Source organism: Pseudomonas sp. GNP014, assembly GCF_054344005.1.
This window is the reverse complement of sequence record NZ_JBTGUS010000001.1, coordinates 532,501-647,843: the sequence shown is the minus strand read 5'-3', so window position 1 is coordinate 647,843 and position 115,343 is coordinate 532,501. Positions and strand designations below refer to the sequence as shown.

The following is a 115,343-nucleotide window of genomic DNA, read 5'->3' as shown; positions in this document are numbered from 1 at the left end:
AAGGGCGGTTACCACAGTGCAAGAGGATGTCTGAATGAAGATTTCACGCGGTATTGCCTTGGCTTCACTGATGACCCTTGCAGCGAGCCCGGTGTTCGCCGGTTTCAGCCTGGACGACGTGACCAAGGCGGCTTCAAGCATGCAGGGCGGCAACGCTGCCACCGCCGCCGCGCCGACGTCGGAAACCGCCGGTCTGCTGCAAGCCGTCACCGGTCTGGGTGTCACGCCGCAACAAGCCGTGGGTGGCACCAGCGCGATGCTGGGCCTGGCCAAGAACCAATTGAGCAGCGCCGATTATTCGCAGTTGGCCAAAGAAGTGCCGGGCATCGACAAGTTGTCGGGCGGTGGCGGCAATCTGGCGGCGTTGAGCGGTTTGCTCGGTCAGTCCGGCAAATCCGCTGGCCTGGAAAATGCGCTGGGCAACGTCAAGGACACCAATGACCTGAACAACGCCTTCGGCGCACTGGGCATGGACAGCGGCATGGTCGGCCAGTTTGCCCCGGTACTGCTCAAGTACCTGGGTGATCAAGGCGTCGGCGGCCCTCTGCTGCAAAGCCTGGGCAGCATCTGGGGCGCCGGCACCGGTAGCTGATCAGCCGCGCTCGCCGCGCAGTTCGGCAATGCGCTGGTCTTTCTCGGTCCAGAGCTGGTTGACCCAGTTCTGGACCGTCTGGCGAAACGCCGGATCATTCTCGTAATCGCCCTGCCACAACGCCGGGTCGAGTTCGCGGTTCTTGATATCGACGATCACCCGCGGCACGTTGCCGCTGATCAAATCCCAGAAGCCCGGGATGTTCGCCTGTGGATAAACCACTGTCACATCGAGCATCGCATCCAGCTGTTCACCCATCGCCGCCAGTACAAACGCCACGCCGCCGGCCTTGGGCTTGAGCAAGTGGTTGAACGGCGACTGTTGCTGCGCACTTTTCGCCGCGGTGTAGCGGGTACCTTCCAGATAATTCACCACGGTCACCGGCTGGCGCTTGAACAGCTCGCAGGCCTGCCGGGTGATCTCCAGATCCTTGCCGGCCAGTTCCGGGTGTTTGGCCAGAAAGGCCTTGGTGTAGCGCTTCATGAACGGGTAATCCAGCGCCCACCACGCCAGCCCCAGGAACGGCACCCAGATCAGCTCCTTCTTGAGGAAGAACTTGAAGAACGGCGTGCGCCGGTTCAGGGTCTGGATCAGTGCCGGAATGTCGACCCACGACTGGTGGTTGCTGACCACCAGATAGGAGGTGTCACCGCGCAGGTTTTCGCCGCCGCGAATATCCCATCGGGTGGGGATGCACAGGCGGAAAATCAGCTTGTCGATCTCGGCCCAGGTCTCGGCGATCCACATCACCGCCCCCGACGCATAGTCACGCCAGCGCCCGGGCGCCACCAGTTTGAGCAGGGCAAAGACCATCAATGGCCCGATCAGGATCAGGGTGTTGAGCAACAGCATCAGGGTGACGAAACAGCCGGTGAGCAGGCGGCGCATAGGCAACTCTATGACGTTGGATGGGCGCGCCATGATAAGTGGCTTCGGACGACAGGCCAAATCGCGGGTGACAAATGTTTCACTTTTGGCTGGGTATGCTTGGGCCAGATATCGTGTTGAACGGGCTGGCCGCATCGCTGGCAAGCCAGCTCCCAGAGGTTTATCGGGTGTGCGCAAGAATTACATTCGCTGAAGCTCCTTGTGGGCGCTGGCTTGCCAGCGATGCGGTCTCAGCGGCGAACGAATTGCTTGCTGGCTGTCTAAAATCTCGCGTCTGACGCCCTCATTTTCCAAGGAAGCCCTCTACGTGAAATCCCTCCTTGCACTGTTTGCCCTCGTCGCCCTGCCGGTCATGGCCGCCGAGCCGACCCTGTACGGGCGTTATGAATACATCGCGCTGCCGGAAATCGGCGGCGAAGTACTCAAGGCCAAGATGGACACCGGAGCACTGACCGCATCGCTGTCGGCCAAGGACATCGAAACCTTCACCCGCGATGGCGATGAATGGGTGCGCTTCCGCCTCGGCACCAAGGACGCCAGCAACAAGGTCTACGAACACAAAGTGGCGCGGATCAGCAAGATCAAAAGCCGCTCCGATGAAGAAGACGAGGGCGACAGCACCGAAGTCGCCAAGCGCCCGGTGGTCGATCTGGAGCTGTGCCTGGGCAACGTCAAGCGCACCGTTGAGGTCAACCTGACCGACCGCAGCAACTTCAACTACCCGCTGCTGATCGGTGCCAAGGCCCTGCGCGAATTTGGCGCAGCGGTAAACCCGGCGCGGCGCTTCACGGCGGACAAGCCAGACTGCTGAGCCAAGTGGTCTCATTGACGTAACGTCAGGCTTGGGGCACCGTTCGCGCACCTAACCCACGGGCTCGGACGCCATGCCTCATATCCTGATTGTCGAAGACGAAGCGGCGATTGCCGACACGCTGATTTTTGCCCTGCAGGGCGAGGGGTTCACCACCACGTGGCTGAGCCTCGGCGCGGCGGCGCTGGAGCATCAGCGGCAGACCCCGGCCGATCTGATCATTCTCGACATCGGCCTGCCGGACATCAGTGGCTTCGAGACCTGCAAACAGCTGCGGCGCTTCACTGAAGTGCCGGTGCTGTTCCTCAGCGCCCGGGATGCCGAGATCGACCGTGTGGTGGGCCTGGAGATCGGCGCCGACGACTACGTGGTCAAGCCGTTCAGCCCCCGGGAAGTCGCCGCCCGGGTGCGGGCGATTCTCAAGCGCATGGCGCCGCGACCGCTGATCGAAGCCACCTCGACGCTGTTTCGCATCGACCTCGAGCGTGTGTTGATCACTTACCGTGGCCAGCCACTGAGCCTGACCCGCCACGAATTCCGTCTGCTGCAATGCCTGCTCGACCAACCGCAGCGAGTCTTCAGTCGCGAGCAATTGCTCGACGCGCTGGGCGTTGCCGCCGACGCCGGTTACGAGCGCAGCATCGACAGCCATATCAAAAGCGTGCGCGCCAAACTGCGGCTGGTGCAGGCCGATGCCGAGCCGATCCAGACTCATCGCGGCCTCGGTTACAGCTACAGCCCGGGGCACAGCTGATGTCGCTGGGGCTGCGGATCTTCCTGGTGTATGTACTGTTTGTCGGCCTGACCGGTTATTTCGTGCTCAACACGGTAATGGAAGAAATCCGCCCGGGCGTGCGTCAGTCCACCGAAGAAACCCTGGTCGACACCGCCAACCTGATGGCGGAAATCCTGCGCGACGATTTCAAGGCCGGCACCCTCAGCGAAAACCGCTGGCCGCAGTTGCTGCGCGCCTATGGCGAACGCCAGCCGCAAGCGACCATCTGGGGGTTGCCGAAAAATCAGGTCAACCACCGCATCTACGTCACCGACGCCAAGGGCATCGTCGTGCTCGATTCCAGTGGGGTGGCGGTCGGTCAGGATTACTCGCGCTGGAACGACGTTTACCTGACCCTGCGTGGCGAATACGGCGCGCGTTCGAGCCGCAGTGATCCGAATGACGCCAGTTCCTCGGTGATGCACGTCGGCGCGCCGATCCGCGATAACGGCAAGATCATCGGCGTGGTCACCGTGGCCAAACCCAACAGCTCGTTGCAGCCGTATGTCGATCGCACCGAGCGCCGCTTGCTGTTTTACGGCGCCGGGTTGATCGGTCTCGGCCTGCTGTTTGGCGCCTTGTTGTCGTGGTGGCTGAGCCGTGCGCTGCACCGTTTGACCGGTTACGCCCAGGCGGTGAGCGAGGGCCGGCGGGTAGAAGTGCCGCATTACCGCGGGGGTGAGCTGGAACAGCTGGCGACCGCTGTGGAACAGATGCGCACTCAACTGGAAGGCAAGGCCTACGTCGAACGCTATGTGCACACCCTGACCCATGAATTGAAGAGTCCGCTGGCGGCGATTCGTGGCGCGGCGGAGTTGCTGCAGGGCGACATGCCGCCGGTTCAGCGCCTGCGTTTTGTCGGCAACATCGACAGCGAAAGTGCGCGGATGCAGCAGTTGATCGAACGATTGCTCAATCTGGCGCAGGTCGAGCAGCGGCAGGGTCTGGAAGAACGCGTCGCCGTGCCGTTGGCGGCACTGGTCGATGAATTGTTGCGGGCGCAGACGGCGCGGATTGAAGGCAAGCAACTGCGGGTCGAGCAGACGATTGCGGCGGATCTGCTGTTGATCGGCGAGCCGTTTCTGCTGCGTCAGGCGTTGGGCAACTTGCTGGAGAATGCGCTGGATTTCACCCCGTCGCAGGGGTTGTTGCGCTTCACCGGCGAGCGGGTTGGCGAGCAGATCGAATGCCGGTTGTTCAATGAAACAGCAGCGATTCCCGATTACGCCTTGCCGCGTTTGACTGAACGCTTCTACTCATTGCCACGCCCGGACAGTGGGCGAAAAAGCACGGGATTGGGGCTTAACTTCGTTGAAGAAGTGGTCAAGTTGCATGGTGGGGCGATGCAGATTCGCAATGTTGAAAACGGAGTTGAAGTGACATTGCGCCTGCCTTGAAACCGAGGCGCGGCCATCGCGAGCAGACCGGTGCAGTCTCCACACAATCTCCATATTTCCCCCACATTCCCCTCATACAGCACCAGCAGACTCTGCCCATCCAAACAGGGAGAGTCCCATGAACAAGAATCTGACGATCAAGCTCGGCGCCATCGCCCTGCTGATCCTGCTGTTGTTGATCCCGCTGCTGATGATCGACGGCGTCATCGACGACCGCCAGCAGTTGCGCGATGGCGTGCTCGAAGACATCGCCCGCAGCTCCAGCTACAGCCAGCAACTGCGCGGGCCGGTGATGGTCGTGCCGTATCGCAAGGTGGTTCACAACTGGAAGCTCAACGACAAAACCAATCAGCGCTACGACGAACCAGGCGAGGAGCGCGGGCGGTTGTACTTTTTGCCGGAGCGTTTCGAACTCGACGGCCAGGTGCAGACCGAACTGCGTGCCCGGGGGATTTACGAGGCGCGGCTGTTCCACGCCGATAACCGTATCAACGGCCATTTCTCGTTGCCGGCACAGCTGGGCATCAAGGAAGACTTCAGCGATTACCAGTTCGATGCGCCGTTTCTCGCGGTCGGCATCAGCGACATTCGCGGCATCGAAAATGCGCTGAAACTGGAACTCGATGGCCAGCGCCTGGACTTCGTTCCTGGTACTCAAGTCGGTTGGCTCGGCGAAGGTGTGCGGGTCACGCTGCCGCTGCTTGATACCCTTAAAACCACGGAGCTGGGTTTCGCCTTCGATTTGCGTCTGCAAGGCACCGGTTCGTTGCAGGTGTTGCCAGTGGGCAAGAGTAGCAGCGTCAGCCTTGCCGCCAACTGGCCGCATCCAAGCTTCATCGGCAACTTTTTGCCGGCCAAACGGGAAATCAATGACGCCGGTTTCAGCGCCGACTGGCAGACCACCTTCTTCTCGACCAACCTGCAAGACGCCATGAGCCGGTGCGTCAGCGGCAATGATTGCGAGGCGTTCAACGGTCGCAGCTTCGGCGTGAGCTTCATCGACCCGGTGGATCAGTATCTGAAGAGTGACCGGGCGATCAAATATGCGCTGCTGTTCATTGTCCTGACGTTTGCCGGTTTCTTCCTGTTCGAAGTGCTCAAAAGCCTGGCGGTGCACCCGGTGCAATACGCATTGGTGGGTGTGGCGCTGGCGTTCTTTTATCTGTTGCTGCTGTCGCTGTCGGAGCACATCGGGTTTGCCCTGGCGTATCTGTTGTCGGCCAGCGCTTGTGTGTTGTTGATCGGGTTTTATGTCTGCCACGTACTGCGCAGCGTGCGGCATGGTCTGAGTTTTTCGGCAGGACTGGCGGCGTTGTATGGCCTGCTCTATGGATTGCTGAGCGCCGAGGATTACGCGTTGTTGATGGGCTCGTTGCTGCTGTTCGGCCTGCTGGGGGTGTTCATGGTGCTGACGCGCAAACTGGACTGGTACGGGATCGGGCAGAAATCGGCCAGGCCGTTGGAGTTTGATGTGGGGGCGATGCAATGAGCGGGTTGCGTGAGGAACAGCGAGAAGTGCAAGTATTGGTGACGCTGATATTTGCGTCACTGCCGCCGGCACCGCGTGGGTGCCATCGCTGGCAAGCCAGCTCCCACAGGATTTGTGTTGAATCAGAATCCTCTGTCACACCCAAATCCAGTGTTGGAGCTTTGCTGAGTCAGGCGTCTCTGCCATAGCCACAACCCCTGTGGGAGTTGGCTTGCCAACGATGAGGCCGGAGCAGGCTCCGCCTATTCAGGGCTTGGGCATCGTCGCGATCATGGACGGTCGCTGACTCACTTCAAAGAACCAGTTGGCCAGTTGCGGGTTGGCATCCCGCCAGCCCAGGTCCGGGAAGCGCAGGTCGAGGTAACCCAGCGCACACGCCACGCTGATCGCCGCCACATCAAAGTGGCTGGTCAGCTCGGCAATTGCGTCGCGCTCTAGCACGGCGAGGGCGCGGCGGATCTTGTCGCGCTGGGCTTCGAGCCATTCGTCCCAGTGTTTTTCCGGAGCACGCAGGACCAACTCATAACGCACCATCACCGACGCATCCATGATCCCGTCGGCCATCGAGGCCAGAGTCAGGCGGCGCCAGCGGGCCGCGCCTTCGCGGGGAATCAGTGGGTTGCCGACGTGCTGCTGGTCGAGGTATTCGAGGATCACCCGGCTGTCATGGATGACGTTGCCATCGGCCAGACGCAGGGCGGGGATCTTGCCCAGCGGGTTGTCGATATTGAGCTCGGCGCTCGGGCTGACCGGGCTGAGCACGCAGTCTTGCAAGGCGACGCGATCCTGCTGGCCGGTCTCGTGCAGCAACACCATCACTTTGCGCACGAACGGGGAGAGCGTGTTGTGGTACAGGGTCATGCTGGGGGCGGACATTGGCAAACCTCGGTGATCGTCGAAGAGCAGGAGGTTAGCCTAGCCACAAGCCGCGAGGCTGGCGAGGGAATTTATGGTGCCTTGAAGGTCACCATCGCTGGCAAGCCAGCTCCCACAGGTTTTTGCAGTGAACACACATTTCGGGTTCACCAGAAGTCCCTGTGGGAGCTGGCTTGCCAGCGATGAGGCCATCACCGACAACACAAAAACTACCAGCGCTGCAGCAATCCCCTGATCGCCAAAAATGCCGGAACACCGAGTCCGACCCAGCTCAACGCATCCCAAACCCCGTCCCCCAACAACGCCGCAAACAATCCCGCCGCACTGAGCAACGCGATCACGATCGGCGTGCTGAACACTTTCCAGAAACTCGACTGACGCGGCTTCATGCACAAGCCCCCACCTGCAGTGGTTTCGCCGCTTTACGCCGCACCACCCAGAGGTACACCCCACTGCCGAGGACGATGATGGTCAGCACATCGAGCGTGGCCCAGAGGATCTTCATCGGCATGCCGCCGTAGTCACCGAAGTGCAGCGGCTGCGACATGCCCATGGCGTCCATGTACCACGGGCGTTCGGCCACGGCGGTGACTTGCAGCGTCGTGGCGTCGATCAACACCGGCGTCAGCAGGTGCGAAGTCAGGTGCGTGCCGCCCTTCATGAACACCGAATAATGATGTTCGCTGGAAAAACGCGTGCCGGGAAAGGCAATGAAGTCTGGTTTCATCCCCGGCGCGACGTCGCCGGCGATGTCGAGCAAGCGTGTGGCGGGGGCCAGCTGCGTCAGGGGCGGCGCATCGCGATACGGCGCGATCAGGGTGTTCAAGGTGTCCTCGCGCCACGCCGCGATTATCAGGTCGGCGCAGGCACTGATTACCCCGGTCACGCCCACCACCAGCGCCCAGGTCAGGGTGACCACGCCGATCAGGTTATGCAGGTCGAGCCAGCGCAGGCGGGTGGATTTGTCCTGGCGCACGGTGCCGAATTTCAACCGACGCATGAACGGCAGATACAGCACCGTCCCCGAGACAATCGCCACCACAAACAGCAGCCCCATGAACGCCAGCAGCAACTTGCCCGGCAACCCGGCGAACATGTCCACATGCAGACGGAGGATGAACAGCATCAAGCCACCGTTGGCCGACGGTGTTTCCAGTGCTTCGCCGGTGCGCGCATCGAGCATGAAGGTGTGCGATGAGTTCGGTTCGGTGCCGGCGGTTTTCGCCATGATCGTCAGCACGGCGTTTGGCTCATCGTCGTCGAAACCGAAATACTGCACCACGTCATCCGGGCGATGTTTTTCGGCGGCTTGCACCAGTTGCGCCAGATTCAGGCGTGGCGTGCCGGCCGGCATCTCGCGCACTTGGGGCGCATCGCCGAGCAGGTGCTCGATCTCGTGGTGAAAGATCAGCGGCAGACCGGTCAGTGCCAGCATCAGCAAAAACACCGTGCAGATCAGGCTGGTCCAGGTGTGGATGAACGACCAGCGGCGAATTGTTTTACTTTTCATTTCATGACCTTCAAAAACACCAAGGCCGTCCACGGAGGACGGCCTGGTCACAGGGCCTGTTTCAGCTCAGACGCTTACCACTTGTAAGTGGCGCTGGCGACGACACTGCGCGTGTCGCCGTAGTAGCAGTAGAAGCTGTCGCAGGTGGAAATGTATTCCTTGTCGAACAGGTTGGTCGCGTTGAGTGCCAGCGACGCGCCCTTGAGGCTGTTGTCCAGACGACCGAGGTCGTAATGCACGCTCGCGTCGAACACGGTGTAGGCGTCCGCCTTGCCCAGCCAGGTATTGGCCTTGTCGCCGTAGGTGTTGCCGGTGTAACGCACGCCGCCGCCAATGCCGAAGCCGTCGAGTACGCCGGCGTGCCAGGTGTAGTCGGTCCACAGCGACGCTTGCTGATTGGGCATCAGTTGCAGGCGATTGCCCTTGTCGACGCCGTTCTGCACTTCGGACTTGGCCAGGGTGTAGGCGGCAATGACTTTGAGGTTTTCGGTCACGTCCGAGGTCGCTTCCAGCTCCAGGCCTTTGACTTTCACTTCACCGGTCTGGCTGGTGACCGACACGTTGTTGACGAAGGTGTTCACCGAAACGTTTTTCTGGGTCAGGTCATACACCGCTGCGCTCAGCAATGTCTTGCTGCCCGGTGGCTGGTACTTGATGCCCAGTTCCCATTGCTTGCCTTCGGTCGGCTTGAGCGAACCGGTGGAGGTGGCATCGGCGCCAGAGGTTGGCTGGAAGGATTCGGCATACGACAGGTACGGCACAAACCCGTTGTCGAAGACATAGCTGAGCGCTGCGTTGCCGCTGAATGCCTTGTCGCGCTGGGTGTTGGTGGCATCGCCCTTGTTGATGAATCGGGTGCCGGTATGCACCCAGTCTTCACGGCCGCCGAGGGTCAGGCGCCACTGGTCGAGGGCCATCTGATCCTGGATGTACAGGCCGGTCTGGTAGGTCTTCTGATCGTAATCGTAAAACGCGGTGGAGCGCGCTGGGCGCACGATTGGCTGACCGTAGATCGGGGTGATCACGTTGGTGGCCAGGCCGTCACCGAAGATCGAGGTGTAGTGGGTGTTGCTGCGCTGGTGATCAAGGCCCAGCAGCAAGGTGTGGCGGATATCGCCGGTGGCGAAGTCGGCCTGGAAGTTGTTGTCCACGGCGAACTGGCTGATGTCTTCGTCGACGCTGGTGCTGGTGCGATTGACGTTGCCCTGATCATCCACTTGCGCGAACGGATAAGAGCCCGGCGTCAGCGACTGGAACGACAGGTCCGACTTGGTGTAGCGCAGGTTCTGCTTGAACTGCCAGACGTCGTTCAGGCGATGTTCGAAGGCGTAGCCCAGCGCGTAGTAGGTGCGGTCGTAATATTCCCAGTCCGGATCGCCGAGGTTTTTGTGGTGGGAAATATCACCGAACGGCGATTTGATCTTGGTGCCCTGCACCGGCAGGAACTGGCTGGTGATGCCGGTATCGTCGCGAGTGAACTGGCTCAGCAGAGTGAACTTGGTGTCGTCGTCAATGTTCCAGGTCAGGCTCGGCGCGATGTTGTAGCGCTTGTTGTCGACGTGATCGACCTGGGTGCCACTGTCGCGTACGACACCGCTGACGCCATAGAGGAATTGGCCGGCGTCGTCGATCTTGCCGGTGCTGGCGAAGTTGATCTGGCGATGGTTGTCGCTGCCGTATTGCAGCTGGATTTCGTTGCTGGCGATGTCACTTGGACGGCGGCTGACCATGTCCAGCAGACCGCCCGGCGGGGTCTGGCCGTAAACCGAGGAGGCCGGGCCGCGCAGCAGGGCGAGGCGGTCGAGGTTCCAGGTTTCCTGTTTCGGGTTGGCGTACACGCCTTTGGGCAGCGGCAGGCCGTCGAGGAACTGGGTCGGTTCGAAGCCGCGCACACGCAGCCAGTCGGCGCGGGTATCGCTGCCGTAGCTGCTGGCGGTGATGCCCGGCATGTAACGCACGGCGTCGTCGAGGCTGTGTACGCTGCGGTCGTCCATTTGCTGGCGGGTCGCGACGGAGATCGAGCGCGGTGCCTCGACCAGCGCGGTGTCGGTCTTTGTGCCGGCGGCGGTGCGCGTGGCGGTGTAGCCCTCGACCGGACCCCAGGCGCTTTCGAGGTTTTCCACGCCGATGACCGAGGTTTCCGGCAGGGCCAATGTCCCTTCGGGCACGGCTACCAGGCTGTAGGTGCCGGCGCTGCTTTGTTCCAGCTGCAGGCCGGTGCCACGCAGGGCTGCACGCAGCGCACCGGCGACGTCGTACTGACCATTGACCGGCGCCGAGGTCTTGCCCGCTGCCAGCGCCGGATTCAGCGACAGGGCGAGACCGCCCTGGCTGGCGATCTGGTTCAGGGTGGCCGACAGCGGCGCCGCCGGCAGGTTGTAGGCGCGCACGCTGGACGCTTGTTCAGCGGCGAGCAGCGGGCTGCTGATCAGCGGGGCGCCGAGGGCAATGGCGACGGCCAACAGACTGGGGCGCAACAAGGTGTCTAGCGAACGGGACATGCGAAGGCTCCTGAATGAAAATATTTCTCAATTGCCTGTGTGCCGAACGAGAATCGAAAAGTGATAGGGCTGGATGAAAATAATTTCGATTAACTGAAAGTGGAGGCTGTAGGGGCCCCATCGCTGGCAAGCCAGCTCCCACAGTTTTCAGTGCTGTTCACAAAACTGATGCTCACTGCCGATCCCTGTGGGAGCTGGCTTGCCAGCGATGGCGGCGGCTCGGGCACCGCGTTACTCAGGCTTGGTATCGGCCTTCGCCACGGTGACCCAATACGGCGTGTGCTGCTCGATCTGCACCGGCAGGGTCGGCAGCAGGGCGCTCAAGGCCTTGTCGGTGTCATGCAGCGGGAAGCTGCCGGTGATCCGCAAGTCCGCCACTTCTGGTGCCACGCCCAAGTGCCCGCGCCGATAACGACTCAGTTCCTGCACCAGGTCGCCCAGTCGCGCGTTGTCCACCACCAGCATGCCGCGGGTCCAGGCATCGGCGCCGGGGTTGAGTGCGACAATCGAATCCAGCCCGTCACGGCGCAACAGCACTTGCTGGCCTTCGCGCAGGATCTGTTCTTCGGGATTTGTTTGCGCATGCGCCGCCACCGCCGACTGCAACACGCTCAGGCGTGTGCCGCTGTTCTCGCGCTTGACCAGGAACCGCGTCCCCAATGCGCGCATGCTGCCCTCGCGGGTCTCGACGATGAACGGACGCGCATCACCATGACCGGTTTCGACGAGGATTTCGCCTTCCTGCAACACGATCAACCGGCGCTGCTCATCGAAGCGCACATCCACCGCACTGTGGGTGTTGAGGTTGAGCACGGTGCCGTCGGCCAGGCGCACGGTGCGCTGTTCGCCGGTGGCGGTGCGTTGATCGGCGAGCCAGTAATCCAGCGGCAGATAACGCTCGCTGGCGAACAGACCGAGACCGATGAGCACCATCACGCTGGCCAGTCCGCTGCCCAGTCTGCGCACCCGGCGGCGAATGCCTTCGCGCGATTGCAGCAATGCACTGCGGGCCGGGCCTTTGGCCGCACTGAAACGCTGATCGAGCATGCCCAACTGGCGCCAGGCCCGGGCGTGTTCTTCGTTGGCCGCGTGCCATTTGGCGAACTCTTCGCGCTCCAGCGCAGTGCTCGAATCGAGCGTCAGTTGCCAGGCAATTGCCGCATCCAGCACATGGGCCGGCACCGGTCTGGAACTGGCCGGGCTCATGTCGGCTCACCGTACAGGGCGATGTAACACTGACGAATGCCTTGAGCCAGATATTGCCGCACGCGCGGCACCGAGACGCCTAGCTTGTCGGCGATCTCGGCATGGCTGAGGCCGTCGAGGCGGTTATACAGGAAAGCGGCGCGTGCCTTGGTCGACAAGGTGCCGAGCAGGCGGTCGATGGTCTTGAGGTCTTCGAGGATCAGTTGCTGTTCTTCCACCGAAGGTTGTTCGCCTTCGGGGATCAGCATCAGTTCGGTGAGGTAGGCCTGTTCCAGCGCGGCGCGACGGAAGTAGTCGAACAACAGCCCTTTGGCGATAGCCAGCAGAAACGCCCGGGGTTCGCGGGGCGTCAGCAGCCCGTCGCGACCGAGCAGGCGCACGAAGGTGTCCTGGCTCAGGTCTTCGGCACGCTGCGGACAGGCCACATTGCGCCGCAACCATGCCAGCAGCCAACCGCGATGGTCGCGATACATCGCACCGACGAGTTCACTGTGAGGGCTTGGGACTGACGACACCAGACGCACCGATTGGGAAATATTAACCAACGAGAATTGTTCGCGATTCTGGCAGAGGTGGGAATGGTTAGCAATTGGCCACTGGTCAGGTGGGTGTTTAAAAGGCAGACCCTCACCCTGGCCCTCTCCCGGCGGGAGAGGGGACCGATCGGGGGGATACTCTGGAGGTCTACCGACCTGAACGCTTTGCGGTGAATCCACAATCGACTCGGTCTTTCAGGTCGATGCAAGGCTGCAGACACCACGGTCGGCCTCTCTTCTGGCGGGAGAGGGGGCTGATCGAGGGATATTCTGGAGGTCTACCGACCTGAACGCTTTGCGGTGAATCCACAATCGACTCGGTCTTTCAGGTCGATGCAAGGCTGCAGACACCACGGTCGGCTCCCTCTCCCTCCGGGAGAGGGCTGGGGTGAGGGTGTTGTTAAAAAGACGGCGCCTGTTGCCGCCGCTTCCACTGGCTCAGCCGCTGCTGCAAATTCAACGGACTGTGAATCTGTTGCTGGCGCGCCCGGCTGAACAGAATCAACGCCAGTTCCGCCGTCGCCAACGCATCGGCACTCGCGTTGTGCCGCTCGAACACTTCGAGCCTGAACCACTCGATCCACTCATCCAGTCCGGCTTCGCGGATGTTCGCCTGCGGGCACAGCAGCGGCGCCATGTCGGCTACATCCAGAAACACGTTCTGCAGCTTGTAGCCCAAGTGTTCCTTCAACGCGCGCCCGAGCATGTGTTGATCGAACGGCGCGTGAAACGCCAGCACCGGGCTGTCGCCGACAAACGCCATGAATTCCAGCAACGCCTCGGCGGGATCGCTGCCCGCCGCAATCGCATTCGGCCCCAGACCATGAATCAACACACTGGGGCTGAGCTTCAGCTCCCGGCATTGCAACGTGCGTTCGAACTGTTGGCTGAAGTCGATCGCGCCGTCCTCGATCACCACCGCACCGATCGACAAGACGCGGTCCTTGTTCAGGTTCAGCCCGGTGGTCTCCAGGTCGAGCACCACCCAGCGCTGTTCGCGCAGGCTGCATTCGCTCAGTTGGCCGATCGTCGGCAACTGCGCCAGGCGTTGCTGCACATCCGTCGTCAGGGCAGGGCCGGCTGGACGCAGCCACGAGAACAGGCTCATAGCTGATACCGCAAGGCCAGGCTGCTTTGCAGGCGTTGCGCCTGGCGCAGGGACTCACGCAGGATGCGCCGGTCCAGATGATTGAGGCTGTCGGGATCGACGCGGTTGGAATACGGCAGATTCTCCCGGGTCTGGATCTGATGCTGTTGCATGCGCGTCTGCTGGATGAAGTGATAGGCCTCTTCATACGCCGCGCCATCCAGCGGTTCGATGACGTGCTTATCCACCAGTTGGCGAAACCGTTCGAGGGTGTTGTTGGTGTCGATGCCGTTGGCCAGCGCCAACAGTCGAGCACCATCGACAAACGGCGTCAGGCCTTGGATCTTCAGGTCCAGCGTGGCTTTTTCACCGTTCTTGCGTGCCAGCACAAACTCGCGGAAGCGTCCCACCGGCGGGCGATTGCGCAGGGCGTTCTCGGCCAGCATGCGCTGGAACAAACGGTTGTCGCCGACCTGCTCGAGAATGCCGCGGCGCAACTGCTCGCAGCTTTTTTCATCGCCCCAGACCACCCGCAAGTCGAAGTAGATGCTCGAACCCAGCAGGTTCTCCGGCGTGGCCTCGCGGATGAACGCTGCAAAACGCCGCGCCCATTCCGCCCGCGACAGACACAGTTCGGGGTTGCCGGCCATGATGTTGCCCTTGCACAGAGTGAAGCCACACTGCGCCAGGCTTTGATTGATCTGCTGGGCAATCGGCAGCAACTTGCCGCGAATCTGCGCCGCATCCGCGGCATCGCGGGCGTCGAACAGAATGCCGTTGTCCTGATCGGTGTGCAGCGTCTGCTCGCGGCGGCCTTCGCTGCCGAAACACAGCCAACTGAACGGCACGCCGGGGTCGCCTTTTTCCGCGAGGGTCAACTCGATCACCCGGCACACGGTGTGGTCGTTGAGCAGGGTAATGATGTGGGTGATCTGCGTCGAAGACGCGCCGTGGGCGAGCATGCGCTCGACCAGTTGGCCGATCTCGCCGCGCAGGGTTATCAGTTGTTCGACGCGCTGGGCGCTGCGGATGGTCCGGGCCAAGTGCACCAGGTCAACCCGTTGCAGCGAGAATAGATCGCGCTCGGAGACTACGCCGCACAGGCGCTGATCCTTGACCAGGCAAACGTGGGCGATGTGCCGCTCGGTCATGGCAATCGCCGCGTCGAAGGCGCTGTGATCCGGCGACAGATAGAACGGCGACGGGGTCATGTGCCGCGCGAGCGCTTCGCTGAAATCGCCAATCCCTTCAGCCACCACATGGCGCAGATCGCGCAGGGTGAAGATCCCCAGCGGCGCCTTGTGTTCATCCACCGCGACGATGCTGCCGACCTGCTGGTCGTGCATCAGCTTGACCGCTTCACGCAGCGGCGTGTCGGGACTGCAGGTCACCGGATGACGCATGGCCAGCTCGCCGAGGCGGGTGTTCAGCGAATACTGGGTGCCGAGGGTTTCCACGGCTTTCTGCTGGACTTGCTGGTTGACCTGATCGAGCAGGCTGCTGACCCCGCGCAAGGCGAAGTCGCGGAAGGTGTTGGAGAGCGCGAACAGTTTGATGAACGCCGGTTTGTTCAATTGCAGGCAGAAGGTGTCTTCGCTCGCCAGGTGCGCCGTGCGGGTCGCCCGTTCGCCTATCAGTGCGGCCAGCGGGAAGCATTCCCCGGTGGTGATCTCGAAAGTGGTTTCGGTGCCGGGCTTGGTGATGTGCTGACGCTCGCCGACCACACGGCCCTGTTTGACGATGTAGAAATATTCGACCGGCCCGTCGGCGGGCTTGATGATGCTCTCGCCCTGAGCGTAGAAACGCAGCTGACATTGCTCCACCAGATAAGCCAGGTGGGCATGTTCCATCTGATTGAAGGGCGGGAAGCGCTGGAGGAATTGCAGGGTTCCCTGAATGTTCTGCAACACCGCGGTTTTCCCTGCCTGGGTGAAGGCGTCCGCTTTACTCATAACCATTACCGCAGTCTTTTTTGAATTGTTGTTGTCGGATCGTTGCCGTCATGGTCGGCCCCTGCGAACGGGGTGCCCATTGGACGTAAGTCTAGGTTTGAGCTGCCGTTGGGCACATTTGGGAAGTGCCCTACAAAAACAGTCGGAAATTCGCCCGCCGGCCTCTTGGAAAAAAATCCGACGAAGTGCACATTGAAGCTCTGCTTAGCGATGTCTGACGACTGTGCCAGGTGATTGATTTGAACACGTAGAGAACGCTATGTCCGACCACGATATTTTGAGCGATGCCGAGCGAGAAGCGCTCAGTGCAGTCATGCTCGAGCCTGACCTGCCACCGCAGCGTGTGCTGATCGTCGATGACGACAAGGACGCCCGGGAGCTGTTGTCGGAGATTCTCGCGTTGGATGGCATTCGTTGCATGACCGCCGCCAGTGGCGAGACGGCGCTGAAGATGCTCGAGGAAAAACCTTCGATCGGGCTGGTGATTACCGATCTGCGCATGGGCCATGTCGGTGGGCTTGAGCTGGTCCGTCAGGTGCGAGAGTCGGTAAGGGCGGCGATGCCGATCATCATCGTGTCCGGCGATGCCGATGTGAAAGACGCGATTGCGGCGATGCATTTGAGCGTGGTGGATTTTTTGCTCAAGCCGATTGATACGGGCCAGTTGTTGGCGTTGGTGAAACATGAATTGGGGATCGAGCCTTAGAAGCCCCTCACCCTAGCCCTCTCCCGAGGGAGAGGGGACTGGCTGCGGTGGATGCGCAAGGCACATCGACCTTAGATTCTTGAGTCGAACTCAGGTTTTGAAAGCAAAAAGATCGGCTCCATTCCCCCTCTACCCTTGGCAATTTCCTGAGCCGAGCTCAGATTTTGAAAAGCACATAGATCTGCTCCCTTTCCCCCTCTACCCCTTGGGGGAGAGGGCTGGGGTGAGGGGGATGGATCTCAAGCCCACCACAAAAATCCAATCCACCGCACAAACAAAAAAGCCCTGATCTCTCGACCAGGGCTTTTTCACATCTACGCAAATTTACAGGCCATTGGCAGCCTTGAACTCGCGACGACGACGGTGCAGCACCGGCTCGGTATAGCCGTTGGGCTGCTTGGTGCCTTCGATCACCAGTTCGACCGCCGCCTGGAAGGCGATGTTGCTGTCGAAGTCCGGCGCCAGCGGACGGTACAGCGGGTCGTTGGCGTTCTGACGGTCGACCACCGGCGCCATGCGCTTGAGGCTTTCCATCACTTGCGCTTCGGTGACGATACCGTGGCGCAGCCAGTTGGCGATGTGCTGGCTGGAAATACGCAGCGTGGCACGGTCTTCCATCAGGCCGACGTCATTGATGTCCGGCACTTTCGAGCAACCGACGCCCTGGTCGATCCAGCGCACCACGTAACCGAGAATGCCCTGGGCGTTATTGTCCAGTTCGTTCTTGATTTGCTCCGGCGTCCAGCTCGGGTTGACCGCCAGCGGAATGGTCAGGATGTCGTCCACCGAGGCGCGGGCGCGTTTGGCCAGTTCGGCCTGACGGGCGAACACGTCGACCTTGTGGTAGTGCAGCGCATGCAGCGCAGCAGCCGTTGGCGACGGAACCCAGGCGGTGTTGGCACCGGCCAGCGGGTGCGCGATTTTCTGCTCGAGCATCGCGGCCATCAGGTCGGGCATCGCCCACATGCCTTTACCGATTTGCGCGCGACCTTGCAGGCCAGTGCTCAGACCGATATCGACGTTCCAGTTCTCGTAGGCGCCGATCCACTTCTCGGCCTTCATGTCGGCCTTGCGCACCATCGGGCCGGCTTCCATCGAGGTGTGGATTTCGTCGCCGGTGCGGTCGAGGAAGCCGGTGTTGATGAACACCACGCGCTCGCTGGCGGCCTTGATGCAGGCCTTGAGGTTGACCGTGGTGCGGCGTTCCTCGTCCATGATCCCGACTTTCAGCGTATTGCGCTTCAAGCCCAGCACGTCTTCGATGCGACCGAACAGCTCGTTGGTGAACGCCGCTTCTTCCGGGCCGTGCATCTTCGGTTTCACGATGTAAATGGAACCGGTTCGAGTGTTCTTGCGCGAAGTATTGCCGTTGAGGTTGTGCATCGCCGCGAGGCAAGTGACCAGACCGTCGAGGATGCCTTCCGGCACTTCGTTGCCGTGTTTGTCGAGGATCGCGTCGATGGTCATCAAGTGGCCAACGTTACGCACGAACAACAACGAACGGCCGTGCAGGGTCACTTCACCGCCATTCGGCGTGGTGTAGCTGCGATCCGGGTTCATGGTACGGGTGAAGGTCTGGCCGCCCTTGGCGACTTCTTCGGACAGGTCACCCTTCATCAGGCCGAGCCAGTTGCGGTAGATCACCACTTTGTCGTCGGCATCGACGGCGGCCACGGAGTCTTCGCAGTCCATGATGGTGGTCAATGCCGCTTCCATCAGGACGTCTTTGACGCCGGCGGCATCGGTCTGGCCGACCGGGGTGCTGGCGTCGATCTGGATTTCGAAGTGCAGACCGTTGTGTTTCAGCAGGATCGCGATGGGCGCGTTGGTGTCGCCTTGGAAGCCGATCAGCTGAGCATCGTTACGCAGGCCGGTGTTGCTGCCGCCCTTGAGGGAGACCAGCAGTTTGCCGTCAACGATCTTGTAGCCGGTGGAGTCGACGTGGGAGCCGGCAGCCAGTGGCGCGGCTTCGTCAAGGAACGCACGGGCGAAGGCGATGACTTTGTCGCCACGCACCTTGTTGTAGCCTTTGCCTTTTTCCGCGCCACCGTCTTCGCTGATCGCGTCGGTGCCGTAGAGGGCGTCGTACAACGAGCCCCAGCGGGCGTTCGAGGCATTGAGAGCGAAGCGGGCATTCATCACCGGCACCACGAGTTGCGGACCGGCAGTACGGGCGATTTCATCATCGACATTTTGCGTCGTTGCCTGGAAATCAGCCGCTTCTGGCAGCAGATAACCGATTTCTTGCAGGAAGGCTTTGTAGGCTACAGCGTCGTGCGCTTTGCCGGCACGTTCCTGATGCCAGGCATCAATGCGAGCCTGGAAGTCATCGCGTTTGGCGAGTAGGGCTTTGTTCTTCGGTGCCAGGTCGTGAATGACCTTGTCGGCACCTTCCCAGAATTGTTCGGCGGTGAGGCCGGTACCGGGAATGGCTTCGTTGTTCACGAAGTCGAACAGGACTTTGGCGACCTGCAGGCCACCGACTTGAACGTGTTCAGTCATTGCTTGCCTCACTCTGCTCAGCTATTTCGCTTTTCAGCTCTTCAATTTAACAATGAAGCCTCTGGCCATTTAAACCACAAACCTTCCGACCAGTACATGCCATTGCTGGCGGCTGGGCTGGGACCAATCAACGGCTTGGGGCCTTGCTGACGGGGCTTTCAAGGTTGCGAACGTGCCTTGGGCAGACATCGATCCAGCGTTATGTAGTGCGCGCTGCGGCATACTACATGATGAGTTGCGCTTGTGAAAATCAGACTAATAACGTCGTTCTGCGACCTCATGTCGCATTGCGGTCACATCGCGGAACGGGATGTTCTCAAAAAACCAATGGATTGTTCCAGTTAAATATCAAAAGTTGTACACATAAATACGGTTCGCCTGCCAGGGCACCGCTTGGCACGCACCCTCGCCACAAGTACACCGCACTGCAAGCCGATTTGGGCCCCTTGCCTATACTTGCCTTTCTATAACAAAAGTCATGACAAGAGGGCTGCGCCATGGACCATCTCGTACTCACTGTTTTCGCCCCGGACAAGCCCGGGCAGGTCGAGCGCATCGCCCAATGCATCGCCGAGCACGGTGGTAACTGGCTGGAAAGCCGTATGTCACGCATGGCCGGGCAGTTCGCCGGAATTTTGCGGGTGGGCGTGCCGGCGGAGGCTTACGACGAATTAGTCGATTCCCTACAAGCACTGTCGGCGCAGGGCATTCGCGTGCTGATTGCCGAAAGCGGCATCGAGCAATCCTGCACCTGGAAACCGATCGCCATGGAGCTGGTAGGCAATGATCGCCCCGGGATCGTGCGTGACATCACCCGGCTGCTGAGCGAGCAGGGCGTCAACCTTGAACGTTTGGTGACCGAAGTGCGCCCGGCACCGATGAGCAGCGAACCGCTGTTCCACGCCGAGGCGATTCTGGCGGTGCCGCTGACCTTGTCCCTGGACGTGCTGCAATCGCGTCTGGAAACCCTGGCCGATGATCTGATGGTCGAACTGGTGTTACGCACAGAGGTTTAAGGCGTATTCGGGTTATCCAGTTTTAACGTGCACCTGCCTGTGGATAACCTGTAGAGACCGGGCGCAGCGCCAGGCCGGCCGGGGCTTGCGGAGAACTGATCAAAAAACCGCCAGCATTCAGTGACTTGCGCACAAACGGCGGGGATCACGCTGTGGATAACCTTGGGAAGGAATGTTGCAGGCCACGATAACCGTGGCCTGCAAAGCTTTGTGCGTTTTTTGATCAGCTGCGTCGACGCAAACTGATCACGGCGTCGACGCTGTAAATGGCCAGACCCGCCCAGATAAAGATGAACGCGACCAGAGTGCTCGACGACAAGTGCTCGCCGAACAGCAATACTGCTTGCAGCAGCACCAGGGTTGGCGCCAGGTATTGCAGGAAGCCGATGGTGGTGTAGGGCAAATGGCGGGTGGCGGCGTTGAAGCACACCAGTGGTACCAGCGTGACCGGCCCGGCGGCGACCAGCCACCAAGCGGCCGAGGTGGTCCAGAACTCGGGTTGCGCGCTGGTCGCGGTCTGGTTGAACAACAGCCAGGCCACGGCGATGGGCACCAGCATCCAGGTTTCCACCACCAGCCCCGGCAGCGCCTTGACCGGCGCCTGCTTGCGGATCAATCCGTAGAAACCGAAGGTCAGCGCCAGCACCAGCGACACCCACGGCAAGCTGCCGACCTGCCACACCTGCTGCGCCACGCCGACCGCTGCCAGGCCGACGGCGATCCACTGCATGCGTCGCAGGCGTTCGCCGAGAATCAGCATCCCCAGCAGTACGTTGACCAGTGGGTTGATGTAGTAACCGAGGCTCGCTTCCAGCATGCGGCCGTTGTTCACCGACCACACGTAAGTCAGCCAGTTGGCTGCGATCAGCGTGCCGCTCAGGGCCAGGATCGCCAGACGCTTGGGGTTGTCCAGCAACTCGCGCAACCAGCCGGGATGCTTCCACACCATCAGCAACAAGGCGCCGAACAGCGCCGACCACAGCACCCGGTGAATGATGATTTCGACCGCCGGGACTTCGGCGATGGCTTTGAAATAGATCGGGAACAGGCCCCAGATGATGTAGGCACTGAGGCCCAGAATGTACCCGCGACGCGGGTTGGCGGCTTGCATGCAGAGTCCTTGCTTAGGCAGCTATCAAAGCAGGGATTGTAAGGAGATTTGTCGACGAATGCCTGAGCTGATTGGTCAGAAAAGTGTGAACACAGAACCCATGTGGGAGCGAGCTTGCTCGCGAATACGGACTGACATTCAACATTATGCTGACTGACATGACGCCTTCGCGAGCAAGCTCGCTCCCACAGGGTTCAGGTTTTAATCAGAAGAGTTTCAGGGGTTCTTCATTCAGCGCGGACAGTTGCTCACGCAATGCCAACACCTGATCGCCCCAATAACGCTCGGTGCCGAACCACGGAAAGCTGTGCGGGAACGCCGGGTCATCCCAACGCCGCGCCAGCCAGGCGCTGTAGTGCATCAGGCGCAGGGCGCGCAGCGGTTCGATCAGCGCCAGTTCACGCGGGTCGAAGTCATGGAATTCGTTGTAGCCGTCCATCAGTTCCGACAGTTGGCCGAGGCATTCCTGACGGTCGCCGGCCAGCATCATCCAGATGTCTTGTACCGCCGGCCCCATGCGGCAGTCGTCGAGGTCGACGATGTGGAACATCTCGTCGCGGCACATCATGTTGCCGGGGTGGCAGTCGCCGTGCATGCGGATGTTCTGGTGCGGCGTGGCGGCGTACACATCTTCCACGCGTTTGAGCAGGTCGCGGGCGACGGACTCGTAGGCGGGCAACAGGCTCTTGGGAATGAAGTTGCCTTCGAGCAGCGTGCTCAGCGAATCATGGCCGAAGTTTTTTACCCCCAGCGCTTCACGGTGCTCGAACGGCTTGGTTGCGCCGACCGCATGAATCCGTCCGAGCAACTGGCCGAGGCGATACAGCTGATCGAGATTGCCCGGCTCCGGGGCACGGCCGCCGCGACGGGGAAACAGGGTGAAACGGAAACCGGCGTGTTCGTGCAGGGTCTGGCCGTTGTGGATAAGTGGCGCAACCACCGGGATCTCGACGTCGGCCAGTTCGAAGGTGAACTGGTGTTCTTCGAGGATGGCTTCGTTGGTCCAGCGCTGCGGGCGGTAGAACTTGGCGATCAGCGGTTCGGAGTCTTCGATACCGACCTGATAGACACGGTTTTCGTAGCTGTTTAGCGCGAGGATGCGCGCATCGCTCAGGAACCCGATGCTTTCGACGGCATCGAGTACAAGGTCGGGAGTGAGGGTTTCAAACGGGTGGGCCATGCTGACTCCTGCGCGCAGCAGGCTGCTGCGTCCGGCCCGGCATGGTAGCGCAGATGGCAGCGGGGTAGTTGGTTGGTGTCTGATCGGTCCTTTCGCGAGCAAGCTCGCTCCCACAGTGGATCGCATTCCAAATGTGGGAGCGAGCTTGCTCGCGAAGGCGATGGATCAGGCGCCGACGATCCCGCCGTCCTCACGGGTAATCGCCATCACCGAAGAGCGCGGCTTGCCATTCGGCAAATGCTCGGGGAAGGTCGAACCGCCGTTCTCGCCCGGATGCTGAATCCCGACAAACAAGGTCTTCTGATCCGGCGAGAAGCTGATCCCGGTCACTTCACAACCAATCGGCCCGACCATGAAGCGGCGAATCTCGCCGGTTGCCGGATCAGCGCAAAGCATCTGGTTGTTGCCCATCCCGGCAAAGTCCCCGGCGTTGCTCGAGTCGCCGTCGGTAAGAATCCACAAGCGCCCGGCCTTGTCGAAACCCAGGCCGTCGGGGCTGTTGAACATGTTCTGCGGGGTGATGTTGGAGGAGCCACCCTTCGGCGTCCCGGCATGCACGCCCGGGTTGCCGGCGACCACGAACAGGTCCCAGGCAAACGTCTTCGACGCGTGATCGTCGCGGTCGGTGCGCCAGCGCAGGATCTGCCCGTAGACGTTCTTCTCGCGCGGGTTCGGGCCGCCCACCGGCTGGCCGTCTTCGCCGCGTTTGGCGTTGTTGGTCAGGGTGCAATAGACCTGGCCGTCCTTCGGACTGACGACGATCCATTCCGGGCGGTCCATGCGCGTCGCGCCAACGACACTGGCGGCGAGGCGGGCATGGATCAGCACTTCGGCCTGATCGGCGAAACCGCTGCTGGCGTCGATGCCGTTCTTGCCGTGGGTCAGTTCGATCCACTGGCCCTGGCCTTTCGGGTGATTGGGATTGCCGTCGCCGGCATCGAACTTGGCCACGTACAGGGTGCCGTGGTCGAGGATGTCGCGGTTAGCCTTGGCGTTGCGGTGGTTGATGCGATCGCGGCTGACGAATTTGTAGATGAACTCGCCACGCTCGTCGTCGCCCATGTACACCACGGCGCGACCGTCGTCGGTCTCGGCCAGGGCGGCGTTTTCATGTTTGAAGCGGCCCAGCGCGGTGCGTTTGACCGGGGTCGATTGCGGGTCGAACGGGTCGATCTCGACCACCCAGCCGTGACGGTTGAGTTCGTTGGGGTTCTTCGCCATGTCGAAACGCGGGTCAAACGGGTGCCAGTTGATCTCGCGGCTGGCGGCCGACACGCCGTAGCGTTTCTGCGCCGGGTCGAACTGCTGCTGGGCGTTGCTGCTGCCGAAGCAGTCGGTGAAGTTCTCTTCGCAGGTCAGGTAGGTGCCCCACGGCGTCTTGCCGTTGGCGCAGTTCTGGAACGTGCCGAGGACTTTCTTGCCGTGCTTGTCGGCGGCGGTTTTCATCAGATCGTGACCCGCGGCCGGGCCACTGATGCGCAGCGGTGAATTACCGTGAATCCGGCGGTTGTAACGCGAGCCCTGGACGAACTGCCACTGGCCGTTCTTGCGCTGCACTTCGATCACCGACACACCTTCGCAGGCCAGCGCCTTGCGCACGTCTTCGGCCGATTGCGGCATGCCGCCGTGCGGGTAGAGGTAGCGGTAGTTGGTGTATTCATTGTTGATTGCCATCAACGCGCGGTTTTTGTCGTCGGGGAAGGCGAACAGACTCATGCCGTCATTGTTGTCACCGAACTGCACTTCCTGTGCGGCAGCGGTGCCATTGCCGCTCGGGTCGAAGGCCGGCCCGTTCTTGTGCAGCGGCTGCCCCCAACTGATCAGCACCGAAGATTTGTAGCCCTTGGGCAGGCTGATAACGTCGGTGGTCGCGGCGGGAATGCTCTCGAAACCGAGCAGGCGACTGTTGCCGGCGCTGACGCTGGCTGCCATGACGCTGCGGCTCAGCAAGTTGCCGCCGAGGAACATCGCGGCACCGCACAAGGCCCCGGCGCTGATGAAACCGCGACGGCTGAGGCCGACCATTTTTTCCAGATCGGTGGATTGGTTTTCTTCTAATAGGCTCACATCAGGCTCCCTGCATGGTTTTGGCAGCAACCTTAATGGGGGGCGATGAAGCTTTTGTGGCAGAAGGTCCGTTACAGCGGCGTGCCGATCAATACATTGGACGGCGAGAACTGCACCTGCACCGGTTGCTCGATACCCAGCCCGCACGTGCGAAGGTGCAGCGGCTCAGCCAGCGCGCAGAGGGTGTGGCCGTTGGGCAGGGTAATGCGCACTTCGCTGGGGCCGTCTTCGGCGTCGAGAATGGCTTCGAGGGTGCCGCTCAGAAGATTGTGTCCAGATGTTGCAGCTTGATCCGGCGCGAGCAATTCAAGCCAGCCGGCCTTGATCAGTGCTACCACCTCCGTGCCCGGCTGCAGTTCCAGGTGCACAGTGCTGTCGTGGGTGATCTGCGCGTTGATCCACAGGCCTTCGGCCAGTTCCAGGCGAACCAGGTCGTTGCGGCCCTGCGCCTCGATCGCCACGACTTTGCCGTGCAACTGGTTGCGAGCGCTGGTGCGCAGCATCAGCCGACCGAGCAGATCGAGATCGCTGGCGTCTTCCGCCGCTTCCAGAACCTGTGCCTGCAAGGCTTGCAGTTTCTGGTAAAGGCGCAGCACGCGTTCGCCTTCACTGGACAGTTTCGCGCCGCCACCGCCCTTGCCACCGACGACGCGTTCGACCAGCGGTTTCTGCGCCAGGTTGTTCAGTTCATCAATGGCGTCCCACGCCGCTTTGTAACTCAGCCCGGCGCTTTTTGCGGCGCGGGTGATCGAACCCTGTTCGGCAATGTGTTGCAGCAGGGCGATGCGCTGCGGACGGCGGACGATGTGCTGGGACAACAGGGAAGGCATGGACATGAAAGGGCGCTTTTTTTGCTGTGGCGGTGAGGGGGGAAGTTGGTCGCTTGCAACGCCAGAGTCAAGTCGAGCCGAGAGCCCTTGTAGGAGTGTGCTGGCTTCAACTTCCGGGTTTCGGCGTGCGGGCCAGGCAATAGACATCGACCCGCGCAGCGCCTGCGTTGATCAGCAGACGCGCAAGCGTTTGAGCCGTCGCGCCAGTAGTCAGCACATCATCAACCAACGCCAAATGCCGGCCTTGTACCTGCGAATCTGGCACGAGTTCGAACGCATTGCGCAGATTACCTTTACGCGCCTTGGCGTCGAGATCCTGCTGGGCGTCGGTGTCCTTGATGCGGCGCAGAACCGTTTCTTCACACGGCAGCCCCAGCGACTGACTCAACCAGCGCGCCAACATCGCAGCCTGGTTGAACCCGCGTTGACGCAGACGTTTGTTCGCCAGCGGCACTGGCAACAACATATCCGGACGCGGCAACCCTTCATCGAAACGATGTTGCAGGTATTGTCCGGCAACGTCGGCGAGCAGGTGACCAAACGGCCATTTCGCGTTGTGTTTAAAGCGCGTAATCAAACTGTCGACCGGGAAGCCATAGCGCCACGGCACCACCACCTGTTCGAACGCCGGAGGCTCTAGCAGGCACTCTCCACAGGTCAGGTCAGCGGCGGAGAGTGGCAGGGCGCAGCGCTGGCAATGGTCGCCGAGCCATGGCAGTTCGGTTTCGCAGGCCACGCAGAGGGGCGTTTTTTCGTCTGCAGGCTCATCGCACAGTAAGCAGGTCTGTACGTTTTTTAAACAGATGTAAACCTGTCCTTTGTATCGTGGTTGACAGCGCATGACTCTTCCTTAAATATGCCGAACATCCGTGTAGCGCCTGTGGGTATTCCGTTTCCCCGGTCGCGAGCCAAGCATAACCAAGGAACTACCCATGAGCGCGAGCACTACTGCCACCCTGCGTCACGACTGGTCTCTGGCCGAAGTCAAAGCCCTCTTCGTACAGCCATTCAACGACTTGCTGTTCCAGGCGCAGACCGTGCACCGCGCACACTTCAACGCCAACCGCGTACAGGTTTCGACCCTGCTGTCGATCAAGACTGGCGCCTGCCCGGAAGACTGCAAGTACTGCCCACAGTCCGGTCACTACAACACCGGTCTGGAAAAAGAAAAGCTGATGGAAGTGCAGAAGGTTCTCGAAGAGGCCGCCCGCGCCAAAGCCATCGGCTCGACGCGCTTCTGCATGGGCGCGGCATGGAAACACCCGTCGGCCAAAGACATGCCGTACGTGCTGAAGATGGTCGAAGGCGTGAAAGCCATGGGCCTGGAAACCTGCATGACCCTCGGTCGTCTCGATCAGGAGCAGACCGCAGCGCTGGCCAAGGCCGGTCTCGATTACTACAACCACAACCTCGACACCTCGCCTGAGTTCTACGGCAGCATCATCACCACCCGTACTTACAGCGAGCGCCTGCAGACCCTGGCCTACGTGCGTGAGTCGGGAATGAAGATCTGCTCCGGCGGTATTCTCGGCATGGGCGAGTCGCTGGACGACCGCGCCAATCTGCTGATCCAGTTGGCCAACCTGCCGGAGCATCCGGAATCGGTGCCGATCAACATGCTGGTGAAGGTCGCCGGCACGCCGCTGGAAAACGCCGACGATGTTGATCCGTTCGACTTCATCCGTATGCTCGCCGTAGCGCGCATCCTCATGCCGCAATCCCACGTGCGCCTGTCCGCCGGCCGCGAAGCGATGAACGAGCAGATGCAGGCCCTGGCGTTCTTCGCCGGCGCCAACTCGATTTTCTACGGCGACAAGTTGCTGACGACGGCCAACCCGCAGGCCGACAAGGACATGCAACTGTTCGCACGTCTGGGCATTCAACCGGAAGCGCGCGAAGAGCATTCCGATGAAGTGCACCAGGCGGCGATCGAGCAGGCGCTGGTGGAGCAGAAGAGCAGCGAGCAGTTCTATAACGCTGCGGTCTGATTTTTTTGATGCGATACAAAACCCTGTGGGAGCTGGCGCGCCAGCGATAGCGGACTGAATGGCGACATCTATGTCGAATGTGCCGCCGCCATCGCTGGCGAACCAGCTCCCACAGGCGCTGTGTCCATCGTGATTCATGTGATCTGACTGTCGAGGCCTGCATGTCTTTCGATCTCGCCGCACGCCTTGCTGCCCGTCGTGCCGAAAATCTCTATCGCCAGCGACCGCTGCTCGAGTCCCCGCAAGGGCCTGAAGTGGTGGTCGACGGCCAGCCGTTGCTGGCGTTCTGTAACAACGATTACCTGGGCCTGGCCAATCACCCGCAGGTGATCGAAGCCTGGCGTGCCGGCGCCGCGCGTTGGGGCGTGGGGGGCGGGGCGTCGCATCTGGTGATCGGCCATAGCGCCCCGCACCATGCCCTCGAAGAAGCGCTCGCCGATCTCACCGGTCGCCCGCGTGCGCTGCTGTTCACCACCGGTTACATGGCCAACCTCGGCGCGGTCACGGCGCTGGTCGGGCAGGGTGATACGGTGCTGGAAGACCGCCTCAACCACGCCTCGTTGCTGGATGCGGGGCTGTTGTCCGGCGCGCGCTTCAATCGTTATCTGCACAACGATGCCGACAGCCTGGCCAAGCGTCTGGAGAAAGCCACCGGCAATACGCTGGTGGTCACCGATGGCGTGTTCAGCATGGACGGTGATATTGCCGACCTGCCCGCACTGGCCCGTGAAGCCAAAGCCAAAGGCGCGTGGTTGATGGTCGATGATGCCCACGGTTTCGGGCCGCTGGGCGCGAACGGCGGCGGCATCGTCGAGCATTTCGGTTTGAGCCAGGAGGATGTGCCGGTGTTGGTCGGCACCCTCGGCAAAGCCTTCGGCACCGCCGGCGCCTTTGTTGCCGGCAGCGCGGAGCTGATCGAAAGCCTGATCCAGTTCGCCCGGCCCTACATCTACACCACCAGCCAGCCGCCCGCGCTGGCCTGCGCCACGCTGAAAAGTCTGGAGCTGCTGCGCACCGAGCACTGGCGCCGCGAGCATCTTCAAACGTTGATCCGCCAGTTCCGCCACGGTGCCGGGCAGATCGGCCTGCAACTGATGGACAGTTTCACCCCGATCCAGCCGATTCTGATCGGCGATGCCGGTCGCGCCGTGCGCCTGTCGCAGATGTTGCGCGAACGTGGACTGATGGTCACCGCCATTCGTCCACCGACCGTGCCTGCTGGCAGCGCTCGGCTGCGCGTCACCCTGACCGCCGCCCACAGCGAGGCGCAGGTGCAGCTATTGTTAGAAGGACTGGCGGATTGCTTTGCCCAATTGTCGTCGGAGCCAAGCCATGCGTAATCGTCTGATTCTGTTGCCCGGCTGGGGCCTCGGCGTTTCGCCGCTGGAACCTTTGGCGGCGGCGTTGCAGGGCCTCGATGAACATTTGCATGTCGAGATCGAACCGTTGCCAGAGCTGGACTCCAGTGACCCGCAAGACTGGCTCGACGAACTCGATGAGCGCATCGCGCAAGACGTCTGGCTCGGCGGTTGGTCGCTGGGCGGCATGCTCGCGTCCGAACTGGCGGCGCGCCGTGGCGAACGGTGCTGCGGGTTGCTGACGCTGGCGAGCAATCCATGCTTCGTTGTCCATGAGCAATGGTCGAGCGCAATGCCGGGCGAGACGTTCGATGCCTTTCTCGCTGGCTGTAATGCCGACCCGCGCACCACCCTCAAACGCTTCTCGCTGTTGTGTGCCCAAGGCGCGCAGGACCCGCGCGGTCTGTCCCGGTTGATGCTCGGTGGCGCGCCGCACACCGCTGCGCCTGCATTAATGGCCGGGCTGGAATTGCTCGCGCAACTGGACACCCGCGAAGCGTTGCAAAGCTTTCGCGGGCCGCAGTTTCATCTGTTTGCCGGCCTCGACGCATTGGTACCGGCCGAGGCGGCGGGCGCATTGTTCGCCCTGCTGCCGGATATCGAAATTGGTCTGATCGAACAGGCCAGCCACGGATTTCTGCTGGAAGACCCGCACGGAGTAGCGGGTGCGATCCAGGCGTTTTTACATGAGTGCGCCGATGACTGATCTGTCTCTTGTGCTGCCGGGGGGCTTGCCTGACAAGCGCCAGGTTGCAGCCTCCTTTTCCCGTGCAGCGGCCAGTTACGACAGCGTCGCCGAGTTGCAACGGGATGTCGGTGCGCAGTTGCTGCGGCGCTTGCCGGTAAATTTTGTCCCGTCGCGCTGGCTGGATGTGGGCTGTGGTACCGGGTATTTCACTCGCGCACTGGCCGAGCGCTTTGTCGCCGGTCACGGCGTGGCGCTGGACATTGCCGAGGGCATGCTCACTCACGCCCGGCCGTTGGGTGGCGCTCAGCACTTCATTGCCGGTGATGCGGAGCGTCTGCCGCTGCACGATGAAACCTGCGATCTGATCTTCTCCAGCCTCGCCGTGCAGTGGTGTGCGGATTTTGAAGCGGTGCTCGGTGAAGCGTTTCGCGTGCTCAAACCCGGCGGGATTTTTGCGTTTGCTAGTCTTTGTGTCGGGACGCTGTTTGAGTTGCGCGACAGCTGGCGTCAGGTCGATGGCCTGGTGCACGTCAACCGCTTCCGCGAGTTCGCCCGGTATGAGCAGTTGTGCGCAGCCAGCGGTTTGCGCACGGCGAGTCTGCAGACTCAGGCGCACGTGCTGCATTACCCGGATGTGCGCAGCCTGACCCATGAGCTCAAGGCATTGGGTGCGCACAATCTGAATCCCGGCCGGCCGGGCGGTTTGACCGGGCGGGCGCGGATTCTCGGACTGGTCGAGGCTTACGAGCAGTACCGTCAGGCACAGGGATTGCCGGCGACCTATCAAGTGGTTTACGCCGTGTTGGAGAAACCCTTATGAGCGCAGCCTATTTCATCACCGGAACGGACACGGATGTGGGCAAGACCACCGTGGCTGCCGGGTTGCTGCATGCGGCGCGGTCAGCAGGGTTGAGTACGGCGGCGGGCAAACCGGTGGCGTCCGGCTGCGAGGTGACGCCGAAGGGGTTGCGTAATGCCGACGCCCTGGCGCTGCTCGCCGAGTGTTCGGTGCCGCTGAGTTATCAACAGGTCAATCCGGTCGCGTTCGAGCCGGCCATTGCTCCGCATCTGGCGGCGCGCGAGGCGGGCGTTGCGCTGACGGTGCAGTCGTTGCTGACGCCGATGCGCGCCATTCTGGCCATGAACGCCGACTTCACCTTGATCGAAGGTGCGGGCGGCTGGCGGGTGCCGTTGGCTGATCAGGACAATCTGTCCGATCTGGCGATTGCATTGAAGTTGCCGGTGATTCTGGTGGTCGGCGTGCGGTTGGGGTGCATCAGCCATGCATTGCTGACGGCCGAGGCGATTGCCCGCGATGGTCTGCAACTGGCGGGGTGGGTGGCGAATATCATCGACCCGAAGACTTCCCGGCTGGAGGAGAACCTTGCCACGCTGGCCGAGCGGATTCCGGCGCCGTGCCTGGGGCGGGTGCCCAAGCTCAAGGCGTTGAGTGCCGAAGCGGTGGCGGAGCATTTGCAACTGGATCTGCTCGACTAGGCTTAGCCCATGAAGGCTGGCTATGAGCAGGCACTGTGCCATTAGTGTTTTTGACGGGTGTTTTTCTGGCGCGTCTGATTCAATGGCGCCTATTGATCCTTCCCAAGGATGAGCGCTTTCATGGAAATCTCCGGTAACACAGCTTTTTATGCAGGTTTGAGCTCGATTCAGACCGGGCAGAATCGTGTCGATCAGGCAGCCAGCCAGATCGCCAGCAGCACCATTGAGCGCTCGGTGACCAGCCAGTCGTCCGAAGTTCAGGTCGATCGCCTGCGTGGTGTCGATCGTTCGCAGCAGTCGGATCTGGCCAGCAATATGGTCGAGATGTCACAAGGCAAGATTCAGGCGGAGCTGGGCGTCAAAGTCGCCAAGGCTTCCGATGAAATGCTCGGTACGATCATCGATACGTTTGCCTGATTTTTTGCTGCATGCCTGAACAACGCCGCGCCTTGTCGCGGCGTTTTGCGTTGTAAGTCCTTCTTCCTCAACTAATCTTTTTTCAGTACCTGTGGCGCGTTGGCGTCCATGGCGGTTTGCTGTGTCTGGCGTTTGAAAGAAGGGAAGACGAACGGCAAAAGATCGACGCTTGACAAGATTTCGGCGTAAACGTATGTTTCAAACAACTGTTTGACCGTCACAACAAATCAACACGGTCGTTCATTCCCGGTTACATCAGCAGAGGTTTATCGCTATGCCTGACTACAAGGCCCCCTTGCGTGATATTCGCTTCGTTCGTGACGAACTGCTCGGCTACGAAGCGCACTATCAGAGCCTTCCGGCTTGCGCAGACGCAACTCCAGACATGGTTGACGCCATTCTCGAAGAAGGCGCCAAGTTTTGTGAGCAGGTACTGGCACCGCTGAACCGTGTGGGCGACCTCGAAGGTTGCACCTGGAGCGAGTCCGGCGTGAAAACCCCGACGGGCTTCAAAGAGGCGTACAAGCAATTCGTTGAAGGCGGCTGGCCAAGCCTGGCGCATGACGTCGAGCACGGTGGTCAAGGCCTGCCGGAGTCGCTGGGTCTGGCCGTCAGCGAAATGGTCGGTGAAGCCAACTGGTCGTGGGGCATGTACCCAGGCCTGTCGCACGGTGCGATGAACACCATCTCCGAGCACGGCACCCCTGAGCAGCAAGAAGCCTATCTGACCAAACTGGTTTCCGGCGAATGGACCGGCACCATGTGCCTGACCGAACCGCACTGCGGCACCGACCTGGGCATGCTGCGCACCAAGGCCGAACCTCAGGCCGACGGTTCCTACAAAGTTTCCGGCACCAAGATTTTCATCTCGGCCGGCGAACACGACATGGCCGACAACATCGTCCACATCGTGCTGGCTCGTCTGCCGGATGCACCGGCTGGCACCAAAGGCATTTCCCTGTTCATCGTTCCAAAGTTCCTGCCGAATGCCGATGGCACCCTCGGTGCACGCAACGCCGTGAGCTGCGGTTCGCTGGAACACAAGATGGGCATCCACGGCAACGCCACTTGCGTGATGAACTTCGACGGCGCCACCGGTTTCCTGATCGGCCCGGCGAACAAAGGCCTGAACTGCATGTTCACCTTTATGAACACCGCACGTCTGGGGACCGCGCTGCAGGGACTGGCCCACGCCGAAATCGGCTTCCAGGGTGGTCTGAAATACGCTCGTGATCGTTTGCAAATGCGCTCCCTGACTGGCCCGAAAGCGCCGGACAAAGCTGCCGACCCGATCATCGTGCACCCTGACGTACGTCGCATGCTGTTGACCATGAAGGCATTCGCCGAAGGCAACCGCGCGATGGTGTACTTCACCGCCAAACAGGTCGACATCGTCAAATACGGCGTCGATGAAGAAGAGAAGAAGAAGGCCGATGCGCTGCTGGCGTTCATGACGCCAATCGCCAAGGCGTTCATGACCGAAGTCGGTTTCGAAGCAGCCAACCACGGCGTGCAGATCTACGGCGGTCACGGTTTCATCGCCGAATGGGGCATGGAGCAGAACGTTCGCGACAGCCGCATTTCGATGCTGTACGAAGGCACCACCGGTATCCAGGCACTCGACCTGCTGGGCCGTAAAGTGCTGATGACCCAAGGCGAGGCTCTGAAAGGCTTCACCAAGATCGTCCACAAGTTCTGCCAGAACAACGAAGGCAACGAAGCCGTCAAAGAATTCGTTGCACCGCTGGCTGCACTGAACAAAGAGTGGGGCGAGCTGACCATGAAGGTCGGTATGGCCGCCATGAAAGATCGCGAAGAAGTCGGCGCGGCCTCCGTGGACTACCTGATGTACTCCGGTTACGCCTGCCTGGCCTACTTCTGGGCCGACATGGCGCGTCTGGCAGCCGAGAAGCTGGCAGAAGGCACTGGCGACGCAGCGTTCTACACCGCCAAGCTGCAAACCGCGCGCTTCTACTTCCAGCGCATCCTGCCACGTACCCGTACTCACGTGGCCACCATGCTGTCGGGCGCCAACAACCTGATGGACATGAAAGAAGAAGACTTCGCACTGGGCTACTAAGCCTTAACGCGGTCGCTTGAAAAACCGCTGCTCCTTTAGGGGCAGCGGTTTTTTTTTGCGCTGAATTCATCCCCAACTCTGGGGGCGATTCCCCAGCAGAAACGGTGGCTGTCAGCGCACGGCCCTCTGCGTTTATTGATGCAAAATGTTTCTACAGGAGCTGGCCAATTAATTGCACTGCGCCCATTAACCGGCGCAAACGAGACATCCAGTCCTGCTCCACGACGCCTCTCGCCCGGCAAAACGCATAACAACAACGTCAGGGTGAAGCACATGAACATCTGCCGACTTGTCTGGTCAGCCCTTGCACTCGCCACTTTCAACACGCTGGCCGCTGCACCGGCCGAAGTCGATTCGCCCGTCCCGGAAATACCCGGCCTGCAGTCCTTGCGGGGCATGGTTCCGCCCGACCCATCCGGAACCGAGGGCGGGCGCAAGGTTGACCTGATGAGCGACTACGTGCTCAACCGCTCCGCGGCGATCCTGCTGGGCAAGGCGCTGTTCTGGGACATGGAAGTCGGCAGCGATGGCGCCACGGCGTGTGCGTCCTGCCACTACCACGCCGGCGTCGATCACCGCATCACCAACCAGCTCAACCCCGGTCAGGCGCACACCAATGCCAACGTCGCCTCGATCTTCAACAAACCCTTTGTCGCCTCGGATATTCCCGGCGACGTGGCGTCTTACGCGACGTTGTCCGGCGGCAAGGGCGGGCCGAACTACACGTTGAAAAAGAGCGATTTCCCGACCCACGTATTGAGCAACCCACTGGATCGCAACTCGCCGATTATTTACTCGAGCGATGACGTGGTCGGCTCGCAAGGCGTGTTCGATGCCAACTTCGTCAAACCCAATCAGCCGCGATTCGACAAATGCACGCAGCAACCGGACGGCATCTTTCAGGTCGGCGGCATCAATGTACGACGCAGCACCGGGCGTAATGCGCCGTCGGTGATCAATGCGGCGTTCAACGTGCGCAATTTCTGGGACGGGCGGGCCAACAACGTGTTCAACGGTTTTTCGCCGTTCGGCAATCGTGATCCCGATGCCGGCATTTACGTGACCAGCGAGCGCAACCCCGTGGCGACCAAAGTCAGACTCGCACTCAACAATGCCTCTGCCGCTTCGCAAGCGGTAGGCCCACCTGGCAGCGCGGTGGAAATGTCCTGCGGCGGTCGCACCTTTGCCGACATCGGCCGACGCATGCTCGACCAGTTGATGCTCAAGCAACAGCGGATTTCCTCCAGCGACTCCGTGCTCGCGCCCGTATCCGGTGCGCGGCGTCCGACTTATCGCGAGCTGATCAAGAATGCTTTTCAGCCACGCCTGTGGAATGCCACGCAAAACGTGCTGGTCGGCGGCGCGCCGTACACGCAGATGGAGGCCAATTTCCCGCTGTTCTTCGGTCTGGCGATTCAGATGTACGAATCGACATTGATCTCTGATCAGGCGCCGATCGACGCCTACCTGCAGGGCGACTCAACCGCGATGAGCGCGCAGCAAGTCGAGGGCATGAACCTGTTCCTCGGCAAGGGCAAATGCGTCAATTGCCATGGGGGCCCGGAGCTGACCAATGCTGCCAGCCGCTTGCTGATGCATCCGCGCGAACGCATCGAACGCATGGTCATGGCCGATAACCTGACCACGCTCTACGACAACGGCTTCTACAACACCGGCGTGCGCCCGACCTCCGAAGACCTGGCCCTCGGTGGCTCGGATGCCTGGGGCAATCCATGGTCGTTCAGCCGTCAGTACAACAAGGTGTTGCAGGGCGCCAGCATTCCCGATCCGTTGGACCTCGACGTGTGCACCTTCGAAGCGCCACTCAGCGCAGCGATCCCGTGCGACGCCTCGCTCAAACCCAATGTCGGCTTCCGCGATTCGGTCGATGGCGCCTTCAAAACCCCGACCCTGCGTAATATTGCGTTGACCGGCCCGTACTTCCACAACGGCAGCCGCGCCACACTCAAGCAGGTGATGGAGTTCTACAACCGTGGCGGCGACCGCCGTGGCGAGGACGCCAACAACACCAGCGGCTTCGAACATCCGGCGGCGAATCAGCACAACACCTCGAATCTTGATCCGGACATGACCAGCCTCAACCTGACGCCTGAGGAGATCGACGCACTGGTGAAATTCATGGAAGTCGGCCTGACCGATCCGCGCGTGGCGTGGGAGCGGGCGCCGTTCGATCATCCGTCGCTGGTCCTGCCACAAGGTGAGATCGGTGACGAAAACGCCGTAACCCAACGGCCAGCCAGCCCGAAAGTCACCACCCGCCAAGCTTCGGACGCGTTGTTCTCGCTCAAGCCCTATGGCGCCGAAGGGCGCAGCCCGGCGGAGGGGCCGCTACTGCCGTTCTACAACGATCTTTGAGGGATAATTCCAGGCCTGGCCATCAGTCATGATGGCCATCGGCTCGCTGGAGGCAAAAAACTTGGCAAATCGCTCAGATAGTCAGGTTTTCTGCCGTTAAAGAGACTGCATGTGATCTGGATCACAATGCGTGTGCTTAACTGGCCACATTGCAGGCACAATGCCATCTCTTTGATATGACGGGTCGGAGCTTTACCCTTGCCGCGTTCTTCCGCTGTACGTTTCAGTCATTTCCTGCCATCACTGCTGTTGTTACTTGCGGGGTTGGCGGCTGCGTACGTCAAAGACCTCAACGTGTTCTTCACTTCGCTGTTCAACGTGTTGCCGACGTTGGTGCTGTTGCTGGGCGGCGCGTATTGCGCGGTTTACCGCCGTCAGCGCGAACTGTTTCTGATGCTCACGGTGTACATCGCCTACTTTCTGCTCGACACCCAGACCGACTATTACCGCGACAACGGCAAGGTGCGCGACGACGCCGCCGTGGTGTTCCACCTGGTCTGCCTGCTGCTGCCCTTGCTGTTCGGTCTGTTTGCGGCGTGGCAAGAACGCACCCACCTGTTTCAGGACATGGTCGCGCGGTTCGCGGTGTTGCTCGCTTTTGGCAGTGTCGCCCTCGGTCTTGAGCAGAGTTATCCCCAGGCGCTGCTGATGTGGCTCTCGGAGATCCGCTGGCCAGCGCTGCACGGCGCGTGGATGAGCCTGATCCAGATGTCCTATCCGGTATTCCTCTCGGCATTCCTGCTGTTGGCCTGGCAATACTGGCGTAACCCGCGTCCGCTGCATGCGGCGCAACTGGTCGGCTTGCTCGGTGTGTTCTGGATGCTGCCGAAAACCTTCATCCTGCCGTTCACCCTGAACATCATGTGCAGCCAGGTGATGCTGATGATTGCTGCCGCCGTAGCGCACGAAGCCTATCAAATGGCCTTCCGCGATGAGCTCACCGGTCTGCCGGGGCGGCGCGCACTCAACGAACGTATGCAACGCCTCGGCCGTAACTATGTGCTGGCGATGAGTGACGTCGATCACTTCAAGAAATTCAACGACACCCACGGCCACGATGTCGGTGACCAGGTGTTGCGTCTGGTCGCCAGCAAGCTGTCGAAAATCAGCGGTGGCGGTAGGGCATATCGCTATGGTGGTGAGGAATTTGCCTTGGTGTTCGCAGGCAAAACCCTCGAGGAATGCATGCCGCACCTGGAAGTTATCCGCGAGTCGATTGCGTCCTACAACATTCAACTGCGCAATCAGGAAAACCGTCCGCAGGATGACCAGCAAGGTCGCCAGCGCCGCAGTGGCTCCGGTGCGTCCAGTGTTTCGGTGACGGTCAGCATTGGCGTCGCCGAACGCGTCGAGCAGCGCACGCCGGAAGAAGTGCTCAAGTCCGCCGACCAGGCGCTGTACAGCGCCAAAGGTGCGGGGCGTAACTGCGTGATGGCGTTCGGGCAGAACCGCCGTGGCGCGGTGCGTATGGACAATGCTGCAGGTTGAGTGATGACCGCGCATTCAGCGTCTGGACAGTGATTGTGGGGCGTAGTGGCCAGCAGTAGGTTGAAACCATCTGCTGACGGAGAAGCCACCATGCCCGAGTACAAAGCTCCCCTGCGCGACATGCGCTTTCTGATCGACCACGTCTTCGATTTCCACACCCAATACGCCGCGCTCGGCGCCCACGACGCCAGCCCGGACATGATCAACGCGATCCTCGAAGAGGGCGCGAAGTTCTGCGAGAACGTTCTGGCGCCACTCAATCGCAGCGGCGACGAAGAGGGCTGCCACTTCGACAGCGGCGTGGTGACAACGCCTGCAGGTTTCAAAGAAGCGTTCGCGCAATACGTCGAGGGCGGCTGGCACGGTCTGGCGGCAGATCCGGCTTACGGTGGCCAGGGCCTGCCGAGTTCGCTGGGGCTGGTGATCAGCGAAATGGTCGGCTCCAGCAATACGTCCTGGGGCATGTACCCGGGCCTGACTCATGGCGCGATGTCGGCCATCCACGCCCACGGCACCGCCGAACAGAAAGACACGTACCTGAGCAAACTCACCGCCGGCCAGTGGACCGGCACCATGTGCCTGACCGAAGCGCATTGCGGCACCGACCTGGGCATCATCAAGACCCGCGCCGTGCCCCAGGCCGACGGCAGTTATGCAGTTACCGGCAGCAAGATTTTCATCTCTGCCGGCGAGCACGACATGAGTGACAACATCATCCATCTGGTGTTGGCCAAACTGCCGGATGCGCCCGCCGGGACCAAGGGCATTTCGCTGTTTATCGTGCCCAAGTTCCTGCCGGACGCAGCGGGCGAAGCGGGCGAGCGCAACGGCGTTTCCTGCGGTTCGATCGAACACAAGATGGGCATCAAGGCCTCGGCCACCTGCGTGCTGAACTTCGACGGCGCCAAGGGCTTTCTGATCGGCGAGCCGAACAAGGGCCTCAACTGCATGTTCACCATGATGAACCATGCACGCCTCGGCACCGGGATGCAGGGCTTGTGCCTGGGCGAGGCGAGTTTCCAGGGCGCGGTCAAATACGCCAACGACCGCTTGCAGATGCGCGCCCTGACCGGCGCCAAGGCCCCGGACAAACCGGCCGACCCGATCATCGTTCATCCAGACGTGCGGCGCATGCTGTTGACCATGAAAGCCTTCAACGAGGGCAATCGTGCGCTGACCTATTTCACCGCGCAGCTGCTCGATGTCGCGCACCTGGGCAGCGACGCCGAGGCGCGGCAGGAGGCCGAAGACCTGTTGGCGTTCCTCACACCGATCTGCAAGGCGTTCATGACCGACACCGGGCTGGAAGTGACCAACCACGGCATGCAGGTGTTCGGCGGTCACGGCTTCATTCGTGAATGGGGCATGGAGCAGTTGGTTCGCGATTGCCGGATTGCGCCGATCTATGAAGGCACCAACGGCATTCAGGCGCTGGACCTGCTCGGTCGCAAGGTGCTGGGCAGTCAGGGCAAGTTGTTGCGCGGCTTCACCAGAATCGTCCACAAGTTCTGCGCGGCCAACGCGGGGCATCCTCAGTTGGGCAGCTTTGTCGCGCAGCTCAATGAACTCAACCAGCAGTGGGGCGAGCTGACCATGCAGGTCGGTATGGCGGCGATGAAAAACCCGGACGAAGTCGGCGCCGCGTCGGTGGATTACCTGATGTACAGCGGTTACATCATTCTGGGTTATCTGTGGTTGCGCATGGCGCTGGTGGCGCAGGCGCAGTTGGAGGCGGGTGAGGGGGACGGGGATTTCTGTCGGGGTAAATTGGCGACCAGCGAGTTCTATTTCAAGCGCTTGTTGCCGCGCACGGCTGCGCATCGGGCGGCGATCGAAGCGGGGAGTGAGTGTTTGATGAAGCTGCCGGCGGCGTTGTTTGCACTCTGATACCACTTTCTGTGGCGAGGGCGCTTGCTCCCGCTTGAGTGCGCAGTGCTCACCGATCGGGGGCGGCTTCGCACTCTAGCGGGAGCAAGCGCCCTCGCCACAGTTTTTTGCGTTCTTTGAATGTCGGCTCAAGCTGGTGACTAAAAATAACAAAACAGTCACCGGTTGACCCTATGTGTCGCAAAAGTTGTTGGGGTACACTCCAGCTCAACGAAAACATCATTCCACGAATCACCTGTTTAGATCTTGCGAGGTTTGCCATGGCTGACTACAAAGCGCCGCTGCGCGATATGCGCTTCGTCCTCAATGAAGTGTTCGAGGTCTCGAAACTGTGGGCCGAACTGCCGGCACTGGCCGAGACCGTTGACGCCGAAACTGTTGAAGCCATCCTCGAAGAAGCCGGCAAGGTCACCAGCAAAAGCATCGCCCCTCTGAGCCGTGCCGCCGACGAAGAAGGCTGCCACTGGGCGGACGGCGCCGTCACCACCCCGGCCGGTTTCCCACAGGCTTATCAGACTTATGCCGAAGGCGGTTGGGTTGGCGTGGGTGGCGATCCGGCCTACGGCGGCATGGGTATGCCCAAAGCCGTGTCGGCCCAGGTCGAAGAAATGGTCAACTCCGCCAGTCTGTCCTTCGGTCTGTACCCGATGCTGACGGCCGGCGCCTGCCTGTCGATCAACGCCCACGCCAGCGAAGAGCTGAAAGCGGCGTACCTGCCGAACATGTACGCCGGCGTCTGGGCCGGTTCCATGTGCCTGACCGAGCCGCACGCTGGCACCGACCTGGGCATCATCCGCACCAAGGCCGAACCTCAGGCCGACGGTTCCTACAAGGTCAGCGGCACCAAGATCTTCATCACCGGCGGTGAGCACGATCTGACCGAAAACATCATTCACCTGGTGCTGGCCAAGCTGCCGGACGCCCCGGCCGGCCCGAAAGGCATTTCGCTGTTCCTGGTGCCTAAGTTCATGGTCAATGCCGATGGCAGCCTCGGCGCGCGCAACCCGGCGAACTGCGGTTCGATCGAACACAAGATGGGCATCCAGGCCTCCGCGACCTGCGTGATGAACTTCGATGAAGCTGTCGGTTATCTGGTCGGCGAGCCGAACAAAGGCCTGGCGGCGATGTTCACCATGATGAACTACGAGCGTCTGGGCGTCGGCATCCAGGGCCTGGCCACCGGCGAGCGCTCGTACCAGAACGCCATTGAATATGCCCGCGATCGGCTGCAAAGCCGTTCACCGACCGGCGCGCAGAACAAGGACAAGGTCGCCGACCCGATCATCGTCCACCCGGATGTGCGTCGCATGCTGCTGACCATGAAGGCGTCCAACGAGGGCGGCCGTGCGTTCTCCACCTACGTGGCGATGCAGCTCGACACTGCCAAGTTCAGCGAGGACGCGACGACGCGTAAGCGCGCTGAAGATCTGGTGGCGCTGCTGACGCCGGTGGCCAAGGCGTTCCTGACCGACCTGGGCCTGGAAACCACTGTCCACGGCCAGCAGATTTTCGGCGGCCACGGCTATATCCGCGAGTGGGGCCAGGAACAACTGGTGCGTGACGTGCGCATCACCCAGATCTACGAAGGCACCAACGGCATTCAGGCGCTGGACTTGGTCGGGCGCAAGATCGTGGGTAGCGGCGGGGCGTTCTACAAGCTGTTCGCTGACGAGATCCGTCATTTCACCGCGACTGCCAGCGCTGACCTGGGCGAATTCACCAAGCCGCTGAACGACGCCGTCGACACCCTCGACGAGTTGACCGCATGGCTGCTGGACCGGGCGAAAACCAATCCGAACGAAATCGGCGCGGCTTCGGTCGAATATTTGCAAGCGTTCGGTTACACGGCTTACGCCTACATGTGGGCACTGATGGCCAAGGCCGCGTTGGGCAAGGAAGCGCAGGATGATTTCTACGCCAGCAAGCTGGGTACCGCGCGTTTCTATTTCGCCCGTCTGCTGCCACGCATTCACTCGTTGAGCGCGTCGGTGAAGGCCGGTAGCGAGTCGCTGTTCCTGCTGGATGCGGCGCAGTTCTGATGCGATGACGTCATGTAAGCATTCTCTTACATGACGTGCTGCTGTTCTCCCATAGGCGTAGATTGGATCCAGAGCTAATCTACATTTCATGGACGTCGCGCAGGAAGCGCAAAGCAACAACACGGACACGTAGGATTCTGCCAGGGTGGCGGAGTGAAATGGATGTCAGGGAAACAGTCTGCAAAGCCCCGCTTCGGCGGGGTTTTCTTTTGCCTGAAGAAAAGTGTTCAGGCGATCGGATCCAGCGGCGACTTCACTTCACGCTCCATCACTTCCTCAAGCAATGTCCGCAGCAGCGCCAGTGACGCCTGCTGGCGTTGTACGTCGCGACACACCAGCCCAACCTTCAGCGGCACCCGTGGTTCGCTCAGCGGTTTCCACAGCAGTTCCTGGTCGTCGTACTCCTTCTGCGAACGCCCGGGCAACACCGTCGCCAATTTGGTGTGCGGCAGACTGTCGAGAATCCCCACCATATTGTTCAGTTCAGCCTGTACCTGCGGGCGACGGCCAAGGCTGGTCAGCTGCGCTTGCCAGATCTGACGTATCTGAAACTCTTCGCCGAGCAGCAGCATCGGTAACTCTGCGGCTTGTCGTATCGAGACTTTCTTGAATTCACGCAGCGGGTGATCCGCTGGGATTACAAGCGTCAGTTCATCTTCGTACAGCATCACGCCATGCAACCCTGGCTGACGTGGTGGCAAATAGCTGATGCCGATATCCAGCGAACCGTTCAGCAGACGCCGTTCAATCTCCATCCCGCTCAATTCATAAATCTGCACCACCAGATGCGGTTGCGCCTTGCGCACGCGCTCCAGCATTTGCGGCACCAGGCTGGTGTGCACGGTTTGCAGCACGCCAATTGCCAGGGTGCGCAATGCCTGTCCCTTGAAGTTGCCCAACGCCTCGCGCGCCCGTTGCAGACCATCGAGCAAGGGCAGGGCGTGGTTGTACAAGGTATGTGCAGCCAGAGTCGGTAGCAGGCGTTTGCTGCTGCGTTCGAACAGCGTGACGTCGAGGTTTTGTTCGAGCTGGCGAATCTGTTGCGACAACGCCGGCTGCGAGATCGACAGCCGTTCAGCGGCGCGGCCGACATGGCCTTCTTCGTAGACCGCGACGAAATAACGCAGTTGTTTGAAATCCATAAGTAATGCTTATCGAAAATGCTGGGAAATCGAAATGGCCCGCAGGCCTCGGCGAGCTTAGTCTAACCGCATTCACAAGGCTTACAGGGCCAGAAAGCGCGATGAATAGCGTTTGCTTCGACAGTGTTTGCATAGGCAGTTCAAAACACCTCAAACGAGGTGTTTTTCAATGAATCTGTTCAGTTTGCGGCGCCAGGCGCCGAGTCTCGACGACCTCGCCTTTGCGGCCGATTCTGCTGAAATCAACGAAAATCTGAGCACCGAGCGGCTGATGCCCAGTGTCGAGCGACCGCAACAGGTGTTCGTTCGCGGTCAGGGTTCCTGGCTGTGGGACAGTAATGATCGCGCTTATCTCGACTTCTCTCAGGCCGGTGGCGCCAACAGTCTTGGGCACAGTCCTTCGGCATTGGTCAAAGCCATCGCCAGTCAGGCTCAGGCACTGATCAATCCCGGTTTCAATCTGCACAACCGCGGCATGCTCAGCCTCACCGAACGCCTGTGCGCGAGTACTTCCAGCGATCAGGCCTACCTGCTCAACAGTGGCAGCGAAGCCTGTGAAGCGGCGATCAAACTGGCGCGCAAGTGGGGGCAACTGCATCGTGGTGGCGCTTCGCGGATCATCGTGGCGAAGCAGGGGTGTCACGGTCGTAGTCTGGCGACGATCTCGGCATCGGACAGTTGTAACCTGCACAACCGTTTCGCGCCATTGCTGCCCGGTTTCGATCCGGTGCCGTTTAACGATTTACCGGCGCTGCATGCGGCAGTCGATGCGCAGACCGTGGCGATCATGCTCGAGCCGATCCAGAGCGATGCCGGGGTGATTCCAGCCACCGGGCATTACCTTAAGGGCGTTGAGCGTTTGTGCCGCGAACTGGGGATTCTGCTGATTCTCGACGAAGTGCAGACCGGCATGGGGCGCTGCGGCAGCTTGCTTGCCGAACAGTCCTATGGCGTACGCGCCGATATCGTCGTGCTCGGCAAAGGCCTTGGCGGCGGTGTGCCCCTGGCGGCGCTGCTGGCGCGAGGCAAGGCGTGTTGTTTTGACGCGGGTGAACTGGGCGGCACGCATCACGGCAATGCGCTGATGACAGCGGCTGGCCTGGTGGTACTCGACAGCGTGTATGACCGCAGCTTCCTGCAGCAGGTCAACGATAATGGCCAGCATCTGCGCGAAGGCCTCGCACGATTGGCACACCGTTACGACCACGGCGAACTGCGCGGCCAAGGCCTGTTCTACGGACTGACCCTGTCGGGCGATTCCGCCGAGGCCGTGGTCCATGCCGCGCTGCACGAGGGCCTGCTGCTCAACGCCCCGCAAGCCAACTGTCTGCGCTTCACCCCGGCGCTCACAGTGAGTAAAACCAATATCGACGAAATGCTCCTGCGCCTGGGCCGCGCATTCTCGCGAGTGCGCACCGCGCAACTGCAATGTCGCAAAGGGATTGCCGTCTGAGCTGAAGTTTCCTACCCGATTTCCAGAACCGTCTCGCGGTATAACGCACGCCCTACGCCTGATTCTTTTGGCGTGGGGCGTTTTTTTGTGGCCGGGTTTTGCAGATAGCGTTGATTGCTTGAGCGTTCGTCCTGCGAATGGTTTTTTAGAAAGCCCAGCCGGGCCAGCCGGTATTCGCTCGCTACTTGAACACTAGCGCGTCGACAGTCAAGCAATGGGAGTCGGGAGACCAACACCCCAGCGGCATGGCGCTGAAGTTACTGAGCATCGTGCAGAAGCACGGACTGCAAATTCTTAGCTGAGCTATCAGTTTGATACCGATACCGTGATTAGCACTGAACCCTGACGAGCGGCAAAGGTCGATTAGCTTGTATGGCTCATGTGAGCCAACCCCCATTCAGGAGCTGACCCATGGACTTCATTCGCATCATCATCGCCATTCTGTTGCCGCCACTGGGTGTGTTTCTGCAGGTCGGGTTCGGCGGGGCGTTCTGGCTGAACATTCTGCTGACGCTGTGTGGCTACATTCCGGGGATCGTGCATGCGGTGTACATCATCGCCAAGCGCTGAGTTCAGCGGTGCCAGATAGATAGCTATCGCGGGCAAGCCTGCTCCCCCAGTGTTTTAGGTTGGTCACAAGTTTTGTGTAAACCAGCGAACCTGTGGGAGCGGGCTTGCCCGCGATTGGGTCGACGCTATTTTTAAACAGGCGTGGTGCTCAGTCAGCCAACCCCATCACCCGCCGATAAAACTTCCACTCCTGTTCCAGCGCATGCGCCTGATTGGCGGCGCGGCGGAAGCCGTGGCGTTCTTCGGGGTAATAATGCGCTTCGACCGGGATGCCGTTCTGTTCCAGTGCCGTGACCATGTCGCGGGTCTGTTGCGGAACAACCACGGCGTCCAGTTCTCCCTGAAAGAAAATCACCGGCACACGAATGTTGCTCGCGTGCAGCAAGGGTGTGCGGGCAGCGTAGCGTTCGGCGTCCTGCTCGGGATCGCCGATCAGCCAGTCCAGATAATCACCTTCGAACTTGTGGGTCGCCCGGGCGAGTGCCACCGGGTCGCTGACGCCATAGAGGCTGGCGCCAGCGCGGAACACCTGCTGAAACGCCAGCGCACACAACGTGGTGTAGCCCCCGGCGCTGCCTCCGCGGATAAATGCGCGCTCGCCGTCGATCAAACCTTGTCTGGCCAGATACGCCACCACCGCGCAGGCATCCTCGACATCCACCTCACCCCAACTCAGATGCAACGCCTGACGGTATTCGCGGCCATAGCCGCTGCTGCCGCGATAGTTGAGATCGGCAACGGCGAAGCCGCGTTGCGTCCAGTACTGAATGCGCGGGTCGAGCATCGGGTAGCAGGCCGAGGTCGGTCCGCCGTGGATGAACACCACCAGCGCTGGTTTTGTCTCGCTGCTCATGGCCGGATAAAAGAACCCGTGGGCTTCGCCCGAACCGCTTGGGTAGCGCAGGGTTTGCGGGCGGCTGATGCGTTCTGCAGGCAAAGGCGCCACGCCGCCGGCCAACACGTTCACTTTGCGCGTCGCCCGATCAATGGCGATGACCGCCGAAGGACTGATCGGCGAGGCGGCAATGCAGTAGATAAATTGTGCGTCTAAAGCGAGATGACGGAAGCGGCTGTAGTCGCCAGTGAAGTCGTCGTCGCCAAGGGTCAGGCGACCAAAACCACCTTCGCTCCAGCTCGCCAAAAACGAACGCTCGACAGGGCGCCAGGTGCAGCCGCCCAGTTGCCACGGCGCGGGTGCATGATCGGCCGGCGCAGCGGGCAATGATCTCAAGCCGTCGGCAGTTTCAACCCACGGCTGCCAGAATCCAGCACGATCGGTCAGGCAATACAGGCGTCCTTCGGCATCGAAGCGCGGTTGTTGAATGGACTCTTCAATCTCGGCGCCGGCAATGCATTGCGGTGCTCCGAATGTGCCATCGGTCAAACGCTCAGCCACCTTCAACCGCGTCGACGTCCAAGGCTGATGCGGGCGGCTCCACTCGATCCAGGCCAGGCGCCGGCCATCCGCACTGATGATCGGCGCCGCATAAAAATCCGCGCCCTCAGCCAGCACATGCCGCGTGCCGTCAGCCAGATCAATCGCTACCAGCCGATGTTGATCACGCCACTCTTCAACCGCCAGAACCTGGCCAAAAGCAAAATGCAGATCGCCATAACGACACTCGCCTGACGTCAGCGCCTCAGGCGCGCCATCCAGGGTCTGTCGATACAGCTGCTGGTCCGCCTCATTGACGAAAACCACCCCGTTCAGCGTCAGACAAAACGCGCCACCGCCATATTCGTACACCCGACTGCGCACGCTGAAGCCATCCGGCGTCAGACATTTCGCCACGCCATTGTGCCACTGCCAGATCCGGCACGCGGCGTCCTGCGGGCGATATTCATTCCAGAACAAACCGTGGACGCCGAGTTGCAGTTCGGCGAAGTCCATTCCGGCGGCGACGGCCTGGGCGGCGCTGAAAGGCTCAGCCCTTGGCGATGAGGCGTGAGTTTCGTTCATTGCGAAAGGCCAGTTGTTCGATGGTCTGGGTGGCGGTCTCGGCTTCTTCGCGGGCCTTGAGGATCACGCCGTGATGTTCGGATTTGCTGCACACCGGGTCGGCGTTGCTTGCGTCACCCGTGAGCATGAATGCCTGACAGCGGCAGCCGCCGAAATCCTGTTCCTTTTCGTCGCAGGAGCGGCACGGCTCGGGCATCCAGTCGTAACCGCGAAAACGGTTGAAGCCGAACGAGTCGTACCAGATGTGCTGCATGCTGTGATCGCGCACGTTGGGAAATTGCACCGGCAGCTGTCGGGCGCCATGACAAGGCAGGGCGGTGCCGTCCGGGGTGACCGTCAGAAAGATACTGCCCCAGCCGTTCATGCAGGCTTTCGGGCGTTCTTCGTAGTAGTCCGGGGTCACGAATATCAGCTTGCACGGATGCCCTTCGGCTTCCAGCTTGGCGCGGTATTCGTTGGTGATGCGTTCGGCGCGCACCAGTTGTTCCTTGGTTGGCAACAGGCCGACACGGTTGAGCTGCGCCCAGCCGTAGAACTGGCAGGTGGCGAGTTCGACAAAGTCGGCCTCGAGCGCGATGCACAGCTCGATGATGCGGTCGATCTTGTCGATGTTGTGCCGATGGGTGACGAAGTTCAGCACCATCGGATAGCCGTGGGCCTTCACCGCACGAGCCATTTCCAGCTTCTGCGCGAAGGCTTTTTTCGAGCCGGCGAGCAGGTTGTTCACTTGCTCGTCACTGGCCTGGAAGCTGATCTGGATGTGATCGAGACCGGCCTTCTTGAAATCGCTGATTTTTTGCTCGGTCAGGCCGATGCCGGAGGTGATCAGGTTGGTATAGAAACCCAACTGCCGCGCTTCACGAATCAGCTCGGCCAAGTCCTGGCGCACCAGTGGCTCGCCACCGGAAAAGCCCAGTTGGGCCGCGCCCATCTCCCGCGCTTCGCGGAACACCTTGATCCACTGCTCGGTGCTCAGCTCTTTGCCCTGCTCGGCGAAATCCAGCGGATTGGAGCAGTACGGGCATTGCAGCGGGCAGCGGTAGGTCAGTTCGGCGAGCAGCCACAGCGGCAGGCCGACCTCCGGCTTGGGCGGCAGATCAGTCAAGGGTGATCCAGTGCTGTGCACGGGCAACCTCCATGAATTGCTCGATGTCGTCACCGAGCTCAGGCACGCCGGGGAACTGCTCATCGAGTGTGGCGATGATCGCTGCGACATCGCGTTCACCGTCGATCAAACCACCGATCAGCGCGGCGCTGTCGTTGAGTTTGATCATGCCTTCCGGGTAGAGCAGCACGTGGCCTTTTTGCGCCGGTTCGTACTGGAAACGGTAGCCGGGACGCCAGGTCGGGGTCTTGCTGCGATCGAAACTCATAAGGTGATTCCTTTGTGCCAGACCCGTTGTTCGGTGACGCTGTGATAAGGCGGGCGGTTCAGTTCGTAAGCCATGCTCATGGCATCGAGCATGCTCCAAAGAATGTCCAGTTTGAACTGGAGAATTTCCAGCATGCGCTCCTGGCCTTCGCGGGTCTTGTAATGCTCCAGCGTGATCGCCAGACCGTGCTCGACATCGCGCCGCGCCTGACCGAGGCGGGTGCGGAAATATTCGTAACCGGCCGGGTCGATCCACGGGTAATGCTGCGGCCAGCTGTCGAGGCGCGACTGGTGGATCTGCGGCGCGAACAGTTCGGTCAACGAGCTGCTGGCGGCTTCCTGCCAACTGGCGCGGCGGGCGAAGTTGACGTAGGCGTCGACCGCGAAACGCACACCGGGCAGCACCAGTTCCTGGGAGCGCAGTTGATCGGGGTCGAGGCCGACCGCCTGACCAAGGCGCAGCCACGCTTCGATACCGCCGTCTTCTCCGGGGGCGCCGTCGTGGTCGAGCAGGCGTTGAATCCACTCGCGGCGGATCTCGCGATCCGGGCAATTGGCGAGGATCGCCGCGTCTTTCAGGGGGATGTTCACCTGATAGTAGAAGCGGTTGGCGACCCAGCCCTGAATCTGTTCGCGGGTGGCGCGGCCTTCATACATCGCCACGTGGTACGGGTGGTAGATGTGGTAATAAGCGCCTTTGGCGCGCAGGGCCGCTTCGAATTCGCTGGGGGACATAGGAGTGTCAGTCATATCTGTTCTCCGGGAACAAGCATTGGGATCTCAGGCGTCTGGTCTTCAGTCATCGCTGGCAAGCCAGCTCCCACAGGGTTTTGCGGTGTTCACAACACCGGTGGGAGCTGGCTTGCCAGCGATGGGGCCATCAGTTACAGCACAATACTCATGCCATCGAACGCCACTTCAACATTACGCCGCGCCAACTCCGCACGCTCCGCCGAATCCTCATCGAGAATCGGGTTGGTGTTGTTGATGTGGATAAGCACCTTGCGCTGCTCGGGCAACTGCTCCAGCACTTCGAGCATGCCGCCGGCGCCGTTCTGTGCCAGGTGGCCCATCTCGCGACCGGTGCGGGTGCCGACGCCACGGCGCTGCATTTCATCGTCGTCCCACAGCGTGCCATCCACCAGCAGGCAATCGCTGCCAGCCATGATTTCCAGCAGCGGCGCATCAACCTTGCCCAGGCCCGGCGCGTAGAACAGTTTGCCGCCGGTATTCAGGTCTTCGACGATCAGGCCAATGTTGTCGCCCGGGTGCGGGTCGAAGCGGTGCGGCGAGTACGGCGGCGCAGCGCTGCGCAACGGCAGCGGGGTGAAGCGCAGGTTCGGGCACGCGGCGACGGTGAAGCTCTGGTCGAGTTCGATGCGGTTCCAGTTCAACCCGCCGTTCCAGTGGGTGAGCATCTTGAACAGCGGGAAACCGGTGCTCAGGTCTTCGTGAACCATGTCCGTACACCAGACCTGATGCGGGCAGCCTTCGCGCAGGCTGAGCAGGCCGGTGGTGTGGTCGATCTGGCTGTCCATCAGGATGATCGCGCTGATGCCGGTATCACGCAGGGCGCGGCCCGGTTGCATCGGGGCGAAGCTTTGCAGTTGTGCGCGGATGTCCGGCGAGGCGTTGCACAGCACCCAGTTCACGCCATCATCGGAAATCGCGATGGACGATTGGGTGCGGGCCTTGGCGTTCAGGCTGCCGTCGCGAAAGCCTGCGCAGTTGACGCAGTTGCAGTTCCACTGCGGAAATCCGCCACCGGCGGCCGAACCCAGAATCTGGACGAACATGAACGCTCCCATCTTTCAACGCTGAAAATAAAACGCCCCGGCGAGCCGAGGCGTTGCACTGCAAGTCTGCGTAGGCAGAACTCAGCGGCTGGCGAAGTACATGGTGACTTCGAAGCCGATACGCAGGTCGGTGTAAGCCGGTTTTGTCCAGGACATGGGTGTCTCCTTCAGGGTGGGTGGGATAGCGCTGTCCATAGTTATAGTCCACGGCAGCGCAGGGATGTTCCAAATAGTTAGGCTGCTATGTTACTCAAAATTTCCAGGTGATTGCCCGTGAATCTTTGAGAAAGCTCCTTGCAGCCTGAGTAATGATCAATTTCCCGCTTGCCACGGCATGCCCGGTGCCGCGCTGCTGGCCAGACAGTGCCAGCCGCCTTCGGCCTGGATCAGTCGCTGTGCCGCCGCCAGCAGGAAAGGGCGATCGAGCTGACCAATGGCGTCGATCAACTGCGCACGATAATCCGATGAGTGGCCGGCGAGTTTCGCTTGCCACAGCAGCTCGGCCGCGTTTGTGAATGACATTGAGGTGTCGCCGAACTGCTCGGCCAGAGACTGGCGCAGTTGCTCAAGGTTGGCGTCATCGAAGGTTTCGATCAGCGCGGGAATGCTTTGAAGAAACTGCCGGATGTGATCGAGCAGCGCAACCGGGTCGGACGTCGGCGATTGCACGCCAAACAGCAAGCCGGTCTGGCCGTGCAGCTGGCGCAAGGCGCTGAACACCGCGTAACCCAGCTGCAACTCGACCCGCAGACGCTGATAGAACGGTGTCTGGCAGAGCTGCGCGAGCAGGCGCCAGGCGGCTTCGTCGGCGATCTCGTGGCTTGCGGTCGGGCAGAACAACAGCAGCGCATGTTCGCTGGAGGCACTGTCGATGTGGCTCCAGATCTGTCGAGCATTGCTCGCTGGCCGGGCGGGGAGTTGATTGTCCGGGATACCGGGGATGCGACTCAGAGCCAGACCCAGGGCGGATTGAGTCTGTGCGCTGAGGCCAAGGGCCAGTCCGTCCCAGCGGGAAGTTGTCCACAGCTGCTTGATGTCGTCCGAGCGCGGCGCCGCTGGCAGGCAACTTTCCGGCAATGCCTTGAGCAACTGGCGGATCGGTATCAACGGTGCTTCTGGCTCGGCGCTCGCAGAATCGGCGTCAACTTGCGTCAGACATTTCAGCGCATGCTCCAGGACACTGGGCATCGGTTCTTGCAGGCCGGTCAGTTTCAGCAGCCATCGAGCACCGCTGGTACTCAACGACAGCTCAACCCCGGCCTGACGTGCGTCTTCCTGGGTTTCACGCAGACTGCGTTGCAGCTTCCCGTGCAGCTCGGCCGTTGCCGCGGCTTCCAGTTGCCAGCGCAGGTAAATCGCACCTTCTTCACCCGTGTCCGCCAAGGCCTGGCTGAATTGCATCGGCGAGCGTTCGCGGCGGCTGCGTGAGCGATCCTGAGCGAACGTGCGCAGGCCTCGGTGGGCGCTGGTTTGACCGCGAATCAGCCCGGCGTTGGCCAGTGGTTCGCTGGCACCCAGGAAAGGATTGGCGGCAGGCAGATGCCAATGCGCGCTGAAGTTATCCACAACGCCGATGTCGCGCAGGATCTGTTTGAGGGCGACGACGCCGTGTTCCGACAAGCCGTGTTCGAGCTGTTCGCAGTCGAGCCGTGCCAGGTGCAGTGCGCCGCCGACCTGCTGCTGACGTTCAAGCAGCCTGGCATATTCGTCACGCAACGCTGGCCAGTCCTGTTGCGCGGCGAAGAAGCTCAGCCAATCCAGCACATGCTCGCGAATAACATTCAGGCATTCGGCTGTCGCGGTGAGTTGCAGGTGCAGCAAGGCCTGTCCGGCAAAGTGGTACAGCGGCGTGGCTTTCAGGCTGTCCGCGAGCTTCTGTTGCTGCAGATGGGCGAGCAGGCCGCCGGGTTTGGTGTTGTTCAAGCAGTGGCAGAGGAACGCCAGCGCTTCGGCGCAGGTGTCGGGCAGCGCTTCGAAGGCAAACAGCAGATTGCAGTGCTGTTCGCCGACCTGTTGATAACTTTTCGCCTGCAACGGCTGGGTTGCCGTTTGCGCAACGTTATCCCCAACCGGCAGCGCCGCGGCGAACTGCTGAGCCAGTGCACGCAACGCCTCCAGGCTCTGCGGCCCGACCAGACTCAAGGTCATTTGGCCGGTGCGATAGAAGCGCTGATGGAAGTCCTTCAACGCCTGTTGAAACGCCGGTTGCTCGACCTTCAGGCTGTCGCGATTACCTGCATGAAATCCGCGCAATGGATGCTCTGGCGGCAAACCCTCGTACAAGGACAGTGCCTGCTGCGCTGTGGGATCCTGCGACCACGCGACAAATTCCGCCTCCAGCACTTCGCGTTCACGCAACTGATCGTCCTTATTCATACGCGGCTGGGCGAGCATGTCTGACAGTCGCTCCAGCCCGGCGCTGAAGGCCGTAGTCGGCAGTTCAAAGAAGAAATCGGTCGCGCGCTCGCGGGTGCTGGCATTCACTTGGCCGCCATGTCTTTGCACGTAGGCCATCAGTGCCTGATCGGCAGGAAAACGTGCGGTCCCGAGAAACAGCAAATGCTCAAGAAAATGCGCCAGCCCCGGCCATTCGAGCGGCACATCATGGCTGCCGGCAGCCACCCGCAACGCAGCCGCGCTGCGCTTGAGGTCAGGCACCTGACGCAGGGTCACGCGCAAGCCGTTGGCCAGGGTTTCAGTGTGAAGGCGGGGGTGAGTCGGCGCAGGCATGGGCACTTCCAGAACAGTGAAGTGCCAATGCTAGCGGATTAACGCTTGTTCAGCGCGCCGTAAAGCTCCGGACGGCGGTCACTGAGGTAGCGATTGGCGGCGCGGGAATCGACCATCAACTGCCGATCCAGCTCCCCGACGATCAGCGCTTCATCCAGGCCAGCCTGGGCGATACGACTGCCGTCCGGCGCGGCGATGCTGCTTTGTCCGCAATAGTGGATCTCGCCTTCCTGCCCGCAATAGTTGGCGTAGGCCACGTAGCACTGGTTTTCGAAGGCGCGGGAACGCACGGTGACGTCGGCGACGAAATCGAATGGAATCATGTTCGCCGTCGGCACCAGAATCAGCTCGGCGCCGGCCAAGGCCAGACGCCGCGCGTTCTCCGGAAACTCCAGGTCGTAGCAGATCAGGAAACCGAGCTTCCAGCCGTTGAGCTCGACCACAGGAAATGCATCGTCGCCGGGGCTGAACATCGACCGGTCCAGATCACCGAACAGGTGGGTCTTGCGGTAATTGCACAAACGCTCGCCGTGCGAGTCGATCAACTGCACGGCGTTGTAGATCTGCCCGTCGGCAGTACGCTCCGGGTAACCGTAGACAATCGCCAGACCGGCAGCCTTGGCGATGCGGCCGATCTGTTGCGCCCATTCACCGTTGTAGACCTCGGCCAATGTGCTGACCGCCTCGGCACCAATGTTGTAGCCGGTCAGAAACATCTCCGGCAACACCAGCAAGTCGGCGCCCTTGGCCTCCATCGCCACTTGGTGCAAACGGTGCAGGTTGGCGGCGGGGTCCAGGGGCAGCGGTGGACATTGGTAAAGGGCTACACGCATCTCGGATTCCTCTTACTCGGGCAGGGCGATAGGGCCGATGTCTTTGAACGCATCACCCGGGCCCGGGTTCGCTTTATGTGTCGAGCCACCAAAGTGCTTCATGATGCCCCACACCGCGTTGAGCGAGGTCTGCACCGCGCCTTCGACCCACGCCGGGGTCCACGATACGTCGTCACCGGCGATGAAAATCCCGCGCTGCTCGGCGGGCATGTCGTCCTGCATGAAGTGCGCGTACATGCGCTGGTTGTAGCGATAGTGGCCGGGCAGGGCGCCCTTGAACGCACCGAGGAAGTACGGGTCGGCTTCCCACGACACGGTGATCGGGTCGCCGATGATGCGCGCGGCGATGTCGACTTTCGGGTAGATCTTCTTCAGTGCGTTCAGCGCCAGTTCCACACGTTTTTCCACCGGGTGCGGCAGCATCTTCAGTGCGTCGCTCATCCACGAGTACGACAGGCAGATCACGCCGGGCTTGTCGTCGCCGTTGTCGAACAGGTAGGTGCCACGGGTCAGGCGATCGGTGAGGGTCATGCTCATCAGGTCGCGGCCGGTTTCCGGATCCTTGTCCTTCCAGAACGGGCGGTCGACCATCACGAAAGTCTTCGACGACTGCATGTAGCGCGTGCGATCCAGCGCCATCCACATCTTTTGCGAGAACAGGCTTTCGTCACATTCGATCTGGGTGGTCAGCAGCCAGCTCTGGCAAGTGGTCAGCACGGCGGCATACTCGCGGGTGTCGCCGTTGTTGTCGGTGACGGCGAAACGGCCATCCGGTGCGTGGGCGATTTTCTTCACGCCGGAGCGCGGCGCGCCACGGTGCAGGGATTTCAGGCTGGTGCCTTCCGGCCAGTGCACGCAACGCTCCGGCACATGGCGCCAGATGCCTTGTGGCACTTGTTCCACGCCGCCGACCACCAGATGCTGGTGATCGTCGCAGTTGGTCATTACCACGCGGAAGATTTCCAGCATCGAGTTGGGGAAGTCCGAGTCCCAGCCGCCGGTGCCGAAACCGACCTGACCGAACACTTCGCGGTGATGGAACGACAGTTTGGCAAACGCCTTGGACGTGGCCACGAAGTCGTAGAAGGTGCGGTCGTCCCACAGCGGCACGAGTTTGTTCCACAGTTCCTTGAGGCGTGGCACGTCGCGGTCGCGGATCGCTTGCTGGATATCGGCGAACTGCGAGCCGGCCTCCAATGCATCCGCCCAGGCGTCAGCCACTTCCTGGAACAGTGCAGGAAGATCCTTCAGGCTTTGTGCGTAATGGGTTTTGCCTTCCAGGTCGATCACCGTGCTGCCGGAGGCCGGCGTCAACGGGTTCGGGAACGGTTTGGTCTCGAGGCCGAGCTTGTCGACGTAGTGGTAGAACGCGGTGGAGGACACCGGGAAGCGCATGCCGCCGAGTTCCGCGACGATGCCGTCAGTGCCGTTGAACGCTTGCGAGCGCAGGCGCCCGCCGAGCTTCGAAGCCTCGTAGACCACCGGTTTCAAGCCGAGCTTCATCAGTTCGTAAGCGGCCACCAGGCCGGCGATACCCGCGCCGACAATCGCCACTTCCGCGCCGTGATGGTGTTCAGGAATGCTGCCGAGACCTGCCGGGTGTTCGATCCAGTCGTCGAAAGCGAAGGGAAAGTCCGGACCGAAAATGGTGACTGGCTTTTTACCGTCTGCAGGATGGCGATTGTTCTTGTTCATGGCTGACCTTGCTGGCGACCCGACGCTGAGTGCGCGTCTGAGTATAGGAAAAGATGCCAGCCATTCTAGGGAGCGTAGAACACGTTAATAAGACGCAAAGTGTCGTCGTTTTGCTAATTAACTGAACAATATGACGATTGGAGACTACACACCGACCAAAATGTAGGAGCGAGCCTGCTCGCGAAGAGGCCTGTAATCCACCCGAGAAGTCCGGACACAACCTTAAACCGGCTGCCCCCGATCAATCTTGCTACTCAAAATAATCGACGTCGTGGTCTTCTCCACCCCATCCACACTGCCAATCTGATCCAGCAACTGATCCAGCTGCTCCGGCGAATCCGTGCGCAACCACGCCACATAGTCAAATTCGCCACTCACCGCACACAACTGCTGCACCTGCGCCATCGCACTCAAGCGCCGCAACACCTCTTTGCCGGAACGCGGCTGCACCTTGATCCCGACATACGCCTGCAACCCGCCATCGACCACCCGCTGCCCCAGGCGCACGCCATACCCGGTGATCACCTTGGCCTTTTCCAGCCGCGCCAGCCGCGAAGTCACGGTGGTGCGCGCAATGCCCAACTGCCGGGCGAGCATGGCCACGCTCTCGCGGGCGTTGATCTGCAGGGCGGCGATTAGCTGGCGGTCGATTTCATCAAGCACGGGCGGGCGGATGTCGGGCAAGGGAGGCTCCATGGGGCGCGGATCTTGGTGGAGCATGTTACAGCGTCAACCGGCTGGATATGTAAGCCCCTTATCGTTGTCGGGGGCTGAACGCGGAAACGAAAAAGCCGCGCAATGCGCGGCTTTCAAATGTGGTGGGCCCACACGGACTTGAACCGTGGACCAAAGGATTATGAGTCCTCTGCTCTAACCAACTGAGCTATAGGCCCTCAGTAGGTCGCGGATTATAGCGACGGTTTCTCTGCTGTGCTATCCGAATAATCCGATACGGTTGCGCGAAGAAACGTCGCGGCGAATTCTTCCGGTGGCAGCGGCAGGCTGACGATGTAGCCCTGGATCTGTTCGCAGCCTTCGGCGGCGAGGAATTGTTGCTGGGCCTGGGTTTCGACGCCTTCGGCGATCACGGTGAATTGCATGCTCCGGCCCAGGGCGATGATCGCCCGCACAATCGCCGCGTCGTGGGGATCGTCCGGCAGGCCGCGGACGAACGACTGGTCGATCTTGAGGATGTCCAGCGGCAGGCGCTTGAGGTAGCTGAGTGAGGAATAGCCGGTGCCGAAGTCGTCGATCGCCAGTTGTACGCCGAGGCGTTTGAGTTGGTGCAGCACGGCCAGGGCCTCCTCGGCCTGACTCATGATGAAGTTCTCGGTAATCTCCAGTTGCAGTAAATCCGGCATCAGACGGTTGTCTTTGAGCAGTTGCTCAATGCGTCCGAGCAGATTTGGCTGGCGCAGTTGCGCACCGGCGAGGTTGACCGAGAGCGGGCCGAGGCTGTCGTAGACCTGGTTCCACTCGAACATCTGCCGGCACGCGGTCTCCAAGACCCAGTCGCCAATCTGCAGGATCATGCCGTTCTCTTCGGCCAGCGGGATGAAGTGTTCGGGCGGCACCTCGCCAAAGGTCGGGTGGCGCCAGCGAATCAGCGCTTCGGCGCCGACCAGTCGATGATCGTCGAGGCTGATTTTCGGCTGGTAGTAGAGGAGTAATTCATCGCGCTCGATGGCCCGGCGCAACTCGTGTTCCAGCGCCACGCGCTCGCTGGCCTGGGCGGTGAGGTCGCGGGTGTAGCTTTCGACGCGGTTGCGGCCCTTGGCCTTGGAGCGGTACATCGCCGCATCGGCGTTTTTCACCAGAGTGGCGACATCGCAACCGTCGCGCGGATACAGGCTGGTGCCGATGCTGGCGCTGATGAAGAACTCGTGTTCGCCGGCCTGGAACGGTGCGCCGAAGCAGTTGAGCAGTTTGGTGGCGATATGGTCAGCATCGCTGGCCTGGTGCAGGCCAGGCAGCAGGATGATGAATTCATCACCCCCCAGACGGGCGACGGTGTCGATGTCGCGCAGCTGTTCTTTCAAACGCACCGCGATGCCCTTGAGCAGCAGGTCGCCGACCGGGTGACCGAGGCTGTCATTGATGTGCTTGAAGCGGTCGAGATCGAGAAACAGCACCGCGCCCTGACCGCCGTTTTCCTGCTGGCTGTTCAACGCGGTGAGCAGGCGACTTTCAAACAGGGTGCGGTTCGGCAGGCCGGTCAGCGGGTCGTGATGCGCCTGGTAATCGAGCTTGGCCTGGGCGTGCTTGAGGCTGGAAATATCGGCAAACACCGCGACGAAGTGGGTGATGAATTTGTCGCGATTGCGCACGGCGCTGATGGTCAGCCAGCTCGGATACAGCTCGCCGTTTTTACGCCGGTTGGAGATTTCGCCTTGCCAGTGTCCCTCGTCGGTCAACTGGTGCCACATCGCTGCATAAAACGCGCTGTCGTGCAGGCCGGAGGCGAGCAGGCGCGGTGTATGGCCGAGGGCTTCGCTTTCGCTGTAGCCAGTGATTTCGGTGAAGGCGCGATTGACTGCGCTGATGTGTTGCTGGGTGTCGGTGATCAACACGCCTTCGGCGGTGCTCTCGAACACGGTCGCAGCCTGTTGCAGTTTTTCCTGCATCAAATGACGTTCGGTGATATCGCGGGCGATGGTCAGCATGCAGTCTTCTTCGCCAATCGGCAGCGGTCGGCTGGACACTTCGCACAGGCGAATCTGCCCGTCGCTGCGGCGGATATGGCAGGTGAAGTCGCGGACGAAGCCGTCGCGGTGCAGCAGGTCGAGCATCTGCTTGCGTTCGTTGAGGTTGACCCAGATGCCCAGATCCAGCGCCGAGCGATCTACCGACATGGCGCTATTGAAACCGGTGATGCGACTGAAGCCTTCGTTGACCTCCAGCAGCAAGCCGTCGCTCTGGCGCGACAGCAGCAAACCGTCCGGCGAGGCATGGAAGGCCTTGGCGAACTTCTCTTCGGAAGTTTGCAGTTGTTGCTGGGTTTCCTTGAGCTGGGTGATGTCGCGCACCACGACCACGAGCGCCGGCGTGGTGTCGAGGTCGAACGGCTCGGCAGAGATCAGGCCGGTGAACACCTGGCCATTGTGGCGGCGAAAGGGCATCTCCAGGTTGCGGATGCTGCCGGCCTGCAATCGCTGCAACAACCCCGGCCCGACCCCGGGAATGCCCCAGATGTTGAGCTCGGTGGCGGTCTGGCCGATGACATCTTCGGCTTTCAGGCCGATCTGTTCTTCAAAGGCTTCGTTGACCTCCAGCAGGCAGCCGTCCGACAGCCGTGCAATCACCAGAATGTCCGGGCATTGCTGGAACACCGAGGCGAACTTCTGCTCCGACAGGCGCAGGGCTTCTTCCGTGCGCTTGGTTTCGCTGATATCAATCATCAGGCCGCGCATCACGGGTTCATGGCCGTGCTCGATCAGGCTGACGATATCGCGTACCCACAGGCAGCGGCCGTCGGCGGTGATCACCCGGTAATCGAGGCTGTGATCGCGGCCGGCCAACACTTCGTGGTCGCAGAACGCTTGTGCGCGGGTCAGGTCCGCCGGGTGAATAATGTTGCGCCAGAACCCCGGGATCAGCCAATGGGACAGGGGATAACCGAGCAAATCTTCAGCGTGGGGCGACACATAGCTGTAGGTGAAGTCGCTCATCCGCGCTTCCCAGGCAATCGCCGACAAACTCTCTACCAGTCCGCGATAGTGGTATTCGCTGCTGCGCAGCTCCTGTTCGAGGTCGATGCGGCGAGCGATTTCCGAGCTCAGGCGGCGGTTGATGCGAATCACCACGGCCAGCACGATGATCAACAGCGCCAGGCCCGGCAAACCGTAGACCAGTAGATCTGACCAGAATGTCCGATGATCGAGGACGTTGCCGACCCAATGTTCCTGAATGCTGCTGATTTCGTCAGGACTCATGTCGGCGAGCACTTTGTCGAGAATGCCCACCAGCATCTTGTTTTCGCGTGGCACGGCCATCGCCAGTTGATAGCGATACGGCGTTTCGCCGCTGACGTACAGGCCGTCGAGTTTCAGTTGGCGCAGGCTCCAGACGCTGGAGGCGAGGTCGCCGACGACGGCATCCACCTCGTCGGTCGCCAGCGCCTGCAACGCCGAACTGACGTTGGGCATGGCCACCAGGTTCAGATCCGGATGGTGGGTGCGCAGGAGCTCATGGGGCGCGTAGTTTTCCACCACGGCAATCTTCAGGCCGTACAGGTCTTCGAGTTTGCGTGGTTGCGCGCCGCCGACGTGGGCGAGGATGACGATCGGGAAGTCGAGATAGGGCCGGGTGAACGACAAATAGGTCTGGCGCTCCGGCGTGGACATGATGCCCGGTAGCAGGTCGATCTTGCCTTGCTTGACCTGCTCCAGCACCACGGTCCAGCTCACGGGCTCGATGGGCGTGAGTTTGACCGCCAGGCGCTGGCGGATCACATCAATATAGTCCGCCGCCAGCCCCTGATAGCGGGACTGATCGTCGCGAAACTCAAAGGGCGGCCACGACGCATCTACACCCAGGCGCAAGTCCGGGTGAGCCGCCAGCCAGCTACGTTCTTCATCGGTCAGAGTCAGCGCGTCAGCCGTTGCGGTCCAGATCATCAGTGACAGCAAAAAAAGCACGGACGCCAGTCTGGGCATAACGCTCTCGTTATGGCACGGGGGTGATTGTTTCGAGTGTAGACGGGCTATGCGGGGGAGGGGTGGTGCGCGGAATTTAATCTGACCGGAAAACAAAACCCCCGGCCTGGGCCGGGGGTTCTGGTATCACTCGTCGAGGAAGGAGCGCAGATGCTCGCTTCGCGTCGGGTGGCGCAGCTTGCGCAGCGCCTTGGCTTCGATCTGACGGATCCGCTCACGGGTTACGTCAAACTGTTTGCCCACTTCTTCGAGTGTGTGGTCGGTGTTCATGTCGATACCGAAACGCATGCGCAGTACCTTGGCTTCACGGGCAGTGAGGCCGGACAGCACTTCGCGGGTCGCTTCTTTCAGGCTTTCAACGGTTGCAACATCGATTGGCGACTGCATGGTCGAGTCTTCGATGAAGTCACCCAGATGAGAGTCTTCGTCATCACCGATCGGGGTTTCCATGGAGATCGGCTCTTTAGCGATCTTCAACACCTTGCGGATCTTGTCCTCAGGCATTTCCATGCGTTCGCCCAGCTCTTCCGGAGTCGGTTCGCGACCCATTTCCTGCAGCATCTGGCGGGAAATACGGTTGAGCTTGTTGATCGTCTCGATCATGTGCACCGGAATACGGATGGTGCGGGCCTGGTCGGCGATCGAGCGAGTGATCGCCTGACGGATCCACCAGGTGGCATAAGTCGAGAACTTGTAACCACGACGGTATTCGAACTTGTCCACCGCTTTCATCAGACCGATGTTGCCTTCCTGGATCAGATCGAGGAATTGCAGGCCGCGGTTGGTGTACTTCTTGGCGATCGAGATCACCAGACGCAAGTTCGCTTCAACCATCTCTTTCTTCGCGCGGCGGGCCTTGGCCTCACCGATCGACATGCGACGGTTGATGTCCTTGATTTCAGCGATGGTCAGGCCGGTCTCGGTTTCCAGCGCAATCAGCTTCTGCTGGCAACGGATGATGTCCGGCTGTACGCGACCAATGGCTTCGGCGTATTTGCTCTTGCCTTTGGCGAGTGCGTCGGACCAGCTTTCGTCGACTTCATTGCCCGGGAACTGACGCAGGAAATCGGCGCGTGGCATACGTGCATCACGTACGCACAGTTGCATGATCGCGCGCTCTTGCTGGCGCAGACGATCCAGGGCACTGCGAACACGCTCGACCAGGGCTTCGAATTGCTTCGGCACCAGTTTGATCGGCATGAACAGCTCGGCCAGGGCCAGCAACTCGGCAACCGCTGCCTTGTTGTGACGACCGTGCTTTTTCAGGGCCTTGCGGGTGATTTCCATCTGATCGGCCACAGCGCCGAAACGCTGGGCAGCGATGACCGGATCCGGACCGCTTTCGGCTTCTTCTTCGTCATCCGAAGCTTCGGCGTCATCGTCGTCGGTGTCGTCGTCAGCCTTGGCGGCTTTCGCGTCGATCGGCGGCGGCACTTCGGCCGCCGGCGGCGCAATGCCGTCGTCCGGGTCGATGTAACCGCTCAGTACGTCGGACAGGCGACCACCTTCGGTGGTGACGCGGGTGTACTCGGAGAGAATGTGGTCAACCGTGCCAGGGAAGTGCGCGATAGCGCTCATCACTTCACGGATGCCTTCTTCGATACGTTTGGCGATTTCGATTTCGCCTTCACGAGTCAGAAGCTCGACCGTACCCATTTCACGCATGTACATGCGCACGGGGTCGGTGGTGCGACCGATATCGGTCTCCACCGCTGCCAACGCGGCGGCTGCTTCTTCCGCAGCGGCCTCGTCGGTATCGGCGTCGGCCAACATAAGGGCGTCCGCATCCGGAGCACTCTCGTGTACGGGGATCCCCATGTCGTTAATCATGCGGATGATGTCTTCCACCTGCTCCGGATCTGAAATATCCTCGGGCAGGTGGTCGTTGACCTCGGCGTAAGTCAGATACTTCTGCTCACGACCCAGTTTGATCAACTCAATAATACGAGACTGCTGTTGCGCTTTTCCGGACATAACACCCTATCCACTGAAGGTCTTGGCGGGCAAAAAACAAGCCGAGGATTATACCTGAGCTATGACCTCACGCGCCAGTTGAGGTCGGGTTTGATGCGGAAACATTGCGACTTAAAAGGTCGCGCAGTTGATTTTTCTCTTCGGCACTCAGTTCGCTTTGACGCGCTTTCCTGAGCAACTGTTCCAGATTTCGCTCGCGTTGGCGGGCTGACAAGCTAGTAATGGTGTCGAAAAACTGTTGTTCAAGGTTATCTCCGTCAATCAACCATTCCTTTTCAGCCAGTGCCTTGAGCAGACGCCCCTGTTCAGTGCCGTGCCATCGCGCGATCAACTGAAATGAGTTTAGCTTGGGATTCTTCTGTACGGCTTCGAGCAAGGCCACAAGCAACTGGGCATTGGTCTGGTTTTCGTCCGCAATGTGCCCGGCGTCTTCAACGCGCTCGGCCAGTTGCGGGTGATGAAGCAAGGTGCGCAGGGCGGTCAGGGTCGGCGATTCGACGCCAATCGGCGTGCGCTGACGCTGCGGTTGATCGCGATCGCCACGCTTGCCGTTCTTGTCCCAGGGCTTTTTGTCCCATTTCTTGCCGCCAGCGCCGGGTTTCTTCGGCGTCCACTCCTGCTGCGGCACGTACATGTCCTGTGCCTGCGGCTGATGGTAGTCGCTGTAATCCGGCATTGCGTCGTAGTCGATGCCCGGATCGTAGGCGGGCGGCGCTTCCTGCGGCGCACTTTGCGCCAGCTGGCTGACAGTTTCGCTGCTCAGGCCGGTGATTTCGGTCAGGCGCTGCCGCATCAGGATGCGCAAGTTCGCGCCCGGCACTTTGTCGATCAACGGTGCGGCGAGGGTGGCCATGTGCGCCTTGCCCTCGAGCGAGCGCGGATCGGCTTCTTCGGTCAATTGCTGGAAGAAATAATCCGCCAGTGGCTGCGCATGCTGATTGATTCGCGCCTTGAAGGCGTCGGTGCCTTCGGCGCGGACCAGAGTGTCCGGGTCTTCGCCCTCCGGCAGAAACAGAAAGCGCGCGCGGCGTCCGTCCTGCAGGCACGGAAGGGTCGCTTCCAGTGCGCGCCAGGCGGCATTGCGGCCGGCCTGGTCACCGTCGAAGCAAAACAATACGTTCGGCACCACGCGAAACAGGCGTTTCAAGTGTTCTTCGCTGGTCGCGGTACCCAGCGTGGCCACGGCATTGCGCAGGCCTTGCTGGGCGAGGGCGATGACATCCATATAACCTTCGACGACGATGATTTCGTCGAGGTTGCGGTTGTTTTTGCGCGCTTCATAAAGGCCGTAGAGCTCCTGGCCTTTATGGAATACCGGGGTTTCCGGTGAGTTCAGGTACTTCGGCTTGTCGTCGCCAAGCACCCGGCCACCGAAAGCGATGATTCGGCCACGGGTGTCGCGGATCGGAAACATCACGCGATCGCGGAAGCGGTCATAGCGTTTGCCGGTTTCGGCGTTCTCGATCAGCAGGCCGGCGTCGATCATGGCCTTCTGTTGCAAGGTGTCGCTGCTCAGGTGCTTGAACAGGTTGTCCCAGCCCGGCGGCGCAAAGCCGAGGCCGAAATCCCGGGCGATTTCGCCGGTCAGGCCGCGGCCCTTGAGATAGTCGACTGCGGCTTTGCGTGCCGGGTGGCTCTTGAGCGCCTGCCGGTAAAAATCGGCGGCGGCGGTGAGCAGCGGGTACAGCGGCGAATCCGTCGGTTGACGCGGTTTGTGCGGGCGACCGCTTTCTTCGCGGGGGATTTCCATGCCGGCGGCTTTGGCCAGATCCTCGACGGCCTGGGGGAAGTCCAGGTTGTCGTGATCCATGAGAAAGCCGAGGGCATTACCGCCGGCGCCGCAGCCGAAGCAGTAATAGAACTGCTTGTCGGGGCTGACGCTGAAGGACGGGGTTTTCTCTTTGTGAAACGGGCAACAGGCGGTGTAATTCTTGCCGGCCTTCTTCAATTGCACGCGCGAGCTCACCACATCGACGATGTCGGTGCGGTTCAGCAGGTCGTCAATGAAGCTCTGGGGAATCAGCCCGGCCATGGCGTTCTCGTCTGCGCTGTAATGAGTCCGATGCGAAGGGCGGCCGGACGCAGGTCTTGAGTGAAACGCACACAATGGGCGGTTCGACCGGGTTCGGTTGCGTAATCGCTGTCGGGAAGTGTATCTGCCGAAAATCCACTGACGTTAGTAACAATCAGCCTTCGACTATTTGAAAGTGTTGCGCTGAATCCGCTGACGGCCGGTCAAGGGCCTCGGATAGCTCAATAAAGCGGGCACGCATGCAGGTGCCTTGGGCTGATCGTCGTGAGAGGAATCAGTGGGTGTGCTCGTCAGTAGCCTTGAAAGGCTCGTCAGAAAAGACGTGCACCGCTGGCAAAAGAGCCAGGCCTGACGCGGTGAAGCGGGTTTGTCTAGGTCGCGTGTGCGGCTTCGACGGTGAAGCATCAAGCGTTTTTACGCAAATGCCATTAGCCCGGCTGAGGGCCGGGCTTGGCAGAAGCTTGCTACGATCGTCTGCGTATTAGTACAGACGAACGGCGCGGCGCTGTTCGCGCTGAACTTTCTTGGCGTGACGCTTAACAGCGGCTGCTGCTTTGCGCTTACGCTCAGAAGTTGGCTTCTCGTAAAATTCGCGGCTACGAACTTCAGCCAGTACACCGGCTTTTTCGCAGGAGCGCTTGAAACGACGCAGAGCTACGTCGAAGGGTTCGTTCTCTTTAACTTTGACGGCTGGCATCCAGAGCTACCTTCATTCATTACCGGGGTCAACATCCTCGCGGCAAAAGAGCACTTGAAGACGTCGGTTTTTAAGGGTTGCGGATGTTAACCCCTCATCGCTCGGAATGCAAAGCCTCTGATCGAAAACCGCTAGTCGGGGCATCGCGTGGCGACTATTATGCGCGCCTTCGAATTCAGCCTAAACAAGGCGCAAACCCATGCTAGTACTGGGATTAGAAACCTCCTGCGACGAAACCGGCGTCGCATTATATGACAGTGAACGCGGTCTGCTGGCCGATGCGCTGTTCAGTCAGATCGACCTGCACCGCGTCTACGGCGGTGTCGTGCCGGAGCTGGCCTCGCGTGACCACGTCAAGCGCATGCTGCCCTTGATTCGTCAGGTGTTGGCCGAGGCTGACTGCGTGCCGACCGAGATCGACGCCATCGCCTACACCGCGGGTCCTGGCCTGGTCGGCGCGCTGCTGGTGGGTGCTTCCTGCGCGCAGGCACTGGCGTTTGCCTGGGGCATTCCGGCACTCGGTGTGCACCACATGGAAGGCCACTTGCTGGCGCCGATGCTGGAGCCAAAACCGCCGGAATTTCCGTTCGTCGCTTTGTTGGTCTCCGGCGGTCATACGCAGCTGGTTCAGGTCGATGGCATCGGCCAATACAGCCTGCTCGGCGAAACGCTCGACGATGCCGCCGGCGAAGCGTTCGACAAGACCGCAAAAATGATGGGCCTCAATTATCCGGGCGGACCGGAAATCGCCAAGCTGGCCGAGAAGGGCGTCGCAGGACGTTTTACCTTTCCGCGTCCGATGTGTGATCGCCCGGGCCTGGATTTCAGCTTCAGCGGCCTGAAAACCTTTGCTCTCAACACCTGGCAGCAATGCGTCAGCGCCGGGGACGACGGCGAGCAAGCCCGTTGCGACATCGCGCTGGCGTTCCAGCAGGCCGTGGTGGAGACTTTGACCATCAAGTGCAAGCGTGCCCTGAAACAGGCCGGGATGAAGCGTCTGGTGATCGCTGGCGGCGTCAGTGCCAACAAGGCGTTGCGTGTTTCGCTGGAAAAGATGCTCGGCGATATGAAGGGCGATGTGTTTTATGCCCGTCCCGAGTTCTGCACCGACAATGGCGCGATGATCGCGTTTGCCGGTTGCCAGCGTTTGCAGGCCGGTCAGCAGGAAAGTCTGGCGATCAGCGTGCAGGCGCGCTGGCCGATGGAGCAATTGTCGGCGCTGTGATGAGCGGCGTTCACGGGCGGTATTTAAAAATGCCGTTCGCGCCCGGCAAACAGGTCGCGTAGATTGCCGCGGTGGCGCCAGACGATCAGTAGCGTCAACGCGCTCATCGGCAATAGCGCTTCCGGTTCCTGCCAGGCCAGCAAGGGCAGGGTCAGCGGCGTGGCGATCAGCGCCGCCAGCGAGCTGGTGCGGGTCAGGTAGAACGTCAGCAGCCAGGCACACACCGCCAGCAGCGCGGCGGGCGGATACAGGCCCAGCAGCATGCCGGCAGCCGTGGCGACGCCTTTGCCGCCGCGAAAGCGGAAGTACAGCGGGAACAGGTGACCGATCACGGCGCACACGCCGATCCAGGCCTGATCCTGCAGCGAAAGGCCCATGGCCGCTGCGATCAGCACCGGCACCAGGCCTTTGCACAGATCACCCAGCAGGGTCAGGATCGCCAGTTTGCGACCGGCCAGGCGCAGCATGTTGGTGGCGCCGGCATTGCCCGAGCCACTCATTCGCGGATCCGGGTTTCCGGTGAGGCGGCTGAGCAAAATGGCGAAGGACAGAGAGCCGAGCAGGTAGGCGAGAGTCGCCAGTAACCAAAACATGCTAACTATTCCGGGCGAGGACGCCCTGATTCTAACGGCGCATTGCGCCCTTGTCGTGCAGCGGAGAGAAGTGCTTGGACAGAGTGTTTATCGAGGGCCTGGAAGTCGACACCGTGATCGGTGCCTACGACTGGGAGCGCGGCATCCGCCAGTGTCTGCGTCTTGACCTGAGCTTCGCCTGGGACAATCGTCCGGCGGCGGCCGGTGACGACCTGACCCTGGCGCTCGATTACGCCAGCGTCTCCACGCGCATCCAGGCCTTTGCCGAGCAGGCACAGTTCCAACTGGTCGAGACGTTCGCCGAGCGTCTGGTGGAAGTGCTGATGAGTGAATTCAAGATCACTTGGGTGCGTCTGAAATTGACCAAGCCCGGCGCCGTGCCGGCGGCCAAGGGTGGCGTGGGCGTGGAGATCGAGCGCGGATGTCGCTGACTCAGATTTATCTCGGGCTCGGTAGCAATATCGAGCGTGAAACCCATTTGCGTGCAGGTCTCGACGCATTGGCGACGTTCTTGGTCGATATCCGCTGTTCGGCGGTATTCGAAAGCCAGCCGGTGGGAATCAAGAGTGGGCCGTTCTTCAACTTCGTGGTGTCGGCCTATACCGATCTGTCGCTGATGGAGCTGGATCGCCGCTTGAAGTTCATCGAGGCTGACAACGGCCGTTACGCGCCGGATCGCAAGGGTTTGCCATTGGATATCGACGTGCTGTTGTACGGCGATCTGGTGGGGAATTTCGATGGATTGACGCTGCCGCGCGCCGAAATACTGAAAAACGCCTTTGTGCTGTGGCCGCTGTCGCTGATTGCGCCGGATCGCGTGCATCCGGGCGTGGGAAAAAGCTTCGCGACAGTGTGGGCCGAGGCGCAGATTGATCAGGTACTGGCGCCAGTGGCGTTCGAGTGGCGGGGCGAGCAGCTCACGCCTGCTGATTTGATGTGAGCTGACCGACGCCTTCGCGAGCTAGCCCGCTCCCACAGAGAAGTGCATTGCAATGTGGGGACGGACTTGCTCGCGAAACCTTTCAAGCTGACGCCGCTTCTTTGTAAGCCTTCAACGCCTTGAGCCGCTCGCGCTTGAGCGCCTCGCCCAGCTCCGGGCCTTTGAACCCTTTCTCCAGCAACGGCTGTACTGCCACGCCACGCGCTACCTTGGCCGCGCCGCGCAAATAATCCGCTTGTGGATAACTACGCTGCTCCAGCCCTTTGCGTCCGCGCGCATCCATTTCGCAGGCGACGATGAATTCTTCGAAACGCTGCGGCCGGCGATACACATCGAAACTGTGCAGCAGCTCCAGCAGCGTCGATGCTTTCAGTTCCAGGGCGCGATGGCCGTGGGTGTGATACTGGCCCACCAGCAACGCCAGTTCCTGGCAATCCTTCGGCGCCTTGAAGCGCTCGTTGACTGCTTTGATCAGCCGCAGGCCTTTATGCTCATGGGCAATGTGCCGAGGCCACTCGTCTTCCGGTGTCAGGCCTTTACCGAGATCGTGCAGCAGGCAAGCCCAGCGCACGGTCAGCGGTTGCTTGTGCAGGGCTGATTGCTCCAGCACGCTCAGGGTGTGCACACCGCTGTCTATTTCCGGATGATGAGCCTCGGGTTGCGGTACGCCGAACAGCGCGTCAACTTCCGGCATCAACACTTTCAGTGCGCCGCAGTCGCGCAGCACCTGGATGAATACCTGCGGCTGATCTTCCATCAATGCCCGAGAGATTTCTTTCCAGCTGCGTTCAGCCGTCAACGCTTGCAGTTCGCCGGAGTCGCTGAGCTGACGCATCAACGCGAGTGTCTCGGGTGCGATCGTGAAACCCAGTCCGGCATAGCGGGCGGCGAAGCGCGCCACACGCAGTACCCGCAGAGGATCTTCGGCAAACGCCGGGGAAACGTGGCGCAAAATCCGGTTCTCGAGATCACGTTGCCCCTGATACGGATCAGTCAGATGCTGCTGATCGTCTTCGGCCATCGCATTGATGGTCAAGTCGCGGCGGATCAGGTCTTCTTCAAGCGTGACGTCGGGGCTGGCGTGAAAAGTGAAACCGCCATAGCCGCGACCGCTTTTGCGTTCGGTGCGGGCGAGGGCGTACTCCTCGCCGCTTTTGGGATGGAGAAACACCGGGAAATCCGCACCGACCGGGCGATAACCCTGGGCGAGCATTTCTTCCGTGGTTGCACCGACCACTACCCAATCGACATCGGTAACCGGGATACCCAGCAAGCGATCGCGAACCGCGCCGCCAACCTTGAAAATCTGCATAAAAAACCTCCGTTAGCCTGACAGGATAACCCTTGTGTCAGGCTTTCGGAGGCCGCAAGCGGATCAAAGATGAATGACGGCGAGGTCAAGTCGGCCGTAATCCCCTTCGCTGTGTTCACTGCGTGGCGGAACGTGATGGGTTTTCATGATCTGGTCGCCTTGCAGGGTTTCCAGATGAATGTCGAAGCCCCACAGGCGATGCAGGTGTTTGAGCACCTCGTCGGTGGAGTCGCCCAGCGGTTTGCGGTCGTGCTGCTGATGACGCAGGGTCAGCGAGCGGTCGCCACGGCGGTCGATGCTGTAGATCTGCACGTTCGGTTCGCGATTGCCGAGGTTGTACTGCGCAGCGAGGGTTTCGCGAATGATTCGGTAGCCACCTTCGTCGTGGATCGCCGGTACCAGCAGATCATCCTTCTGATCATCATCGAGAATGCTGAACAGTTTCAGGTCGCGGATCACCTTCGGTGACAGGTATTGCAGGATGAAACTCTCGTCCTTGAAGCTGCTCATGGCGAACTTGATGGATGACAACCAGTCAGTGCCCGCCAGGTCCGGGAACCAGCGCCGGTCCTCTTCAGTCGGCTCTTCGCACATGCGCCGAATGTCACGGTACATGGCAAAGCCCAGGGCATACGGGTTGATCCCGCTGTAGTAGGGGCTGTCGAAACCTGGCTGGAACACCACGCTGGTGTGCGAGGTGAGAAATTCCATCATGAACCCATCCGTGACCAGGCCCTCGTCATACAGGTCGTTCATCAGCGTGTAGTGCCAGAATGTCGCCCAGCCTTCGTTCATCACCTGGGTCTGGCGCTGTGGATAGAAATACTGGGCGATCTTGCGCACGATCCGCACGATCTCGCGCTGCCACGGCTCCAGCAGCGGCGCGTGCTTCTCGATGAAATACAGAATGTTTTCCTGCGGTTCGGCCGGGAAGCGTGCGTTGTCCTTGTCGCTGTATTTGTCTGCGCCTTTGGGAATGGTGCGCCACAGATCGTTGATCTGCTTCTGCATGTGCTCTTCGCGGTCCTTCTGCCGCCGGCGTTCCTCTTCGGCGGAAATCGGATACGGACGCTTGTAGCGGTCGACACCGTAGTTCATCAGCGCATGGCAGGAGTCGAGCAGGTCTTCCACCGCGTCGATGCCGTGGCGTTCCTCGCACTGCATGATGTACTGCTTGGCGAACACCAGGTAATCAATGATCGAGCTGGCGTCGGTCCAGGTGCGGAACAGGTAGTTGCCCTTGAAGAAGCTGTTGTGGCCGTAGCACGCGTGCGCTACCACCAGTGCCTGCATGCAGATGGTGTTTTCTTCCATCAGGTAGGCGATGCACGGGTCCGAGTTGATCACGATCTCGTAGGCCAGGCCCATCTGCCCGCGGCTGTAGGATTTTTCGGTGCTGAGGAAATGCTTGCCGTAGGACCAGTGGTGATAACCCAGTGGCATGCCCACCGAGGCATACGCATCCATCATCTGCTCGGCGGTGATCACTTCGATCTGGTTGGGATAGGTATCCAGCGCATAACCGGCCGCGATACGGGCGATTTCGCGGTCATAGGTCTGGATCAGCTCGAACGTCCATTCGGAGCCGGTGGAAATGGGTTGGCGCTTCTGCTCTTTGGCGGTCATGTCACTAACCTGCGCTGGAAGAGTTCACGGAAGACCGGATAGATATCCCCGGCCGAGACCAGTTGCTGCTGGGCAAACGTGTCGGAAAAGGCTTCGGCGATGCGTTCGTACTCGTACCACAAGGCCTGATGTTCGCGCGGGGTGATCTCCACATAAGTGTAGTACTGCACAAACGGCATGATCTGGTTGATCAGGATATCGCGGCAGATCGGCGAGTCGTCGTTCCAGTTGTCGCCGTCGGAGGCTTGGGCGGCGTAGATATTCCACTCGTTGCTCGGATAACGCTCGGCCATGATCTCCTGCATCAGCTTCAGGGCGCTGGAAACGATGGTGCCGCCGGTTTCCCGTGAGTAGAAAAACTCCTCCTCATCGACTTCTCGGGCGCTGGTGTGATGGCGGATGAACACCACGTCGATCTTGTCGTAGTTCCGCTTGAGAAACAGGTACAGCAGGATGAAGAAGCGTTTGGCGATGTCCTTGGTGGCCTGGGTCATGGAGCCGGAGACGTCCATCAGGCAGAACATCACCGCTTTCGAACTGGGGTTGGGCTGCTTGATCAGCAGGTTGTATTTCAGGTCGAACGTGTCGAGGAACGGAACGCGATGGATACGCGCGCTGAGTTTCTCGATTTCTGCCTCAAGCTCCTGAATATCGCCGAAGTTGTCTGGCTCTTCGCGTCTCAGACGCTCAAGTTCTTCTTTGACTTCCCGCAGTTTTGCCCGGCTGCTGCCGGACAGCGCGATGCGCCGCGCGTGAGCCGAACGCAGTGTGCGGATGATATTGATGCGAGAAGGGTTGCCTTCGTTGCTGATCCCGGCGCGCACGGTCTTGAAGGTGTCGGTACCGCTCAGGTTGCGTTTGACCAGATTCGGCAGTTCGAGGTCCTCGAACATGAATTCGAGAAATTCTTCCTGAGTGATCTGGAAGACGAACTCGTCCATGCCCTCGCCGGAATTGCCGGCCTTGCCCGGCCCGCGTCCGCCGCCGCCTCCCGGTGGACGGGCGATGTGTTCGCCGGCGGTGAACTCCTTGTTGCCGGGATGCACCACGGTCTGCTTGCCGCCGCGGCCATGATGAAGCACCGGTTCGTCGATGTCGCGACCGGGAATACTGATTTGCTCGCCGTGCTCCATATCGGTAATGGAGCGGCGGCTGACCGCCTCTTCGACAGCCTTCTTGATGTGATCACGGTAACGCCGCAGGAAACGTTGGCGGTTCACCGTGCTCTTGTTCTTGCCATTGAGACGTCGGTCGATCACATAGCTCATAGACCCCTCCGGGGAGCTTCAAGTCATAAGCCCCAAGCTGCAAGTGAAAGCTCTCCCGTTCCCGAAACCGGTCTCTGCTGTTCTCTTGCAGCTTGTCGCTAGAAGCTTGCAGCTGCTTTATTGCGATTTGCGGACCCGTAGGTACCATTCGGAAAGAAGCCGTACCTGTTTGTCGGTGTAGCCGCGTTCGACCATTCGTGTAACGAAGTCGTTGTGTTTCTGTTGATCCTCTTTGCTGGCCTTGGCGTTGAAGCTGATGACTGGCAGCAGGTCCTCGGTGTTCGAGAACATTTTCTTCTCGATGACCACCCGCAGTTTTTCGTAGCTGAGCCAGGTCGGGTTCTTGCCGTTGTTGTTGGCCCGGGCGCGCAGGACGAAGTTGACGATTTCGTTGCGGAAATCCTTCGGATTGCTGATGCCCGCCGGTTTCTCGATTTTCTCCAGTTCTTCGTTCAGTGCCACACGGTTGAGGATCTCGCCGGTTTCCGGATCGCGGTATTCCTGATCCTGAATCCAGAAGTCCGCATACAGCACGTAGCGGTCGAAGATGTTCTGCCCGTATTCGCTGTAAGACTCGAGGTACGCGGTCTGGATCTCCTTGCCGATGAATTCGATGTAACGCGGCGCCAGATACTCTTTGAGGTAGCGCAGATAGCGCTCGCGGGTTTCGGCCTGGAACTGCTCCTGTTCGATCTGCTGTTCCAGCACGTAGAGCAGGTGCACCGGGTTGGCGGCGATTTCATGCGGGTCGAAGTTGAACACCTTGGACAGGATCTTGAACGCAAACCGGGTCGACAGACCGTTCATGCCCTCGTCGACGCCTGCCGAGTCGCGGTATTCCTGAATCGACTTGGCCTTCGGATCGGTGTCCTTGAGGTTTTCGCCGTCGTAGACGCGCATCTTCGAATAGATGTTGGAGTTTTCCGGCTCCTTGAGGCGTGACAGCACAGTGAACTGCGCCAGCATCTTCAGGGTGTCGGGTGCGCAGTGGGCCTTGGCCAGGGAGCTGTTGAACAACAACTTGTCGTAGATCTTCACCTCGTCGCTGACGCGCAGGCAGTACGGCACTTTGACGATGTAGATCCGGTCGATGAAGGCTTCGTTGTTCTTGTTGTTGCGGAAGGTGTGCCACTCCGATTCGTTGGAGTGCGCGAGCAGGATCCCGGTGAAGGGAATCGCGCCCAGACCTTCGGTACTGTTGTAGTTACCTTCCTGGGTGGCGGTCAGCAATGGGTGCAGCACCTTGATCGGTGCCTTGAACATTTCGACGAATTCCATCAGGCCCTGGTTGGCCCGGCACAGCGCACCGGAGTAGCTGTAGGCGTCGGCGTCGTTCTGTGGGTATTCCTCGAGTTTGCGGATATCGACCTTGCCCACCAGTGCCGAGATGTCCTGGTTGTTCTCGTCGCCCGGTTCGGTCTTGGCCACGGCGATCTGGTTGAGGATCGACGGGTACAGCTTGACCACGCGGAACTGACTGATGTCACCACCGAATTCGGCCAGGCGCTTGGTCGCCCATGGCGACATGATGGTGTTCAGGTAGCGCCGTGGAATGCCGAAGTCTTCCTCGAGGATCGCGCCATCTTCGGTAGCGTTGAACAGACCCAGGGGCGATTCGAATACCGGCGAGCCCTTGATCGCGTAGAAGGGCACTTTTTCCATCAGTTGTTTCAGCTTCTCGGCCAGGGACGATTTACCGCCGCCGACGGGGCCGAGCAGATAGAGGATCTGTTTCTTCTCTTCCAGGCCTTGGGCGGCGTGGCGGAAATACGAAACAATCTGGTCGATGCATTCTTCCATCCCGTGGAAGTCTTCAAAGGCCGGATAGCGCCGGATCACCTTGTTGGAGAAGATGCGCGACAGCCTCGAGTTGGTCGAGGTGTCGAGCAGTTCCGGTTCGCCGATAGCCATTAACAGACGCTCGGCGGCGGAAACGTAGGCGCTGCGATCCTTTTTGCACAGTTCCAGGTACTCCTGCAGCGAGAGTTCTTCCTGGCGTGTGGACTCGAAGCGTTGTTGGAAGTGGCTAAAGATACTCATGACGTCACCTCGCTCGATACGTGGAGCCGACGCCGGATCAGTCAGTCGATGCTGGCAAGCAGCCGCGGTGGCCGCTTGTTTACCCCCCAGAACACTTTCGCGGTCGACAACCTTGAAAGTCACTCCCGATGACCCGTGCGCCGGTGTACCGGCTCTCCCCTGTTTTGGATGGCCTGGGCTTAAGGATAGTTGGGAATTCGCGAGGTAAAGGCGAGATACGTAATTATGTGTGGCAGACCGTTCGTCTGCCCCGCGCAGGCCCACGGCAGCCGGGGCCTGCACGTGACAAAAAAATTATTCGGCGGTGCCTTGCGCGGTTTCCGACGGATAAGTCGTACGCCACAGCTCGAAGCCGCCGTCCATGCTGTAGACGTCGGAGAAGCCTTGGCTGACCAGATAGGCCGCAGCGCCCTGACTGGAATTGCCGTGGTAGCAGACGACAACCGTCGGTGCGTCGAGATCGGCACCTTGGATGAAGGCGTGCAGCGAGTGGTTGTCCAAGTGCTTTGAACCGCTGATATGCAGGGCGGCATAAGTCGCAGGATCGCGGACATCGACCACCACGGCGCCTTGCTCGCGCAGGGCCTGGGCCTGTTCCGGGGGGATTCGTTTGAATTCGCTCATGGCGGGTTCCTGTTGCTCGGCTGAAAGCGCAGTCTAACGCGGCGCGCTGACTGGCGATGGTTCGGGGATAAGTGGTGCGACGGTTGGCGCAAGACCGCCGTGTGCATCGCATTTGCACGACACGCGCTCGCCGCTGTCGACGTTCATCAGGGTCAGGCTGCCACCCCAGACACAACCGGTATCCAGCGCCGAGATACCCGGTTCATGGACATCGCCTTCCAGCGCCGCCCAGTGGCCAAAGATGATGCGCAGGCCACGGGTTTTGCGCTCTTTATGCTGAAACCAGGGTTTGTAGCCTGGCGGGGCGGTGTCGAGGCCTTCCTTGCTCTTGAGATCAAGCTTGCCGTCGGCGGTGCAAAAGCGCATGCGGGTGAAATAGTTGGTGATGACGCGCAGGCGGGTCACGCCGGTGAGATCGCTGTCCCATTTCGCCGGTTCGTTGCCGTACATGCCATCGAGGTACAACGGAAGCAGGTTGTCGTCACGCAGTGCGGCTTCGGCTTCGGCGGCATACTTCAAGGCCTTGCGCAGGGACCATTGCGGGGGAATGCCGGCGTGGACCATGGCGACGTCGCGCTGCTCGTCGTAGTGCATGAGTTTCTGCTGGCGCAGCCACTCGAGCAGGTCGGTCGCGTCCGGCGCTTCGAGAATCTCGCGCAGGGTGTCGGACTTCTTCAAGCGCTCGATGTTGTTAGCGGCGGCGAGCAGGTGCAGATCGTGATTGCCGAGGACGCAGACCAGCGATTCACGCATGCCATAGAGGAAGCGCAGGGTCTCCAGCGATTGCGGGCCACGGTTGACCAGATCGCCGACCAGCCACAGCCGATCGTGTGCCGGGTCGAACGCTACTTGCTTGAGCAGGCATTTGAGCGGTTCGAGGCAGCCTTGCAGGTCGCCGACGGCGTACGTCGTCATCAGTGCAGGGCTCCGGGCACGGCAAGGCGGAAGGGCTTGATGACTGCGTCGAAATGTTTGCCGTCATTGGCGACCATTTCATAGGTGCCCTGCATGGTGCCGACTTTGGTGGTCATGACCGTGCCGCTGCTGTAGGTGTGACTTTGGCCTGCAGCGATCAGCGGTTGCTGGCCAACGACACCGGCGCCGCGGACTTCCTCGACATGGCCGTCGCCATCGGTAATCACCCAGTGCCGGGACATCAGGCGCGCGGGCTGCTCGCCATTGTTCTGCACGGTGATGGTGTAGGCGAAGGCGAAGCGGTCGTGCTCGGGTTGCGATTGGTCTGCCAGATAGCGGGTAACGACGCTGACATCGACCTGGTAACGGGAATCGGACATGCAAAAGGCCTTAACGAAGCGGAACGCGGGGCGTAGCTGATGGGGATTCAGTCTAGGCAAGTATCGGGCAGTAAACCAGAGTGGCGTCCTGCCCGATAGCGTTCATCGCCAGTCAGTCGGCGACGGGAGAGGCCGGAACCTGTTCGGCGAGCTGGTCGGCCAGGCGCACGAATGCGGCCAGGTCCAGTTGCTCGGGGCGCAGGCTGCCGTCAACACCGGCGGCCTCGATCTCGGCAGCGGTCATCAATTGCTTGAGGGTATTGCGCAGGGTCTTGCGACGCTGGTTGAACGCTTCGCGGACGACGCGCTCCAGCAGGCGATGATCCTTGGCCGGGTGTGGCAGTACAGTATGCGGCACCAGACGGACAATGGCCGAGTCGACCTTCGGCGGCGGGTTGAATGCACCCGGGCCAACGTTGAACAGGTGTTCCACGCGGCAGTGGTACTGAACCATGATCGACAGGCGACCCCAGTCACCGCCACCCGGGCCGGCCGCCAGACGCTCGACCACTTCTTTCTGCAGCATGAAGTGCATGTCGCGAATGATGCCGGCGTTGTTCAGCAAGTGAAAGATCAGCGGCGTGGAGATGTTGTACGGCAGGTTGCCGACCACTCGCAGGCTGTTCGGCGCGGCATTCAACGTATTGAAGTCGAACTTCAGCGCATCGCCCTGATGCAGGTTGAAGTTGCTCTTGCCGGCGAACTGCTGGTTGAGGATCGGAATCAGGTCCTTGTCCAGTTCCACCACATCGAGTTGCGCGCCGGAGCTGAGCAGGCCGGCTGTCAGTGCGCCCTGGCCCGGGCCGATTTCCAGCATGCGGTCGTCAGGTTTGGCGCTGATGGAGCGCAGGATGCGGTCGATAACGCCGGCATCGTGCAGGAAGTTCTGGCCAAAGCGTTTGCGCGCCTTGTGTTGGTATTGCTCGGTCATAAACGGGTCTCGGCCATCTGGTAGGCGGTTTCCAGGGCGACCTGCAGGCTGCCGGTGTCGATCTTGCCGCTGCCGGCCAGATCCAGGGCGGTGCCGTGGTCGACCGATGTACGGATGATCGGCAAGCCAAGGGTCACGTTGACGGCGGCGCCGAAGCCTTTGTACTTCAGCACGGGCAGGCCCTGGTCGTGGTACATCGCCAGCACTGCGTCGCAGTGCTCCAGATATTTGGGGGTAAACAGAGTGTCGGCAGGCAGCGGGCCACGAAGGTCCATGCCCTCGCCGCGCAGGCGCTCCAGAGTGGGTTCGATGATGTCGATTTCTTCATGGCCCAGGTGTCCGCCTTCGCCGGCGTGCGGGTTGAGCCCGCAGACCAGGATGCGTGGCCGGGCGATGCCGAATTTTTCTTGCAGGTCGCTGTGCAGGATCCGCGTGACTCGCTCCAGCCGCTGCGGCGTGATCGCATCGGCGATATCGCGCAGGGGCAGGTGCGTGGTGACCAGTGCCACACGCAAACCGCGGGTGGCGAGCATCATCACGACCTGCGCGGTGTGGGTCAGGTCGGCGAGGAATTCCGTGTGCCCGGAGAACGCGATGCCCGACTCGTTGATCACACCCTTGTGCACCGGGGCGGTGATCATCCCGGCAAAGTCGCCGTTCAGGCAGCCGTTGCCGGCGCGGGTCAGGGTTTCGAGAACGAAAGCGGCGTTGGCCTTGTCCATTTGCCCGGCAACCACGGGGGCGCTGAGCGGAGTATCCCAGACGTAAAGGCTGTTGGCGGGTGCAGGAACATCCGGCCACTGGTCAGGCGCAACATCCAGCAAATTGACGACCAGCCCCAGTTGCGCGGCCCGCTCGGAGAGCAGGTCGCGGCTGGTAATGGCAATCAGGGGGTGTGGCTGGGCTTGCGAGGCGAGCAGCAGGCACAGGTCGGGACCGATGCCGGCTGGTTCGCCGGGTGTCAGCGCAAAACGCTTGGGTTTCACTGCGCTGCCTGGTCTGCACCAGGGAGTTTGATCTCTACGTACGCTTCGTCACGGATCTGACGCAGCCAGGTTTGCAGCTCTTCGTCGTACTTCTTGTTACGCAGAACCGTCATCGCCTGTTGCTCGCGAGCCTGCTCGGTGCTGTCGGTGGCGCGACGGCCAAGGACTTCCAGCACGTGCCAGCCGTACTGGGTCTGGAACGGCTTAGACAGCTGACCTTGCGGGGTCTTGGCCATCACTTCGCGGAATTCCGGTACCAGTGCGTTCGGGTCGATCCAGTTCAGGTCGCCGCCGTTGAGCGCGGAACCCGGGTCTTCGGAGTAGTTCTTCGCCAGTTCAGCGAAATCTTCACCGGCCAGGATGCGCTCGTACAGCGATTGCACCAGGGCTTTGGTCTTGGCTTCGTCGCGGATCGGGCTTGGCTTGACCAGGATATGGCGCACATGCACTTCATCACGCATCTGCGCTTCGCCACCGCGTTTTGCCAGCAGCTTGAGGATGATGAAACCACCCGGAGTGCGTGCAGGTTGAGTGATGTCGCCAACGGCCATGCTGCTCAACTCGCGGTCGAACGGCGGTGGCAGTTGCGCGGCTTTACGCCAGCCCATGTCGCCGCCTTCCAGCGCGTTGTCGCTGCCCGACTTGGCAACGGCCATCTGACCGAAGTCAGCGCCTTGCTTGAGCTGCTGGTAAACCTCCATCGCCTGACGTGCAGCGCTCTGAATGGCTTCAGAGTTGGCGCTTTCCGGGGTCGGAATCAGGATGTTGGCCAGGTGCAGTTCTTCGGACAGTTGCATCTTGCCGAGGTCGGAAGCGAGGAAGTTCTTCACTTCCTGCTCGGAGACCTGAATGCGCTCTGCCACACGGCGTTGACGCACGCGGCTGATGATCATCTCGCGCTTGATCTGGTCACGGGCGTCGTCGTAGTTCAGACCGTCGTGAGCCAGGGCTGCGCGGAATTGCTCCACAGTCATGTTGTTGCGCTGGGCAATGGTGCCGACAGCCTGATTCAGCTCTTCATCGGTAATGCGGATGCCGGAACGCTCGCCGATCTGCAGTTGCAGGTTTTCGACGATCAGACGCTCCAGCACCTGCTGGTCCAGCACGCCCGGAGGCGGCAGACCGCCGCCACGCTTGGCGATGGTCTGTTGAACTTCATGGACGCGTTGATCCAGTTGGCTCTGCATGACCACATCGTTATCGACGATGGCGACCACTTTATCAATGGATTGCACGGCGGCGCTGGCCGCCGTGCCCAGGAACAGCGCGCCCAGCATCAGCGGGCGCAGACAATCAGAAAGCTTGGTCTTCACGTTCACGATAACCTTGAATGCCTTTGTCGAGGAAGCTCTCTACCTTGGCGCCAGTCAGGCCGCCGAGTCCCTTCAGAACAATTTGGAGGAAGACGCCATGGTCGCCTTTTTCGTTTTGCGGAGCTTCCTGACTGAATTCGTCGTAGGAAACCCAGTAACGGTTGATCAGGCGCAGTTTCCAGCAGCAGTTGTCGTACTCGAAACCACCAAAGGCTTCCAGCGTACGGTTACGGTTGTAGTCGTACTGCCAGCGGCTGATCGCGTTCCACTGTGGAACGATCGGCCAGATGACCGAGAAGTCATGCTGCTTGATCTTGTAGTAGTCCTTGATGTAACCAGCCTGGCCCGGGGTGCCGTAGTCGCCGCCGCCCACAGTCCATTTACCGGTGTTCTGATCGTAGCGAACCTGGTCGTTGCGATAGCGATAACCGGCGTTGATAACCTTGTTCGGGTTGTCTTCAGGCTGGTAATGGAACATCGCGCTGCCCGAGCGAGGGCTGCGGCTGTCCGGATCCCAGTTGTAGTCGGCCGTGGTGCGCCAGTCGCGGTTCCAGCGGTATTCGTACTCCAGTGCGTATGGCGAAACATTGGACTGTGCATCCGAACGGGTTTTCGGATCGATACCCGGCAATTGAACTTCGCGGTCCTTGAAGTAATAAGCCTGACCCACGCTGACGCGTTGACGCTCGAACCCGTTATCTTCGATCCAGCGGCTGGTCACGCCCAACGACAGTTTGTTCTCGTCACCGACACGGTCGGAGCCGGTGAAGCGGTTGTCACGGAACAACGACGAGTAGTTGAACGTGGTCTCGCTTGTATCAAACACAGGAATGTCTTCCTGGTCGACCTCTGGGACATAGAGGTAGAACAGGCGCGGCTCCAGCGTCTGGCGGTAGTTCTTGCCGAAATAGGATGTATCGCGGTCGAAGTACAGACCACTGTCGATGCTTGCAATCGGAACGCTGCGGTTCTGATTGCTGCCGAACTCACCACTGATGTACTTCGTGCCAGCCTGCGCTGCCGTGTTTTGCATGGTAACGATATCGCGTTTACCTTGGGCATCCAGGTCCAATTGGTACTGGGTGTACTGGTACTTGAGCGTCGGTTTCAGGAAGCCGTAAGTCCAGTTCATCGGCAGGCTGACGGAAGGTGCCAGATTCAAGCGGTCGCCAGTTGCGCGCGCGAGACCTTGAACGTTGGTATCAAGCCGTCGAGTGCCGACGATGCCGGTCAAAGGGTTGAACGGCGGTCCGCCATCCTCGTCCAGGTAAGTGCCGTCTTTCAGGTCGCGATCAAACCGCACGACTTCCGTGTTGTATGAGAAGTCCAAACCGCCGGGGTGGTAAGGCAGCGATCCCATGAACGTGATTTGCGGCAGGCGATTGTAAGGTGTGATGGCCGCTACGGTCGCCAGTTGATAGGCCTGCGCATTGATCGATGCGGTGTAGCTATCGCCACGATAAGTGACCGAGCCCTGCTGGTTTACGTAGTCCGAGCTTTTAACACCGATCTGATCAGTTTGCAGATCCTGGAAGTAATAAGGATCACTGATCTTGGTGTAATCAACGGAGGTCAGCACACGGGAGTCGAGACCGCCCTTGTGTTGCCAGTTGTACATGTAGCGCGTTTTTTCGGAGTCGGTCTGCTTGTCGCGCTCGTTGCTCTCGTCGTTGAGGTACGCCGCACCGAACTGACCTTCGCTGGACTTGGTGAGGTAGCGGAATTCGCCTTCCATCAACAGACCATGTTTGGCCATGTAACGCGGGTACAACGTGGCATCGTAGTTCGGCGCCAGGTTGAAGTAGTACGGGGTCACCAGCATGAAGCCGGTATCGCTGCCGGTGCCGATGGTCGGCGGCAGGAAGCCCGACTGACGACGATCGTCGATCGGGAAGTAGATGTACGGTGTGTACAGAATCGGAATGTCTTTTACGCGCAGCGTCACGTTGGTCGCGGTACCGAAGCCGGTGGCCGGGTTCAGGGTGATGTTGTTGCCCTTGAGCTGCCACGCGTTGCTGTTCGGTTCGCACGTGGTGTACGTGCCGTCCTTCAAACGGATGATCGCGTTTTCGGCACGCTTGGCGTACAGCGCGTTACCGCGGATGCGCGATTTGTGCATCACGTATTCGGCGTTGTCGACCTTGGCTTCACCGGTGTCGAGCTGCACATCGGCATGGTCGCCGACGATCAGCGCGCCGTTGTCACGGATACGCACGTCGCCATTGAGTTCGGCGCGGCTTTCGGCCTGATACAGGCTGGCCTCGTCGGACTCGACCTGCATGCTGCCCTGACGCAGGACGACATCGCCGGCCAGCGTACCGACTTGATCATCGGTGTTATAGCGCGAGGCTTTCGCGCCGATAAAGGTCGGGGCGTCACTTTTATTCGTCTTGTCATTCATGCCAGGACGAATCGGTTCGATATAGGCACCAGAGCAGTAAGGTCCGGTCTCGGCCAATTGGGCGGCGGTGAGCTTCTCGCGCGGAACCCAGTCGAGGTGACTGAAGTCTTCGCTACGGGATTTCAGGCCACGGCCCTTGGCTTCGGTGACGAGGACCGGTTTGGCGCCAGAGTCGGCAACCGAACCGTTCTCGGCCGGGGCTTCGCCGGTGGCGCTGACGGCACTGCCGTCATGCACCGGACGCGGTGGCAATGCAGCCGCCGGCGTCTTGGGCGAACAGTCCCAGCCACCCGTAGCCGAGACGGAGCAGTCATACTGCTCGGCGGCAACAACGAATTGACTGGCCAGAGGTTGCATAGCCAGCAGACTGCCGGTTACCAACAACGGAAATTTTTTACGAAACGCGGGGGATTTCAATGCCATCTTATTAGTCCGGGCTTCCTGCGTGCCATCTGCCCGCGGTGTGGGCCGCACGCCTCTCGATGGTCTGAAAAAGATGCTGGATAATAAAGCATGACCCGCTTGACGGCTAGCGCCGTCGGAGACCCTTGCAATGCCTGACCAAGATGTACGCTTGCAACACCTGAAAGTTTGGCTCGATGAACAGCTGGAAAACCTGTTTGCAGATCAAGGCTGGGGCGCCGTGCCCCCGGCCACGTTGACTGCGGCCAGCAGTGACGCGAGTTTTCGCCGCTATTTCCGTTGGGAAGGTGCGGGTCGCAGCTTCGTCGTGATGGACGCGCCGCCGCCCCAGGAAAACTGCAAACCGTTCGTGGACATCGCCTTTTTGCTGGCGAAATCCGGCATTAACGTGCCGAAAATTTATGCCGAAGACCTCGAACGCGGATTTCTTTTGCTCAATGACCTGGGCAACAAGACCTATCTCGATGTGATCGACAGCGAAAATGCCGACGCGTTGTTCAGCGATGCCCTGCAATCTCTGTTGGCTTTTCAGCAATTGCCGATGGTGGCACCGCTGCCGAGCTATGACGTCGCGCTGCTGCGCCGTGAGCTGGAACTGTTCCCGGAGTGGTACGTGAAGCGTGAACTGGGCATCGAGTTCGATGCGACTCAACAGCAGCAGTGGCAGCGCATCAGTGATCTGCTGATTGACAGCGCTCTGGCGCAACCGAAGGTGTTGGTGCACCGCGACTACATGCCGCGCAACCTGATGATCAGCGAACCAAATCCGGGGGTGCTGGACTTTCAGGATGCGGTCTATGGTCCGGTGACCTATGACGTGACCTGCCTGTTCAAGGACGCCTTCCTCAGCTGGCCTGAAGAGCGCGTACGCGGCTGGCTGGAAAGCTACTGGCAGCAAGCCGCTGCACTGAACATCCCGGTGCAGCCGGATTTTCAAGATTTTCTGCGCGCCAGCGACCTGATGGGCGTGCAGCGTCACCTGAAAGTCATCGGCATCTTCGCCCGCATCTGCCACCGCGATGGCAAGCCGCGCTATCTGGCCGACGTGCCGCGCTTCTTCTCTTATATAGAAGCGGTGATTGCCCGGCGTCCTGAACTGGCGGAGCTGCAAGCGCTGTTTACCCGCCTGCGAGGTGGAGCAACGGCATGAAGGCAATGATTCTGGCGGCAGGCAAAGGCGAGCGCATGCGCCCGCTGACCCTGACCACACCGAAACCGCTGGTGCGTGCCGGTGGCGTGCCGTTGATCGAGTATCACCTGCGAGCCTTGGCGGCCGCCGGTTTCAACGAAATCGTGATCAATCACGCCTGGCTCGGTCAGCAGATCGAGGATTACCTGGGGGACGGCACTCAATTTGGCCTGAGCATTCAGTACTCGCCGGAAGGCGAGCCGCTGGAAACCGGTGGCGGGATTTTCCGTGCGTTGCCGTTGCTTGGCGACGATGCGTTCCTGGTGGTCAATGGCGACATCTGGACCGATTACGACTTCAGCGTCCTGCATCAGCCGATCACCGGTCTGGCGCATCTGGTCCTGGCGGACAATCCGGCGCATCACCCGACCGGGGATTTCTCGCTGGTCGATGGGCGTGTGAATGATGGTCAGGCGGATGCCGCGACGCTGACCTATAGCGGTATCGCTGTCCTCCATCCGCAGCTGTTCGACGGCTGCGCCGACGGTGCCTTCAAACTGGCACCGCTGTTGCGCAAAGCCATGGCGGCAGGCGAGGTGACCGGAGAGCGGCTGAAAGGTCATTGGGTGGATGTCGGGACGCACGAGCGTCTGGCTGAGGCCGAAACCTTGATAGAAGCGAGTCGCTGATATGTTGTGGCCAGGGACTCTGATTGGAGCCGGAGCGGGTTTTGCGATCGCCAGCATTCCGGGGGCCATGCTTGGGGCGTTGCTGGGACAGGCGCTGGATCGGCGTCTGCATTTGCAGAGCTGGGGGCACTTGCGGGAAAAGCTCGGCGGCCGGCCGATGCTGCGCAACGACGAATTGTTGTTCGTGTTGCTCGGGCGTCTGGCCAAGAGCGACGGGCGCGTGACCGACGGCCATATCCAGCAGGCGCGCAACGAAATGCGCGCCCTGGAAATGAGCGAGCCGGCCACGCGTCGGGCTATTGCGGCGTTCAACCGTGGCAAGTCCGGCAGCGATAACCTGCGCGGTTATCTGCGGCGCCTGGGCGGCCAGCCCCATGCGGCCGAAGGTGTATTGCGCGCCTGTTGGCGGATGGTCTGGGCCGATGGCCGTGCCGGCGTCAGCGAGCGTGAACTGTTGGCGCAATGGGGCAAGTGGCTGGGCTGGACGACGCATCAGGTGCAGGCGCTGGCCAGTGATTACGAACCGGGCAAGCGGCCAATCGTCAGCGCGGCGGTAAGCTACCAGGAGGCGATGCGTTTGCTGGGCGTGTCGGCGACCAGCGAACCGGCGCAGATCAAACGGGCGTACCGGCGTCTGCTCAGTCGTCATCATCCGGACAAAGTGGCGGGTAGCGGAGCGACGCCGGCGCAGGTGCACGAGGCGACCGAAAGGACGCGCGAGTTGCACAATGCCTATACGTTGATTCGTCAGCGGCGCGACTTTCGCTAGGCGTTAGCGGTTTGCTGTTTGTGAGGGCCTCTTCGCGAGCAGGCTCGCTCCCGGACTGGATCGTGTTTCTGCAGTTGGAATGCGATCGAGTGTGGGAGCGAGCCTGCTCGCGATTGGGGGCTATTGGGTTTTGCGGTCAATCCACGTTCTGCGGATTCAACCAGCCACGCACCCGCCGGAACAACTGCTCCTGCTCCGCCTTGTTATCCGGCAGCGCCTTGAGCGCCACCTGGCTGAAAGCCGAGGTCTTCAAACGCTTGCTCGCCTGCATGCGCTGCAGCGCCGCGTGACGATCCAGTGGCTTGTCCATGTAGAAAATGTCCGCCGTCGGCAGTTTCAAGGCAGGCGTCAGTTCCACCAGTTGTGGCTTGGCCTTGGTCGGTGCCTGCGCGTCGATCATGATGAATTTCTCCACCTGCGCCGTTTGTTTTTCGCTCAGGTAACGGGCGGCCCAATAGGCGCCGGTACCGTGACCGAGTACGACGATACTGCGGACACTTTGCTGTTCGGCGTAGGCAATCGCCGCGTCGATACGCGCGAAGATTCGTTCGGCGTCCGCCTTGGAGTGTTCTTCAGTCGTTTCGGCGACCACCTGATCGGCGACGTCCGCTTCGCCGCCGGCAGCCTGTTCGATGGGTTGCGCGGTGGTCGAGTCCTTGCTGCCGGACTCCGCGGCTTTCGGCGCCACCGGTGTTTCGACGACGCGCGGTGCAATGGCATCGCTTTGCAGGTCGGGCAGCGTGATACTCAGGCTGCTCCACTGCGCGTCCGGCAATTTCTGCCGCAACGGGCCGATTGCTTGCGGCCAGTCAGCTGTTTCGCCAGCGCCGGGGATGATAATCACCGCACCTTTGGGATCGGCGGTGTTGGCCGGTTTCCACAGGGCCAGAAAGGTGTCGCTGCCGGCCTGTAATTGTTGCTGTTCCTGCGCCGGCACTTGACGTTCCAGTGCGGCGGCCTCTTCCTGACTACGCTCAAGCAGTGGCTGGCGTTCGACCGGTTTTTCTTCGGCCGGTTTCTCGGCCGCTGGAGCAGGGTCGGCGGCGTTGACGGAAAACGCACAAGGCAGGATCAGCGACAGGCACAATGCTGGCATTGCCAGGCGGTAAACAGAGGGCATCGGTTATTCCAGGCCAGAAAGTATCCCGGCAGCCTAATGGGTTGGTCAGAATTTGTCAGTGTACGAGACTTCAATGAAGCGATTTTGCTGCCTGTGGGTTATCGGCTGTTTGTGGTTTCCCTTGATGGGCTGGGCGGCGCCTGCGTCCCCGGCGCACGTTGCGCAATTGTCCGCGAGTCAGCAGCAGTGGCTGGCACAACATAATGAATTGCGGGTCGGGTTGGTACTGCAGGCGCCGTACGCGCAATACGACCGGCGTTTGCAGAAGCTCTCCGGGGCCAACGTCGAGTTGATGAAGTGGCTGGCCCAGGCCCTCAATGTCGAATTGAGCTGGCGCAATTTTCCCGATCTGGGACGACTGGAGAGCGCCTTGCGCGAAGGCGAAATCGACGTCGCCCCGGGCCTGAGCCAGACCCCGAGTGCGCTGCGCCTGTGGCAGTTTTCCGACCCGTATATGCGCGTGCCGCAACTGGTGGTCAGTGATCAGAAGGCCAGCGGTGTGGTGGATCTGGAGAAACTCGACAGCCAGACCCGTGTCGCGGTGCGCATGCCCAGTACCACCGCGGATTATTTGCGCGGCACCTATCCCCATCTGAATCTGCAAGGCGTGCCGCTGGAACGTCAGGCGTTGCAGCTACTGTTGAGTCAGCAGGCGTCCTACGCGGTGGTCGATGAGGCGCAGCTCGGGCGGCTGTCGGCCGAGCCAGAGTTCGCCGAGCTGGTGGTGGTCGGTGACATTGGCCTGCCGCAATTGCTGCGGGTCGGTACGCGTCGTGACTGGCCGGAGCTGGCCGGTATCGTCCAGAGTGCCTTGCGCGCGATCCCGGCCAAGGATCTGGAGCGCCTGCACAGCCAATGGTTGCAACCCAAGTACCCGCGACTGTCGGAGTCACCGGGGTTCTGGCAGAACCTCAGTCTGTTGTTCGCGGTCATGTTGCTTAGCTGCGTGGCGATCGTGTTCTGGCAACGGCGCCAGCAGCACAGCCTCGAGCAGCGCTTGCTCGCCGCACGGGAAGACATCGCCCTGCGCGCGGCCAGCGAAGAAGCGCTGCGGCTCACGCAGTTTTCCATTGATCAAAGCACGGTCGGCATTCTCTGGGTCAACTGGGACAGCCATGTGCGCTACGCCAACCGGGCGGCGGAAGTCATGCTTGGTTATCCCGTCGGCGGTCTGATCGAGCGACCGCTGATCGACTTCGAGCCGGGTCTGCACATGGACCGATGGCTCAACCTGTGGAAGCGCGCGCGGGCCAGTGAAGAAGGGCCGCTGAGCTTTGAAACCAGCTGCGTGCGTGCCGATGGCGGCATCCTGCCGGCGGACGTGTCACTGAGTTTTCTGCGATTTCGCGACAGCGAATACCTGGTGGTTTATCTCACCGACGTCACCGAGCGCCGCCGCGCACTCGCCGCGTTGCAGGAAAGCGAGGCGCGCCTGCAAGGCATTGCCGCCAACGTCCCGGGTCTGGTGTTCCGCCTGGAGCGGGCACCGGTGACCGGGCAGATCGACTTTGCCTACATCAGCGAGGGCAGTGAAAGCCTGGTCGGTTACGCGCCGGCCACCATTGCCCATCGCGACATGGGCTTGCGCAGCCTGGTGCACCCGGACGATAAAGCCAGTTACCACCGGACCCAGGATCAGGCGCTGGACACCGACAGCGACTGGTCGTGGCAGGGCCGCATCCTCACGCGTCAGGGCCAGCAGCGCTGGGCCGAGATCAAGGCAATCACCCGGCAACTGGAGGACGGCGCTTATGTCTGGGACGGCATCGTCTGGGACATCACCGAAAGCAAGCGCATCGAACTGGAACTGGCCGCCTCCCGCGAGCAATTGCGCGAACTGTCGGCGCACCTTGAGAGCGTGCGTGAAGAAGAGAAGGCGCGCATTGCCCGGGAGGTGCACGATGAGCTGGGGCAAATGCTCACGGTGCTGAAACTGGAAACGTCGATGTGCGAATTGGCCTACGCGCAGCTCGATCCTGGTCTGAACGAACGGCTGAACAGCATGAAGCGCCTGATCGCCCAGTTGTTCCAGTTGGTGCGGGATGTGGCGACGGCGCTGCGCCCACCGATTCTCGATGCCGGGATTGCCTCGGCGATTGAATGGCAGGCGCGGCGCTTCGAGGCGCGCACGCAGATTCCGTGTCTGGTGCAGGTGCCGGACAATCTGCCGGCGCTCAGCGATGCCAAGGCGATCGGGCTGTTCCGGATTCTGCAGGAGGCACTGACCAATGTGATGCGGCATGCCCAGGCGCATACTGTGGAACTGACGCTGGCGCTGGAAGGCGATGAATTGCGTCTGACCGTCAGCGATGATGGCGTAGGATTCGTCGCCGCTACCGGTCGGCCGACTTCGTTCGGGCTGGTGGGCATGCGCGAGCGGGTGCTGATCATGGGCGGGCGGCTAGTGCTGGAGAGTGAGCCGGGGGAGGGCACCAGCCTGACTGTGTGGGTGCCGGTGAGTGAGGTTTGAAGGTGTGTGGTGTTTGCGCTGACGCTATCGCGAGCAGGCTCGCGCCCACAGGGTTTGGTGTGTGCCTGAAATCTGGAGAAAAAACTTGATCCGTGTACTGGTAGCCGAAGACCACACCATCGTCCGCGAAGGCATCAAGCAATTGATCGGCCTGGCCAAGGATCTGCAAGTGGTGGGGGAGGCGAGTAATGGCGAGCAGTTGCTGGAAACCCTGCGCAGTGTGCCGTGCGAGGTGGTGTTGCTGGATATCTCCATGCCCGGGGTCAATGGCCTGGAAGCGATTCCGCGGATTCGCGCGCTGAACAACCCGCCCGCCATTCTGGTGCTGTCGATGCACGATGAAGCGCAGATGGCCGCCCGTGCCCTCAAGATCGGTGCGGCCGGGTATGCAACCAAGGACAGTGATCCGGCCCTGTTGCTGACCGCCATCCGCAAAGTGGCGGCGGGCGGCCGTTACATTGATCCGGAACTGGCCGATCGCATGGTTTTTGAAGTCGGCCTGACCGATACGCGGCCATTGCACTCGCTATTGTCCGAGCGCGAATTCTCGGTGTTCGAACGCCTGGCCCAGGGTGCCAATGTCAATGACATCGCCCAGCAACTGGCCCTGAGCAGCAAAACCATCAGCACCCACAAGGCGCGGCTGATGCAGAAGCTCAACATCACCTCACTGGCCGAGCTGGTCAAATACGCGATGGAGCACAAGCTCCTTTAGCAACACTGCACAAATCTGTGGGAGCTGGCTTGCCAGCGATGACGGAGTGCCAATCACATCAATGCCGGCTGACCCACCGCTATCGCTGGCAAGCCAGCTCCCACAGGTTTCTCTGTATGGCCTGAGAATGTGGGCATATCTGTTAGCGACACGCGCTTTTGCTTGTTCTTGCAGCTTGCAGCTCAACCCTCGCCACTGCCTTATCCATTAGCGCCATCCTTGTAGGGCAATCCCTACCCCCAACCTTCCATCCGGCTGAGGCGATTCTCTCCTGCGCCCCGATTTGCGCGCCTGTCAGCAGCCACTAGGCTTAACCCACAAGCAGTCATCAACAACAAAGGTGTGGGTATGAGCCAGGTCGATTCAAACGCAGGGGCCAGTGATGTGCTGGTCAGCTTTCGTGGAGTGCAGAAGAGCTACGACGGCGAGAACCTGATCGTCAAAGACCTCAACCTGGACATTCGCAAAGGCGAGTTCCTGACCCTGCTCGGGCCGTCCGGTTCGGGCAAGACCACCAGCCTGATGATGCTCGCCGGCTTTGAAACACCGACCGCCGGAGAAATCCTGCTGGCCGGGCGCGCAATCAATAACGTGCCGCCGCACAAGCGCGACATCGGCATGGTGTTTCAGAACTACGCGCTGTTCCCGCACATGACCGTAGCGGAAAACCTCGCCTTCCCGCTGACCGTGCGCGGCCTGAACAAGAGCGACGTCAGCGACAAGGTCAAGAAAGTCCTCAGCATGGTCCAGCTCGACGCTTTCGCCTCGCGCTACCCGGCGCAACTGTCCGGTGGTCAGCAGCAGCGGGTAGCACTGGCGCGGGCGCTGGTGTTCGAACCGCAACTGGTGTTGATGGACGAACCGCTGGGTGCACTCGACAAACAGCTGCGCGAACACATGCAGATGGAGATCAAGCACCTGCACCAGCGCCTCGGCGTGACCGTGGTCTACGTAACCCACGACCAGGGTGAAGCGCTGACCATGTCCGATCGCGTGGCGGTCTTCCACCAGGGCGAAATCCAGCAGATCGCTCCGCCGCGCACCCTCTACGAAGAACCGAAAAATACCTTCGTCGCCAACTTCATCGGCGAGAACAACCGCCTCAACGGTCGCCTGCTCAGCCAGAGCGGCGAGCGCTGCGTGGTCGAGCTGGGCCGTGGCGAGAAGGTCGAGGCACTGGCGGTCAACGTCGGCCAGACCGGCGAACCGGTGACCCTGTCGATCCGTCCGGAGCGCGTCAGCCTCAACGGCTCGAGCGATCAATGTGTCAACCGCTTCTCAGGGAGGGTGGCGGAATTCATCTATCTGGGCGACCACGTCCGGGTGCGTCTGGAAGTCTGTGGCAAGACCGACTTCTTCGTGAAACAACCGATTGCCGAGCTCGATCCAGCGCTCGCGGTCGGGGACGTGGTTCCGCTTGGCTGGCAGATCGAGCACGTGCGCGCGCTTGATCCTCTTCTAGAGGCGAACTGATCGCCCCGGCAATACCAACACCAACCCTGCACGTGGAGAGAACAATAAATGTTGAGATCCCTGAAGTTCACCGCCCTGACCCTGGGCCTGATGGGTGCGGCCAGCGCGATGGCGGCTGGCCCGGATTTGACCGTGGTGTCGTTTGGCGGGGCGAACAAGGCCGCGCAAGTCAAAGCCTTCTACGCACCGTGGGAAGCGGCGGGCCATGGCAAGATCGTCGCCGGCGAGTACAACGGCGAAATGGCCAAGGTCAAAGCCATGGTCGATACCAAGAGTGTGTCGTGGGATCTGGTCGAAGTTGAATCGCCGGAACTGTCCCGTGGCTGTGACGAAGACATGTTCGAGCAACTCGACCCTGCGCTGTTCGGCAAATCCGAAGACTACGTCAAAGGCGCCATCCAGCCGTGCGGCGTGGGCTTCTTCGTCTGGTCGACCGTCCTTGCGTACAACGCCGACAAGCTGAAAACCGCACCGACCAGCTGGGCCGATTTCTGGGACACCAAGAAATTCCCGGGCAAGCGTGGCCTGCGCAAAGGCGCCAAGTACACCCTCGAGTTCGCACTGATGGCCGACGGCGTAGCGCCGAAAGACGTCTACAAAGTGCTGGCCGGCAAGGATGGTCAGGACCGTGCGTTCAAGAAGCTCGATGAACTGAAGCCGAGCATCCAGTGGTGGGAAGCCGGCGCGCAACCGCCGCAGTACCTCGCTTCCGGTGACGTGGTCATGAGCTCGGCCTACAACGGTCGTATCGCTGCGGTGCAGAAGGAATCCAACCTGAAAGTGGTGTGGAACGGCGGCATCTACGACTTCGACGCCTGGGCCATCCCGAAAGGTCTGGACGCCAAACGTGCGGAAGCGGCGAAGAAGTTCATCGCCTTCTCGGTCCAGCCGCAACAGCAGAAGACCTACTCGGAAAACATCGCCTATGGCCCGGCCAACACCCAAGCCGTGCCGCTGCTGGCCAAGGATGTCCTGAAAGACATGCCGACCACCCCGGAAAACATCGCCAACCAGGTGCAGATCGACGTCAGCTTCTGGGCTGACAACGGCGAGCAACTGGAGCAGCGCTTCAATTCCTGGGCTGCGAAATAACCGAGGGCTCGCTCTCCTGTGGGAGCGAGCTTGCTCGCGAAAGCGCCAGTACATTCAACATTGATGTCGACTGATGCGCCGCCTTCGCGAGCAAGCTCGCTCCCACATTTGGATCTGTGTGCATCAATCGATCGAGGTGGTTCGCCACCTCTGTAACGATCAAAGATTTGCGGAGTACGTCATGGCCATCGCCGTTCCCCTGAACGAGGGCACCAGCCCCACCTTGAAGCAGAAGCTCAAGCGCGCCGAGCGAGTCAACCGCTGGAAGGCCCAGGCGTTGATTGCGCCGCTGGTGCTGTTTCTGTTGCTGGTGTTCCTGGTGCCGATCGTGGCGCTGCTCTACAAAAGCGTCGGCAACCCGGAAGTGGTCGGCGGCATGCCGCGCACCGTGGCGGCCATCGCCAGCTGGGACGGCCGCGGCCTGCCCGCTGAACCGGTGTACAAAGCCGCTGGCGAAGACCTCGCCGAAGCCCGGAAAAACCAGACGCTGGGCGATTTGTCCAAGCGCTTGAACATGGAATTGGCCGGCTATCGCAGCCTGCTGACCAAAACCGCCCGTGCGCTGCCCTTTGCCAGCGAACCGGCCTCTTATAAAGAAGCACTTGAAGGCCTCGACGAGCGCTGGGGCGATCCGGCCTACTGGCAAGCGGTCAAGCGCAACACCAGCAGCATCACCCCGTATTACCTGCTGGCGGCGGTCGATCACCGCATCGACGACCTCGGCGAACTGGCCCCGGCCACCCCGGATCAGGCGATCTACCTCGACATCTTCGCCCGCACGTTCTGGATGGGCCTGGTGATCACTGTGATCTGCTTGCTGCTCGCCTATCCACTGGCTTACCTGCTGGCCAACCTGCCATCGCGCCAGAGCAACCTGCTGATGATTCTGGTGTTGCTGCCCTTCTGGACCTCGATTCTGGTGCGGGTCGCGGCATGGATCGTGTTGCTGCAATCGGGCGGGCTGATCAACAGCGCGCTGATGGCAATGGGCATCATTGATAAGCCGCTGGAGCTGGTGTTCAACCGCACCGGGGTCTACATCTCGATGGTGCACATCCTGCTGCCGTTCATGATCCTGCCGATCTACAGCGTGATGAAAGGCATCTCACCGACTTACATGCGCGCCGCGATTTCGCTGGGCTGCCATCCGTTCGCCAGTTTCTGGCGGGTGTACTTCCCGCAGACCTACGCTGGCGTCGGTGCCGGTTGCCTGTTGGTGTTCATCCTCGCCATCGGCTACTACATCACCCCGGCACTGCTCGGCAGCCCGAACGATCAAATGGTCAGCTACTTCGTCGCGTTCTACACCAACACCAGCATCAACTGGGGCATGGCCACGGCGCTGGGCGGCTTGCTGCTGCTGGCAACCGTGGTGCTTTATCTGATCTACAGCTGGCTGGTGGGCGCCAGTCGCCTGCGCCTGAGCTAAGGGGAATTTGAAATGCTGAGTCCTTACATGTCGCCCATCGAACGGGTGTGGTTCTACAGCTTGCGGATTCTCTGCGGCCTGATCCTGCTGTTCCTGATTCTGCCGGTGCTGGTGATCGTGCCGCTGTCGTTCAACTCGGGGAGTTTTCTGGTCTATCCGCTGCAGGGCTTCTCGCTGCAGTGGTACCACGACTTCTTCGCCTCGGCGGAATGGATGCGCGCACTGAAGAACAGCATCATCGTCGCCCCGGCAGCGACGGTGCTGGCGATGATCTTTGGCACGCTGGCGGCAATCGGTCTCACCCGCGGTGACTTCCCCGGCAAAGCGCTGGTGATGGCGCTGGTGATTTCGCCGATGGTGGTGCCAGTGGTGATCATTGGTGTGGCGAGTTATCTGTTTTTCGCGCCGCTGGGCTTGGGTAACAGTTTCTTCTCGCTGATCGTGGTGCACGCGGTGCTCGGTGTGCCATTCGTGATCATCACCGTGTCGGCGACGTTGCAGGGTTTCAACCATAACCTTGTACGGGCGGCGGCCAGCCTCGGCGCTTCGCCACTGACCACGTTCCGCCGGGTGACCTTGCCGCTGATTGCGCCGGGGGTCATTTCCGGGGCGCTGTTCGCCTTCGCGACGTCGTTCGATGAGGTGGTGGTGACGCTGTTCCTCGCCGGCCCGGAGCAAGCGACCCTGCCACGGCAAATGTTCAGCGGGATCCGCGAGAACCTCAGTCCGACTATCGCTGCCGCCGCTACGTTGCTGATTGCCTTCTCGGTGATTCTGCTGCTGACCCTGGAATGGCTGCGTGGGCGCAGCGAGAAACTGCGTACTGCTCAGGTTTAAGGGCCGAATCAAAAGCTTACCCCCTCACCCCCAGCCCTCTCCCCCAAGGGGGCGAGGGGGAAAGGGAGCAGATCTTCATGGTCTTCAAAACCTGTGTTCGACCGTTATCGCACGTCGATGTACTCCGAGAGAACGGCATGTTCAGTCCCCTCTCCCTCTGGGAGAGGGCTAGGGTGAGGGTTCTTGCTCTGGCCCTCGATGGCTCATTCACCACCTGAATACCAGACAACCCCAAACCCTCGACTACGCTTGTGCTCAGCTCCCACACCTATAAGAGGCTGCGCACGATGAGTCTGTCCCAGTTCAAAATCGCTCACAAACTGATCACCGGCGCCGCAGCCATCGAGCAACTGGCGGCGGAACTCACGCGCCTGGATATCGACAACCCGCTGATCGTCACCGACGCCGCACTGGTCAAATCCGGCACCGTGGAGCTGGCGCTGTGCCAATTGGGTGGGCGCGAATACGAGATTTTCGACCGAGTGCTACCGGACCCGGAAATTGCCATCGTCGAAGACTGCATGCGCGTTTACCGCGAGGGCGGACATGACGGCTTGATCGGCCTCGGTGGCGGCAGTGCCATCGACATCGCCAAAAGCGTCGCGGCGTATGCCGGTTACCACGGCGCGCTGGAAGATCTGTTCGGCGTCGAGCAGGTGCCGCGCAAAGGCCCGCCGCTGATCGCCATCCCGACCACCGCCGGCACCGGTTCGGAAGTGACCAACGTGGCGATTCTTTCCGACAAGGTCGCGCAGTTGAAGAAAGGCATCGTCAGCGACTACCTGTTGCCAGACGTCGCGCTGGTCAGCCCGCAAATGACCCTGACCTGTCCGCGCAGTGTCACTGCTGCCAGTGGAGTCGATGCGCTGGTGCATGCCATCGAATCCTATCTGTCGGTCAACGCCTCGCCGATTACCGACTCGCTGGCCATCGGCGCAATCAAACTGATCGCCCGGGCGCTGCCCAAGGCTTACGCCAATGGCGCCAATCTGCAGGCCCGCGAAGACATGGCCACCGCCAGCCTGATGGCCGGCATGGCGTTCGGCAATGCCGGGGTCGGCGCGGTGCATGCGTTGGCGTATCCACTGGGCGGTCGCTTCAACATCGCCCATGGCGTGAGTAACGCCTTGCTGCTGCCGTACGTCATGACCTGGAACAAGATGGCCTGCGTCGAACGCATGCAGGATATCGCCGAAGCCATGGGGGTGAAGACGGCTCATCTGAGCGCCACGGAGGCGGCGGATAAAGCCGTGCAGGCCATGACCGATTTGTGTGCGGCGGTAGAGATTCCGCCGGGCCTGCGCAGTTTCGGTGTGCCTGAAGACGCGATCCCGGCGATGGCAGTGGAAGCCGCAGGGATCGAGCGTTTGATGCGCAACAACCCGCGCAGGCTCAGCGCTGCGGACATCGAAAAGATCTACCGCGCGGCGTACTGAGTCGCCGTCGGTCTCGCTCATGGCATAACCCAATCATCGTGGTCACGGTGCGCGCGCGGAAACTTGAGGTATACAATGCGCGCCATCGTGATTTAGCTCAGAAAAGGTGCGTCATGCAGCCCTTCGTAATTGCTCCGTCGATTCTCTCCGCCGACTTCGCCCGCCTCGGCGAAGAAGTGGACAACGTTCTGGCCGCCGGTGCCGACTTCGTCCACTTCGATGTCATGGACAACCACTACGTGCCGAACCTGACCATCGGGCCGATGGTCTGCGCGGCACTGCGCAAGTACGGCATCACCGCGCCGATCGACGCGCACTTGATGGTCAGCCCGGTGGATCGCATCGTCGGCGACTTCATCGAGGCCGGCGCCACCTACATCACCTTCCACCCGGAAGCCACGCTGCACGTCGATCGCTCGCTGCAACTGATCCGTGAAGGCGGCTGCAAATCCGGCCTGGTGTTCAACCCGGCGACCCCGCTGGACGTGCTCAAGTACGTGATCGACAAGGTCGACATGGTCTTGCTGATGAGCGTCAACCCGGGCTTCGGCGGGCAGAAATTCATTCCCGGCACCCTCGACAAACTGCGCGAAGCGCGGGCGATCATTGATGCTTCGGGCCGCGACATCCGTCTGGAAATCGACGGCGGCGTCAACGTCAACAACATCCGTGAAATCGCCGCGGCCGGTGCGGACACCTTCGTCGCCGGTTCGGCGATCTTCAATGCACCGAACTATCAGGAAGTCATCGACAAGATGCGTTCCGAACTGGCGCTGGCGCGCCCATGAGCGGTTTTGAGCAGCTGTTCCCGGGGCAACTGCCACGGTTGGTGATGTTCGATCTGGATGGCACGCTGATCGACTCGGTTCCCGACCTGGCGGCGGCGGTGGACACCATGCTGCTCTCCCTCGGGCGCAAGCCTGCCGGCATCGAGTCGGTGCGCGAGTGGGTCGGCAATGGCGCACCGGTGCTGGTGCGCCGGGCGCTGGCCGGCGGCATCGATCATTCGGCGGTGGATGACGTCGAGGCCGAGCACGCGCTGGAAGTGTTCATGGACGCTTACGGCGCCAGCCATGAGCTGACCGTGGTCTATCCGGGTGTGCGCGACACCCTCAAATGGCTGAACAAGCAAGGCGTGGCGATGGCGCTGATCACCAACAAGCCGGAGCGTTTTGTCGCGCCGCTGCTGGATCAGATGAAGATCGGCCGCTACTTCAAATGGATCATCGGCGGCGACACCCTGCCGCAGAAGAAACCCGACCCGGCCGCACTGTTCTTCGTGATGAAAATGGCCAACATCCCGGCCTCGCAATCGCTGTTCGTCGGCGACTCGCGCAGCGACGTGCTGGCGGCGAAAGCGGCGGGGGTCAAATGCGTGGCGCTCAGCTACGGCTACAACCACGGCCGACCGATTGCCGAGGAAGCCCCGGCGCTGGTGATCGACGATCTGCGCAAGCTAATTCCCGGTTGCCTCGGTACAGCCGCTGAGATAACGTTGCCCGACGCTGCTCAATCCCATTCTGGAAACGCCATCGTGGTGGTCACTCGCAAACTCTGGATGAAAGTCATCAAGGCCCTGGCCCGCTGGCGTTGGCGCGCCTGACTGTTTCCTGGCCGGCCCGCCGGCGCGTTTGCACACCTGACTGTTAGCACCTCACACCACGAGGCACCTCATGATCCGCGAAGAATTCCTGCGCTTGGCCGCCGACGGCTACAACCGCATTCCGCTGGCCTGCGAAACCCTGGCCGACTTCGACACGCCGCTGTCGATCTACTTGAAACTGGCCGACCAGCCCAACTCCTACCTGCTCGAATCGGTGCAGGGCGGCGAGAAATGGGGCCGTTACTCGATCATCGGCCTGCCGTGCCGCACCGTGCTGCGGGTTCACGATCATCATGTGAGCATCACCGTCGACGGCGTCGAGACCGAAAGCCATGACGTCGAAGACCCGCTGGCCTTCGTCGAAACCTTCAAGGCCCGCTACAACGTGCCGACCATCGCCGGTCTGCCGCGTTTCAACGGTGGCCTGGTCGGATACTTCGGTTATGACTGCGTGCGTTATGTCGAGAAACGCTTGGGCAAATGCCCGAACCCGGATCCGCTGGGTGTGCCGGACATTCTGCTGATGGTTTCCGATGCGGTGGTGGTGTTCGACAACCTCGCCGGCAAGATGCACGCGATCGTCCTCGCCGACCCGGCGCAAGCCGACGCTTACGAGCAGGGTCAGGCGCAATTGCAGGCACTGCTGGAAAAACTGCGTCAGCCGATCACCCCGCGCCGAGGCCTGGACTTCAGCAAGCAGCAGTCGGCTGATCCGGTATTCCGCTCCAGTTTCACCCAGGACGATTACGAAAAAGCCGTCGACACCATCAAGGAATACATCCTTGCCGGTGACTGCATGCAGGTCGTGCCGTCGCAGCGCATGTCGATCGACTTCAAGGCTGCGCCGATTGATCTCTATCGCGCCCTGCGGTGCTTCAACCCGACGCCGTACATGTATTTTTTCAACTTTGGCGACTTCCACGTCGTCGGCAGTTCGCCGGAAGTGCTGGTGCGGGTTGAAGACAACCTGATCACCGTGCGCCCGATTGCCGGTACGCGTCCGCGTGGTGCTACCGAAGAAGCGGACGTGGCGCTGGAAGAAGACCTGTTGTCGGACGACAAGGAGATTGCCGAGCACTTGATGCTGATCGACCTCGGGCGTAACGACACCGGGCGGGTTTCGGAAATCGGCTCGGTGAAACTCACCGAGAAAATGGTCATCGAGCGTTATTCCAACGTGATGCACATCGTTTCCAACGTCACCGGCCAGTTGAAGGCCGGGCTGACGGCGATGGACGCACTGCGGGCGATTCTGCCGGCCGGCACCTTGTCCGGCGCACCGAAGATTCGCGCGATGGAAATCATCGACGAACTGGAGCCGGTCAAACGTGGTGTGTACGGCGGCGCGGTTGGTTACTTCGCCTGGAACGGCAACATGGACACCGCGATTGCCATTCGCACGGCGGTGATCAAGAACGGCGAACTGCACGTGCAGGCCGGCGGCGGCATTGTTGCCGACTCGGTGCCGGCGCTGGAATGGGAAGAAACCCTGAACAAGCGCCGTGCGATGTTCCGTGCTGTGGCCCTGGCGGAGCAGACACCGGACGCCTGATCCACGCAAAACACTGGTAGGCCTTCGCCTGCTGGTGATTTCGGCCTGACATTCACCTTTAATGTTGGCTGATCCACCGCCATCGCGAGCAGGCGCAGGCCTGCATTGAGTTGTGCTCGGACCTAAAAAAAACGCGGCGCCTGTAAGGGCGCCGCGTTTTTTTATGCCGGCAAATCAGAAATCGAGGCTGACCCCGACGTTCACCCCTTGCTGGGTAAAGTCGTCATCCTTGCGCACGTTGTAGCTGGCGCGCAACGCCAGATCCTGAGTGAGCTTGTGGCTCACGCCCAGGTTCAGGCGATTGAGGTTGGTCTGCGGCTCGTAGCCTTCGAGGGTGAAACGATTGTTCGGCAGGCTGTTGAGGTTGATGGTCAGGTCTTGCCGGTCGTCGTTGTACTCACGCTCGTGAGCGAACTCGCCGAACACTTCGGTCTGTGCAGTGATCTGGTACTTGCCCTGGATGCCCAGGCCCAGACGCCGCGAGTTGCGCGACTGGTCATCGAAGGTCAGCGCGGTGGAATCCGCGCCTTTTTCCGAGTAACCATCCACTTCGGTCTTGCCGAAATCGGCGCTGACGAACGGCGACAGATGCCATGGACTGCTGGCCTGCTGCGCGATGTCGTAGCCGATGCGGCCGCTGATCGCCAGGACGTAGCCGTCGGTATCGCCTTTCTCTCCGCGCTCGTTGACCCCGAGCTGGAATTTACGCTTGAGGCTGTCGTAGTCGAGTTTGCCGGCGGTCATCGCCAGATCGCCCCACCAGCGGTTTTGCTGGTACTGGGCGAATGCGGTGCCCATGTAGGCGCTGAGTTTGTATTCCGAGTCGGCGTCGCCGGCTTCGAGTTTCTGGTTATAGAAACCCGCGGCCACACCGACACGCCAGGCTTCGTTGACGCGATAGCTGCCGCCGATGTTCAGGTTATAGCCGTTGCCGTCGGCACTGGCAGCGCTTTGCTGGCCGTCGAAATCCTGATGTTGACCGCCGCCGGCAACGATGGCGCGCCATTGGCCGATGCCCTGCCAGTTTTCCCAATCGGCCAGCCACTGGTTGCGCAGTTCATCCTGATGCGCACGCAACGAACCCTGGGCCATTTCCGGCAGCAGGGTCAGTTCCCACGGTGCTGCCAGCAGTGAGTAGGCGTAGTCGGCAATCAGCCGCTGGCCGGTTTCGGTCGGGTGCACCGCGTCGTTGTAAATCAGCTTGGTCGGATCCGGGGTGGCGCTGTTGATGCCGTATCGGGCGTTTTCTGTGCAACTGTTGCCGCTGAAGCAGGTGGCCGTGAGGTTCTGGTCCGTCGCGAGGCCGAACTGCGCCGGGTTGGCGAAGGCCTCTTTGAGCAGCACCGGAATGTTCAGGGGAATGATTTCAGCGTTGATGCCCTGCAGCTGGCTGACCAGCTCGGTGTTGAACTGGGCGCTGAGCTGCGAGGTGAAAGCCTGCAGCGGCGAGCCATTGACCGCCGGGGTCAGGCCGATGTCTGGCAGCAGCCAGACCATGATGTATTTGGCGCCGGCACCTTGCAGCGTACGTACGCTATCGGCCAGGCGATCGGCCGCCGAGTTGGCCTGGTCAAGACTGAGCACGCGACCCTGGAGGAAGTCGTTACCGCCGCCGGACAGGTAATACAGCGCGTTCGGGTCGGCACGGAAGCCGTTCGAGGGCAGGTAACCGGCGCGGGTGCGCTCACCGGTAGCCGATTGTGTGGTGATCGAGTCGAGAATCTGGTCGGTACGGTATCCGCCCACCGCCCAGTTGTTGCCATCCGCCAGCCCTTCGCCGGCACGCACCGCCGAGGACGAAGACGCGGTTTGATCAGGGCTGAAACCCAGTTTGCCGCCGATGATCTGGGTGGAGTTGAGGTCGCGGTTTTCGCCAGTGCCATCCTGGTACAGCGGGCCGGTGCGGTTGGTGTAGCGCTGCGTGGCGCCGGCCGGGCCGCCGGTGTCCCTGAAGGTCCCGGCATCGTTCAGGCTGTCGCCGAAGACGATGAAACTGGAATAAGGATTGGGTGCCGCATTGGCCTGGGCGCAGGCCAGAGCCAGCAGGCATCCGGCGAGCGGTACAAACAACGTCTGTTTGATCATGAGCAAGTCCGTTTATTTATTGTTTTAGGTGAACGAAACGACAGTACCAAAAACTCCCGGCATTTTGCCATCGGTCGCGAAGCCTCCCTTAGTTTTGTCCCCCGTCAGCCCCGCCATATTGCACGCTCTGCCCAGCTAAGTTACTGTGCCGGAACGTATGAACGAGACCTTCCCCGTGTTGATCGTCAGCAAACTACTGGATCAAGTCATCAAGGCACACGCCCGTTGGCGTTGGCGCGCCTGAATCTTTTTTGCCGGCCCGGCCGGATCTGTATCGCTTTGCCTTCCTTGCCCGTTTGAAATGCCGCTGTGCCGACGCCCTCTGCGCGTCCGACATCGTGCAGCGCCCTGCGGGCAAGTCATTCGAAGGCTGTCTTCAAGTCAGAATTCAAGAGGTTCGAAACGCCATGTTGCTGATGATCGACAACTACGACTCCTTTACTTACAACGTTGTGCAATACCTCGGCGAGCTGGGTGCCGAGGTCAAGGTCGTGCGCAACGACGAACTGACCATCGCCGAAATCGAAGCGCTCAACCCCGAGCGCATCGTTGTGTCCCCCGGCCCCTGCACACCGACCGAAGCCGGCATCTCCATCGAAGCCATCAAGCACTTTGCCGGCAAACTGCCAATCCTCGGCGTTTGTCTGGGCCACCAGTCCATCGGCCAGGCCTTTGGCGGTGACGTGGTGCGTGCCCGGCAGGTGATGCACGGTAAGACTAGCCCGGTATTCCACGAGGACAAGGGCGTTTTTACCGGTCTGAATCATCCGCTTACGGTTACCCGCTACCACTCGCTGGTCGTCAAGCACGAGACCTTGCCCGATTGCCTGGAGCTGACCGCGTGGACGCAACACGATGACGGCAGCGTCGACGAAATCATGGGCCTGCGTCACAAGACCCTGAACATTGAGGGCGTACAGTTTCACCCCGAGTCGATCCTGACCGAACAGGGCCATGAACTGTTTGCCAACTTCCTCAAACAAACCGGCGGCACGCGCTAAGGACTTCCCATGAATATCAAGACAGCCCTGAGCCGTATCGTCGATCACCTCGACCTCAGCACCGATGAAATGCGCGACGTGATGCGCGAAATCATGACCGGCCAATGCACTGACGCGCAGATCGGCGCGTTCATGATGGCCATGCGCATGAAGAGCGAGAGCATCGACGAGATCGTCGGCGCCGTGTCGGTGATGCGCGAACTGGCCGACCAGGTCGAACTCAAGACCCTCGACGGCGTGGTCGATGTGGTCGGCACCGGCGGTGACGGTGCCAATATCTTCAACGTGTCGACGGCGTCTTCGTTTGTCGTCGCGGCCGCCGGTTGCACCGTGGCCAAGCACGGTAATCGTGCAGTCTCGGGCAAGAGCGGCAGCGCCGACTTGCTGGAAGCCGCCGGCATTTACCTGAACCTGACGCCGGTCCAGGTGGCCCGTTGCATCGACAACGTCGGCATCGGTTTCATGTTTGCCCAGACCCACCACAAAGCCATGAAGTACGCCGCCGGCCCGCGCCGCGATCTCGGCTTGCGTACGCTGTTCAACATGCTCGGCCCGCTTACGAATCCGGCCGGTGTGAAACATCAGGTGGTGGGCGTCTTCACTCAGGCGCTGTGCCGGCCATTGGCCGAGGTCTTGCAACGTCTGGGCAGCAAACATGTGCTGGTGGTGCATTCGAAGGATGGTCTGGACGAATTCAGCCTCGCCGCGCCGACCTTTGTTGCCGAGCTGAAAAACAACGAGATCACCGAGTATTGGGTCGAGCCCGAAGACTTGGGCATGAAGAGCCAGAGCCTGCACGGGCTGTCGGTCGAAGGACCGGAGGCGTCGCTGGCGCTGATCCGCGATGCACTGGGCAAGCGCAAAACCGAAAACGGCCAGAAAGCCGCTGAAATGATTGTGCTCAATGCCGGTGCAGCGCTGTACGCCGCCGATCTGGCCACGAGTTTGAAAGAAGGCGTGGCGCTTGCGCACGACGCTCTGCACACCGGCCTCGCTCGGGAAAAACTCGAGGAGTTGGGTGCCTTTACCGCGGTATTCAAAGTGGAGAATGAGGGATGAGTGTACCGACGGTTCTGGAAAACATTCTGGCGCGCAAAGTCCAGGAAGTCGCCGAGCGCAGCGCTCGCGTCAGCCTGAGCGAGCTGGAAGGTCTGGCCAAGGCGGCCGATGCACCCCGTGGTTTTGCCCAGGCATTGCTGGCGCAGGCGAAGAAGAAGCAACCGGCGGTGATCGCCGAGATCAAGAAGGCATCGCCGAGCAAAGGCGTGATCCGCGAAAACTTCGTGCCTGCCGACATCGCCAAAAGCTACGAGAAGGGCGGGGCGACCTGTCTGTCGGTGCTGACCGACATCGATTACTTCCAGGGCGCCGATGCTTACCTGCAACAGGCCCGTGCCGCGTGCAGCCTGCCGGTGATCCGCAAGGATTTCATGATCGACCCCTACCAGATTGTCGAAGCCCGTGCCCTCGGCGCCGACTGCGTGCTGTTGATCGTCTCCGCACTGGATGACGTGAAAATGGCCGAGCTGGCGTCGGTGGCCAAAGGCGTTGGTCTTGATGTGTTGGTGGAAGTGCACGACGGCGATGAACTGGAGCGTGCGTTGAAAACCCTCGACACGCCACTGGTCGGGATCAACAACCGCAACCTGCACACCTTTGACGTCAGCCTCGAAACCACCCTTGACCTGTTGCCGCGCATTCCGCGCGATCGACTGGTGATCACCGAGAGCGGCATCCTCAACCGCGCCGATGTCGAGCTGATGGAAATCAGCGACGTCTACGCGTTCCTGGTGGGCGAGGCGTTCATGCGCGCTGAAAGCCCGGGCACCGAACTGCAGCGGTTGTTCTTCCCGGAGCGCGGTGGTCCGGTAGTCAGCGGTTCGACCCTCGACTGATCGATTCTTCGCAGGCGCCCGTACTTCCTGTGGGAGCGGGCTTGCCCGCGAAGGCGGCATAAGATTCACCTCAGACTCAACGTCCTATGGAAACCTTATGATCCCCACCTCCCTGACCATCGAAGCCGGCCTGCAAGCCGAACAGGACTTGCTTGCCTCCATCTGCGCCGGCGACGCCGAATTCGGTTTGCTGTTCTGGCAACCCAGCGATCACGCCTTGGTCATGCCACGCCGCCTCAACCGTCTGCCCGGTTTCGAGCAAGCCTGCGACATTTCTGCCGCTGCCGGCTGGCCGGTGCTGCTGCGTGAAACCGGTGGCGAGCCGGTGCCGCAATCCGCTTCAACCATCAACATCGCGTTGGTCTACGCTCCGCCCCGCAGCGAAGGCGACCTGAACCGCATCGAAACCGGTTACCGGCGATTGTGTGATCCGATCTGCGAATTGCTGGATGAGCTGGGTGGTCAGTCGTCCCTGGGTGAAGTTGACGGCGCGTTCTGCGACGGTCGTTTCAACGTCAATCTCGATGGGCGCAAGATGGTCGGCACGGCTCAGCGCTGGCGCCAGAGTCAGGGCGGACAACGCCCGGTCGGTCTGGTACACGGTGCGATGCTGATGGATAACGAGCGCGAGTCGATGGTGGCGGCCGTCAATCGCTTCAATGAAGCCTGCGGTCTGGAGCAGCGGGTGCGGGCTGAAAGCCACATTGCCCTGCACGAGAAGTTCGCCGCGCCAAATGCATTGGCGCGTCTTGATGAGCTGTTTCGTCTGATGCTGGCGCAGGTCTACAGCGCCTGACGTTACGCGCTTAGCGGGTGCCGAAGACCACCATGGTCTTGCCTTTCACATCGACCAGGTTGCGTTCTTCAAGATCCTTGAGCACGCGACCGACCATCTCCCGCGAACACCCGACAATCCGCCCGATTTCCTGACGGGTCACCTTGATCTGCATGCCGTCCGGGTGAGTCATGGCGTCCGGTTGCTTGCACAGCTCCAGCAGGCAGCGGGCCACACGACCGGTGACGTCGAAGAACGCCAGGTCGCCGACCTTACGCGTGGTGTTGCGCAGACGTTGTGCGATTTGTCCGCTGAGGACGTAAAGAATGTCCGGGTCCTGTTGGGACAGTTCGCGAAACTTGGCGTAACTGATTTCGGCCGTTTCGCATTCGACCTTCGCCCGCACCCAGGCACTGCGTTCCTGTTCCTGGCCCGCCTGTTCGAACAGGCCCAGTTCACCGAAGAAGTCTCCGGCGTTCAGGTAGGCGATGATCATCTCGCGGCCGTCGTCATCCTCGATCAGGATCGTCACCGAGCCCTTGATAATGAAATACAGCGTGTCCGAGCGATCACCCGCACAAATGATATTGCTCTTGGCCGCATGGCGACGGCGCTGGCAATGCATCAACAGCTTGTCGAGGTTCTTGATTTTGGGTGTGGGGGTAATAGCAACCATGGTTGTATCCCGAAAAGACTGCACGGTGATGTTTGATTTTTTATGAGGCGCTGAAGGCGGTCGCTACACAGGCTGACAATTGGCGCCAGCGAATTGGCGCCAGCTTACCAGACACTTCGTCGAAAATTCGAGAAATTACCTACGCCGTAGACGCATGCGTCCCACGATCGGCGCCCACTGTCAGAATGAATCCCTGTGCTAAGCTGGCGACCCTTTTTTTACAGTGGAGTCTTGGCGATGAAGGCACGCATCCAATGGGCTGGCGAAGCCATGTTCCTCGGCGAATCCGGTAGCGGTCATGTCGTGGTGATGGACGGTCCGCCGGACGCCGGTGGTCGCAATCTGGGGGTTCGGCCGATGGAAATGCTCCTGCTGGGTGTTGGCGGTTGCAGCAACTTCGACGTGGTCAGCATTCTGAAGAAGTCCCGTCAGGCCGTTGAAAGCTGTGAAGCCTTTCTCGATGCCGAGCGTGCGACCGAAGATCCGAAGGTGTTCACCAAGATCCACATGAAGTTCGTGGTCAAGGGCCGGGGCTTGAAAGAAGCCCAGGTCAAACGCGCCGTCGAGCTGTCTGCGGAAAAGTACTGCTCGGCCTCGATCATGCTCGGCGCTGCGGGCGTGGACATTACCCACGAGTACGAAATCGTCGAACTCGGTTGAAGCGACATTCAACTATCATAAAAGCAGTGCAGACTCTGGCGATCCCCCCGCTGACGTCTGCATGATGCGCCACTTTTTTCAGGGCAGTGATCGGTCAGCCGACGGGTCATCCGCCTGTACATATAACCAGAATCGCCATCGTGAAGAGGTGTTAACCGTCCTACGCAAGTGCTTTGTTCGCATTTGACGGGCATGCTTGATCACGCGGCTGCGCCGCAAGCACAGAGAGTTTCCAACGGTGAAAAGCAAACTCAAGCTCCACGGGTTCAATAACCTGACCAAGACCTTGAGCTTCAACATCTATGACATCTGTTATGCGGAAACCCCGCAAGACCAGCAGGCCTACGTCGAGTACATCAATCAAGAGTACAACGCGAAACGCCTGACGCAGATTCTCACGGAAGTTGTCGAGATCATTGGTGCCAACATCCTGAACATTGCCAGTCAGGACTACGAGCCTCAGGGCGCCAGTGTTACGATTCTGATTTCTGAAGAACCAGTGACCCCGACCGAAAGTCAGATCGAAGAGTCTCCGGGCCCCTTGCCCGAAATCATCCTTGCCCACCTCGACAAGAGCCACATTACGGTGCACACCTACCCGGAAATCCATCCGGACGACGGTATTGCGACGTTCCGTGTGGACATCGACGTGTCGACGTGTGGTGTGATTTCACCGCTCAAGGCGCTCAACTTTCTCATTCACCAGTTCGATTCGGACATCGTCACCGTGGATTATCGTGTGCGCGGCTTCACCCGTGATGTTGAAGGCAACAAGCACTTCATCGACCACGAGATCAATTCAATCCAGAACTACCTGTCCGAAGACACCCGCGACGCTTACCAGATGACCGACGTGAACGTGTATCAGGAAAACCTGTTCCACACCAAAATGCTGCTGAAGGACTTCGAACTGGACAATTACCTGTTCGGCGACGCCACCAGTAACCTGTCCGCTGAACAGCGTGCTCAGGTGACCGACCGGGTGAAACACGAAATGCTGGAGATCTTCTACGCGCGCAACATGTCAGCGTAAGATCTTCGGGCACAAAAAAGGCGACTACTTTGCGGTAGTCGCCTTTTTTATTGCCAAAGTACCGGGCCCTGTGGGAGCAGGCCTGCCAGCGATGAGGTCCTAACACACCCGGGCCATCAGATCCGATAAGTGCTCTTGGTCATAACCTTGGCCAACAGACTCATCCCGAACTTCACCGGCGCCGGAAAACGGAAACCACCTGCATCCAGCGCACTCTCCGCATGATGTTCTTCGTCGATGCGCATCTGCTCCAGAATCGCCCGGGACTTTTCATCCTCGGCCGGCAACTGCTCCAGATGCTCGTTCAAATGCTTGCACACTTGATGCTCGGTCGCCGCGACGAACCCGAGGCTGACCTTGTCGCTGATCAACCCGGCCACGGCACCAATCCCGAATGACATGCCATAAAACAATGGATTGAGCACACTGGTATGACTGCCCAACTGGTGAAGGCGCTGTTCGCACCACACCAGATGATCAATCTCTTCTTCGGCGGCATGTTCCATGGCTTCGCGCACCTGGGGCAACTTGGCGGTCAGCGCCTGCCCCTGATACAGCGCCTGGGCGCAGACTTCACCGGTATGGTTGATGCGCATCAGGCCCGCGACGTGGCGCGTGTCTTCATCGCTCATTTGCGTGTCCGGCTGCAGAATTGCTGGCGACGGACGGTACGGCTGGCCACTGAAGGGCAGCAGGGTGCGCATCGCGGCATCGGCTTGCAGCAGAAGGCGGTCAATTGGCGAGTAGTGACGTTGGGTAGTCATGCTGACCTCCGGGAAGAATCTCGGCGGCCAGTTTAACCGAATCGGCCGGGGAACGTTTGCGCTGGGTCATTTGCCGTACGGTACGGGATTTGTGCGTTCATGCTTTGAGTGGGAGCTGGCTTGCTCGCGAAGACGTCGGTACATGCAAAATATTCATGGCAGATACTCCGCTTTCGCGAGCAGGCCCGCTTCCACGGGATGTCCGGTGAATCAGCCCGGCGGCCAGTTCATCTGGCGCTGACCGAGCACATGCATATGGATGTGATAGACAGTCTGCCCACCCTTTTCATTGCAGTTCATCACCACCCGGAAGCCTTCCTCGCAGCCCAGCTCCAGGGCCAGGCGCTGGGCAGTGAACAGAATGTGTCCGGCCAGTGCCTTGTCGTCTTCGGTCAGGTCATTGAGGGTGCGCACCGGTTTCTTCGGGATCACCAGGAAATGCACCGGTGCCTGAGGGGCGATGTCGTGGAACGCCAGAACCTGGTCGTCCTCGTAGATGATCTTGGCCGGAATCTCCCGGTTGATGATCTTGGTGAACAGAGTATCCACTGCTGTTTTCTCCGTTGTGGGGGCTGGCCTGAGTGTACTCATGGGAAATGACCGCGCCCAGTGTTTTGCCGTAGGACCATTCAGCGCGGGCAGTAAGCCTTGTTGACCATGCCGACGATGGTGCGGTTGAGCCAGCGCGAACCAAGGCGCGGCAGAAAGGCGAACCAGCGGTTGCGCCGTCCGGGAATGATGATTGCGCGGTTTTTCTCCAGCGCGCGCACGGTGTACAGCGCGACTTCCTCGGGGCTCATCAGCAGCTTGCTGTTCTTGAGTTTGTCGTCGTTGAGCTGTGCGGTGCGGAAGAACGCGGTGCGGGTCGGTCCGGGACAAAGGACCGACACCTTGACCGCGCTCTGTTTGAGTTCAACCCGCAGCGCTTCGGAGAAGTGCAGTACGTACGCTTTGCTGGCGTAGTAGGTGCTCATCCACGGACCGGGATTGAACGCCGCCACTGAGGCGACATTGAGAATCTGCCCGCCACCCTGCAGGGCCATGCTGTTGCCGATGGCGTGACACAAGCGGGTGAGGGCGAGGATGTTCACTTCGATCAGATCCTGCTCGGTCATCCAGTCCTGGGCCAGAAACGGGCCGCAGGTACCGATGCCGGCGCAGTTGACCAACAGGTCGATCTGCCGGTCGCCTTCTTCCAGCTCCAGCAGGAAACCGGACAGGCGCAAAGGCTCGCCGAGGTCGCAGGCACGGAATAAAACCTCCACGCCAAACCGTTGGGTCAGTTCGATCGCGATACTTTCCAGCTGATCACGCTGTCGGGCCACCAGGATCAGGCTGCGGCCGCGCCGGGCCAGCGCTTCGGCCATGGCCAGACCGATGCCGCTGGAGGCGCCAGTGATCAGTGCGTAACGGGTCATGCAATTCTCCATCGCAACAGCTCCGCGCCGGCGACGCGGGTGTCACGGCGGGGAGCGCTGTTCATTCTTTCGCAGAGTCTACAGGGGCCTGCGCCGCTTCGGCTGCATCGTCAACGGAATTCGCTGCCGGCTCGACCTCCACGTCGACCTCGTCGGTGGTCACCGAGCCACTTTCGTAGCTGCTTTCCAGAGTGGTTTCGTATTCCTGCTGGATGGCCGAGATGCCGCCCAGCATGCCACCCACGAAAAACAAGCCGATAAAGACGATCCACAGAGAGCACAGCACTTTGACGGCCGTGGTGTTCGGCGGCGGCGGCGGCCCATAGCGATTGGCGTGGGTGTTGCCCGGCATGACCATGATCACCAGCGGGAAGAAACTGCCCACGAACGGTACAAGGGTCAGTAGCCATAGCCAGCCTGACCAGCCGATATCGTGCAGACGCTGAACGCTGAACAGGATGCCGACAATCATGAACGTCAGGAACAGGAAGAAGGCGAAGATGCCACCGATGATCAGGCCGGTGGTCGAGTCAGTGCTCACCAGGCCCAGACCGATCAGGGCGAATACGCTGACGATTGGCAGCGTCACCAGGCTCAGCACCATCGACCAGGCGAGGTAGCGCAGCCGTCCGATCCGCCCTTCGACGCTGAAGGGTTTGAGTGTGGCGAACGCCGGCAGGTTTTCCCCGACGCTGGCGCGGGGCGGTGCATAGGGTGAATCCGGCTCTGCGACGGCAGGGGCGTGATCCTGCACGTCCGACAGATTAAGCTCGATCGCCGTTTCGGCTTCGATTCGTGCGTCGATCCCGGTCTTGCTCAGCGCCTGCAGATAAGCTTGCGCGTCGTTGTGCGACAAATCGCGCTTGAGTGCCACGGTGCGGCCATTGAACAGGCGTTCGATGGCGGCCACGTCGCTTTTGAACAGGTTGGCCAGATTGAGCTTGGCCGTGGTGATATCGACACCGGGCTGCAGAGCACCGTCGAAAACGATCTTGTAACGGGGGTCGCTCATTACCGAGGCATCCTTGTCGCGAATGGTTTGAAAAGGTCATCAGTGTAAGGCCAGTCCCTGAGGCTGGCCGGATTTTTACCCACGTGGCCAGTGTTTCGCCAACTGGGTCGTGCGTCCCTGGGCCTGACGGTATTCAGCATCGAGGCGCGCGATCAGTTGATCAACGCTCGGCAGATCACTGATGTCGCCAACGCCCTGACCCGCAGACCATACGGTTTTCCAGGCTTTGGCTTCATCGTTGAGCGGCTTGAGCTTGTCGCCGAAATTAACTTCGCCCTTGCCTTGCAGCGCAGCCAGATCGAAACCGGCGGCTTCCAGGCTCTGGCGCATGAAGCTCGCCGGAACCCCCGACACGGCGGGAGTATGGATGATGTCCGCCGCTTTGGCAGTCAGCAGCATGTCCTTGTAGGCGTCAGATGCATGACTTTCGGTGGTGCCGATAAATCGCGTACCGAGGTAGGCCAAATCCGCGCCCAGCAACTGAGCGGCCAGAATCTCGTGGCCGTGGTTCAGACAACCTGCCAGCAACAACGTTTTATCGAAGAACTGGCGGATTTCGGCGATCAGCGCAAACGGACTCCAGGTGCCGGCGTGGCCCCCGGCGCCAGCCGCCACCGCAATCAAACCGTCGACACCGGCCTCGGCCGCCTTTTCGGCATGGCGGCGGGTGGTCACGTCATGAAACACCAGGCCACCGTAGCTGTGCACAGCGTCGACCAGTTCCTTTACTGCGCCGAGGCTGGTGATGACGATCGGCACTTTGTGCTCGACGCAAATGTTCAGATCCGCCTGCAAGCGCGGGTTGCTGTTGTGGACGATCAGGTTCACTGCATAAGGTGCCGGATTATCCAGCGTCGCCAGCCCCGCTTCGATCTGTTCCAGCCAGGCTTTGAACCCGCTGCTTTCACGCTGGTTCAGCGCCGGAAAACTGCCGACCACGCCATTGCGGCAGCAGGCGAGCACCAGTTCCGGGTTGGAAATCAGGAACATCGGCGCTGCTACTACAGGCAGGCGCAGACGTTGTTCGAGCAGAGCGGGCAGCGACATTATGAACACCCCAAGGATCTGTACTTGTTGAAGTTAGAACGGCTTGACCACGACCAGAATTACGATAGCCAGCAATATCAGAACCGGCACTTCATTGAACCAGCGATAAAAGACATGGCTGCGGGTGTTCTCGCCACGGGCAAAACGTTTTACCTGAGCGCCGCACATGTGGTGGTAGCCGATCAGCAACACGACCAGAGTCAGTTTGGCGTGAATCCAGCCACCCATGCTGAAAATGCTCGGATTCAGGTAAATCAGCCAGCCGCCGAAGATCAGCGTGGCGATCATCGCCGGGCCCATGATGCCGCGATACAGCTTGCGTTCCATGACGCTGAAGCGTTCTTTGCTGATCGTGTCTTCGCTTTGCGCGTGATAAACGAACAGCCGCGGCAAGTAGAACAGCCCGGCAAACCAGCACACGACGCTGACGATATGAAACGCTTTGATCCATAGATAGAGCATTTTTGGTTATTCCCAGGTTCACGGTAGCCCGGATAGTAGAGGCTTGAGCGTCCGCACGTCACCTTGACGGTTGTCGCAGGCGCGCGCGGCCCCTATTATCGACGGCTTTCCAGTGGGTTCTTTGAGGGCAGGTTATGGTCAAGGTCGGTATCGTCGGCGGCACGGGTTACACCGGTGTCGAACTGCTGCGTCTGTTGGCGCAGCATCCGCAGGCAGAAGTGGTTGTGATCACTTCCCGATCCGAGGCCGGTCTGGCCGTGGCTGATATGTACCCGAACCTGCGCGGCCACTATGACGGTCTGGCGTTCAGTGTGCCGGACATCAAGACGCTGGGCGCGTGTGACGTGGTGTTCTTCGCGACGCCGCACGGAGTCGCGCATGCATTGGCCGGTGAATTGCTGGCAGCGGGCACCAAGGTGATCGACCTGTCCGCAGACTTCCGTCTGCAGGACGCCGATGAATGGGCCAAGTGGTACGGCCAGCCGCACGGCGCGCCGGCGCTGCTCGACGAAGCCGTCTACGGGCTGCCGGAAGTCAATCGCGAGCAGATCAAGAAAGCCCGTCTGATCGCGGTGCCGGGTTGCTACCCGACCGCTACGCAGCTGGGTTTCCTGCCGTTGCTTGAAGCCGGTCTGGCTGACGCTTCGCGTCTGATCGCTGACTGCAAGTCCGGCGTCAGCGGTGCCGGTCGTGGCGCCGCTGTAGGCTCTTTGTACTCCGAGACGTCGGAAAGCATGAAAGCCTATGCGGTGAAAGGTCACCGTCACCTGCCGGAAATTCGTCAGGGCCTGCGCCGCGCCGCCGGTAAAGACGTCGGCCTGACCTTCGTGCCGCACCTGACCCCGATGATCCGTGGCATTCACTCCACGCTCTACGCGACTGTTGTTGATCGCTCGGTGGATCTGCAGGCGCTGTTTGAAAAACGTTATGCCAACGAGCCGTTCGTCGATGTGATGCCGGCCGGCAGCCATCCGGAAACCCGTAGTGTGCGCGGCGCCAACGTCTGCCGCATTGCGGTGCATCGTCCGCAGGATGGCGACCTGGTGGTGGTGTTGTCGGTGATCGACAATCTGGTCAAAGGTGCGTCGGGTCAGGCTGTTCAGAACATGAACATCCTGTTCGGGCTGGACGAGCGTTTCGGTTTGTCCCACGCCGGCATGCTGCCGTAACACGTTAAGCCGCACAGCAAAAAGGCCCGTCAAACGGGCCTTTTTGCATTCTGGGCAGTTGGTCGGGTTTATTGATATACCGTAACAATAGTTGACCGATTTTCTAGGACAAGCGGATAATGCGCGTCATCACGCATTATGGCGGCGTAACGCCGGGAGATAGTCAGCATGAGCGTCGAATCCTTCACCCCCACGGCTTTGCAATTCACCCAAGGTGCTGCGCACAAGGTGAAGAGCCTGGTCGATGAAGAGGGGAATGATCGCTTGAAGCTGCGCGTATTCGTTACGGGCGGCGGTTGTTCAGGGTTTCAGTACGGTTTCACCTTCGATGAAGATGTGGCCGAGGACGACACCATCGTCGAGCGCGAAGGCGTGAGCCTGGTGGTTGATCCGATGAGCTTCCAGTACCTGGCCGGTGCCGAAGTCGACTACCAGGAAGGTCTGGAAGGTTCGCGCTTCGTGATCAAGAACCCGAACGCCACCACGACCTGTGGTTGCGGTTCTTCGTTCTCGATCTGATCGCACTGCGCTACACACAACAAAACGCCACAGAGCCTTACGGTTCTGCGGCGTTTTTTGTTGTCTGCGTTTTGCTTAGTTAGGGTAGATCGCACCGAGTACGCGCAGGCCTTTTGCACCGGTAACACTCGGGCGGTTGGCGGCTATGCCTTCGAGGCAGCAATGGGCCAGCCAGGCGAAGGCCATGGCCTCGACCCAGTCTGGATCGACGCCGTGGCTGGCAGTGCTGGCGACGATTGCATTCGGCAGTAGATCCGCCAGGCGTTTCATCAGCGTGGCATTGTGTGCGCCGCCGCCGCAAACCAACAACTCTTGCGTGTCCGATTGAGCGCTCTGCAGCGATTCGACGATGCTCAGCGCCGTCAATTCGAGCAGCGTGGCCTGGACGTTCTCTGCGGCGAAGGTCGGCAGTTTCGAGAGGTGTCGCTCCAGCCAAGGCAGGTTGAACACTTCCCGGCCGGTGCTTTTCGGGCCTTTGGTAATAAAGAACGGGTCACTGAGCAGAGCTTTCAGCAGGGCCGGTTCGACGCGGCCAGTGGCTGCCCATTGGCCGTTGCGATCGTAGTTTTCACCCCGTTGCTGATGAATCCAGGCGTCCATCAGCACATTTCCCGGGCCACAGTCGAAACCGGCTACCGGCTTGCTCGCCTCAATCAGGCTGAGATTACTGAAACCGCCGACATTCAAGACGGCCTGGTTACCGCTACGCTCTTCGAACAACGCCTCATGAAAGGCCGGCACCAGCGGTGCGCCCTGGCCGCCGGCTGCGACGTCGCGGCTACGGAAGTCGCTGACAACGGTGATACCGGACAATTCAGTCAGCAGGGCCGGGTTGCCAATCTGCACGGTGAAGCCACGTGCCGGCTCATGGCGAATGGTCTGCCCGTGGCTGCCGATGGCGCGAATGGCTTGCGGTTTGAGTTGCTGTTGTTCAAGGAGGGTGTGAATACCTTGCGCGGCGAGTTTCACCCAGTGTTGCTGGGCAATCGCCGAGCGGGCGATCTCGTCGGGGCCGCTGGCGCACAGGCTCAAGAGCTCAGTGCGCAGGGAGTCAGGCATGGGAATGTAGTGGGTGGCGATCAGTTTGATCGCCGAGGTTTGCTCAATCAGGGCGATGTCCAGCCCGTCGAGACTGGTTCCGGACATCACACCGATATACAGGGCCATGACTTAGCGCTTGCTCGAGGCCAGCATGGTGGCCTTTTCCTGGTCCATGCGCGCCATCAGTGGCTGGCTCTGCGCCAGGAAGCGGGCACGTTCGGACTTGGCGATCGGGTCGGCCATCGGCAGCTTCTGGCCCAGTGGATCGACGTGTACGCCATTGACCTGGAATTCATAGTGCAGGTGCGGACCGGTGGACAGGCCCGTGGTGCCGATGTAACCGATCACTTGGCCCTGCTTGACGGTACCGCCGGTTTTCACGCCTTTGGCGAAACCTTGCATGTGGCCGTACAGCGTGCGGTAGGTATTGCCGTGCTGGATGATCACGGTATTGCCATAGCCACCACGGCGACCGGCCAACAACACTTTTCCGTCACCGGCAGCCTTGATTGGCGTACCGCGCGGAGCGGCGTAATCGACGCCTTTATGGGCGCGGATCTTGTTGAGGATCGGATGTTTGCGGCCCATGGAAAACTTTGAGCTGATGCGGGCGAAGTCCACCGGCGTGCGGATGAACGCCTTGCGCATGCTGTTGCCATCGGCGGTGTAGTAACTGCTGTTGCCTTGTTTGTTGGTGTAACGCACGGCGGTGTAGGTTTTACCGCGGTTGGTGAAGCGTGCAGACAGGATGGGACCGGTTCCGACTGCCTTGCCGTTGACCACTTTCTGCTCGTAGATGACGTCGAATTCGTCGCCCTGGCGGATGTCCTGAGCGAAGTCGACGTCGTAGCCGAAGACGCTGGCCATATCCATGGTCAGGCTGTGGGAGAGGCCTGCACGGGCGGCGGACTGCGAAAGCGAGCTGTTGATGACACCGTGTACATAAGCGGTGCGAACCGTAGGTTTTGCGGTGACCCGGTTAAACGCATAACCCTTGTCGTTCTTGGTCAGGGAAATGGTTTCGACGTCGCTGACCTTGCTGTGCAGGCTGGCCAACTGGCCTTCAGGCGTCAGTTCAAACTCCAGCTTCTGGCCGTGTTTCAACTGACTGAACTGCTTGGCTTGCTTATCGCTGGCGAGTACCTCGTGCACTGCGGCAGCCGGAAGGCCGACCTTTTCGAACAGCGTGGACAGGGTGTCGCCCTTCGACACGACGACTTCCCGATGGCCGGGAGCTTTTGGTTTTTCGGCGACCTTGGCTGGCTCTGGCGCGGCTTCAGCGGTTTCCGAGGCGGATTCGTCAGAGTTTTCGATCTGGGCAAACGGCGAGGCTACTGGCTCATTTGTGGCTTGAACCGCGTCAGCAGCGTCTTGATCTTGTGTCAGTTGTTCAGCAGGACTTTCCAGTTCAAGGCTCAGGGTCGTCTTTTTGGCTTCAACATCACTGGAAGGGAATACCAGGAGTGCCAGGCTGAGAAGGGCGGCGATACCACTTGCTGCGAGCAGGTGGGTCTTCGGGTAAAGCGGTGGCGCTTTAGACGGTTCTGTGGTCATAAGTAATTTTGACTTTGAAAAAAGATGAATTGGAAAAGATGAATGACATGATGAAGATGAAATAACTGTATAAAATATAACCAAATCATCTCTGAAGCAAGTCTACAGACAGTCTGTCTGTGGATTGGTGTCCGTGCGCCGGGCAAAACTTGTAATTGGTGCGCGATCTTGTATGGTTGGTTCCCTTTGAATCTGAGCCTTGCGGGTCTGTTATGAAGTCGGTTGAAGAGCAGCTAGCGCTGATTAAACGTGGTGCGGAAGAACTATTGGTCGAGTCCGAGCTGATCGAGAAGCTCAAGCGCGGCCAACCGCTGCGTATCAAGGCTGGTTTCGATCCGACAGCGCCGGATCTGCACTTGGGTCATACCGTGCTTATTAATAAGCTGCGCCAGTTCCAGGAGCTGGGGCATCAGGTGATCTTCCTTATAGGTGACTTCACCGGAATGATCGGTGACCCGAGTGGAAAGAGCGCCACGCGCCCTCCGCTGACTCGCGAGCAGGTTCTGGAAAACGCCGAGACTTATAAGACTCAGGTGTTCAAGATTCTCGATCCGGCGAAAACCGAAGTCGCGTTCAACTCCACCTGGATGGACCAGATGGGGCCGGCAGACTTCATTCGCCTGACGTCGCAGTACACTGTTGCGCGGATGCTTGAGCGCGATGACTTCGACAAGCGCTACACCACCAATCAGCCAATCGCTATTCACGAATTCCTCTATCCGCTGGTGCAGGGTTACGACTCGGTTGCTCTGCGCGCCGATGTTGAGCTGGGCGGTACCGACCAGAAGTTCAACTTGTTGATGGGGCGTGAGCTGCAGCGTGGATATGGTCAGGAGGCTCAGTGCATTCTGACCATGCCGTTGCTTGAAGGTCTGGATGGCGTGAAGAAGATGTCCAAGTCGCTGGGCAACTACGTCGGCATTCAGGAAGCACCGGGCGTCATGTACAGCAAGTTGGTGTCGATTCCGGATGCGCTGATGTGGCGCTACTTCGAGCTGCTCAGTTTCCGCTCGATGGATGAGATCAATGCGTTGCGTGCCGATGTCGAGGCAGGCGCCAATCCGCGCGATGTAAAAATCAAGTTGGCTGAAGAGATCGTGGCACGTTTCCATGGTGAAGAGGCTGCGGCCAATGCTCACCGCGCCGCGGGCAATCGTATGAAGGATGGCGAACTGCCGGATG

At 60.6% G+C, this 115,343-nt stretch carries 98 protein-coding genes, 1 tRNA gene and 1 pseudogene (1 of these 100 running past the window's edge); 46 read left to right on the top strand and 54 right to left on the bottom strand.

Features of this window, described 5'->3' with window-relative positions; all coding sequences use genetic code 11:
• Positions 1-34 precede the first annotated feature (34 nt).
• Complete coding sequence (locus tag ACXX9E_RS03065; protein ID WP_123469370.1) at positions 35-592, top strand: DUF2780 domain-containing protein; 558 nt, start codon at positions 35-37, stop codon at positions 590-592.
• Here the strand turns inward: ACXX9E_RS03065 and yihG are convergent, their stop codons facing one another.
• Positions 593-1,480, bottom strand: coding sequence for a 1-acylglycerol-3-phosphate O-acyltransferase, YihG family (yihG, locus tag ACXX9E_RS03060; RefSeq protein ID WP_458555016.1), 888 nt, complete (start codon positions 1,478-1,480; stop codon positions 593-595).
• A gap of 307 nt (positions 1,481-1,787) precedes the next feature.
• Here yihG and rloA2 point away from each other — a divergent pair, with 307 nt between their 5' ends.
• From rloA2 to creD, 4 genes are all read left to right on the top strand, one after another.
• Positions 1,788-2,291 carry a retropepsin-like aspartic peptidase RloA2 gene (rloA2, locus tag ACXX9E_RS03055; protein ID WP_095189559.1) on the top strand — a complete coding sequence of 168 codons (504 nt, stop codon included), beginning with the start codon at positions 1,788-1,790 and terminating at the stop codon, positions 2,289-2,291.
• Positions 2,292-2,364: 73 nt separating this feature from the next.
• Complete coding sequence (creB, locus tag ACXX9E_RS03050; RefSeq protein ID WP_123469366.1) at positions 2,365-3,045, top strand: two-component system response regulator CreB; 681 nt, start codon at positions 2,365-2,367, stop codon at positions 3,043-3,045.
• Positions 3,045-4,463, top strand: a complete 1,419-nt coding sequence (creC, locus tag ACXX9E_RS03045; protein ID WP_458555015.1) for a two-component system sensor histidine kinase CreC — start codon at positions 3,045-3,047, stop codon at positions 4,461-4,463. The genes creB and creC overlap by 1 nt, the downstream gene beginning before the upstream one ends.
• Before the next feature lie 118 nt (positions 4,464-4,581).
• Positions 4,582-5,952 carry a cell envelope integrity protein CreD gene (gene creD / locus ACXX9E_RS03040; protein WP_458555014.1) on the top strand — a complete coding sequence of 457 codons (1,371 nt, stop codon included), beginning with the start codon at positions 4,582-4,584 and terminating at the stop codon, positions 5,950-5,952.
• 246 nt (positions 5,953-6,198) lie between these two features.
• Here the strand turns inward: creD and ACXX9E_RS03035 are convergent, their stop codons facing one another.
• The 8 genes from ACXX9E_RS03035 to ACXX9E_RS03000 form a co-directional block, all read right to left on the bottom strand.
• Positions 6,199-6,828 carry a glutathione S-transferase gene (locus ACXX9E_RS03035; RefSeq protein ID WP_123469360.1) on the bottom strand — a complete coding sequence of 210 codons (630 nt, stop codon included), beginning with the start codon at positions 6,826-6,828 and terminating at the stop codon, positions 6,199-6,201.
• A 209-nt stretch (positions 6,829-7,037) separates the two neighbouring features.
• Positions 7,038-7,217, bottom strand: a complete 180-nt coding sequence (locus ACXX9E_RS03030) for a hypothetical protein (RefSeq protein ID WP_458555013.1) — start codon at positions 7,215-7,217, stop codon at positions 7,038-7,040.
• On the bottom strand, positions 7,214-8,338 hold the full coding sequence (locus ACXX9E_RS03025) for a PepSY-associated TM helix domain-containing protein (RefSeq protein ID WP_458555012.1): 1,125 nt from the start codon (positions 8,336-8,338) through the stop codon (positions 7,214-7,216). The genes ACXX9E_RS03030 and ACXX9E_RS03025 overlap by 4 nt, the downstream gene beginning before the upstream one ends.
• 74 nt (positions 8,339-8,412) lie before the next feature.
• Positions 8,413-10,839, bottom strand: coding sequence for a TonB-dependent siderophore receptor (locus ACXX9E_RS03020; RefSeq protein WP_458555011.1), 2,427 nt, complete (start codon positions 10,837-10,839; stop codon positions 8,413-8,415).
• 231 nt (positions 10,840-11,070) lie between these two features.
• Complete coding sequence (locus ACXX9E_RS03015; RefSeq protein ID WP_123469352.1) at positions 11,071-12,045, bottom strand: FecR domain-containing protein; 975 nt, start codon at positions 12,043-12,045, stop codon at positions 11,071-11,073.
• Positions 12,042-12,518, bottom strand: coding sequence for an RNA polymerase sigma factor (locus tag ACXX9E_RS03010; protein WP_189655873.1), 477 nt, complete (start codon positions 12,516-12,518; stop codon positions 12,042-12,044). The genes ACXX9E_RS03015 and ACXX9E_RS03010 overlap by 4 nt, the downstream gene beginning before the upstream one ends.
• Positions 12,519-12,981: 463 nt before the next feature.
• Positions 12,982-13,689: a 3'-5' exonuclease gene (locus tag ACXX9E_RS03005; protein WP_322375920.1), complete on the bottom strand. Its 708-nt coding sequence runs from the start codon at positions 13,687-13,689 to the stop codon at positions 12,982-12,984.
• On the bottom strand, positions 13,686-15,620 hold the full coding sequence (locus tag ACXX9E_RS03000) for a DUF294 nucleotidyltransferase-like domain-containing protein (RefSeq protein ID WP_302467484.1): 1,935 nt from the start codon (positions 15,618-15,620) through the stop codon (positions 13,686-13,688). The genes ACXX9E_RS03005 and ACXX9E_RS03000 overlap by 4 nt, the downstream gene beginning before the upstream one ends.
• A gap of 259 nt (positions 15,621-15,879) precedes the next feature.
• On the opposite strand from ACXX9E_RS03000, the gene ACXX9E_RS02995 reads away from it, so the two are divergent.
• The gene (locus ACXX9E_RS02995) at positions 15,880-16,326 is read left to right on the top strand and encodes a response regulator (RefSeq protein ID WP_123469346.1); all 447 of its coding nucleotides are present in this window, start codon (positions 15,880-15,882) and stop codon (positions 16,324-16,326) included.
• Positions 16,327-16,650: 324 nt separating this feature from the next.
• On the opposite strand, the gene ACXX9E_RS02990 is transcribed toward ACXX9E_RS02995, so the two are convergent.
• Complete coding sequence (locus tag ACXX9E_RS02990) at positions 16,651-18,828, bottom strand: malate synthase G (RefSeq protein WP_186746513.1); 2,178 nt, start codon at positions 18,826-18,828, stop codon at positions 16,651-16,653.
• A gap of 497 nt (positions 18,829-19,325) precedes the next feature.
• Between ACXX9E_RS02990 and ACXX9E_RS02985 the strand changes: the two genes are divergently transcribed.
• Positions 19,326-19,844, top strand: a complete 519-nt coding sequence (locus tag ACXX9E_RS02985) for a glycine cleavage system transcriptional repressor (protein WP_123469342.1) — start codon at positions 19,326-19,328, stop codon at positions 19,842-19,844.
• Between the two features lie 223 nt (positions 19,845-20,067).
• Here ACXX9E_RS02985 and rarD read toward each other — a convergent pair whose 3' ends face one another.
• The 5 genes from rarD to ACXX9E_RS02960 all read right to left on the bottom strand — a co-directional run bounded on the left by rarD (position 20,068) and on the right by ACXX9E_RS02960 (position 25,873).
• Positions 20,068-20,955, bottom strand: coding sequence for an EamA family transporter RarD (rarD, locus tag ACXX9E_RS02980; RefSeq protein ID WP_458555010.1), 888 nt, complete (start codon positions 20,953-20,955; stop codon positions 20,068-20,070).
• 205 nt (positions 20,956-21,160) lie between these two features.
• Positions 21,161-22,135, bottom strand: coding sequence for a serine/threonine protein kinase (locus ACXX9E_RS02975; protein ID WP_123469338.1), 975 nt, complete (start codon positions 22,133-22,135; stop codon positions 21,161-21,163).
• A 165-nt stretch (positions 22,136-22,300) separates the two neighbouring features.
• Positions 22,301-24,202 (bottom strand): PhoX family protein, encoded by a 1,902-nt coding sequence (locus ACXX9E_RS02970; protein ID WP_458555009.1) that lies wholly within the window; start codon positions 24,200-24,202, stop codon positions 22,301-22,303.
• Between the two features lie 71 nt (positions 24,203-24,273).
• Positions 24,274-25,038, bottom strand: a complete 765-nt coding sequence (locus ACXX9E_RS02965; protein ID WP_123469334.1) for a TOBE domain-containing protein — start codon at positions 25,036-25,038, stop codon at positions 24,274-24,276.
• 100 nt (positions 25,039-25,138) lie between these two features.
• Positions 25,139-25,873, bottom strand: a complete 735-nt coding sequence (locus tag ACXX9E_RS02960) for a double zinc ribbon domain-containing protein (RefSeq protein ID WP_458555008.1) — start codon at positions 25,871-25,873, stop codon at positions 25,139-25,141.
• Positions 25,874-25,964: 91 nt separating this feature from the next.
• Between ACXX9E_RS02960 and bioB the strand changes: the two genes are divergently transcribed.
• The 11 genes from bioB to ACXX9E_RS02905 all read left to right on the top strand — a co-directional run bounded on the left by bioB (position 25,965) and on the right by ACXX9E_RS02905 (position 40,850).
• A complete protein-coding gene (bioB, locus tag ACXX9E_RS02955) occupies positions 25,965-27,020 on the top strand; it encodes a biotin synthase BioB (protein WP_128616182.1) in 1,056 nt (351 codons plus the stop codon).
• Positions 27,021-27,181: 161 nt separating this feature from the next.
• Complete coding sequence (bioF, locus tag ACXX9E_RS02950; protein ID WP_123469328.1) at positions 27,182-28,360, top strand: 8-amino-7-oxononanoate synthase; 1,179 nt, start codon at positions 27,182-27,184, stop codon at positions 28,358-28,360.
• A complete protein-coding gene (locus ACXX9E_RS02945) occupies positions 28,353-29,084 on the top strand; it encodes an alpha/beta fold hydrolase (RefSeq protein ID WP_458555007.1) in 732 nt (243 codons plus the stop codon). The genes bioF and ACXX9E_RS02945 overlap by 8 nt, the downstream gene beginning before the upstream one ends.
• A complete protein-coding gene (gene bioC, locus ACXX9E_RS02940) occupies positions 29,077-29,886 on the top strand; it encodes a malonyl-ACP O-methyltransferase BioC (protein ID WP_123469324.1) in 810 nt (269 codons plus the stop codon). The genes ACXX9E_RS02945 and bioC overlap by 8 nt, the downstream gene beginning before the upstream one ends.
• Positions 29,883-30,563 carry a dethiobiotin synthase gene (bioD, locus tag ACXX9E_RS02935; RefSeq protein ID WP_123469322.1) on the top strand — a complete coding sequence of 227 codons (681 nt, stop codon included), beginning with the start codon at positions 29,883-29,885 and terminating at the stop codon, positions 30,561-30,563. Before bioC ends, bioD begins: the two co-directional genes overlap by 4 nt.
• Before the next feature lie 120 nt (positions 30,564-30,683).
• Entirely contained in the window at positions 30,684-30,980 is a 297-nt protein-coding gene (locus ACXX9E_RS02930; protein ID WP_123469320.1) for a pyrroloquinoline quinone biosynthesis protein PqqE, read from the top strand.
• 274 nt (positions 30,981-31,254) lie between these two features.
• Positions 31,255-33,060, top strand: coding sequence for a phenylacyl-CoA dehydrogenase (locus ACXX9E_RS02925; protein ID WP_123469318.1), 1,806 nt, complete (start codon positions 31,255-31,257; stop codon positions 33,058-33,060).
• 273 nt (positions 33,061-33,333) lie between these two features.
• On the top strand, positions 33,334-35,436 hold the full coding sequence (locus tag ACXX9E_RS02920) for a cytochrome-c peroxidase (RefSeq protein WP_458555006.1): 2,103 nt from the start codon (positions 33,334-33,336) through the stop codon (positions 35,434-35,436).
• A gap of 198 nt (positions 35,437-35,634) precedes the next feature.
• A complete protein-coding gene (locus ACXX9E_RS02915; RefSeq protein WP_458555005.1) occupies positions 35,635-36,924 on the top strand; it encodes a GGDEF domain-containing protein in 1,290 nt (429 codons plus the stop codon).
• A gap of 90 nt (positions 36,925-37,014) precedes the next feature.
• Positions 37,015-38,811 carry an acyl-CoA dehydrogenase C-terminal domain-containing protein gene (locus ACXX9E_RS02910; protein WP_186746532.1) on the top strand — a complete coding sequence of 599 codons (1,797 nt, stop codon included), beginning with the start codon at positions 37,015-37,017 and terminating at the stop codon, positions 38,809-38,811.
• A gap of 260 nt (positions 38,812-39,071) precedes the next feature.
• A complete protein-coding gene (locus ACXX9E_RS02905; protein ID WP_123469308.1) occupies positions 39,072-40,850 on the top strand; it encodes an acyl-CoA dehydrogenase C-terminal domain-containing protein in 1,779 nt (592 codons plus the stop codon).
• Positions 40,851-41,077: 227 nt separating this feature from the next.
• Here ACXX9E_RS02905 and ACXX9E_RS02900 read toward each other — a convergent pair whose 3' ends face one another.
• The gene (locus tag ACXX9E_RS02900; protein WP_123469306.1) at positions 41,078-41,992 is read right to left on the bottom strand and encodes a LysR family transcriptional regulator; all 915 of its coding nucleotides are present in this window, start codon (positions 41,990-41,992) and stop codon (positions 41,078-41,080) included.
• Between the two features lie 169 nt (positions 41,993-42,161).
• Between ACXX9E_RS02900 and ACXX9E_RS02895 the strand changes: the two genes are divergently transcribed.
• From ACXX9E_RS02895 to ACXX9E_RS02885, 3 genes and pseudogenes are all read left to right on the top strand, one after another.
• A complete protein-coding gene (locus ACXX9E_RS02895; RefSeq protein ID WP_123469304.1) occupies positions 42,162-43,445 on the top strand; it encodes an aspartate aminotransferase family protein in 1,284 nt (427 codons plus the stop codon).
• Positions 43,446-43,609: 164 nt separating this feature from the next.
• Positions 43,610-43,747, top strand: a pseudogene (locus ACXX9E_RS02890) (helix-turn-helix domain-containing protein); the annotation flags it as partial.
• 109 nt (positions 43,748-43,856) lie between these two features.
• Positions 43,857-44,015 carry a YqaE/Pmp3 family membrane protein gene (locus ACXX9E_RS02885; protein WP_003228885.1) on the top strand — a complete coding sequence of 53 codons (159 nt, stop codon included), beginning with the start codon at positions 43,857-43,859 and terminating at the stop codon, positions 44,013-44,015.
• A 148-nt stretch (positions 44,016-44,163) separates the two neighbouring features.
• On the opposite strand, the gene ACXX9E_RS02880 is transcribed toward ACXX9E_RS02885, so the two are convergent.
• From ACXX9E_RS02880 to rpsU, 15 genes are all read right to left on the bottom strand, one after another.
• Positions 44,164-45,975, bottom strand: a complete 1,812-nt coding sequence (locus ACXX9E_RS02880; RefSeq protein ID WP_458555004.1) for an alpha/beta hydrolase family protein — start codon at positions 45,973-45,975, stop codon at positions 44,164-44,166.
• Complete coding sequence (gene pqqE, locus ACXX9E_RS02875) at positions 45,941-47,080, bottom strand: pyrroloquinoline quinone biosynthesis protein PqqE (RefSeq protein ID WP_185015838.1); 1,140 nt, start codon at positions 47,078-47,080, stop codon at positions 45,941-45,943. The genes ACXX9E_RS02880 and pqqE overlap by 35 nt, the downstream gene beginning before the upstream one ends.
• Positions 47,073-47,348, bottom strand: a complete 276-nt coding sequence (gene pqqD / locus ACXX9E_RS02870) for a pyrroloquinoline quinone biosynthesis peptide chaperone PqqD (RefSeq protein WP_128613999.1) — start codon at positions 47,346-47,348, stop codon at positions 47,073-47,075. Before pqqD ends, pqqE begins: the two co-directional genes overlap by 8 nt.
• Positions 47,345-48,097 (bottom strand): pyrroloquinoline-quinone synthase PqqC, encoded by a 753-nt coding sequence (pqqC, locus tag ACXX9E_RS02865; protein WP_123469296.1) that lies wholly within the window; start codon positions 48,095-48,097, stop codon positions 47,345-47,347. Before pqqC ends, pqqD begins: the two co-directional genes overlap by 4 nt.
• A 134-nt stretch (positions 48,098-48,231) precedes the next feature.
• On the bottom strand, positions 48,232-49,143 hold the full coding sequence (gene pqqB, locus ACXX9E_RS02860) for a pyrroloquinoline quinone biosynthesis protein PqqB (RefSeq protein ID WP_128613998.1): 912 nt from the start codon (positions 49,141-49,143) through the stop codon (positions 48,232-48,234).
• A gap of 81 nt (positions 49,144-49,224) precedes the next feature.
• A complete protein-coding gene (pqqA, locus tag ACXX9E_RS02855) occupies positions 49,225-49,299 on the bottom strand; it encodes a pyrroloquinoline quinone precursor peptide PqqA (RefSeq protein WP_003422658.1) in 75 nt (24 codons plus the stop codon).
• A 156-nt stretch (positions 49,300-49,455) separates the two neighbouring features.
• On the bottom strand, positions 49,456-51,873 hold the full coding sequence (gene pqqF / locus ACXX9E_RS02850) for a pyrroloquinoline quinone biosynthesis protein PqqF (protein ID WP_458555003.1): 2,418 nt from the start codon (positions 51,871-51,873) through the stop codon (positions 49,456-49,458).
• Between the two features lie 38 nt (positions 51,874-51,911).
• Entirely contained in the window at positions 51,912-52,706 is a 795-nt protein-coding gene (locus tag ACXX9E_RS02845; RefSeq protein ID WP_123469290.1) for a carbon-nitrogen hydrolase family protein, read from the bottom strand.
• 12 nt (positions 52,707-52,718) lie between these two features.
• Positions 52,719-54,401 carry a flavin monoamine oxidase family protein gene (locus ACXX9E_RS02840; RefSeq protein ID WP_458555002.1) on the bottom strand — a complete coding sequence of 561 codons (1,683 nt, stop codon included), beginning with the start codon at positions 54,399-54,401 and terminating at the stop codon, positions 52,719-52,721.
• A 222-nt stretch (positions 54,402-54,623) separates the two neighbouring features.
• Positions 54,624-55,085: an Lrp/AsnC family transcriptional regulator gene (locus ACXX9E_RS02835; protein WP_007910086.1), complete on the bottom strand. Its 462-nt coding sequence runs from the start codon at positions 55,083-55,085 to the stop codon at positions 54,624-54,626.
• Positions 55,086-55,217: 132 nt separating this feature from the next.
• Positions 55,218-55,294 (bottom strand) — tRNA-Ile (locus ACXX9E_RS02830).
• Positions 55,295-55,309: 15 nt separating this feature from the next.
• Complete coding sequence (locus ACXX9E_RS02825) at positions 55,310-59,056, bottom strand: bifunctional diguanylate cyclase/phosphodiesterase (RefSeq protein WP_458555001.1); 3,747 nt, start codon at positions 59,054-59,056, stop codon at positions 55,310-55,312.
• A 126-nt stretch (positions 59,057-59,182) separates the two neighbouring features.
• On the bottom strand, positions 59,183-61,030 hold the full coding sequence (gene rpoD, locus ACXX9E_RS02820; protein WP_108592083.1) for an RNA polymerase sigma factor RpoD: 1,848 nt from the start codon (positions 61,028-61,030) through the stop codon (positions 59,183-59,185).
• A gap of 67 nt (positions 61,031-61,097) precedes the next feature.
• Positions 61,098-63,062 (bottom strand): DNA primase, encoded by a 1,965-nt coding sequence (gene dnaG / locus ACXX9E_RS02815; RefSeq protein ID WP_123469284.1) that lies wholly within the window; start codon positions 63,060-63,062, stop codon positions 61,098-61,100.
• 481 nt (positions 63,063-63,543) lie between these two features.
• Complete coding sequence (rpsU, locus tag ACXX9E_RS02810) at positions 63,544-63,759, bottom strand: 30S ribosomal protein S21 (RefSeq protein WP_002551877.1); 216 nt, start codon at positions 63,757-63,759, stop codon at positions 63,544-63,546.
• A gap of 199 nt (positions 63,760-63,958) precedes the next feature.
• Here rpsU and tsaD point away from each other — a divergent pair, with 199 nt between their 5' ends.
• Positions 63,959-64,984: a tRNA (adenosine(37)-N6)-threonylcarbamoyltransferase complex transferase subunit TsaD gene (gene tsaD / locus ACXX9E_RS02805; protein WP_123469282.1), complete on the top strand. Its 1,026-nt coding sequence runs from the start codon at positions 63,959-63,961 to the stop codon at positions 64,982-64,984.
• Positions 64,985-65,007: 23 nt separating this feature from the next.
• Here tsaD and plsY read toward each other — a convergent pair whose 3' ends face one another.
• Positions 65,008-65,577 (bottom strand): glycerol-3-phosphate 1-O-acyltransferase PlsY, encoded by a 570-nt coding sequence (gene plsY, locus ACXX9E_RS02800; protein ID WP_123469280.1) that lies wholly within the window; start codon positions 65,575-65,577, stop codon positions 65,008-65,010.
• 74 nt (positions 65,578-65,651) lie between these two features.
• Here plsY and folB point away from each other — a divergent pair, with 74 nt between their 5' ends.
• Positions 65,652-66,008 carry a dihydroneopterin aldolase gene (folB, locus tag ACXX9E_RS02795; RefSeq protein ID WP_064390789.1) on the top strand — a complete coding sequence of 119 codons (357 nt, stop codon included), beginning with the start codon at positions 65,652-65,654 and terminating at the stop codon, positions 66,006-66,008.
• A complete protein-coding gene (gene folK, locus ACXX9E_RS02790) occupies positions 65,999-66,517 on the top strand; it encodes a 2-amino-4-hydroxy-6-hydroxymethyldihydropteridine diphosphokinase (protein WP_123469278.1) in 519 nt (172 codons plus the stop codon). The genes folB and folK overlap by 10 nt, the downstream gene beginning before the upstream one ends.
• Before the next feature lie 82 nt (positions 66,518-66,599).
• On the opposite strand, the gene ACXX9E_RS02785 is transcribed toward folK, so the two are convergent.
• From ACXX9E_RS02785 to ACXX9E_RS02735, 11 genes are all read right to left on the bottom strand, one after another.
• A complete protein-coding gene (locus ACXX9E_RS02785) occupies positions 66,600-67,829 on the bottom strand; it encodes a multifunctional CCA addition/repair protein (RefSeq protein WP_123469276.1) in 1,230 nt (409 codons plus the stop codon).
• Positions 67,830-67,892: 63 nt separating this feature from the next.
• Complete coding sequence (locus tag ACXX9E_RS02780; protein WP_123469274.1) at positions 67,893-69,455, bottom strand: SpoVR family protein; 1,563 nt, start codon at positions 69,453-69,455, stop codon at positions 67,893-67,895.
• Positions 69,452-70,723 carry a YeaH/YhbH family protein gene (locus ACXX9E_RS02775; RefSeq protein WP_007910114.1) on the bottom strand — a complete coding sequence of 424 codons (1,272 nt, stop codon included), beginning with the start codon at positions 70,721-70,723 and terminating at the stop codon, positions 69,452-69,454. Before ACXX9E_RS02775 ends, ACXX9E_RS02780 begins: the two co-directional genes overlap by 4 nt.
• 117 nt (positions 70,724-70,840) lie before the next feature.
• Complete coding sequence (locus tag ACXX9E_RS02770) at positions 70,841-72,763, bottom strand: PrkA family serine protein kinase (protein WP_003228848.1); 1,923 nt, start codon at positions 72,761-72,763, stop codon at positions 70,841-70,843.
• Positions 72,764-73,057: 294 nt separating this feature from the next.
• Positions 73,058-73,387 (bottom strand): thiosulfate sulfurtransferase GlpE, encoded by a 330-nt coding sequence (glpE, locus tag ACXX9E_RS02765; RefSeq protein WP_123469272.1) that lies wholly within the window; start codon positions 73,385-73,387, stop codon positions 73,058-73,060.
• Between the two features lie 33 nt (positions 73,388-73,420).
• On the bottom strand, positions 73,421-74,302 hold the full coding sequence (locus ACXX9E_RS02760) for a symmetrical bis(5'-nucleosyl)-tetraphosphatase (protein ID WP_123469270.1): 882 nt from the start codon (positions 74,300-74,302) through the stop codon (positions 73,421-73,423).
• Positions 74,302-74,682 (bottom strand): Co2+/Mg2+ efflux facilitator ApaG/CorD, encoded by a 381-nt coding sequence (apaG, locus tag ACXX9E_RS02755; RefSeq protein WP_123469268.1) that lies wholly within the window; start codon positions 74,680-74,682, stop codon positions 74,302-74,304. The genes ACXX9E_RS02760 and apaG overlap by 1 nt, the downstream gene beginning before the upstream one ends.
• Positions 74,683-74,794: 112 nt before the next feature.
• Positions 74,795-75,613: a 16S rRNA (adenine(1518)-N(6)/adenine(1519)-N(6))-dimethyltransferase RsmA gene (gene rsmA, locus ACXX9E_RS02750; protein WP_123469266.1), complete on the bottom strand. Its 819-nt coding sequence runs from the start codon at positions 75,611-75,613 to the stop codon at positions 74,795-74,797.
• Positions 75,610-76,599, bottom strand: coding sequence for a 4-hydroxythreonine-4-phosphate dehydrogenase PdxA (pdxA, locus tag ACXX9E_RS02745; RefSeq protein WP_458555000.1), 990 nt, complete (start codon positions 76,597-76,599; stop codon positions 75,610-75,612). Before pdxA ends, rsmA begins: the two co-directional genes overlap by 4 nt.
• Positions 76,596-77,918, bottom strand: a complete 1,323-nt coding sequence (surA, locus tag ACXX9E_RS02740) for a peptidylprolyl isomerase SurA (protein WP_458554999.1) — start codon at positions 77,916-77,918, stop codon at positions 76,596-76,598. Before surA ends, pdxA begins: the two co-directional genes overlap by 4 nt.
• The gene (locus ACXX9E_RS02735; protein WP_458554998.1) at positions 77,893-80,736 is read right to left on the bottom strand and encodes an LPS-assembly protein LptD; all 2,844 of its coding nucleotides are present in this window, start codon (positions 80,734-80,736) and stop codon (positions 77,893-77,895) included. The genes surA and ACXX9E_RS02735 overlap by 26 nt, the downstream gene beginning before the upstream one ends.
• A gap of 130 nt (positions 80,737-80,866) precedes the next feature.
• On the opposite strand from ACXX9E_RS02735, the gene ACXX9E_RS02730 reads away from it, so the two are divergent.
• The 3 genes from ACXX9E_RS02730 to ACXX9E_RS02720 are packed head-to-tail and all read left to right on the top strand — an operon-like array spanning position 80,867 to position 83,323.
• A complete protein-coding gene (locus ACXX9E_RS02730; protein ID WP_267804212.1) occupies positions 80,867-81,886 on the top strand; it encodes an aminoglycoside phosphotransferase family protein in 1,020 nt (339 codons plus the stop codon).
• Positions 81,883-82,554, top strand: coding sequence for an N-acetylmuramate alpha-1-phosphate uridylyltransferase MurU (gene murU / locus ACXX9E_RS02725; protein ID WP_458554997.1), 672 nt, complete (start codon positions 81,883-81,885; stop codon positions 82,552-82,554). Before ACXX9E_RS02730 ends, murU begins: the two co-directional genes overlap by 4 nt.
• Before the next feature lies 1 nt (position 82,555).
• Positions 82,556-83,323, top strand: coding sequence for a TerB family tellurite resistance protein (locus ACXX9E_RS02720; RefSeq protein WP_123469256.1), 768 nt, complete (start codon positions 82,556-82,558; stop codon positions 83,321-83,323).
• 136 nt (positions 83,324-83,459) lie between these two features.
• On the opposite strand, the gene ACXX9E_RS02715 is transcribed toward ACXX9E_RS02720, so the two are convergent.
• Positions 83,460-84,443 (bottom strand): alpha/beta hydrolase family protein, encoded by a 984-nt coding sequence (locus tag ACXX9E_RS02715; RefSeq protein ID WP_123469254.1) that lies wholly within the window; start codon positions 84,441-84,443, stop codon positions 83,460-83,462.
• A 73-nt stretch (positions 84,444-84,516) separates the two neighbouring features.
• Between ACXX9E_RS02715 and ACXX9E_RS02710 the strand changes: the two genes are divergently transcribed.
• The 10 genes from ACXX9E_RS02710 to trpE all read left to right on the top strand — a co-directional run bounded on the left by ACXX9E_RS02710 (position 84,517) and on the right by trpE (position 97,050).
• Complete coding sequence (locus tag ACXX9E_RS02710; RefSeq protein WP_123469252.1) at positions 84,517-86,913, top strand: PAS domain-containing sensor histidine kinase; 2,397 nt, start codon at positions 84,517-84,519, stop codon at positions 86,911-86,913.
• A gap of 85 nt (positions 86,914-86,998) precedes the next feature.
• Entirely contained in the window at positions 86,999-87,628 is a 630-nt protein-coding gene (locus tag ACXX9E_RS02705) for a response regulator (protein ID WP_123469250.1), read from the top strand.
• A gap of 348 nt (positions 87,629-87,976) precedes the next feature.
• A complete protein-coding gene (locus ACXX9E_RS02700; RefSeq protein ID WP_123469248.1) occupies positions 87,977-89,101 on the top strand; it encodes an ABC transporter ATP-binding protein in 1,125 nt (374 codons plus the stop codon).
• Between the two features lie 48 nt (positions 89,102-89,149).
• Positions 89,150-90,193, top strand: coding sequence for an ABC transporter substrate-binding protein (locus ACXX9E_RS02695; RefSeq protein ID WP_128616097.1), 1,044 nt, complete (start codon positions 89,150-89,152; stop codon positions 90,191-90,193).
• 181 nt (positions 90,194-90,374) lie between these two features.
• Positions 90,375-91,622 carry an ABC transporter permease gene (locus tag ACXX9E_RS02690; protein ID WP_123469244.1) on the top strand — a complete coding sequence of 416 codons (1,248 nt, stop codon included), beginning with the start codon at positions 90,375-90,377 and terminating at the stop codon, positions 91,620-91,622.
• Positions 91,623-91,634: 12 nt separating this feature from the next.
• On the top strand, positions 91,635-92,459 hold the full coding sequence (locus ACXX9E_RS02685) for an ABC transporter permease (RefSeq protein WP_123469242.1): 825 nt from the start codon (positions 91,635-91,637) through the stop codon (positions 92,457-92,459).
• A 287-nt stretch (positions 92,460-92,746) separates the two neighbouring features.
• Positions 92,747-93,895, top strand: a complete 1,149-nt coding sequence (locus ACXX9E_RS02680; RefSeq protein WP_123469240.1) for an iron-containing alcohol dehydrogenase — start codon at positions 92,747-92,749, stop codon at positions 93,893-93,895.
• A 113-nt stretch (positions 93,896-94,008) separates the two neighbouring features.
• Positions 94,009-94,683, top strand: a complete 675-nt coding sequence (rpe, locus tag ACXX9E_RS02675) for a ribulose-phosphate 3-epimerase (RefSeq protein WP_003228808.1) — start codon at positions 94,009-94,011, stop codon at positions 94,681-94,683.
• A complete protein-coding gene (locus ACXX9E_RS02670) occupies positions 94,680-95,498 on the top strand; it encodes a phosphoglycolate phosphatase (protein WP_128616095.1) in 819 nt (272 codons plus the stop codon). The genes rpe and ACXX9E_RS02670 overlap by 4 nt, the downstream gene beginning before the upstream one ends.
• Positions 95,499-95,568: 70 nt before the next feature.
• Positions 95,569-97,050, top strand: coding sequence for an anthranilate synthase component I (gene trpE / locus ACXX9E_RS02665; protein ID WP_222834189.1), 1,482 nt, complete (start codon positions 95,569-95,571; stop codon positions 97,048-97,050).
• A gap of 174 nt (positions 97,051-97,224) precedes the next feature.
• Here trpE and estP read toward each other — a convergent pair whose 3' ends face one another.
• Positions 97,225-99,135, bottom strand: a complete 1,911-nt coding sequence (gene estP / locus ACXX9E_RS02660; protein ID WP_458554996.1) for an esterase EstP — start codon at positions 99,133-99,135, stop codon at positions 97,225-97,227.
• A 407-nt stretch (positions 99,136-99,542) separates the two neighbouring features.
• On the opposite strand from estP, the gene ACXX9E_RS02655 reads away from it, so the two are divergent.
• From ACXX9E_RS02655 to ACXX9E_RS02640, 4 genes are all read left to right on the top strand, one after another.
• Positions 99,543-100,136 carry an aminodeoxychorismate/anthranilate synthase component II gene (locus tag ACXX9E_RS02655; RefSeq protein ID WP_128616092.1) on the top strand — a complete coding sequence of 198 codons (594 nt, stop codon included), beginning with the start codon at positions 99,543-99,545 and terminating at the stop codon, positions 100,134-100,136.
• Positions 100,137-100,145: 9 nt separating this feature from the next.
• Positions 100,146-101,195, top strand: coding sequence for an anthranilate phosphoribosyltransferase (gene trpD, locus ACXX9E_RS02650; protein ID WP_096817925.1), 1,050 nt, complete (start codon positions 100,146-100,148; stop codon positions 101,193-101,195).
• Entirely contained in the window at positions 101,192-102,031 is an 840-nt protein-coding gene (trpC, locus tag ACXX9E_RS02645) for an indole-3-glycerol phosphate synthase TrpC (protein WP_123469231.1), read from the top strand. The genes trpD and trpC overlap by 4 nt, the downstream gene beginning before the upstream one ends.
• Positions 102,032-102,128: 97 nt before the next feature.
• A complete protein-coding gene (locus ACXX9E_RS02640) occupies positions 102,129-102,827 on the top strand; it encodes a lipoate--protein ligase family protein (protein ID WP_186746583.1) in 699 nt (232 codons plus the stop codon).
• 10 nt (positions 102,828-102,837) lie between these two features.
• On the opposite strand, the gene crp is transcribed toward ACXX9E_RS02640, so the two are convergent.
• Positions 102,838-103,482 carry a cAMP-activated global transcriptional regulator CRP gene (gene crp, locus ACXX9E_RS02635; protein WP_008088598.1) on the bottom strand — a complete coding sequence of 215 codons (645 nt, stop codon included), beginning with the start codon at positions 103,480-103,482 and terminating at the stop codon, positions 102,838-102,840.
• 237 nt (positions 103,483-103,719) lie between these two features.
• Here crp and ACXX9E_RS02630 point away from each other — a divergent pair, with 237 nt between their 5' ends.
• Together ACXX9E_RS02630 and speD are read left to right on the top strand one after the other, a co-directional pair.
• Entirely contained in the window at positions 103,720-104,142 is a 423-nt protein-coding gene (locus ACXX9E_RS02630; protein WP_123469228.1) for an OsmC family protein, read from the top strand.
• A 238-nt stretch (positions 104,143-104,380) separates the two neighbouring features.
• Positions 104,381-105,175, top strand: a complete 795-nt coding sequence (gene speD / locus ACXX9E_RS02625; RefSeq protein WP_123469226.1) for an adenosylmethionine decarboxylase — start codon at positions 104,381-104,383, stop codon at positions 105,173-105,175.
• 116 nt (positions 105,176-105,291) lie between these two features.
• Here speD and coq7 read toward each other — a convergent pair whose 3' ends face one another.
• The 6 genes from coq7 to hemJ all read right to left on the bottom strand — a co-directional run bounded on the left by coq7 (position 105,292) and on the right by hemJ (position 109,878).
• On the bottom strand, positions 105,292-105,939 hold the full coding sequence (gene coq7, locus ACXX9E_RS02620) for a 2-polyprenyl-3-methyl-6-methoxy-1,4-benzoquinone monooxygenase (RefSeq protein ID WP_123469224.1): 648 nt from the start codon (positions 105,937-105,939) through the stop codon (positions 105,292-105,294).
• A 210-nt stretch (positions 105,940-106,149) separates the two neighbouring features.
• Positions 106,150-106,488 carry a histidine triad nucleotide-binding protein gene (locus ACXX9E_RS02615; RefSeq protein ID WP_003228789.1) on the bottom strand — a complete coding sequence of 113 codons (339 nt, stop codon included), beginning with the start codon at positions 106,486-106,488 and terminating at the stop codon, positions 106,150-106,152.
• A gap of 80 nt (positions 106,489-106,568) precedes the next feature.
• Complete coding sequence (locus ACXX9E_RS02610; protein WP_123469221.1) at positions 106,569-107,357, bottom strand: SDR family NAD(P)-dependent oxidoreductase; 789 nt, start codon at positions 107,355-107,357, stop codon at positions 106,569-106,571.
• A gap of 61 nt (positions 107,358-107,418) precedes the next feature.
• Complete coding sequence (locus tag ACXX9E_RS02605; protein ID WP_458554995.1) at positions 107,419-108,369, bottom strand: DUF805 domain-containing protein; 951 nt, start codon at positions 108,367-108,369, stop codon at positions 107,419-107,421.
• A 75-nt stretch (positions 108,370-108,444) separates the two neighbouring features.
• Entirely contained in the window at positions 108,445-109,416 is a 972-nt protein-coding gene (locus tag ACXX9E_RS02600) for an NAD(P)H-dependent flavin oxidoreductase (protein WP_458554994.1), read from the bottom strand.
• 33 nt (positions 109,417-109,449) lie between these two features.
• Positions 109,450-109,878: a protoporphyrinogen oxidase HemJ gene (gene hemJ / locus ACXX9E_RS02595; protein WP_053124346.1), complete on the bottom strand. Its 429-nt coding sequence runs from the start codon at positions 109,876-109,878 to the stop codon at positions 109,450-109,452.
• 134 nt (positions 109,879-110,012) lie between these two features.
• Between hemJ and argC the strand changes: the two genes are divergently transcribed.
• Positions 110,013-111,047, top strand: coding sequence for an N-acetyl-gamma-glutamyl-phosphate reductase (gene argC, locus ACXX9E_RS02590; RefSeq protein ID WP_123469215.1), 1,035 nt, complete (start codon positions 110,013-110,015; stop codon positions 111,045-111,047).
• Positions 111,048-111,215: 168 nt separating this feature from the next.
• Positions 111,216-111,566, top strand: coding sequence for an iron-sulfur cluster insertion protein ErpA (erpA, locus tag ACXX9E_RS02585; protein ID WP_003228776.1), 351 nt, complete (start codon positions 111,216-111,218; stop codon positions 111,564-111,566).
• 75 nt (positions 111,567-111,641) lie between these two features.
• On the opposite strand, the gene ACXX9E_RS02580 is transcribed toward erpA, so the two are convergent.
• Together ACXX9E_RS02580 and ACXX9E_RS02575 are read right to left on the bottom strand one after the other, a co-directional pair.
• Positions 111,642-112,733, bottom strand: coding sequence for an anhydro-N-acetylmuramic acid kinase (locus ACXX9E_RS02580; RefSeq protein WP_186746592.1), 1,092 nt, complete (start codon positions 112,731-112,733; stop codon positions 111,642-111,644).
• A 3-nt stretch (positions 112,734-112,736) separates the two neighbouring features.
• Complete coding sequence (locus ACXX9E_RS02575; protein WP_128616085.1) at positions 112,737-114,161, bottom strand: peptidoglycan DD-metalloendopeptidase family protein; 1,425 nt, start codon at positions 114,159-114,161, stop codon at positions 112,737-112,739.
• A gap of 212 nt (positions 114,162-114,373) precedes the next feature.
• On the opposite strand from ACXX9E_RS02575, the gene tyrS reads away from it, so the two are divergent.
• On the top strand, positions 114,374-115,343 hold the 5' portion of the coding sequence (gene tyrS, locus ACXX9E_RS02570) for a tyrosine--tRNA ligase (RefSeq protein ID WP_186746594.1). The gene runs 230 nt beyond the window's last position; only the first 970 of its 1,200 coding nucleotides appear in the window; its start codon is at positions 114,374-114,376; its stop codon lies beyond the right edge, outside the window.

Bases quoted from the DNA above. Each gene is read 5' to 3' on its own strand.
- ACXX9E_RS02920 (WP_458555006.1), top strand. From the start codon at position 33,334: ATGAACATCTGCCGACTTGTCTGGTCAGCCCTTGCACTCGCCACTTTC.
- argC (WP_123469215.1), top strand. From the start codon at position 110,013: ATGGTCAAGGTCGGTATCGTCGGCGGCACGGGTTACACCGGTGTCGAA.
- rsmA (WP_123469266.1), bottom strand. From the start codon at position 75,613: ATGACCGAGCAATACCAACACAAGGCGCGCAAACGCTTTGGCCAGAAC.
- tsaD (WP_123469282.1), top strand. From the start codon at position 63,959: ATGCTAGTACTGGGATTAGAAACCTCCTGCGACGAAACCGGCGTCGCA.
- creD (WP_458555014.1), top strand. From the start codon at position 4,582: ATGAACAAGAATCTGACGATCAAGCTCGGCGCCATCGCCCTGCTGATC.
- ACXX9E_RS02990 (WP_186746513.1), bottom strand. From the start codon at position 18,828: ATGACTGAACACGTTCAAGTCGGTGGCCTGCAGGTCGCCAAAGTCCTG.
- ACXX9E_RS02680 (WP_123469240.1), top strand. From the start codon at position 92,747: ATGAGTCTGTCCCAGTTCAAAATCGCTCACAAACTGATCACCGGCGCC.
- pqqC (WP_123469296.1), bottom strand. From the start codon at position 48,097: ATGACTGACACTCCTATGTCCCCCAGCGAATTCGAAGCGGCCCTGCGC.
- ACXX9E_RS02730 (WP_267804212.1), top strand. From the start codon at position 80,867: ATGCCTGACCAAGATGTACGCTTGCAACACCTGAAAGTTTGGCTCGAT.
- ACXX9E_RS02685 (WP_123469242.1), top strand. From the start codon at position 91,635: ATGCTGAGTCCTTACATGTCGCCCATCGAACGGGTGTGGTTCTACAGC.
- ACXX9E_RS02640 (WP_186746583.1), top strand. From the start codon at position 102,129: ATGATCCCCACCTCCCTGACCATCGAAGCCGGCCTGCAAGCCGAACAG.
- ACXX9E_RS02720 (WP_123469256.1), top strand. From the start codon at position 82,556: ATGTTGTGGCCAGGGACTCTGATTGGAGCCGGAGCGGGTTTTGCGATC.
- ACXX9E_RS02880 (WP_458555004.1), bottom strand. From the start codon at position 45,975: ATGAACGAAACTCACGCCTCATCGCCAAGGGCTGAGCCTTTCAGCGCC.
- ACXX9E_RS02945 (WP_458555007.1), top strand. From the start codon at position 28,353: ATGCGTAATCGTCTGATTCTGTTGCCCGGCTGGGGCCTCGGCGTTTCG.
- ACXX9E_RS02580 (WP_186746592.1), bottom strand. From the start codon at position 112,733: ATGGCCCTGTATATCGGTGTGATGTCCGGAACCAGTCTCGACGGGCTG.
- ACXX9E_RS03015 (WP_123469352.1), bottom strand. From the start codon at position 12,045: ATGAGCCCGGCCAGTTCCAGACCGGTGCCGGCCCATGTGCTGGATGCG.
- ACXX9E_RS02700 (WP_123469248.1), top strand. From the start codon at position 87,977: ATGAGCCAGGTCGATTCAAACGCAGGGGCCAGTGATGTGCTGGTCAGC.
- ACXX9E_RS02995 (WP_123469346.1), top strand. From the start codon at position 15,880: ATGTCCGACCACGATATTTTGAGCGATGCCGAGCGAGAAGCGCTCAGT.
- ACXX9E_RS02895 (WP_123469304.1), top strand. From the start codon at position 42,162: ATGAATCTGTTCAGTTTGCGGCGCCAGGCGCCGAGTCTCGACGACCTC.
- ACXX9E_RS02960 (WP_458555008.1), bottom strand. From the start codon at position 25,873: ATGCGCTGTCAACCACGATACAAAGGACAGGTTTACATCTGTTTAAAA.
- bioC (WP_123469324.1), top strand. From the start codon at position 29,077: ATGACTGATCTGTCTCTTGTGCTGCCGGGGGGCTTGCCTGACAAGCGC.
- trpE (WP_222834189.1), top strand. From the start codon at position 95,569: ATGATCCGCGAAGAATTCCTGCGCTTGGCCGCCGACGGCTACAACCGC.
- ACXX9E_RS03065 (WP_123469370.1), top strand. From the start codon at position 35: ATGAAGATTTCACGCGGTATTGCCTTGGCTTCACTGATGACCCTTGCA.
- pqqB (WP_128613998.1), bottom strand. From the start codon at position 49,143: ATGTTCGTCCAGATTCTGGGTTCGGCCGCCGGTGGCGGATTTCCGCAG.
- rpoD (WP_108592083.1), bottom strand. From the start codon at position 61,030: ATGTCCGGAAAAGCGCAACAGCAGTCTCGTATTATTGAGTTGATCAAA.
- ACXX9E_RS02770 (WP_003228848.1), bottom strand. From the start codon at position 72,763: ATGAGTATCTTTAGCCACTTCCAACAACGCTTCGAGTCCACACGCCAG.
- ACXX9E_RS03000 (WP_302467484.1), bottom strand. From the start codon at position 15,620: ATGAGTAAAGCGGACGCCTTCACCCAGGCAGGGAAAACCGCGGTGTTG.
- ACXX9E_RS02735 (WP_458554998.1), bottom strand. From the start codon at position 80,736: ATGGCATTGAAATCCCCCGCGTTTCGTAAAAAATTTCCGTTGTTGGTA.
- crp (WP_008088598.1), bottom strand. From the start codon at position 103,482: ATGGTTGCTATTACCCCCACACCCAAAATCAAGAACCTCGACAAGCTG.
- rpsU (WP_002551877.1), bottom strand. From the start codon at position 63,759: ATGCCAGCCGTCAAAGTTAAAGAGAACGAACCCTTCGACGTAGCTCTG.
- pqqD (WP_128613999.1), bottom strand. From the start codon at position 47,348: ATGAGTTTCGATCGCAGCAAGACCCCGACCTGGCGTCCCGGCTACCGT.
- ACXX9E_RS02655 (WP_128616092.1), top strand. From the start codon at position 99,543: ATGTTGCTGATGATCGACAACTACGACTCCTTTACTTACAACGTTGTG.
- ACXX9E_RS02785 (WP_123469276.1), bottom strand. From the start codon at position 67,829: ATGCAGATTTTCAAGGTTGGCGGCGCGGTTCGCGATCGCTTGCTGGGT.
- ACXX9E_RS02905 (WP_123469308.1), top strand. From the start codon at position 39,072: ATGGCTGACTACAAAGCGCCGCTGCGCGATATGCGCTTCGTCCTCAAT.
- ACXX9E_RS02885 (WP_003228885.1), top strand. From the start codon at position 43,857: ATGGACTTCATTCGCATCATCATCGCCATTCTGTTGCCGCCACTGGGT.
- bioF (WP_123469328.1), top strand. From the start codon at position 27,182: ATGTCTTTCGATCTCGCCGCACGCCTTGCTGCCCGTCGTGCCGAAAAT.
- ACXX9E_RS02710 (WP_123469252.1), top strand. From the start codon at position 84,517: ATGAAGCGATTTTGCTGCCTGTGGGTTATCGGCTGTTTGTGGTTTCCC.
- ACXX9E_RS03010 (WP_189655873.1), bottom strand. From the start codon at position 12,518: ATGTATCGCGACCATCGCGGTTGGCTGCTGGCATGGTTGCGGCGCAAT.
- erpA (WP_003228776.1), top strand. From the start codon at position 111,216: ATGAGCGTCGAATCCTTCACCCCCACGGCTTTGCAATTCACCCAAGGT.
- ACXX9E_RS02760 (WP_123469270.1), bottom strand. From the start codon at position 74,302: ATGACGACGTACGCCGTCGGCGACCTGCAAGGCTGCCTCGAACCGCTC.
- ACXX9E_RS02910 (WP_186746532.1), top strand. From the start codon at position 37,015: ATGCCCGAGTACAAAGCTCCCCTGCGCGACATGCGCTTTCTGATCGAC.
- ACXX9E_RS03030 (WP_458555013.1), bottom strand. From the start codon at position 7,217: ATGAAGCCGCGTCAGTCGAGTTTCTGGAAAGTGTTCAGCACGCCGATC.
- rarD (WP_458555010.1), bottom strand. From the start codon at position 20,955: ATGCAAGCCGCCAACCCGCGTCGCGGGTACATTCTGGGCCTCAGTGCC.
- yihG (WP_458555016.1), bottom strand. From the start codon at position 1,480: ATGCGCCGCCTGCTCACCGGCTGTTTCGTCACCCTGATGCTGTTGCTC.
- bioB (WP_128616182.1), top strand. From the start codon at position 25,965: ATGAGCGCGAGCACTACTGCCACCCTGCGTCACGACTGGTCTCTGGCC.
- ACXX9E_RS03020 (WP_458555011.1), bottom strand. From the start codon at position 10,839: ATGTCCCGTTCGCTAGACACCTTGTTGCGCCCCAGTCTGTTGGCCGTC.
- ACXX9E_RS03005 (WP_322375920.1), bottom strand. From the start codon at position 13,689: ATGAGCCTGTTCTCGTGGCTGCGTCCAGCCGGCCCTGCCCTGACGACG.
- coq7 (WP_123469224.1), bottom strand. From the start codon at position 105,939: ATGACTACCCAACGTCACTACTCGCCAATTGACCGCCTTCTGCTGCAA.
- ACXX9E_RS02775 (WP_007910114.1), bottom strand. From the start codon at position 70,723: ATGAGCTATGTGATCGACCGACGTCTCAATGGCAAGAACAAGAGCACG.
- ACXX9E_RS02605 (WP_458554995.1), bottom strand. From the start codon at position 108,369: ATGAGCGACCCCCGTTACAAGATCGTTTTCGACGGTGCTCTGCAGCCC.
- ACXX9E_RS02985 (WP_123469342.1), top strand. From the start codon at position 19,326: ATGGACCATCTCGTACTCACTGTTTTCGCCCCGGACAAGCCCGGGCAG.
- glpE (WP_123469272.1), bottom strand. From the start codon at position 73,387: ATGAGCGAATTCAAACGAATCCCCCCGGAACAGGCCCAGGCCCTGCGC.
- ACXX9E_RS02900 (WP_123469306.1), bottom strand. From the start codon at position 41,992: ATGGATTTCAAACAACTGCGTTATTTCGTCGCGGTCTACGAAGAAGGC.
- ACXX9E_RS02840 (WP_458555002.1), bottom strand. From the start codon at position 54,401: ATGAACAAGAACAATCGCCATCCTGCAGACGGTAAAAAGCCAGTCACC.
- bioD (WP_123469322.1), top strand. From the start codon at position 29,883: ATGAGCGCAGCCTATTTCATCACCGGAACGGACACGGATGTGGGCAAG.
- pqqF (WP_458555003.1), bottom strand. From the start codon at position 51,873: ATGCCTGCGCCGACTCACCCCCGCCTTCACACTGAAACCCTGGCCAAC.
- trpC (WP_123469231.1), top strand. From the start codon at position 101,192: ATGAGTGTACCGACGGTTCTGGAAAACATTCTGGCGCGCAAAGTCCAG.
- ACXX9E_RS02600 (WP_458554994.1), bottom strand. From the start codon at position 109,416: ATGTCGCTGCCCGCTCTGCTCGAACAACGTCTGCGCCTGCCTGTAGTA.
- ACXX9E_RS02825 (WP_458555001.1), bottom strand. From the start codon at position 59,056: ATGCCCAGACTGGCGTCCGTGCTTTTTTTGCTGTCACTGATGATCTGG.
- ACXX9E_RS02630 (WP_123469228.1), top strand. From the start codon at position 103,720: ATGAAGGCACGCATCCAATGGGCTGGCGAAGCCATGTTCCTCGGCGAA.
- ACXX9E_RS02930 (WP_123469320.1), top strand. From the start codon at position 30,684: ATGGAAATCTCCGGTAACACAGCTTTTTATGCAGGTTTGAGCTCGATT.
- ACXX9E_RS03025 (WP_458555012.1), bottom strand. From the start codon at position 8,338: ATGAAAAGTAAAACAATTCGCCGCTGGTCGTTCATCCACACCTGGACC.
- apaG (WP_123469268.1), bottom strand. From the start codon at position 74,682: ATGTCCGATTCCCGTTACCAGGTCGATGTCAGCGTCGTTACCCGCTAT.
- murU (WP_458554997.1), top strand. From the start codon at position 81,883: ATGAAGGCAATGATTCTGGCGGCAGGCAAAGGCGAGCGCATGCGCCCG.
- ACXX9E_RS02925 (WP_123469318.1), top strand. From the start codon at position 31,255: ATGCCTGACTACAAGGCCCCCTTGCGTGATATTCGCTTCGTTCGTGAC.
- ACXX9E_RS02695 (WP_128616097.1), top strand. From the start codon at position 89,150: ATGTTGAGATCCCTGAAGTTCACCGCCCTGACCCTGGGCCTGATGGGT.
- ACXX9E_RS02690 (WP_123469244.1), top strand. From the start codon at position 90,375: ATGGCCATCGCCGTTCCCCTGAACGAGGGCACCAGCCCCACCTTGAAG.
- ACXX9E_RS02715 (WP_123469254.1), bottom strand. From the start codon at position 84,443: ATGCCCTCTGTTTACCGCCTGGCAATGCCAGCATTGTGCCTGTCGCTG.
- creB (WP_123469366.1), top strand. From the start codon at position 2,365: ATGCCTCATATCCTGATTGTCGAAGACGAAGCGGCGATTGCCGACACG.
- estP (WP_458554996.1), bottom strand. From the start codon at position 99,135: ATGATCAAACAGACGTTGTTTGTACCGCTCGCCGGATGCCTGCTGGCT.
- ACXX9E_RS02965 (WP_123469334.1), bottom strand. From the start codon at position 25,038: ATGTCCATGCCTTCCCTGTTGTCCCAGCACATCGTCCGCCGTCCGCAG.
- trpD (WP_096817925.1), top strand. From the start codon at position 100,146: ATGAATATCAAGACAGCCCTGAGCCGTATCGTCGATCACCTCGACCTC.
- ACXX9E_RS02610 (WP_123469221.1), bottom strand. From the start codon at position 107,357: ATGACCCGTTACGCACTGATCACTGGCGCCTCCAGCGGCATCGGTCTG.
- ACXX9E_RS02670 (WP_128616095.1), top strand. From the start codon at position 94,680: ATGAGCGGTTTTGAGCAGCTGTTCCCGGGGCAACTGCCACGGTTGGTG.
- hemJ (WP_053124346.1), bottom strand. From the start codon at position 109,878: ATGCTCTATCTATGGATCAAAGCGTTTCATATCGTCAGCGTCGTGTGC.
- ACXX9E_RS02780 (WP_123469274.1), bottom strand. From the start codon at position 69,455: ATGACCGCCAAAGAGCAGAAGCGCCAACCCATTTCCACCGGCTCCGAA.
- rpe (WP_003228808.1), top strand. From the start codon at position 94,009: ATGCAGCCCTTCGTAATTGCTCCGTCGATTCTCTCCGCCGACTTCGCC.
- dnaG (WP_123469284.1), bottom strand. From the start codon at position 63,062: ATGGCCGGGCTGATTCCCCAGAGCTTCATTGACGACCTGCTGAACCGC.
- creC (WP_458555015.1), top strand. From the start codon at position 3,045: ATGTCGCTGGGGCTGCGGATCTTCCTGGTGTATGTACTGTTTGTCGGC.
- ACXX9E_RS02845 (WP_123469290.1), bottom strand. From the start codon at position 52,706: ATGCGTGTAGCCCTTTACCAATGTCCACCGCTGCCCCTGGACCCCGCC.
- folK (WP_123469278.1), top strand. From the start codon at position 65,999: ATGTCGCTGACTCAGATTTATCTCGGGCTCGGTAGCAATATCGAGCGT.
- plsY (WP_123469280.1), bottom strand. From the start codon at position 65,577: ATGTTTTGGTTACTGGCGACTCTCGCCTACCTGCTCGGCTCTCTGTCC.
- ACXX9E_RS02975 (WP_123469338.1), bottom strand. From the start codon at position 22,135: ATGGCCCACCCGTTTGAAACCCTCACTCCCGACCTTGTACTCGATGCC.
- ACXX9E_RS03035 (WP_123469360.1), bottom strand. From the start codon at position 6,828: ATGTCCGCCCCCAGCATGACCCTGTACCACAACACGCTCTCCCCGTTC.
- ACXX9E_RS02575 (WP_128616085.1), bottom strand. From the start codon at position 114,161: ATGACCACAGAACCGTCTAAAGCGCCACCGCTTTACCCGAAGACCCAC.